This window comes from Cobetia sp. LC6 (assembly GCF_030264805.1).
Classification (GTDB): Bacteria; Pseudomonadota; Gammaproteobacteria; order Pseudomonadales; family Halomonadaceae; genus Cobetia.
Window position 1 is genome coordinate 57,672 of record NZ_JASSPL010000003.1, and the last position, 114,177, is coordinate 171,848.

The 114,177-nt window shown below is 63.9% G+C and carries 105 protein-coding genes, 2 other RNA genes and 1 pseudogene (2 of these 108 running past the window's edge); 46 read left to right on the forward strand and 62 right to left on the reverse strand.

What is annotated here, in order from left to right; all coding sequences use genetic code 11:
* On the reverse strand, window positions 1–59 hold the start of the coding sequence (locus QQF40_RS05195) for an RnfH family protein (RefSeq protein ID WP_175089029.1). Its footprint begins 253 nt before the window's first position; only the first 59 of its 312 coding nucleotides appear in the window; it begins with the start codon at window positions 57–59; the stop codon falls past the left edge of the window.
* A 72-nt stretch (window positions 60–131) separates the two neighbouring features.
* Complete coding sequence (locus QQF40_RS05200) at window positions 132–569, reverse strand: type II toxin-antitoxin system RatA family toxin (RefSeq protein WP_043333347.1); 438 nt, start codon at window positions 567–569, stop codon at window positions 132–134.
* 162 nt (window positions 570–731) lie between these two features.
* Here QQF40_RS05200 and smpB point away from each other — a divergent pair, with 162 nt between their 5' ends.
* Together smpB and ssrA are read left to right on the forward strand one after the other, a co-directional pair.
* Window positions 732–1,208, forward strand: a complete 477-nt coding sequence (smpB, locus tag QQF40_RS05205) for an SsrA-binding protein SmpB (RefSeq protein ID WP_043333345.1) — start codon at window positions 732–734, stop codon at window positions 1,206–1,208.
* Window positions 1,209–1,343: 135 nt separating this feature from the next.
* Window positions 1,344–1,698: a transfer-messenger RNA gene (ssrA, locus tag QQF40_RS05210) on the forward strand.
* Between the two features lie 206 nt (window positions 1,699–1,904).
* Here the strand turns inward: ssrA and QQF40_RS05215 are convergent.
* From QQF40_RS05215 to QQF40_RS05230, 4 genes are all read right to left on the reverse strand, one after another.
* Entirely contained in the window at window positions 1,905–2,762 is an 858-nt protein-coding gene (locus QQF40_RS05215) for an ABC transporter ATP-binding protein (RefSeq protein WP_285460739.1), read from the reverse strand.
* Between the two features lie 153 nt (window positions 2,763–2,915).
* Window positions 2,916–3,974, reverse strand: coding sequence for a FecCD family ABC transporter permease (locus QQF40_RS05220; protein WP_285460645.1), 1,059 nt, complete (start codon window positions 3,972–3,974; stop codon window positions 2,916–2,918).
* 138 nt (window positions 3,975–4,112) lie between these two features.
* Window positions 4,113–5,081: a FecCD family ABC transporter permease gene (locus tag QQF40_RS05225; protein WP_285460740.1), complete on the reverse strand. Its 969-nt coding sequence runs from the start codon at window positions 5,079–5,081 to the stop codon at window positions 4,113–4,115.
* Between the two features lie 176 nt (window positions 5,082–5,257).
* Window positions 5,258–6,187, reverse strand: coding sequence for an ABC transporter substrate-binding protein (locus QQF40_RS05230; protein WP_175089027.1), 930 nt, complete (start codon window positions 6,185–6,187; stop codon window positions 5,258–5,260).
* Between the two features lie 548 nt (window positions 6,188–6,735).
* Here QQF40_RS05230 and ybiO point away from each other — a divergent pair.
* Complete coding sequence (gene ybiO, locus QQF40_RS05235; protein ID WP_175089026.1) at window positions 6,736–9,201, forward strand: mechanosensitive channel protein; 2,466 nt, start codon at window positions 6,736–6,738, stop codon at window positions 9,199–9,201.
* Between the two features lie 153 nt (window positions 9,202–9,354).
* On the opposite strand, the gene QQF40_RS05240 is transcribed toward ybiO, so the two are convergent.
* The 5 genes from QQF40_RS05240 to hemC all read right to left on the reverse strand — a co-directional run bounded on the left by QQF40_RS05240 (window position 9,355) and on the right by hemC (window position 15,075).
* Complete coding sequence (locus tag QQF40_RS05240; protein ID WP_175089025.1) at window positions 9,355–9,939, reverse strand: DUF2780 domain-containing protein; 585 nt, start codon at window positions 9,937–9,939, stop codon at window positions 9,355–9,357.
* 501 nt (window positions 9,940–10,440) lie between these two features.
* Window positions 10,441–11,664, reverse strand: a complete 1,224-nt coding sequence (locus QQF40_RS05245) for a heme biosynthesis HemY N-terminal domain-containing protein (RefSeq protein ID WP_285460646.1) — start codon at window positions 11,662–11,664, stop codon at window positions 10,441–10,443.
* Entirely contained in the window at window positions 11,661–13,232 is a 1,572-nt protein-coding gene (locus tag QQF40_RS05250; RefSeq protein ID WP_285460647.1) for a uroporphyrinogen-III C-methyltransferase, read from the reverse strand. Before QQF40_RS05250 ends, QQF40_RS05245 begins: the two co-directional genes overlap by 4 nt.
* Window positions 13,233–14,117, reverse strand: a complete 885-nt coding sequence (locus QQF40_RS05255; protein WP_175089023.1) for a uroporphyrinogen-III synthase — start codon at window positions 14,115–14,117, stop codon at window positions 13,233–13,235.
* A 10-nt stretch (window positions 14,118–14,127) separates the two neighbouring features.
* A complete protein-coding gene (hemC, locus tag QQF40_RS05260) occupies window positions 14,128–15,075 on the reverse strand; it encodes a hydroxymethylbilane synthase (protein WP_043333340.1) in 948 nt (315 codons plus the stop codon).
* A 275-nt stretch (window positions 15,076–15,350) separates the two neighbouring features.
* On the opposite strand from hemC, the gene argH reads away from it, so the two are divergent.
* The 8 genes and pseudogenes from argH to QQF40_RS05300 all read left to right on the forward strand — a co-directional run bounded on the left by argH (window position 15,351) and on the right by QQF40_RS05300 (window position 22,488).
* The gene (gene argH, locus QQF40_RS05265) at window positions 15,351–16,745 is read left to right on the forward strand and encodes an argininosuccinate lyase (protein ID WP_175089021.1); all 1,395 of its coding nucleotides are present in this window, start codon (window positions 15,351–15,353) and stop codon (window positions 16,743–16,745) included.
* 92 nt (window positions 16,746–16,837) lie between these two features.
* Window positions 16,838–16,972, forward strand: a pseudogene (gene lptM / locus QQF40_RS17140) (LPS translocon maturation chaperone LptM); the annotation flags it as partial.
* Between the two features lie 135 nt (window positions 16,973–17,107).
* Window positions 17,108–18,379 (forward strand): diaminopimelate decarboxylase, encoded by a 1,272-nt coding sequence (lysA, locus tag QQF40_RS05275; protein ID WP_285460649.1) that lies wholly within the window; start codon window positions 17,108–17,110, stop codon window positions 18,377–18,379.
* Entirely contained in the window at window positions 18,379–19,209 is an 831-nt protein-coding gene (dapF, locus tag QQF40_RS05280; RefSeq protein ID WP_175089019.1) for a diaminopimelate epimerase, read from the forward strand. Before lysA ends, dapF begins: the two co-directional genes overlap by 1 nt.
* An 80-nt stretch (window positions 19,210–19,289) precedes the next feature.
* Window positions 19,290–20,081, forward strand: a complete 792-nt coding sequence (locus tag QQF40_RS05285; RefSeq protein ID WP_285460650.1) for a DUF484 family protein — start codon at window positions 19,290–19,292, stop codon at window positions 20,079–20,081.
* Window positions 20,078–21,172 (forward strand): tyrosine recombinase XerC, encoded by a 1,095-nt coding sequence (locus QQF40_RS05290; protein WP_285460651.1) that lies wholly within the window; start codon window positions 20,078–20,080, stop codon window positions 21,170–21,172. The genes QQF40_RS05285 and QQF40_RS05290 overlap by 4 nt, the downstream gene beginning before the upstream one ends.
* Entirely contained in the window at window positions 21,169–21,888 is a 720-nt protein-coding gene (locus tag QQF40_RS05295; RefSeq protein WP_175089016.1) for an HAD family hydrolase, read from the forward strand. The genes QQF40_RS05290 and QQF40_RS05295 overlap by 4 nt, the downstream gene beginning before the upstream one ends.
* Before the next feature lie 189 nt (window positions 21,889–22,077).
* Window positions 22,078–22,488 carry a hypothetical protein gene (locus QQF40_RS05300; protein WP_175089015.1) on the forward strand — a complete coding sequence of 137 codons (411 nt, stop codon included), beginning with the start codon at window positions 22,078–22,080 and terminating at the stop codon, window positions 22,486–22,488.
* Between the two features lie 131 nt (window positions 22,489–22,619).
* Here the strand turns inward: QQF40_RS05300 and yihA are convergent, their stop codons facing one another.
* Window positions 22,620–23,309, reverse strand: a complete 690-nt coding sequence (gene yihA / locus QQF40_RS05305) for a ribosome biogenesis GTP-binding protein YihA/YsxC (RefSeq protein WP_054556430.1) — start codon at window positions 23,307–23,309, stop codon at window positions 22,620–22,622.
* 409 nt (window positions 23,310–23,718) lie between these two features.
* On the opposite strand from yihA, the gene QQF40_RS05310 reads away from it, so the two are divergent.
* The 6 genes from QQF40_RS05310 (at window position 23,719) to QQF40_RS05335 (ending at window position 29,997) form a co-directional block, all read left to right on the forward strand.
* Entirely contained in the window at window positions 23,719–24,366 is a 648-nt protein-coding gene (locus tag QQF40_RS05310; RefSeq protein WP_285460652.1) for a c-type cytochrome, read from the forward strand.
* A 277-nt stretch (window positions 24,367–24,643) separates the two neighbouring features.
* Window positions 24,644–25,288, forward strand: a complete 645-nt coding sequence (locus QQF40_RS05315) for a thiol:disulfide interchange protein DsbA/DsbL (protein ID WP_043333328.1) — start codon at window positions 24,644–24,646, stop codon at window positions 25,286–25,288.
* A gap of 92 nt (window positions 25,289–25,380) precedes the next feature.
* Window positions 25,381–26,118 (forward strand): endonuclease/exonuclease/phosphatase family protein, encoded by a 738-nt coding sequence (locus QQF40_RS05320; protein WP_225996620.1) that lies wholly within the window; start codon window positions 25,381–25,383, stop codon window positions 26,116–26,118.
* A 606-nt stretch (window positions 26,119–26,724) separates the two neighbouring features.
* Window positions 26,725–27,294 (forward strand): TRAP transporter small permease subunit, encoded by a 570-nt coding sequence (locus tag QQF40_RS05325; RefSeq protein WP_043333327.1) that lies wholly within the window; start codon window positions 26,725–26,727, stop codon window positions 27,292–27,294.
* The gene (locus QQF40_RS05330) at window positions 27,294–28,700 is read left to right on the forward strand and encodes a TRAP transporter large permease (protein WP_175089013.1); all 1,407 of its coding nucleotides are present in this window, start codon (window positions 27,294–27,296) and stop codon (window positions 28,698–28,700) included. The genes QQF40_RS05325 and QQF40_RS05330 overlap by 1 nt, the downstream gene beginning before the upstream one ends.
* Before the next feature lie 250 nt (window positions 28,701–28,950).
* A complete protein-coding gene (locus tag QQF40_RS05335) occupies window positions 28,951–29,997 on the forward strand; it encodes a TRAP transporter substrate-binding protein (protein WP_253063601.1) in 1,047 nt (348 codons plus the stop codon).
* Window positions 29,998–30,096: 99 nt separating this feature from the next.
* On the opposite strand, the gene dtd is transcribed toward QQF40_RS05335, so the two are convergent.
* The 3 genes from dtd to QQF40_RS05350 form a co-directional block, all read right to left on the reverse strand.
* Window positions 30,097–30,546: a D-aminoacyl-tRNA deacylase gene (gene dtd, locus QQF40_RS05340; protein WP_175089011.1), complete on the reverse strand. Its 450-nt coding sequence runs from the start codon at window positions 30,544–30,546 to the stop codon at window positions 30,097–30,099.
* Window positions 30,547–30,677: 131 nt separating this feature from the next.
* On the reverse strand, window positions 30,678–31,952 hold the full coding sequence (locus tag QQF40_RS05345) for a TRAP transporter large permease (RefSeq protein WP_175089010.1): 1,275 nt from the start codon (window positions 31,950–31,952) through the stop codon (window positions 30,678–30,680).
* Window positions 31,953–32,029: 77 nt separating this feature from the next.
* Window positions 32,030–32,692 carry a TRAP transporter small permease gene (locus QQF40_RS05350; protein ID WP_285460653.1) on the reverse strand — a complete coding sequence of 221 codons (663 nt, stop codon included), beginning with the start codon at window positions 32,690–32,692 and terminating at the stop codon, window positions 32,030–32,032.
* A 442-nt stretch (window positions 32,693–33,134) separates the two neighbouring features.
* Here QQF40_RS05350 and QQF40_RS05355 point away from each other — a divergent pair, with 442 nt between their 5' ends.
* Window positions 33,135–34,226 carry a TRAP transporter substrate-binding protein gene (locus QQF40_RS05355; RefSeq protein WP_285460654.1) on the forward strand — a complete coding sequence of 364 codons (1,092 nt, stop codon included), beginning with the start codon at window positions 33,135–33,137 and terminating at the stop codon, window positions 34,224–34,226.
* 239 nt (window positions 34,227–34,465) lie between these two features.
* Here the strand turns inward: QQF40_RS05355 and QQF40_RS05360 are convergent, their stop codons facing one another.
* Entirely contained in the window at window positions 34,466–35,140 is a 675-nt protein-coding gene (locus tag QQF40_RS05360; RefSeq protein WP_175089008.1) for a chalcone isomerase family protein, read from the reverse strand.
* An 88-nt stretch (window positions 35,141–35,228) separates the two neighbouring features.
* A complete protein-coding gene (thiD, locus tag QQF40_RS05365) occupies window positions 35,229–36,029 on the reverse strand; it encodes a bifunctional hydroxymethylpyrimidine kinase/phosphomethylpyrimidine kinase (protein WP_285460655.1) in 801 nt (266 codons plus the stop codon).
* A 110-nt stretch (window positions 36,030–36,139) separates the two neighbouring features.
* On the opposite strand from thiD, the gene QQF40_RS05370 reads away from it, so the two are divergent.
* Both QQF40_RS05370 and QQF40_RS05375 read left to right on the forward strand, forming a co-directional pair.
* Window positions 36,140–36,604 carry a YqaA family protein gene (locus QQF40_RS05370; protein ID WP_502871417.1) on the forward strand — a complete coding sequence of 155 codons (465 nt, stop codon included), beginning with the start codon at window positions 36,140–36,142 and terminating at the stop codon, window positions 36,602–36,604.
* A 348-nt stretch (window positions 36,605–36,952) separates the two neighbouring features.
* Window positions 36,953–38,185 carry a patatin-like phospholipase family protein gene (locus QQF40_RS05375; RefSeq protein WP_175089006.1) on the forward strand — a complete coding sequence of 411 codons (1,233 nt, stop codon included), beginning with the start codon at window positions 36,953–36,955 and terminating at the stop codon, window positions 38,183–38,185.
* 121 nt (window positions 38,186–38,306) lie between these two features.
* Here QQF40_RS05375 and QQF40_RS05380 read toward each other — a convergent pair whose 3' ends face one another.
* Both QQF40_RS05380 and QQF40_RS05385 read right to left on the reverse strand, forming a co-directional pair.
* On the reverse strand, window positions 38,307–39,071 hold the full coding sequence (locus QQF40_RS05380; RefSeq protein ID WP_285460656.1) for a pseudouridine synthase: 765 nt from the start codon (window positions 39,069–39,071) through the stop codon (window positions 38,307–38,309).
* Between the two features lie 3 nt (window positions 39,072–39,074).
* A complete protein-coding gene (locus QQF40_RS05385; protein ID WP_285460657.1) occupies window positions 39,075–41,009 on the reverse strand; it encodes an ABC-F family ATP-binding cassette domain-containing protein in 1,935 nt (644 codons plus the stop codon).
* Window positions 41,010–41,192: 183 nt separating this feature from the next.
* On the opposite strand from QQF40_RS05385, the gene QQF40_RS05390 reads away from it, so the two are divergent.
* Together QQF40_RS05390 and bamJ are read left to right on the forward strand one after the other, a co-directional pair.
* Window positions 41,193–41,798 carry a TIGR02444 family protein gene (locus QQF40_RS05390; protein WP_175089003.1) on the forward strand — a complete coding sequence of 202 codons (606 nt, stop codon included), beginning with the start codon at window positions 41,193–41,195 and terminating at the stop codon, window positions 41,796–41,798.
* 139 nt (window positions 41,799–41,937) lie between these two features.
* Window positions 41,938–42,645 carry a BamJ family beta-barrel-assembly machinery protein gene (gene bamJ / locus QQF40_RS05395; protein ID WP_285460658.1) on the forward strand — a complete coding sequence of 236 codons (708 nt, stop codon included), beginning with the start codon at window positions 41,938–41,940 and terminating at the stop codon, window positions 42,643–42,645.
* 459 nt (window positions 42,646–43,104) lie between these two features.
* Here bamJ and QQF40_RS05400 read toward each other — a convergent pair whose 3' ends face one another.
* Window positions 43,105–43,821, reverse strand: coding sequence for an SCO family protein (locus QQF40_RS05400; RefSeq protein ID WP_285460659.1), 717 nt, complete (start codon window positions 43,819–43,821; stop codon window positions 43,105–43,107).
* A 64-nt stretch (window positions 43,822–43,885) separates the two neighbouring features.
* Entirely contained in the window at window positions 43,886–44,479 is a 594-nt protein-coding gene (locus QQF40_RS05405) for a hypothetical protein (protein WP_175089000.1), read from the reverse strand.
* Window positions 44,480–44,746: 267 nt separating this feature from the next.
* Between QQF40_RS05405 and QQF40_RS05410 the strand changes: the two genes are divergently transcribed.
* Entirely contained in the window at window positions 44,747–45,676 is a 930-nt protein-coding gene (locus tag QQF40_RS05410) for an AEC family transporter (RefSeq protein ID WP_175088999.1), read from the forward strand.
* Window positions 45,677–45,954: 278 nt separating this feature from the next.
* On the opposite strand, the gene QQF40_RS05415 is transcribed toward QQF40_RS05410, so the two are convergent.
* The 4 genes from QQF40_RS05415 to thiS form a co-directional block, all read right to left on the reverse strand.
* Window positions 45,955–46,863, reverse strand: a complete 909-nt coding sequence (locus QQF40_RS05415) for a putative RNA methyltransferase (RefSeq protein WP_285460660.1) — start codon at window positions 46,861–46,863, stop codon at window positions 45,955–45,957.
* Window positions 46,864–47,051: 188 nt separating this feature from the next.
* Window positions 47,052–47,891 (reverse strand): tRNA (guanosine(46)-N7)-methyltransferase TrmB, encoded by an 840-nt coding sequence (gene trmB, locus QQF40_RS05420; protein WP_285460661.1) that lies wholly within the window; start codon window positions 47,889–47,891, stop codon window positions 47,052–47,054.
* A 60-nt stretch (window positions 47,892–47,951) separates the two neighbouring features.
* Complete coding sequence (locus QQF40_RS05425) at window positions 47,952–48,785, reverse strand: thiazole synthase (RefSeq protein WP_175088997.1); 834 nt, start codon at window positions 48,783–48,785, stop codon at window positions 47,952–47,954.
* A gap of 79 nt (window positions 48,786–48,864) precedes the next feature.
* Window positions 48,865–49,065, reverse strand: a complete 201-nt coding sequence (thiS, locus tag QQF40_RS05430) for a sulfur carrier protein ThiS (protein ID WP_175088996.1) — start codon at window positions 49,063–49,065, stop codon at window positions 48,865–48,867.
* A gap of 99 nt (window positions 49,066–49,164) precedes the next feature.
* Here thiS and QQF40_RS05435 point away from each other — a divergent pair, with 99 nt between their 5' ends.
* Entirely contained in the window at window positions 49,165–49,584 is a 420-nt protein-coding gene (locus QQF40_RS05435; RefSeq protein ID WP_043336980.1) for a DUF423 domain-containing protein, read from the forward strand.
* Between the two features lie 38 nt (window positions 49,585–49,622).
* Here QQF40_RS05435 and QQF40_RS05440 read toward each other — a convergent pair whose 3' ends face one another.
* Together QQF40_RS05440 and QQF40_RS05445 are read right to left on the reverse strand one after the other, a co-directional pair.
* A complete protein-coding gene (locus QQF40_RS05440; RefSeq protein WP_043336979.1) occupies window positions 49,623–50,039 on the reverse strand; it encodes a PaaI family thioesterase in 417 nt (138 codons plus the stop codon).
* Between the two features lie 195 nt (window positions 50,040–50,234).
* Window positions 50,235–52,415: a malate synthase G gene (locus QQF40_RS05445; protein WP_175088994.1), complete on the reverse strand. Its 2,181-nt coding sequence runs from the start codon at window positions 52,413–52,415 to the stop codon at window positions 50,235–50,237.
* A gap of 408 nt (window positions 52,416–52,823) precedes the next feature.
* Between QQF40_RS05445 and QQF40_RS05450 the strand changes: the two genes are divergently transcribed.
* The 4 genes from QQF40_RS05450 (at window position 52,824) to QQF40_RS05465 (ending at window position 56,699) form a co-directional block, all read left to right on the forward strand.
* Window positions 52,824–53,816 carry an alpha/beta hydrolase gene (locus QQF40_RS05450; RefSeq protein ID WP_502871418.1) on the forward strand — a complete coding sequence of 331 codons (993 nt, stop codon included), beginning with the start codon at window positions 52,824–52,826 and terminating at the stop codon, window positions 53,814–53,816.
* Entirely contained in the window at window positions 53,813–54,340 is a 528-nt protein-coding gene (locus QQF40_RS05455; RefSeq protein WP_175088992.1) for a hypothetical protein, read from the forward strand. Before QQF40_RS05450 ends, QQF40_RS05455 begins: the two co-directional genes overlap by 4 nt.
* Before the next feature lie 97 nt (window positions 54,341–54,437).
* Window positions 54,438–55,589, forward strand: coding sequence for a pyridoxal phosphate-dependent aminotransferase (locus tag QQF40_RS05460; protein WP_285460662.1), 1,152 nt, complete (start codon window positions 54,438–54,440; stop codon window positions 55,587–55,589).
* Between the two features lie 24 nt (window positions 55,590–55,613).
* On the forward strand, window positions 55,614–56,699 hold the full coding sequence (locus tag QQF40_RS05465) for an Lnb N-terminal periplasmic domain-containing protein (RefSeq protein WP_285460663.1): 1,086 nt from the start codon (window positions 55,614–55,616) through the stop codon (window positions 56,697–56,699).
* Window positions 56,700–56,733: 34 nt separating this feature from the next.
* Here QQF40_RS05465 and QQF40_RS05470 read toward each other — a convergent pair whose 3' ends face one another.
* Window positions 56,734–58,278, reverse strand: coding sequence for a YifB family Mg chelatase-like AAA ATPase (locus QQF40_RS05470; protein ID WP_285460664.1), 1,545 nt, complete (start codon window positions 58,276–58,278; stop codon window positions 56,734–56,736).
* A gap of 1,113 nt (window positions 58,279–59,391) precedes the next feature.
* On the opposite strand from QQF40_RS05470, the gene QQF40_RS05475 reads away from it, so the two are divergent.
* On the forward strand, window positions 59,392–59,670 hold the full coding sequence (locus QQF40_RS05475) for a CBU_0592 family membrane protein (protein ID WP_217485823.1): 279 nt from the start codon (window positions 59,392–59,394) through the stop codon (window positions 59,668–59,670).
* Between the two features lie 92 nt (window positions 59,671–59,762).
* Here the strand turns inward: QQF40_RS05475 and QQF40_RS05480 are convergent, their stop codons facing one another.
* A complete protein-coding gene (locus tag QQF40_RS05480; RefSeq protein ID WP_175088973.1) occupies window positions 59,763–60,137 on the reverse strand; it encodes an accessory factor UbiK family protein in 375 nt (124 codons plus the stop codon).
* 437 nt (window positions 60,138–60,574) lie between these two features.
* On the opposite strand from QQF40_RS05480, the gene QQF40_RS05485 reads away from it, so the two are divergent.
* From QQF40_RS05485 to glnK, 3 genes are all read left to right on the forward strand, one after another.
* Window positions 60,575–60,913 carry a P-II family nitrogen regulator gene (locus tag QQF40_RS05485; protein ID WP_175088972.1) on the forward strand — a complete coding sequence of 113 codons (339 nt, stop codon included), beginning with the start codon at window positions 60,575–60,577 and terminating at the stop codon, window positions 60,911–60,913.
* Window positions 60,914–60,944: 31 nt separating this feature from the next.
* Window positions 60,945–62,192: an ammonium transporter AmtB gene (locus QQF40_RS05490; RefSeq protein ID WP_175088971.1), complete on the forward strand. Its 1,248-nt coding sequence runs from the start codon at window positions 60,945–60,947 to the stop codon at window positions 62,190–62,192.
* A 149-nt stretch (window positions 62,193–62,341) separates the two neighbouring features.
* Entirely contained in the window at window positions 62,342–62,680 is a 339-nt protein-coding gene (glnK, locus tag QQF40_RS05495) for a P-II family nitrogen regulator (protein WP_024951507.1), read from the forward strand.
* A gap of 126 nt (window positions 62,681–62,806) precedes the next feature.
* On the opposite strand, the gene QQF40_RS05500 is transcribed toward glnK, so the two are convergent.
* On the reverse strand, window positions 62,807–63,583 hold the full coding sequence (locus QQF40_RS05500; protein WP_043331585.1) for a ferredoxin--NADP reductase: 777 nt from the start codon (window positions 63,581–63,583) through the stop codon (window positions 62,807–62,809).
* 286 nt (window positions 63,584–63,869) lie between these two features.
* Here QQF40_RS05500 and QQF40_RS05505 point away from each other — a divergent pair, with 286 nt between their 5' ends.
* Window positions 63,870–64,817 (forward strand): LysR family transcriptional regulator, encoded by a 948-nt coding sequence (locus tag QQF40_RS05505; protein ID WP_175088970.1) that lies wholly within the window; start codon window positions 63,870–63,872, stop codon window positions 64,815–64,817.
* A 162-nt stretch (window positions 64,818–64,979) separates the two neighbouring features.
* Here the strand turns inward: QQF40_RS05505 and QQF40_RS05510 are convergent, their stop codons facing one another.
* Together QQF40_RS05510 and QQF40_RS05515 are read right to left on the reverse strand one after the other, a co-directional pair.
* The gene (locus QQF40_RS05510) at window positions 64,980–65,408 is read right to left on the reverse strand and encodes a host attachment protein (protein WP_285460665.1); all 429 of its coding nucleotides are present in this window, start codon (window positions 65,406–65,408) and stop codon (window positions 64,980–64,982) included.
* A 255-nt stretch (window positions 65,409–65,663) separates the two neighbouring features.
* Entirely contained in the window at window positions 65,664–67,607 is a 1,944-nt protein-coding gene (locus QQF40_RS05515; RefSeq protein ID WP_285460666.1) for a methyl-accepting chemotaxis protein, read from the reverse strand.
* Window positions 67,608–67,941: 334 nt separating this feature from the next.
* Here QQF40_RS05515 and QQF40_RS05520 point away from each other — a divergent pair, with 334 nt between their 5' ends.
* Window positions 67,942–68,490, forward strand: coding sequence for a hypothetical protein (locus QQF40_RS05520; protein WP_175088968.1), 549 nt, complete (start codon window positions 67,942–67,944; stop codon window positions 68,488–68,490).
* 144 nt (window positions 68,491–68,634) lie between these two features.
* Here QQF40_RS05520 and QQF40_RS05525 read toward each other — a convergent pair whose 3' ends face one another.
* The 7 genes from QQF40_RS05525 to hemE form a co-directional block, all read right to left on the reverse strand.
* Window positions 68,635–69,363 carry an amino acid ABC transporter ATP-binding protein gene (locus tag QQF40_RS05525; protein ID WP_043331784.1) on the reverse strand — a complete coding sequence of 243 codons (729 nt, stop codon included), beginning with the start codon at window positions 69,361–69,363 and terminating at the stop codon, window positions 68,635–68,637.
* Window positions 69,364–69,441: 78 nt separating this feature from the next.
* On the reverse strand, window positions 69,442–70,566 hold the full coding sequence (locus tag QQF40_RS05530) for an amino acid ABC transporter permease (protein WP_285460667.1): 1,125 nt from the start codon (window positions 70,564–70,566) through the stop codon (window positions 69,442–69,444).
* A gap of 10 nt (window positions 70,567–70,576) precedes the next feature.
* Entirely contained in the window at window positions 70,577–71,767 is a 1,191-nt protein-coding gene (locus tag QQF40_RS05535) for an amino acid ABC transporter permease (RefSeq protein ID WP_175088966.1), read from the reverse strand.
* Window positions 71,768–72,009: 242 nt separating this feature from the next.
* Entirely contained in the window at window positions 72,010–73,035 is a 1,026-nt protein-coding gene (locus QQF40_RS05540; RefSeq protein WP_166019078.1) for an amino acid ABC transporter substrate-binding protein, read from the reverse strand.
* 430 nt (window positions 73,036–73,465) lie between these two features.
* On the reverse strand, window positions 73,466–74,329 hold the full coding sequence (speE, locus tag QQF40_RS05545) for a polyamine aminopropyltransferase (RefSeq protein WP_043331591.1): 864 nt from the start codon (window positions 74,327–74,329) through the stop codon (window positions 73,466–73,468).
* 279 nt (window positions 74,330–74,608) lie between these two features.
* Window positions 74,609–74,995, reverse strand: a complete 387-nt coding sequence (locus QQF40_RS05550; RefSeq protein WP_175088964.1) for a VanZ family protein — start codon at window positions 74,993–74,995, stop codon at window positions 74,609–74,611.
* A 154-nt stretch (window positions 74,996–75,149) separates the two neighbouring features.
* Complete coding sequence (hemE, locus tag QQF40_RS05555) at window positions 75,150–76,247, reverse strand: uroporphyrinogen decarboxylase (RefSeq protein WP_043331592.1); 1,098 nt, start codon at window positions 76,245–76,247, stop codon at window positions 75,150–75,152.
* A gap of 323 nt (window positions 76,248–76,570) precedes the next feature.
* On the opposite strand from hemE, the gene ribA reads away from it, so the two are divergent.
* Together ribA and trhA are read left to right on the forward strand one after the other, a co-directional pair.
* Window positions 76,571–77,206, forward strand: a complete 636-nt coding sequence (gene ribA, locus QQF40_RS05560) for a GTP cyclohydrolase II (RefSeq protein ID WP_043331593.1) — start codon at window positions 76,571–76,573, stop codon at window positions 77,204–77,206.
* 132 nt (window positions 77,207–77,338) lie between these two features.
* A complete protein-coding gene (gene trhA, locus QQF40_RS05565) occupies window positions 77,339–78,148 on the forward strand; it encodes a PAQR family membrane homeostasis protein TrhA (RefSeq protein ID WP_285460668.1) in 810 nt (269 codons plus the stop codon).
* Between the two features lie 212 nt (window positions 78,149–78,360).
* Here the strand turns inward: trhA and QQF40_RS05570 are convergent, their stop codons facing one another.
* From QQF40_RS05570 to xseB, 5 genes are all read right to left on the reverse strand, one after another.
* Window positions 78,361–79,656, reverse strand: a complete 1,296-nt coding sequence (locus tag QQF40_RS05570) for a DUF4172 domain-containing protein (protein ID WP_282627856.1) — start codon at window positions 79,654–79,656, stop codon at window positions 78,361–78,363.
* 698 nt (window positions 79,657–80,354) lie between these two features.
* Complete coding sequence (locus QQF40_RS05575) at window positions 80,355–80,984, reverse strand: glutathione S-transferase family protein (RefSeq protein ID WP_285460669.1); 630 nt, start codon at window positions 80,982–80,984, stop codon at window positions 80,355–80,357.
* A 239-nt stretch (window positions 80,985–81,223) separates the two neighbouring features.
* Window positions 81,224–83,146, reverse strand: a complete 1,923-nt coding sequence (dxs, locus tag QQF40_RS05580) for a 1-deoxy-D-xylulose-5-phosphate synthase (RefSeq protein ID WP_285460670.1) — start codon at window positions 83,144–83,146, stop codon at window positions 81,224–81,226.
* Between the two features lie 12 nt (window positions 83,147–83,158).
* Window positions 83,159–84,091: a polyprenyl synthetase family protein gene (locus QQF40_RS05585; protein WP_175088960.1), complete on the reverse strand. Its 933-nt coding sequence runs from the start codon at window positions 84,089–84,091 to the stop codon at window positions 83,159–83,161.
* Complete coding sequence (gene xseB, locus QQF40_RS05590) at window positions 84,091–84,375, reverse strand: exodeoxyribonuclease VII small subunit (protein WP_175088959.1); 285 nt, start codon at window positions 84,373–84,375, stop codon at window positions 84,091–84,093. The genes QQF40_RS05585 and xseB overlap by 1 nt, the downstream gene beginning before the upstream one ends.
* Window positions 84,376–84,696: 321 nt before the next feature.
* Between xseB and serA the strand changes: the two genes are divergently transcribed.
* Window positions 84,697–85,947, forward strand: a complete 1,251-nt coding sequence (gene serA / locus QQF40_RS05595; protein WP_043331602.1) for a phosphoglycerate dehydrogenase — start codon at window positions 84,697–84,699, stop codon at window positions 85,945–85,947.
* 288 nt (window positions 85,948–86,235) lie between these two features.
* Here the strand turns inward: serA and QQF40_RS05600 are convergent, their stop codons facing one another.
* From QQF40_RS05600 to QQF40_RS05650, 11 genes are all read right to left on the reverse strand, one after another.
* On the reverse strand, window positions 86,236–86,421 hold the full coding sequence (locus QQF40_RS05600; protein WP_043331603.1) for a tautomerase family protein: 186 nt from the start codon (window positions 86,419–86,421) through the stop codon (window positions 86,236–86,238).
* 295 nt (window positions 86,422–86,716) lie between these two features.
* Entirely contained in the window at window positions 86,717–87,982 is a 1,266-nt protein-coding gene (locus tag QQF40_RS05605; RefSeq protein ID WP_285460671.1) for a dihydroorotase, read from the reverse strand.
* Window positions 87,979–89,031, reverse strand: coding sequence for an aspartate carbamoyltransferase catalytic subunit (locus QQF40_RS05610; protein ID WP_175088957.1), 1,053 nt, complete (start codon window positions 89,029–89,031; stop codon window positions 87,979–87,981). The genes QQF40_RS05605 and QQF40_RS05610 overlap by 4 nt, the downstream gene beginning before the upstream one ends.
* Window positions 89,028–89,561: a bifunctional pyr operon transcriptional regulator/uracil phosphoribosyltransferase PyrR gene (gene pyrR, locus QQF40_RS05615; RefSeq protein ID WP_175088956.1), complete on the reverse strand. Its 534-nt coding sequence runs from the start codon at window positions 89,559–89,561 to the stop codon at window positions 89,028–89,030. The genes QQF40_RS05610 and pyrR overlap by 4 nt, the downstream gene beginning before the upstream one ends.
* Window positions 89,562–89,659: 98 nt before the next feature.
* Window positions 89,660–90,115, reverse strand: coding sequence for a Holliday junction resolvase RuvX (gene ruvX / locus QQF40_RS05620; RefSeq protein ID WP_175088955.1), 456 nt, complete (start codon window positions 90,113–90,115; stop codon window positions 89,660–89,662).
* Window positions 90,108–90,665 carry a YqgE/AlgH family protein gene (locus tag QQF40_RS05625; protein ID WP_043331610.1) on the reverse strand — a complete coding sequence of 186 codons (558 nt, stop codon included), beginning with the start codon at window positions 90,663–90,665 and terminating at the stop codon, window positions 90,108–90,110. The genes ruvX and QQF40_RS05625 overlap by 8 nt, the downstream gene beginning before the upstream one ends.
* 15 nt (window positions 90,666–90,680) lie before the next feature.
* Window positions 90,681–91,595, reverse strand: coding sequence for an energy transducer TonB (locus QQF40_RS05630; protein ID WP_175088954.1), 915 nt, complete (start codon window positions 91,593–91,595; stop codon window positions 90,681–90,683).
* Window positions 91,596–91,702: 107 nt separating this feature from the next.
* On the reverse strand, window positions 91,703–92,674 hold the full coding sequence (gene gshB / locus QQF40_RS05635) for a glutathione synthase (protein WP_285460672.1): 972 nt from the start codon (window positions 92,672–92,674) through the stop codon (window positions 91,703–91,705).
* Window positions 92,675–92,886: 212 nt separating this feature from the next.
* A complete protein-coding gene (locus tag QQF40_RS05640; protein ID WP_175088952.1) occupies window positions 92,887–93,633 on the reverse strand; it encodes a 16S rRNA (uracil(1498)-N(3))-methyltransferase in 747 nt (248 codons plus the stop codon).
* A 165-nt stretch (window positions 93,634–93,798) separates the two neighbouring features.
* Window positions 93,799–94,302, reverse strand: coding sequence for a protein-export chaperone SecB (gene secB / locus QQF40_RS05645; RefSeq protein ID WP_043331620.1), 504 nt, complete (start codon window positions 94,300–94,302; stop codon window positions 93,799–93,801).
* Window positions 94,303–94,428: 126 nt separating this feature from the next.
* Entirely contained in the window at window positions 94,429–94,848 is a 420-nt protein-coding gene (locus tag QQF40_RS05650) for a rhodanese-like domain-containing protein (RefSeq protein WP_043331622.1), read from the reverse strand.
* Window positions 94,849–95,292: 444 nt separating this feature from the next.
* Between QQF40_RS05650 and gpmI the strand changes: the two genes are divergently transcribed.
* From gpmI to QQF40_RS05665, 3 genes are all read left to right on the forward strand, one after another.
* Window positions 95,293–96,855 (forward strand): 2,3-bisphosphoglycerate-independent phosphoglycerate mutase, encoded by a 1,563-nt coding sequence (gene gpmI, locus QQF40_RS05655; protein ID WP_285460673.1) that lies wholly within the window; start codon window positions 95,293–95,295, stop codon window positions 96,853–96,855.
* Between the two features lie 118 nt (window positions 96,856–96,973).
* Complete coding sequence (locus tag QQF40_RS05660) at window positions 96,974–98,143, forward strand: murein hydrolase activator EnvC family protein (RefSeq protein ID WP_285460674.1); 1,170 nt, start codon at window positions 96,974–96,976, stop codon at window positions 98,141–98,143.
* 235 nt (window positions 98,144–98,378) lie between these two features.
* Window positions 98,379–99,764 (forward strand): S41 family peptidase, encoded by a 1,386-nt coding sequence (locus QQF40_RS05665; RefSeq protein WP_502871419.1) that lies wholly within the window; start codon window positions 98,379–98,381, stop codon window positions 99,762–99,764.
* Window positions 99,765–99,974: 210 nt separating this feature from the next.
* On the opposite strand, the gene QQF40_RS05670 is transcribed toward QQF40_RS05665, so the two are convergent.
* From QQF40_RS05670 to QQF40_RS05685, 4 genes are all read right to left on the reverse strand, one after another.
* Window positions 99,975–101,300, reverse strand: coding sequence for a UbiH/UbiF/VisC/COQ6 family ubiquinone biosynthesis hydroxylase (locus QQF40_RS05670; RefSeq protein ID WP_285460676.1), 1,326 nt, complete (start codon window positions 101,298–101,300; stop codon window positions 99,975–99,977).
* A 204-nt stretch (window positions 101,301–101,504) separates the two neighbouring features.
* Window positions 101,505–102,767, reverse strand: a complete 1,263-nt coding sequence (gene ubiH / locus QQF40_RS05675) for a 2-octaprenyl-6-methoxyphenyl hydroxylase (RefSeq protein ID WP_285460677.1) — start codon at window positions 102,765–102,767, stop codon at window positions 101,505–101,507.
* Window positions 102,768–102,771: 4 nt separating this feature from the next.
* Entirely contained in the window at window positions 102,772–104,115 is a 1,344-nt protein-coding gene (pepP, locus tag QQF40_RS05680; protein ID WP_175088947.1) for a Xaa-Pro aminopeptidase, read from the reverse strand.
* A 176-nt stretch (window positions 104,116–104,291) separates the two neighbouring features.
* Window positions 104,292–104,933: a UPF0149 family protein gene (locus tag QQF40_RS05685; RefSeq protein WP_064503223.1), complete on the reverse strand. Its 642-nt coding sequence runs from the start codon at window positions 104,931–104,933 to the stop codon at window positions 104,292–104,294.
* A 260-nt stretch (window positions 104,934–105,193) separates the two neighbouring features.
* Between QQF40_RS05685 and QQF40_RS05690 the strand changes: the two genes are divergently transcribed.
* The 3 genes from QQF40_RS05690 to QQF40_RS05700 all read left to right on the forward strand — a co-directional run bounded on the left by QQF40_RS05690 (window position 105,194) and on the right by QQF40_RS05700 (window position 106,566).
* The gene (locus QQF40_RS05690; RefSeq protein WP_285460678.1) at window positions 105,194–105,571 is read left to right on the forward strand and encodes a cell division protein ZapA; all 378 of its coding nucleotides are present in this window, start codon (window positions 105,194–105,196) and stop codon (window positions 105,569–105,571) included.
* Between the two features lie 73 nt (window positions 105,572–105,644).
* Window positions 105,645–105,827: non-coding RNA, 6S RNA (gene ssrS, locus QQF40_RS05695), on the forward strand.
* Window positions 105,828–105,849: 22 nt separating this feature from the next.
* Entirely contained in the window at window positions 105,850–106,566 is a 717-nt protein-coding gene (locus QQF40_RS05700; RefSeq protein WP_175088945.1) for a 5-formyltetrahydrofolate cyclo-ligase, read from the forward strand.
* 774 nt (window positions 106,567–107,340) lie between these two features.
* Here QQF40_RS05700 and ilvA read toward each other — a convergent pair.
* Complete coding sequence (ilvA, locus tag QQF40_RS05705; protein ID WP_279878201.1) at window positions 107,341–108,864, reverse strand: threonine ammonia-lyase, biosynthetic; 1,524 nt, start codon at window positions 108,862–108,864, stop codon at window positions 107,341–107,343.
* A 236-nt stretch (window positions 108,865–109,100) separates the two neighbouring features.
* On the opposite strand from ilvA, the gene rpiA reads away from it, so the two are divergent.
* A complete protein-coding gene (gene rpiA / locus QQF40_RS05710) occupies window positions 109,101–109,772 on the forward strand; it encodes a ribose-5-phosphate isomerase RpiA (RefSeq protein WP_054556388.1) in 672 nt (223 codons plus the stop codon).
* Between the two features lie 9 nt (window positions 109,773–109,781).
* On the forward strand, window positions 109,782–110,507 hold the full coding sequence (locus QQF40_RS05715; protein ID WP_285460679.1) for a DUF3157 family protein: 726 nt from the start codon (window positions 109,782–109,784) through the stop codon (window positions 110,505–110,507).
* A gap of 118 nt (window positions 110,508–110,625) precedes the next feature.
* On the opposite strand, the gene QQF40_RS05720 is transcribed toward QQF40_RS05715, so the two are convergent.
* Window positions 110,626–111,480, reverse strand: coding sequence for an outer membrane protein OmpK (locus QQF40_RS05720; protein WP_285460680.1), 855 nt, complete (start codon window positions 111,478–111,480; stop codon window positions 110,626–110,628).
* Between the two features lie 348 nt (window positions 111,481–111,828).
* Entirely contained in the window at window positions 111,829–113,097 is a 1,269-nt protein-coding gene (locus QQF40_RS05725) for a NupC/NupG family nucleoside CNT transporter (protein WP_043331634.1), read from the reverse strand.
* A 319-nt stretch (window positions 113,098–113,416) separates the two neighbouring features.
* On the opposite strand from QQF40_RS05725, the gene QQF40_RS05730 reads away from it, so the two are divergent.
* Window positions 113,417–114,177, forward strand: the 5' portion of a protein-coding gene (locus QQF40_RS05730) for a DeoR/GlpR family DNA-binding transcription regulator (RefSeq protein WP_175088940.1). 16 nt of this gene lie beyond the right edge of the window; 761 of the gene's 777 nt are visible here — the first part of the coding sequence; its start codon is at window positions 113,417–113,419; its stop codon lies off the right edge, out of view.

Genomic DNA, 114,177 nt, shown 5'->3' on the forward strand with positions numbered 1-114,177 from the left:
ACGATCTTCTGCTTGTCGGGCAGCGCATAGGCCACCTCGACCGTGATTCTGTCTGTCATGTCTGCTCCTTTGCTCTCGCCACCTTATATACACCCCCTGCGCGGCGTTCCACCCTGGCCAACGGCCATGTGTCAGCGCTGGGTATAGATCTGGTCAGCGCGGCGCGTGAAGGCCTCGACCATCTGAGCGGCGACCTGGCTGAACAGCTTGCCGAACGCCATGCCCAGCAGACGATTGCTGAACTCGAAGTCCATCTCCAGTGAAACCTTGCAGGCGTCTTCGCCCAGTGGCGTGAACAGCCAGGTCCCCTGCAGACGCTTGAAGGGGCCATCGACCAGATTCAGCTCTATCCGCTCGGGGGCATACAGGTCATTGCGCGTGACGAAGCTCTGCTGCATGCCTGCCTTGGACAGGGTGAGCCTGCCCTTGAGATGGTCCTCATCACGTTCCAGCAATTCCGCGTTGCTGCAGCCGGACAGGAATTCGGGATAACGCTCGAAATCATTGACCAGATCGAACATTGCCCGGGCCGAATGCCGCACCAGGGCAGACCGGTTGACCGTAGGCATCTAGCTCTCCGCTGACTTGGATACGCAGCATGCGTATCATGAACAATGGGCCGGCGCACGAAGTGCCGTCTGGCCTTGAATGGTAACACGCCTCCCCCCATCCAGAAGGATGTGCCATATCCACACTGGATGACGGCAGGCGCACACGACAAATGAGGCAACATGGGCAAGAAAAAGAAACCCGAACAGGGCGGCAACCTGATCGCCCAGAACAAGAAGGCACGCCACGAGTACCACATCGAGGAAACCTTCGAAGCGGGTCTGGTACTGGCAGGCTGGGAAGTGAAGGCGCTGCGCGCAGGCAAGGGCCAGCTGACCGATACCTATATCGTGATCAAGAATGCCGAAGCCTGGCTGCTGGGTTGCCACATCCATCCGCTGGAAACCGCCAATACCCACGCGGTGGCGGACCCGCAGCGCACGCGCAAATTGCTGTTGCACAAGAAGCAGATTGCACGCATCTTCTCGCGCACCCAGGACAAGGGCCACACCTGTGTGCCGGTCAAGCTGTACTGGAAGAATGCGATCGTGAAGTGCGAGATCGCGCTGGTGGAAGGCAAGAAGCTGCACGACAAGCGTGCCACCGAGAAGGACCGCGACTGGAACCGTCAGAAAGCCCGTATCCTGCGCGACCGCTGAGGGCAGCGTGAGGGAGCTCACGCCAGCAAGCTACTGTCAGGCCAGAAATTTTCCTGAACACTTGAACTGGCGTAGCACAGTCCCCACCTGTTATGATGAAGACGTAGCAACGCAGTAAAGTGGTAACACTGTTATGGGGGCGTTCTGGCATTCGACGCTGGTGGCAAACCCTGAGGTGCATGCCGAGATCGTAACGTATCTCGTAAATAAAACGTTGCAAATATATAGTCGCAAACGACGACAACTACGCTCTAGCTGCATAAGCTGCTCCTGAAACCGTTGCGCCTGTTCAAGGTGGATGGAGAACGAGCCCGTATAAACAGGATCGTCTTGGCCGACGTCTCTAAGGTCGAGATTAAAACTCAGAGAATCGCATCGCTGTAGCCTGTTCATTGGCGGCAGTGGTGTTAAATCAAAAAATGAAACTAAGCATGTAGAGCCGAAGGCGGAGTGCCGGCGGACACGGGTTCGACTCCCGTCGCCTCCACCATATTCGTGACAGAAAGGCCTCCCTTCGGGGAGGCCTTTCTGTTTGTGGGCGATCTGTTCTGGTTGGCATTTTCCGTCAGAGGCAGAACGCCCTCTCAAGTCACCCTCTCAAGCCGCCCTCTCAGTCCTTCTCAAGCCCCTCTTTCAGGCCTGCACAAGGCCCGGCAGCGAGCTACGCAGGCGTCACAGCGTCCGCCGCCCCCGGGCTCAGGTCGCACTGCCGCTCAGGCGCTCGCTGGTGCGCCGCACGCCAATCAGCAGCGGCGTGCCGGTGTCCGGATCGGGAATCAGGCGACACTCGACCCCATAGAGCTTGCGCACCAGCTCCGGCGTCACCACCTCGGCGGGCGCGCCGCTGGCGATCACCTGGCCTGCGTGCATGGCCACGATGTGGTCGGCATAGCGGCAGGCGCTGGCCAGGTCATGCACCACCATCACGATGGTCTTGCCCTCTTCATGGGCCAGACGCTGGATCAGCTCGAAGACTTCGATCTGGTGACCGAGATCCAGCGCCGAGGTCGGCTCATCCAGCAGCAGCAAGGGTGTCTGCTGCGCCAGCGCCATGGCGATCCAGGCGCGCTGACGCTGTCCACCGGACATCGAGGCAAGCTCACGGTCCGCCAGGCTTTCGATATCAGCGGCAGCCATTGCCTCGGCCACCAGACGCTGATCCTCCTCAGACCACTGGCTCAGCGCGCCCTGATAGGGCTGGCGGCCAAAGCGCACCAGCTCATGCACCGTCACCCCCTCGGGCGAATGCGTCTCCTGGGGCAGCAGGGCGATGCGCTGCGCCACCTCGCGCCGCTTGTAGGCGTGAATGTCCTTGCCCTCCAGCAACACCGCGCCTGACTCAGGCAGTTGCAGCCGAGCCAGCCCTGCCAGCAGTGTCGACTTGCCACAGCCGTTGGGCCCGACGATCGCCGTCACCTTGCCGTCGGGCAACCCCAGGGTCAGCGAATCGATCACGCTGACATGGCGCTGGCGCGCGCCATAGCCGAGCGACAGCTCATTCGCTCGCAGGGTGTCGGTGGTAGCCGCGGCGTGGCGATCGGCCGGGGAATTCATCGCTCGCGGATCAAGCATCGTCTCAGCGCTCATGGCGCACTCTCCTGAAACATCATCGGCCGCTGGAACATCATCAGCCGCTGAAACATGTCGTGCGACGCTGAGCGGCAAGGGCTGGCCCTGAGCCGCTCAGCAGGATAATAGGGGCAACGGCTAGCGCGGGCTGCGCAGCAGTATCCACAGCAGATAAGGGCTGCCGACCACGGCCATCACGATACCGACCGGGATTTCCAGCGGCGACAGCAGGGTACGCCCGGCGAGGTCTGCCAGCACCATCACCAGCGCGCCGGCCAGCGCCGAGGCCAGCAGCGGTACGCCCTTGTGGCGCGACAGGTAGCGTGCGATCTCGGGGCCCACCAGCGCCACCATGCCTACCGGCCCGGCCACTGCGACGGCCGCCGCCGTCAGCACGACCGACAGCCACAGCGTGATCAGGCGTACACGCGACACCGGCTGTCCCAGTCCGATCGCCACGCGGTCGGTGAAGCGCAGCGTATTCAGCCCGCGCCCCAACCAGAGAGCGATCGACACGCCGATCAGCAAGGTCAGCCCTAGCCAGGTGAGCGAATCGGCATCACGCGCATTGAGGCTGCCAACCGTCCACGGATAGGCACTGTTGGCGACATCGATGGAGACTCTTGCCAACATCAGCTGCGTCCCGGCACTGAACAGCGCCCCGACCCCGATGCCGGCGACCAGGAAGCGATACCCGCGCGTGCCGATGCCGCCGGAGAGCCCGAAAGCCAGCGCAGTGGCGATCACGGCACCGCTCAGCGCCATGACCGGCGGCGCCAGCGAGATCCCCATCCCGACCACGGAGGCCACCGCGAAGGCGGTCGCGCCATTGTCGATACCGATGATTCCCGGCGTCGCCAGACGGTTGCCGGCCAGGGTCTGCATCAGGCAGCCCGCCAGCGAGAAGGCAGCGCCCGTGGCGATACCGGCCAGCAGGCGCGGCAGTCGCAATTCCTGCACCACGAAGACGGTAGCGAACTCGCCGTACCCGAAGGCCGCCTTGAAGGCATCCCACGGCCCAAGGCCGGCACTGCCCAGCATCAGCGAGGCAACACTGGCCATCAGCAGCGCCAACAGCAGCATTCCGGCCGCCAGCAACGGCGCACGCAACAGCAGCAGGGACAGCTTGCCATGTCGCCACCAGAGCGTGCCGGTGGGGGCCGAGCTGAGGGGGTCAAGCGGTGAAGGTCTAGACATCATCGATTCCAAACAAGGCCCTGCCAGGGCAACACCTGACAGGGCCGGTCGATTCAAGCAATGAGGCGATGGCGCCGGCATGCGCGCCAGGCTGGCCTCCATCATCGTTCACGCCGCAGGCGCCAGAGGCACCAGTCGCTACAGGGTGGGCAGACGGCGGGCACGCACCACGGCGATCAGCACGGGCGCGCCCATCAGGGTCGTCAGTACCCCCAGCGGCAGCTCCGAAGGCGGCACGACCAGTCGCGAGACCACATCGGCGCTCAGCAGCATGGTCACCCCAAGCGGCAGGCACAGCCACAGCGTACGCCGGACATCGGCGCCGCACAGCGCACGCGCCACATAGGGCACGGCGAGGCCAACGAAGGCCACTGGTCCGGCCAGTGCCGTCGCGGCACCGACCAGCAGAGCCACCACCAGGATCGCGACCTTGCGCACGCGCTTGGGATGATGGCCCAGGCCACTGGCGACCTGCTCACCCAGCACCATCGCGGAGAGCGGCCGCGCCAGCCACAGCGTCAGCAGCAGCGAGATCAGGATACTGGGCATGCTGCTGTAAAGCGCCTCCAGCGAGCGTCCGGCCAGACTGCCGATCACCCAGAAGCGGATCTCATCGGCCGCGCGCTGATCGATCAGCAAGGCCAGAGACGTCAGCGCCACCAGCAGGCTCGACAACGCCGCACCGGCCAGCACCAGTCGTACCGGGTCCTGACGTGCGCCGCTCATTCTCACGGTGCTCATCACGAACAGACACCCCATCAGCGCACCACTCTGCGCCACCATCACGTGCATGCCGGCCGCTTCCATCCCCAGCAGCAACGCCACGGCCACGGCAAAGGAGGCCCCGGCACTCACGCCCAGCAAGCCCGGCTCCGCCAGCGGGTTGCGTGCTACCACCTGCATCAGGGCGCCGCCACAGGCGAGCATCATGCCGACCACCATGCCAATCAGGGTACGCGGCGCGCGCAGCTCGAGCACCACGAAGCGCGCCTGATCACTGCCCTGTCCGGCCAGCACCTGCAGTGCCTGCCAGGGGCCGATATCGCCAGCCCCCCACAGCAGGCTGGCCAGACAGGTCAGCAGGGCACTCAGGCAGGCCAGCGGCATCGCCTGACGCAACGCAAGACGCCCGGAGACCTTGTGGGTCATCCGGGCGGCATGTGCGCGTGGCCTGCGGATCTGTGGAGAGGTCTCTTCAGCCTGCATATCCCCTCCCGCGTCGCGGTTGCGGGTGGTCCCCTGCCTGCGCAGGGGTCAAACGTCGTGCACCGACATGACTGCGACTAGCCATCATCGCGCGCCCGGTCGATATCCTTCAGCAACGCTTCCGCTGCCAACGGGCCGCTGGCGCTGGTCCACAGCTGGCCATTCACGCCGACCAGGCTGTCGCGGTCCGCTGTCTCGAGGCGCTGGAAGGCCGGTTGTGCCGCCAGGGCGTCGACCGCGGCATCAGAGGAGTCGTCCAGGGTGGCGAGGAAGATGGTCTGCGCATCGATGCGTGCCATGTTCTCGTCACTGAGCGGATCGGAATGCGGACGACCCGGCTTGACCAGATCACCGCCGACCAGCTCATAGCCGCTGGCCGCCATCAGGCCGGTCGCGAACAGCTGATCGGACATCGCCATCAGGCCACCCGGCATGCGACGCACCAGACTGGCGGTTTCCGGGGTGGTCATCTCGGCCTTCAGACGCGCGGTGTGCGCGTCGATGGCGGCCAGACGTGTCTCGAGTTCCGCTTCGGCCGTCTCGCCCAGCGCCTCGGCATAGACGCGACTCTGCTCCTTCCAGCCCTGCTGGCTCAGCGCCGAAGCGCTCGGCACGATGGTCGGTGCCAGACGCGACATCAGCTGGTATTGGGTCTTGTCGAGGCCCGGCGGTGCCAGGATCAGGTCCGGCTTGAGCGCCACGATCGACTCGAGATTGAATTCACGCGGCGTGCCGACGATCTTGATGTCCGGCACCTGCGGCTGGATATAGCTCGCCACGCCATCACCGCCGCGCGTGGTCACGGCACCCAGCGGCGTCACCTGACTGGCGACGGCCACATCCAGCGCGCCTTCGTACAGGGTGACGACACGCTGCGGCGTGCCCTCGATATCCAGCTCACCGTAGGCCGTCTCGACACTGCGTGCCTCGGCAGACAGGGAAGCCCCCATCAGCGCTACCGCCAAGGTCGCCATCAGGCCCTGTTTGAACCATGCAGGACGGGTCATGCCACGAGCAGTAAAAGCAGTCGACGAGACGGTCATGCAGTACTCCGAAATGAAGAAAAGGATCTCGCACTCAAGCGAAGGCAGACGTGACCCTGCGCAGGACGATACCGCAAGGCCCTCTGTGCGCATGACGATCACACCTGAACGACGAATAATAATCAATCGCAACAATACCGACTCGCCTTGCGACTCACCACACCAGTTCATGCAACGCGACATTGCAATATCCTGCGTGGCAGCAGGTCACGCCTCTCCTCCGAGGAGTGCCTGAAGACCTTGAAGGTTGGCGGCGCCTGCCGCAGGCTGTGCGCAAGAATGTCTCTGGCGGAGTCCCCACAGGGGTTGGGATAGCACCAAGTGCCCCGATAACTGAAGGATGGACTCTCGCTCGGCGTGCGCGCAGGACGTGCGAGACGCCCCTTCAACATCTATCTGACAGAACCTCGCGTTATCGATGGGATGCTTGCGAGCCTCTGATGTACCTCCGGAGCCTGCTCTCACTTTCTACCCCGATGCCTCACACACTCACCGACATGGAGAAGCCATCTGTGGCGATTCCGACACCCCCGCACTCCCCTCCCGCCCTTGCTGCCTCGCGCCAACCGGACTCATGGCGACCTGCCTGGCTGATGTCCGGCCTGATGATGCTGTTGATGGTGCTGAGCCTCGGGTTCAGCAGCCTGTCCCTTGCCGCCCCGTCCGAAGACGGCAGCGGCGAAGGCGCGACATCCTCCTATGAGAGCCTGGCCACGCTGCTGGAAGACCCCAGTCAGCGCGAGGCCCTGATCGAAGGCCTGCGGCAGCTGGACAGCAAGGCGAGTGAACAAGCCGTCGAGGTGGCGGGGGAAGACGTCACCCTGAGCGAGGACTCGCCGTCACTGTCGCGCCAGCTGGCCGCCATCAGCCAGGACCTGGTCGCGGATCTCTCCGCCACGCTGGACCGCATGCTGGGCACCCTCGATGGCCTGGCCAACGAGGACGCCGACGAGTTCGACTGGAGTCGCTTCACCAGCGAGGCCATCAGCCTCGGGCTGGTCGTCATCTCGACCATCGCGCTGTTCCTCGTGCTGCGCAGACTCGCCAAGCCGCTGTTCTCGCGCGTCGGCCAGTGGTCACTGGATGGCCAGCACCGCAGCCCGCTGCTGCGCACCCTGCTGGCGGTGCTCGTCGCGGCGGTGGTGGACATCGCGGTCATCGGTCTCGCCTTCCTCGGCGGTTATCTGCTCGCCATCTTCGCCTATGGCGAACAGGGCGTGATCGGTCAGCGCGAGTCGATGTTCCTGAACGCCTACCTGGTGATCGAGCTGTTCAAGGCCCTGATGCGCATGCTGTTCTCCTCCGGCTACAAGGGGCTGCGTCTGCTGCCGATGCCAGATGACGTGGCGCGTTACTGGAACCGCTCACTGGCCATGCTGGCCGGCTTCATCGGCTACGGCATCCTGGTCGTGGTGCCGATGGTCAACAACAACCTGGCACCGGCCGTCGGCAGCTTCGTCAATCTGCTGATCATGGCCATCACCCTCATCTGGGCCATCGTGGTGATCTCGCGCAATCGCATCATTCTGCGTGACCGCCTGCTCACTCAAGCCCGCGAGGCGAACAACGCGCTCATCGCCGTGTGTCTGCGCATTCTGGCACGCACCTGGCACCTGATCGCACTGGCCTACTTCGCCACCCTGTTCATCATCTCTCAGACCACGCCGGAAGAGGCGCTGCCGTTCATGATGGGAGCGACGCTCAAGACGCTGCTCGCCATCGGCGGCGGTGCTCTGCTGTCGCGCGTGGTGACGCAGCTGATCGGCAAGCGCATCCAGATCTCCGACAAGCTGCGCGGCCAGCTGCCGCTGCTCGAGAAGCGTCTCAACTCCTACATTCCCACCGCGCTGCGCATCATGCGCGCCATCATTCTGATCGTGGTAATCGGCATGGTGCTGAATGCCTGGCACATCGTGGCGCTCGGCGAGTGGCTGGCGACCGATGCCGGTGCCCTGCTGCTGTCGCGCATCTTCCATGTGCTGTTCATTCTCGCCTTCGCCATCGCGATCTGGGTCGGTATCGCCAGCCTGATCGAGCACAAGCTCAATCCGGACACCGGCAAGGGCAAGCCGTCCTCGCGGGTGGAGACCCTGCTGGCGCTGTTCCGCAATGCCATCGCCATCGCGATGATCGTCTTCACCGCGATGATCGTGCTGTCCGAGATCGGCATCGACATCGCGCCGCTGCTGGCCGGCGCCGGGGTACTGGGTCTGGCGATCGGCTTCGGCGCCCAGAAGATGGTGCAGGACATCATCACCGGGGTGTTCATCCAGCTGGAGAACGCCATCAACACCGGCGATGTGGTCACCGCCGGTGGCGTGACCGGCACCGCGGAACGCCTGACCATTCGCTCAGTGGGTATCCGCGACCTGTCCGGCACCTTCCATATCGTGCCGTTCTCGTCGGTGGATACCGTCTCCAACTACATGCGTGACTTCGCCTACCATGTCGGCGAATACGGCATCTCCTATCGCGAGAATGTCGACCACGCCATCGTGCACCTGCGTGCGGCCTTCGATGAGCTCGAGGCAAGCAGCTATGGTCCGGAGATCCTCGAGCCGGTCACCATCGCCGGCGTCTCGGCCCTGGCCGACAGCTCGGTCAACATCCGCGTGATGATCAAGACCACCCCGGGCAACCAGTGGGCCATCGGCCGCGAGTACAACAAGCTCGTGAAGCAGCACTTCGACGCTGCTGGCATCGAGATCCCGTTCCCGCACATGACCATGTACTTCGGGCAGGACAAGGACGGTGGCGCGCCGCCGGCCAACGTGCGCACCATGCAGGCGCCGTTCGTGATCGATGGCTCCGCTGCCGGTCAACCGAAGACCCCCGAGCAGCGCGAGGCAGCCGCCAAGGTCGCCAAGCGTCGCGAGGAGAAGCCGCTGACGCGTCATGCCACCGAAGACGGCGAAGTCGTGGATGCCGAGGAACAGCGCATCCGTCAGACCACCCAACCGGATGCCGACGGCGACTGATCGAGCGCCTGCACTATCCCGACACGGCTATCCCGACACGGCTGCCTGCGCAGGCAGCCGTCCTGAAACGAAAACGCCCCCGAGCCACTGGCTCGGGGGCGTTTTCATGTGTGGGCATGAAACGCTGCCTCACACCTCATGCAAGGCGCTGGCTCAGGAGCCGGTGCCCCACACGCTGGACAGCGAGCTCAGCAGCGTCGAGCTGACGCCTTCACCGCCCATGTAGCTGAGCAGCACCGGCGCGAACTGGGAGACCATGCTGCTGTCCATGCCCAGCGCGGAGAAGGCGCTGTCCAGAGACGCGCTGTCATCGACATTGCCGACGGTGCTGGCCAATGCCGTGGCATTGTCGTTGCCGCTCAGGCTCGCCAGGCTGGAGAGCGTGGACAGCGAGCTGCTGCTGGTCAAGCTGGACAGCTGCGGCACATCAGTGGACAGCTCGGAGGTCGCGCTGGTACCAAGCTGGGACTGGGCCAGAGCCAGCATGGCAGCGGAGCCACCCAGCGCCTGAGTGGAGGACACACCCAGCTGGGAGGTCAGGCTGGACATCAGGTCGGCCGCCGGCAGGGACTGGCCGGTCTGGCTGCTCAGCATGCTGCTGGCGAGGCTCATCATGGAGCTGGACGAGCTGGAAGAGCTGGCGGCGTTGCTGGAAGAGCTGTTACCGGTAGCGGCACAACCGGCCAGTGACACGGCCAGTACAGAGGCGCCCATCAGGGCCAGGGACTTATGCAACATGCAGACTCCATCATCGCTTGGGGAAACGGACCGGACCCGGCCCGTAGATGCGCCACGTGCATGGGCGCATCCGACACGCAGAATCATCGCACGGAGGAAACGCTTCCAGCCAGCGCCACACGCTCACGCTCTGGCCGTGAGGGCCCGGACGCATCGTTGCCGGGTCAGCAACGAGAAATCCGGAGCCGTCCATGCCCATGCCCGCATGCACCCACCGACACTTCACAGCGACGTGCTGGAAGGGCGACAACCTGGATGAGAATGTCCACAGCGCCCGTCATGCGGGCAAAAAGAAGGGCATCCCGTCACACGGCGTGTGAACCAGGATACCCCGGAGAGAAACCTGCATCACCGGCCGACAGCGCGGCCGGTGCAATTGGGCAATAGCTTTCATCAAACAAGGAAACATCGTGCAAGCCGCCGAGTGTCTTGTCCGCCAGCCTGCATGACGCCTGTCATGCCTTGGTTGGCACCAGGCGGCCGGCACTCGACGGCCGCTCCTCAGACGTTGTCCTTGCTCGGCTGCGGCAGGGCCGGCAGTGAGCGATCCAGCAGCTCGACGCTCTGACGGTAGTAGAGCTGACTCTTGTTGTGCTCGCCCAGGTTGGCGAACAGACGCGCGAGTTCAGCACACACCGTACCGCTCGGACGCTGGCGCTGGCTAGCCTCGAAGTACTCCTGAGCCTTGCCCCAGCTGGCGTTGCGCAGGGCCAGTCGGCCCAGCGACAGCAGCAGATCCGGATCATTCGGACGCTCCTGCAGCCACTTCTCGGCATACACCAGCTGACGCGGTGCATCCACGTCCAGCAGGCCGTAACGCAGCACCAGACGCGAATCCCAGCACTCCTTGAGGGAGTGACGCAGCAGACGCTCGGCCAGGCCTTCCTGGCCACCGGCGATCAGAGCCTCGGCGTAGAGCGCGACCAGATTCACGTCGGTGCGCAGGTGGTCCGGCATGTCGGCCCACAGGTTGCGCACGCGCTCGATGTCCTCCGGATTGCGCGCGGCCTGCTGGATCAGCGCCACATAGGCACGCTGTTCCAGCTCCTTCTTCTCCTCGGGGGAGATGAGGTCCTGCTTGTCGAGACGCGGCATCAGACGACGTAGACCATCCCAGTCATTGACCGCCAGATAGGCCTGCTTGAGCAGCTTGAGCACCTGCGGGTGCTCGCCCAGCTGCTTGTCGAGACGCGTCAGGGTCGCCAGCGCCTGTTCATGCTGCTGGCGGTCCAGCATCAGCTGCGCCTGCACCAGACCCACTGCGCTCTCGGAGCCCTGGGTGGACTCATGCGCCCGCTTGAGCAGCGTATCCGCCTGCTCGAAACGTCCCTGATAGTGCGCGGCCAGGGCAGCGGACAGGTAGTTGACCAGCGGCGTGCTGGAATCTTCCGCCGAGTGGGTCAGCGACTTCTCGGCCCGCTTCCAGCGGCCTTCGGCCAGCGCCACCAGACCCCGTACGGTCTTGCGCGTGGCATTGCGGTGCCGGGTACGGCTGTTCCACAACTTGAGGCGGGAGAACGGATGCGCGAAGCGCGACAGCAGGCGCAGACCGAAGTGCAGCACCACGAAGCCCGCGAACAGCAGGATCAAGCCGAACCAGAAGGAAGTCTGGACCGAGGTATCGCCGACGCGAATCAGCCAGTAGCCCGGGAAGGCCTGCATCAGTTGCCCGAACAGGGCACCGATGGCCAGCCCGATGATGATCAGCAGTATCAGGACTCTCATGCGTTGCCACCCCCTTGCTGGGCGCGACGCTCGATCAGCTCACGCAGCTTGCTCAGAGAGGCGGAGATGTCAGGCAGCTCCGGACGGATGGTCTTGCTCTTGAGCTCTTCCAGCTTGGCGACGGCATTCTGCACGCCATCGGTCTTGGTGTCGTAGTAGCCATTGACCAGCGTGATGGCCTTGTCGATGGCGGCCTGGTAGAGCTTCGGCTCTTCCTTGAGCAGCGCCAGCTGCGCCTGCTCCAGCACCAGACGCACGTTCTGACGCAGGTAGGATTCCTGCTCCGGCGTGATCAGGGCTTCCAGTGCCTCGTCATGACGACGCACCGTGACCAGATCCTTCAGCTCGTTGCCGAAGCGGGCCAGCTGCTGCTGCCAACCGCCTGTCGGCGCTGCGTCGTTCTCGACCTTGGCGGCGATCTCGGCCACGTCCTGCTTGAGCGGCAGACGCGCCAGCTGTTCCTGCTCGGCAAGCAGCGCAAGATAGATACCGCTGCGATCGACGCGCGGCACGCTGTCCAGGCTGGCCAGTTCGGACTGGATGGCCTTGCGCACCGGCAGCAGCGCCGGGTTGTTGGCCGCCGCGATGCGCGCATCGGCGTTCTCGAGCAGCGCATCGGCACCGTTCACGTCACGCTCCAGCTGCAGACGCTGGTTGGCGAGGCGCAGCAGGTACTCGGCTTCCGCATAGTGCCAGTCACGCGCGTCGGTCTGCTGGGACTTGCTGAGCTCCTCGAGCACCTTGTTGAGGGCCTGCTCGGTGTCCTGGCTTTCGCTGGACAGACGCTTGTCGAGCTCGCTGACGCGGGATTCGTTCTTCTCGAGCGTGCTCGACAGACCCTCGACCTTGCTGGAGACCTGACCGACCTGCTGGGTCACGCTCTCGCTGACCTGCTTGTCGAGGCCCTGGGCATCCGGCAGCGCATTCAGACGCTGCCAGCCGAACCACGCCAGCACCGCGACCACGATGGCCAGCAGGATGACGAGAACCAGCGCGATGCTGCCGGCCTTGCTCTTCTTGCCCTGAGACTCGCCGGGCGGCGGCGTGCCGGGAGCCGCCGTGGCACCCAGGCCTGCACCACCGGCGCTGGCCGTCTTGCCAGCCGGCGCGGAGGACTTGCCGGGAGACGCCTTGCTGGAAGAGGCCTTGCCAGCACTCGGCTTGGCGGCAGACGCCTCCTTGGCGGGTTCGCTACGCTCCGGAAGCGGCGATTTTGCGCCGGAAGGCGTCGATGCGTTGTCGTCTGAAGTCTGGCTCACGGGCGTGGACTCACTGGCAGTGGAGGATGAGGTTGAAGAGGAGGAGCTGCCCTGCCCCTTGCCACGCCCACGACGATTGCGCCCACCTCGCGAGCGGCGCTCGCGCGGGGCATCAGCCGTGTCGGATGACGAGGAAGAGGACGAACGGGGGGCCTCGGCGCCAGGGCGGCCAGAGGCAGTGTCATCGGCGGAAACGCCGGAAACGGAAGAAGCATCTGATGCGCGAGCGGCAGCATCCTTGTCGCCCGACTTGCCGGGCGTCATGCCGGCAGAGCCGTTATCTTCCTGATCGTGTTCTCGGTTGCTCATCTACGCTTGCCCTTTTCCGGATTCTTGGGAATCGATGGCCTCACGCGGACCAGGCGCAGTGGCGCCGGTCACTGCATGGCGAGTCTTGCTGATGGGGGCGCAGGCGCGAAGTACTGCCTGCGTCAGGGCCCCGGGTGAAGCGTCCTCGGCGACCGTCACGCGCTCGAAACCATGAGCGTGTGCCAGTGTAGCCAAACGGTGGCTCGACACGATTAGCGGTTGGTGCAAGGCCTGCGGCGTCACCGACGCCATCACCGTCTCGAGCAGTTCATTGCTGGTCACCACCATTGCATCATACGCGCCCGCCGCCAGACGGCCAGCCTGTTGCGGCGACAAAGCCAACGGAAGGCGTCGATAAAGTGCCAGACGCGTGACCTGAGCGCCCCGTGCCACCAGCGTTTCTTCCAGCAACGGACGCCCGCCTTCACCGGCCACCAGCAACCAGCGCTGACCCGCAAGCGCTCTGAGCGACGGTAGCGACAGCAAGGCTTCGCTGGTGGTACCGACCGGCGCATCGCGTTCGGCATGCTCACCGCGCGTGGCGCGCGGCGGGACACGCACCGACACGCCCAACCGCGAATGCAGCACTTCGGCAGTGGCCGCGCCGACGGCATAGAAGCTGATGCCTTCGGGCAGCTGCGGCCACCACTCCTCCAGCCAATCGGCCAGATAACCGGCGGCCTGGGGCGAGATCACGATCACGCCGCGATACAGATCGACATCGATGATCGCCTGGCGCGCAGCGGGTTCCAGTGGCAAGGCCTCGAGCGCCATCAGCTTGAGGCACTCCACCTCGCAGCCGGCCTCGCTCAGCATCGCATCGAGAACCGCTCCGCGCGAGCCCGGCCGCGTCGTCAACACTTCAAGACGCGACGCCTTTGCCATCGCTGACACCTCAGCCACGAGCGTCGCCGTAGACCGCCGCCAGAATCTCGCCGGCGCCTTGGGAGAGCAGGTCTTCGGCAACGGCGACGCCCAGCGCTTCCGGTGCATCGGACGGGCCACGCGCCTCGGCGCGCAGGATGACCGTTCCGTCGGGATTGCCGACCAGCGCACGCAGCCACAGCTGACTGCCGCCTTCCTCGAGCACGGCATAGCCGCCGATCGGCACCTGACAGCCACCTTCCAGATGCGTGTTCATGGCGCGCTCGGCCAGCACGCAACGGCTGGAGTCTTCATGGGCCAGCGGCTCGAGCAGCGCAAGAATCTCCTCGTCCTGCAGGTTGCACTCGATGCCGAGCGCGCCCTGACCACAGGCTGGCAGGCAGGTCTCGGCGTCCATCTCGGCGGTGATGCGCGCATCCAGCTCGAGGCGCTGCAGGCCGGAAGTGGCCAGGATGATGGCGTCGAACTCGCCGGCATCCAGCTTGCCGAGACGCGTCTGGACATTGCCGCGCAGGCTCAGTACTTCCAGGTCCGGGCGTGCCGCCTTGGCCTGCAGACCACGACGCAGGCTGGAGGTGCCCAGGCGCGCGCCCTGCGGCAGGGCATCGAAGTTGGCACAGGTGTTGGACACGAAGGCGTCTGTCGGGGCGTGACGCTCGAGAATCACCGCCAGTCCCAGCGACTCCGGGAAGTGCATCGGCACGTCCTTCATGGAGTGCACGGCGATATCGGCGCGACCGTCGAGCATCGCCTCTTCCAGCTCCTTCACGAACAGGCCCTTGCCACCGATCTTGGCCAGCGGGGTATCGAGAATCTTGTCACCACGCGTCGACATCGGCACCAACTCGACGCTCAAGCCAGGATGCAGGGCCTCGAGTCGCGCCTTGACGTGTTCGGCCTGCCACAGGGCGAGCAGGCTCTTGCGGGTCGCGATACGCAGAATCTCACGGCGGGGCACGGCATTCTCCTTGCTGGCGCGCAACGCACGCCATCTGATTCGAAGTTGTTGAGCAAACCTGACTGACGGACAGCGCTGCCCTCTGATGACACTTATCATAAAGCCAGTCACCTCAGGGGGAAAATCCGTGGCACGCTTTCCTGCGATCCGCCGGACTGGCCGCGGCCCCTCGCCCACGCGCAGGAGTCTGGTACACTCCAAGGTCAACGATACCGGCTGCGCGACCGTGCACCGGACGCCGAACTCTGGACACGTCACCACAATTCGAGATCCCGATGAGCGAATCTACCAATCAGTCCTGGGGCGGCCGCTTCAGCGAGCCGACCGATGCCTTCGTGGCACGTTTCACCGCCTCCGTCGATTTTGACCAGCGCATGGCGCAGCACGACATCCAGGGCTCCATCGCCCATGCCACCATGCTGGCCGGTGTCGGCGTGCTGAGCGAAGAAGAACGCGACGTCATCATCGCGGGACTGAAGGAAATCAGTGAAGAGATCGCGCGGGGCGAATTCGAGTGGTCCGTGGCGCTGGAAGACGTGCACATGAACATCGAGGCACGCCTGACCGCCAAGATCGGCATCACCGGCAAGAAGCTGCACACCGGCCGTTCACGCAACGACCAGGTCGCCACCGATATCCGCCTCTATCTGCGTGACGAGATCGACGCCATCGACGCCGAACTGACGCGTCTGCGCGAAGGCATGCTGGGACTGGCCGAGCAGGAAGCCGACACCATCATGCCGGGCTTCACTCACCTGCAGAGCGCCCAGCCGGTCACCTTCGGTCATCACCTGCTGGCCTGGCAGGAAATGGTCGCGCGCGACCAGGACCGCCTGCGTGACTGCCGCGTGCGCATGAACGTGCTGCCGCTGGGCGCCGCGGCGCTGGCCGGCACCACCTTCCCCATCGACCGTCATGTCACCAGCGAGCTGCTCGGCTTCGACCGTCCCACCGAGAACAGCCTCGATTCGGTCAGCGACCGTGACTTCGCCATCGAATTCACCAGCTTCGCCAGCCTGTTGATGATGCACCTGTCACGCATGAGCGAAGAGCTGGTGCTGTGGACCAGCGCCCAGTTCGACTTCATCGACCTGCCGGACCGCTTCTGCACCGGCTCCTCCATCATGCCGCAGAAGAAGAACCCGGACGTGCCGGAGCTGGTACGCGGCAAGACCGGCCGTGTCTATGGCCACCTGATGAGCCTGCTGACCCTGATGAAGTCCCAGCCGCTGGCGTACAACAAGGACAATCAGGAAGACAAGGAGCCGCTGTTCGATACCATCGATACCGTGCGCGGCAGCCTGCGCGCCTTCGCCGACATGATCCCGGCGATCCGCGCCAAGTCCGAGAACATGTACGCCTCGGCCAGCAAGGGCTTCGCTACCGCGACCGACCTGGCGGATTACCTGGTGCGCAAGGGCGTCGCCTTCCGTGATGCCCACGAGATCGTCGGCAAGTCCGTCGCCTTCGGCATCGAACAGCAGCGCGACCTGTCCGAGATGACCCTGGAAGAGCTCCAGCAGTTCTCCGACACCATCGAGCAGGACGTCTTCGACGTGCTGACGCTGGAAGGCTCCGTCGCGGCGCGCAATCACATCGGTGGCACCGCGCCGAACCAGGTCCGCGCTGCCGTACAGCGTGCGCGTGACGCCCTGGCCTCGCGCGCCTGATCATCCTCTTTCGGGCCTGGTCGCCACCCATGGCAACCGGGCCTGGATCGCTCTATCGCTTGCTGCCAGGAGGCCGCCCGATGCGTCATCTGATGAGCCAGTCCGCCCGTCATACACTTCGCACCTTCGCGGCGCTGCTGCTGGGTGCTGGCCTGCTGGCCGGCTGCGGCCAGAAAGGCCCGCTCTATCTGCCGGCGGACGCTGACGCCGGTGGCCAGCGCGCCGAAGCTCCCGCGCCGGCACCAGACGCCTCCGAGGCAGAGAGCACCGCCGCTGCCGGGATTTCCGGCAGCGACGCCTGAGCCCCCTTATTCATCTCCGGCGGGTGATACCCGCCGGCGCGACATCTTGCAGGCCGGATCATGGATCACTTCGTTTATCAGGATGGCGTGCTGCACGCCGAAGACGTCTCGCTCGCCACGCTGGCCGAGCAGTTCGGCACGCCGTGCTACGTCTACAGCCGTGCCACGCTCGAGCGCCACTTCAAGGCCTATCAGGATGCGCTGGGCGACCACCCGCATCTCATCTGCTATGCCGTGAAAGCCAATTCCAACCTGGCGGTGCTCAATGTACTGGCACGTCTGGGCGCCGGCTTCGACATCGTCTCCGCCGGAGAGCTGGAGCGCGTCATCAAGGCCGGCGGCGACCCCGCCAAGGTGGTGTTCTCCGGCGTTGCCAAGCAGGCAGGCGAGATGGAGCGTGCGCTGGAGCTGGGCATCAAGTGCTTCAATGTCGAGTCGCTGCCGGAGCTTGAGCGCCTCAACGCTGTCGCGGGCCGTCTCGGACGCGTCGCGCCGGTATCACTGCGCATCAATCCCGACGTCGATGCCGGCACCCACCCGTACATCTCCACTGGCCTCAAGGCTAACAAGTTCGGCATTCCGGTCGAGCAGGCGCTGGAGGTCTACGAGATCGCCAACACCATGGAGCACGTGCAGGTAGTCGGTGCCGACTGCCATATCGGCTCCCAGTTGACCGAGCTGGCGCCCTTCCTCGATTCCCTCGAACGCCTGCTGGTGCTGCTGGATCGCCTGCGCGAACGCGGCATCGTCATAGAGCACCTCGACCTCGGCGGCGGCCTCGGCGTGCCCTACCAGAGCGAGACCCCGCCGGAGCCCTTCGCCTACGCCAGCGCCCTGCTGGAGCGTCTGGCCCGCTATGAGCACGGCAGCGAGATGACCCTGCTGTTCGAACCGGGTCGCTCCATCGCCGCCAACGCCGGCGTGCTGCTGACCCGCGTCGAGTACCTCAAGCCCGGAGAAGAGAAGAACTTCGCCATCATCGATGCCGGCATGAATGACCTGATCCGCCCGTCGCTGTATCAGGCGTGGCAGAACATCGTCACCGTCGACACGCGTGAGACGCGCAAGACCGCCAGCTACGATGTGGTCGGCCCGGTCTGCGAGACCGGTGACTTCCTCGGCAAGGACCGCGAACTGGCCATCGCGCCGGGCGACCTGCTCGCCGTGCGCTCTTCCGGTGCCTACGGCTTCGTGATGGCCTCGAGCTACAACAGCCGCTGTCGCCCTGCCGAGGTGATGGTCGATGGCCCCGAGATGCACCTGGTGCGTCGTCGTGAGCGCCTCGAAGAACTGTGGACCGGCGAGCAACTGCTGCCGGAAGGTGATGCCTGATGCTGGTGAACTTCACCAAGATGCACGGACTGGGCAATGACTTCATGGTCATTGACCTGATCTCGCAGCGCAGTCGCCTGCGCGATGCCGATATCCGCCGTCTGGCGGACCGCAACTTCGGCATCGGCTTCGACCAGCTGCTGGTGGTCGAGCCGCCCCGCGACCCGGACATGGACTTCCGCTATCGCATCTACAATGCCGATGGCAGTGAAGTCGAGAACTGCGGCAACGGGGCGCGCTGCTTCGCGCGCTTCGTGCGTGAACAGCGCCTGACCACCAAGCGCGAGATTCGCGTCGAGACGGCCGGCGGCCCGCTGACTCTGGTCGTCGCCGAGGATGGGCGGGTGCGCGTCGACATGGGCGCGCCGCGCTTCGCCCCCGCCGCGCTGCCCTTCGAGGCCGAGGCCGACCTGCCGGTGCACACCCTGGACGTCGACGGCGAGACGCTGGAAATCGGCGTCGTCTCGATGGGCAACCCCCACGCGGTGCTGCTGGTCGACAGCGTCGAACAGGCCCCGGTGCTGACGCTCGGCCCGCTGATCGAGGCGCATCCGCGCTTCGCCAAGCGCGTCAATGCCGGTTTCCTCGAGGTCGTCACGCCGCACGAAGCGCGCTTGCGTGTCTTCGAACGCGGTGTCGGCGAGACGCTGGCCTGTGGCACCGGCGCCTGTGCGGCGGTCGCTTCCGGCATTCGCCGTGGTCTGCTGGCAAGTCCGGTCAATGTCACGCTGCCAGGCGGCACCCTGAGCATCGAATGGGCTGGCGACGGCCAGCCGGTGTTCATGACCGGTCCCGCCGAGACCGTCTTCGAAGGCCGCATCATCCTGTAGATCGCCAGCCCCAGCCGAGTGACGCTGCCGGCGACATGGCCGACAGCGTCTCGCTACCAACCGTCCGCAAGGAGCCCCACATGGCCGAGTCACCCGTGTCACGTCGCCCGCACACGCTGGACCCGGATCGGGTCGCCGAATGGCTGGCCACGCACCCCGACTTCTTCGAGGGGCGTGAAGGGTTGCTGCAACGCATGCGGGTGCCACACCCGGAAGCGCGCGGCGGCAGCATCTCGTTGCTGGAGCGGCTGGTACATGATCTGCGCGGGCGGACCGATCAGGCAGAAGAGCGCCTCGAGGAGCTGTTGACCGCTGCGCGCGACAACGAGAGTCGCTATCAACGTCTGCGTCAGCTGGTGCTGGATCTGCTCGATGCCGAGTCCGATGATGCGCTGGCCGAGACGCTGTCTACACGCCTCAGCGAGCTGTTCGACATCGCGGCCGTCTGCCTGTGGCAGCGCGATGCCGATGCTTCGGCACAGCCGCCGCGCCGAGCGCTTGAGGATGCGCGCGGCGAGCAGTTCGAGCGGCTGCTCGAGGGTCGTGCCAGCCGCTGCCTGGCCATGCCACGCACGCGCTGGGAAGCTTTGCTGCCCGATCATCAGTGGCCACTCGGCACCGACTGTGCAGACCTCGTCGATGCAAGCCAGGCCGATGCCACGCGCGGCTCCGCCGTCATCGTGCGCCTGACCCGTGGTGAGTGCCTGGGCTATCTGGTGGTGGCGAGTGCCGACGCCGAGCAGTTCCGTGCCGGTCTCGACACCCTGTTTCCCGAATACCTCGGTGACGTGCTGGCCCGCTGCCTGGGCCGCGATGCCCCGGGCCAGCCGCCTCTGCGCTCCTCGAGCCGTGACGACCAGGCCAGCCGATGAGCCGCCTCAAGTCAGCCCACGGCGCTTCAGCCGTCGATATATCCACCGATGGCACCTCAGCGAGCGACGCCGAGCGCCTTGCCGCCGAGCAGACGCTGTCCGCGACCTGCCGGAAATTTCTGGCAGAGCTTGCCCTCGACAGCAGCCACGCGACCGTCAGCGCCTACGCGCGTGATCTGCAGGCGTTGACCGCCTTCATGCTGCGCCCCGCAGCGGACAGCAGCGCCGCTGGTGAAAAGGACGCGGCGCCCCTGCCGAAGGATTGGCAGGCGCTGGACGTACCGACACTCAGGCGTTTTCTGGGTGCCGAGCGCAGTCGTGGCCTCGCGCCACGCTCATTGGCGCGGCGGCGCGCGGCGATCAGCCGCTTCTGTGGCTGGCTGGTCGAGCAGGATGTGCTGCCACACAACCCGGCGGGGCTGGTGCAGACCCCGCGCCTGCCGGACCACCTGCCACGCCCGGTGGATATCGACAGCCTGGCACGCTTTCTCGACTGCCCACATGACGGCACGCCACTGGCGATCCGCGATCAGGCGATGCTGGAACTGCTCTACGGCGCGGGCTTGCGTCTCTCGGAGCTGGTCAGCCTCGACCTCGACATGCTGGAAACCCGCCGCCTGCGCGTGCGCGGCAAGGGCGACAAGCCCCGCCAGCTGCCGATCGGCTCACGCGCCCGCCAGGCGCTGGATGCCTGGCTGATGGTGCGCGGCCAGCTCGCCGCCCAGGACGAGCCGGCATTGTTCGTCGGCCAGCAGGGCCGCCGCCTCGGCCAGCGTGGGGTTCAGCTCAGGCTGGTGGCGCAGGCGAAAGAACGCGGCCTGCCCGAGCATCTGCACCCACACCGCCTGCGCCACTCCTTCGCCAGTCATCTGCTCGAATCCAGCGGCGACCTGCGCGCCGTGCAGGAACTGCTGGGACACGCCCACCTCTCGACCACCCAGGTCTATACCCGCCTCGACTGGCAGCAACTGGCCAGTGCCTATGATCAGGCCCACCCTCGCGCCCGCCGCCAGCGCGGATCAGAGACGGCAACATCAGACACTGCCACCACCTTCCCCACTGATGCCCCGCTCAAGGATGACACCCTGTGACGCCTGCCAACGCACCTCGTCTGACGGCCTTGACCTTTGATCTCGATGACACCCTTTGGGCGAATCGCGCGGTGATGGAGCGCGCCGAGGCCGAGCATTACGCCTGGCTGGATGGCGAGATCGGCCATGCCAACGACTTCCCCCTCGAGGAATACACCCGCCGCCGCATGGCGCTGGGGCTGGAGCACCCGCTACGCCGCGGTGATTTCACCTGGCTGCGCCGCGAGGCCATGCACGCCATGCTGCGTGATGCCGGGCATGATGATGAGCAGGCGGGCCACTGGTCACGCGCCGCCATCGAGCGCTTCCTGGCGCTGCGTCACGAATTGACGCCCTTCCCGGAAGCCAGCGAACTGCTCGACTCCCTCGCCCACGATTACCGCCTTGGTGCCATCACCAATGGCAATGTCGACCTGGCTCGCCTCGCGCTGGACCATCACTTCGAGTTCAGCATCGCCGCCGGCGAATGGCTGGCGCCCAAGCCGGATGCACGTCCCTTTCTCGCCGCCATGGCACGCCTGGGCAGCCGCCCCTCCACCACCCTGCATGTCGGTGACTCATGGAAAGAGGATGCATTGCCTGCCGCGCGCCTGGGCATGCAGGCCGCCTGGATCGACGTCAAGGGTCAGGGTGCCCCGGGCCCCGTCCCGGCAGGTGTACATGTCATCTCGCACGTTCGCGAGCTGCCGGCGCTGATTGCGCGCCTGAATGACTGAGTGAGGGAGTGACTGAGTGGCAGAGCAAGTAGCGGAATGACTGAGTGAATTAAAACTTGTACAAAAATGACGCTTCAACCATATTTAATGTACAAGTTTCCCGCCGTCGTCGATGTTGAATCCTGTCTGAGATTCCTGAGACTGCGCCGGGAGATGCCTGCCACCTCGACGTCAACAGGAGAGGCCAGCATGAGCACCCACTCACTCCCGCGCTACCGTGTGTCATCTTCCTCTCCCCAGAGGCCACCCCTGCATGGTGAAGGGGAGCAGCATGCGCCGATCATGACGCCCTCACGGCAGTCCAGCCGCGCTCTGCTGAAAGGCGTGGCCATCGTACTGGTATCCGCATTGCTGGTCATCGTGGCGGTCTACAGTGGTCGTGCCAGCCTCGCGACGTTGCAATCCAGCGCGCAAGAGGCGCCGGCAGCCTCACCACAGGAGGCCATGCGCAGCCTGCTCGCCCCCAGCGAGGCCGTGACGATGCCGGAAGTCGTCGAGCCTACGGTGAAGGCCCCGCATATTCTCTCGGCGCCCAGGGAAACGAGCTCTCTGACCCGTCTTGACCCCATTCCCAGCGCACCGCGCAGCCTGTTCATGTGATCGGCCCCGGGGGAAGCGCAAACATCAGTGACAGCGTGCCTGTCGTAACGCAAACGGCCACCCCAAGGGGTGGCCGTTTCGTCATGCAAGGTGGCGTAGTTCGAGGCTTCGCCCCAGATCGTCTTGCACCTTCAGTCGTCGAAGGGGTCCTGCGGTGCCTCGTCGCCCGCCATCTCTTCCACGCCGTCCATCACCGACGGGTCCGCCAGCCACTCGTCGAGCTTGGCATGCACCTGCTCCACACCTGAATACTTCAGCGACGAGAACAGCTGCACGGTGACCAGGTCTTCCCACTCCTTGAGCGCGTGACGCACCTTCTGCAGGCTTGCCGCCGCCGGCCCGCGCTTCAGCTTGTCCGCCTTGGTCAGCAGGATATGCACCGGCATCTTGGCCTCATCGGCCCAGCCCAGCATCATCTGGTCGAATTCGGACAGCGGATGGCGTACATCCATCAGCAGCACCAGGCCCCGCAGCGACTGGCGGTTGCGCAGGTAGTTGGACAGATGTGACTGCCACTCGCGCTTCACCTTGTCCGGCACCTTGGCATAGCCATAGCCGGGCAGGTCGACCAGATGGCGGCCCGTTTCACCGATGGTGAAATAGTTGATCAGCTGGGTGCGGCCGGGGGTCTTGGAGGTACGGGCCAACGCCTTCTGCGAGGTCAGCGCATTGATGGCGCTGGACTTGCCGGCATTGGAGCGACCCGCGAAGGCCACTTCGGCACCCACGTCCGTCGGGCACTGGGCCAGAGTCGCGGCACTGATCAGGAAGCGCGCCTGACGATAATGGAGCTTGGGGGTCGAAGGAGCTGATTCGGCCATGGGAGTTCTGAATACCTGTTGAAGGCGGACGTCTCGCCCGCGCGACATCACGAGAGAGCAGAAGAAACGACCGGTGTAACGAAAAGAGTGCCGCCTGCCCTGCCATCGGCGCTGCAACTTGCCGGCGACAGCGGGAAGATGCACTGGATTGCTGCGATGACACGACTGACGACAGGCACGCTCACGCGCCCTGAGGGGATTCGCTATACTGCCTGCAAGGTCAGCATGACGATCATGATGCCTAGTGTACCACCCTGCTCTCACGGGCTGCGAGAGCGGGGGAGCACTTCTCACCGCGCGCAGCACGGCGCGGGCTCCGGGGAAATGACAGAGGCCACCATCCACGCCGGATGATACAAGCCCCGAACGGGCCTCTTCGTGAACAGGGACCAGTGAAATGGATGAGCTGATGAGACCAAGGCAGATCCCCGAGCGCCCCTTGCGCCTGCTGCTGGCACTTGCTGCCACGACATTGGCCGCCACCTTGCCGACGGGAGCCGCCGCCGAATCGCTGGTCGGCGATGCTTCGGCAGGCAAGGCCAAGACTGCCGTCTGTGCTGCCTGTCACGGCGCCCAGGGCATCTCGCCGACCCCGGCCTTCCCCCATCTTGCTGGCCAGCAGGCCCACTACCTGCGCAAGCAGACGGCCGACATCCGGGATGGCCGCCGCTCGGTACCACAGATGGCCGGTATCGCCGACAACCTGAGCGATCAGGACATCGCCGATATCGCGGCCCACTACGCCGCGCAGCCCGCCAATCGCGGTCAGGCCGAGCCAGAGGCGGCCCGTGCAGGCGAAGTGCTGTATCGGGCCGGCTCGCTCGAGCGCGGCATCGCGGCCTGCACAGCCTGTCATGGCCCGCGAGGTGAAGGCATCGACTCGGCAGGCTACCCGGCGCTGGCCGGACAATTCCCCGCCTACACCGTGTCAGCACTCAAGGCCTTCCGCGACGGTAGCCGCGACAATGACCCGAACGCCATCATGAGCAGCATCGCCGCGCGCATGAGTGACAGCGACATGCAGCAGGTGGCCGAATATGTCCACGGCCTGCGCTGAGGCATCCGTACAGCCGGGTGTCGCGTATGATTGACTTGATGACGACCAGCACCAGCACGCCGTTCACGGCGCGTGATCGAGCGACGCCTTGTACGGGGCGTGATCGAACGGCGTTCATCCAGCGGTCAACCTTGTCGCGCTAGGCTGGCCCGACAGTGATCCGCCGTGTCCCGCTCGGCAGTCTCGACAGCAGTGGTGGCTGACACGCATACTCGATGCATCACTAATGTTGCCGGGTATCATGCCCGGGCATGCCTCAATCCGATGGAGATGTTCCATGAAGTGGAAACCCCTACTGACTCTGGTGGCGGGCCTTGGCCTGTCAGCAAGCGTGTTCGCCGCTGAAGCCGGCAAGGACTATCAGGTACTCGACGAGCCGGTGAAGACCGACGCGCCGGCGGGCAATGTCGAAGTGGTCGAAGCGTTCTGGTATGGCTGCCCGCACTGCTACAAGCTGGAATCCAGCCTCGAGCCGTGGGTCGATGAGCTGCCGAGTGACGTGACCTTCAACCGTCTGCCGGCCACCATGGGGCAGGACTGGGTCAAGCACGCCTATGCCTTCTATGCCGCCAAGGACCTGGGCATCCTCGACGAGACCCACAAGGCCTTCTTCGATGCCATCCATCAGGACCACCAGCGTCTGACCGACCCGGATGATATCGCCAAGTTCTACAGCGACTACGGCGTCAGTGAAGAAGACGCCAAGAAGTCGCTGACCTCCTTCGGCGTGAAGAGCCAGGTCAATCAGGCCCACGCCCAGATGCGCGCCTACAAGATCATGGGCGTACCGGCACTGATCGTGGATGGCCGTTATGTCATCTCGCCGAGCACGGCAGGCTCACTGCAGAACATGCTCAAGATCACCGACGAGCTGGTCGAGCAGGTGCGTGAAGAGAAAGCCGGCAGCAAGGACGCCGCTTGATGGCAGCGGCTGCTGACTCAGTGGCCGCCAGCGCCACGGAAGGTGCCGGACTCGACGAGACGGCACCTCCCCTGCGTCTGCTGACCTTCAACATGCAGGTCGGTATCCATACCGCGGCGTGGCATCACTATGTCACCCGCGGTTGGCAGCATGTGCTGCCCCACCCGATGCGCCGCAAGCGTCTGGAGCTGATCGCCGCCGCCATCACGCCCTACGACATCGTCGGACTGCAGGAGGTGGACGGTGGCAGTTTCCGCTCCGGCAACGTCAATCAGGTCGATTCACTGGCCGAGACGGCCGAATTCCCGCATCGCTATCAGCAGCTCAACCGCAACCTGGGCCGCCTGGCTCAGCACAGCAACGGCCTGCTGTCGCGCCTGCCGATCAGTCATCTCGAAGAGCACAGCCTGCCCGGCACTCTGCCGGGGCGCGGGGCCATCCATGCCCGCTTCGGCGAGGGCGAACACGCCCTGCATGTCTTCGTCACCCACCTGGCACTCGGTGCCCGTATCCAGCATCGTCAGCTGCAGTACCTTGGCGAGCTGATCGCGCCCCTCAAGCATGTCATCGTGATGGGTGACCTCAATTGCACGCTGGCCCAGCTTCGTCAGCACAAGGCGTTCAGCGAGGCTCTCGATTCCCGCCCCAGCAAGGCCATCAACAGCTACCCGGCCTGGCAGCCACGCCGTGGGCTCGACCATATCCTGGTCTCCTCGACGCTGCGCTTGAGCCACCCGACCACGCTGTCACACCTGTTCTCCGACCATCTGCCGCTTGCGGTAGAAGTCCATCTGCCAGCCGCATGCCGCAAGGCGATCGGGCTCGCCTGACGCCTGTCTCTCTTGCATAGGCATCCCTGACGTCTGCTTCTCCCTCTCTGACGCCCGGTTCTCACGACTCAAGCTTCCGCCAGCTATCCATGGCTTGCCAGCGGCTGTCTGTGCCATAACGCTTGCGCCCGCCGCCGCGTCTGCGGCGCATCGCTTGCTATCTGTTGGATGCGCATAACGCGACCTGCCGCGACCTTTCTTGCCCTATCACTCGCCTGCCTGCCGGCATTGCTTCGCCTATCCCACTGTAAGCAAAGGCAAAGTCAGCCTGTCAGACCAATGATCCATTTGTTGTTGTGGCGCCGCTCGCTACTCTTTGTCTGCCAATGACGTGGATTAATCGTTGACTTAGCGATGACTGATGACATACCGCATCCGAGCGACGTCACTTACAGGGATGAAGCGTGGAATAGCGTTGTTCAAAGCAATGCCATCACGGCTTGCTGCACACCGCGACTGACCACAACATGAGCAACATCTGAATTGGCGACCTTGACAGCAATCGCTTGCAACACAAGCGCTTGGCAAAGACACAGCAAACGCTGTCGGCAAAGCAACAACAACACCAACAATCATCACCTGCTACCCGCAGGCCAAGGGGACTCCATGTCTGCCAATGCCTCTACCCCCGGCTGGCTCACAGGGCTCGACCGCATGACCGAGGGGCTGGGACGCTGCGTATCCTGGCTGGTCGTCATCATGATGCTGGTCGAATTCACCATCGTGATGCTGCGCTACGCCTTCAATATCAACAGCATCCCCATGCAGGAATCCGTGATGTACATGCACGCGGCCGTCTTCCTGCTCGCCGCCAGCTACACGCTCAAGCACGACGGCCATGTGCGGGTGGATATCTTCTATCAGCGCATGTCGCACCGCGGAAAGTCGTGGGTCGATCTCGGCGGCACCCTGTTCCTGCTGTTCCCGGTGATGACATTCATCCTGCTCTCCAGCCTCGGTTACGTGGGCGATTCCTGGGGCATCAAGGAAGCCTCCCCCGAATCCGGCGGCCTGCCGGGCGTCTACCTGCTCAAGACCCTGATTCCAGCCATCGCCATCCTGATGATGTTGCAAGGCGTGGCGGAAGCCGGCCGCCACCTGCTGTTCCTGATGGGCCGCCTGCCCTCCCCGCATGCGAGCGATGACACCCCTGACCACGATGAGGAGCTGGTGTAATGCTCGAGATCATGCCACTGCTGCTGTTCGTGTGTATCTGTATCGTCCTGATGCTGGGCTATCCGGTGGCGCTGTCACTGGCCGGTACCGCGCTTGCCTTCGCCGGACTCGGCATGGGGCTGGACGCACTGGGCATTACCCAGGGCGTATTCGATGCCAGCTTCCTGTCCGCGATGCCCAACCGCCTCTACGGCACCATGACCAACCAGACCCTGCTGGCCGTGCCATTGTTCGTGTTGATGGGCGTGCTGCTGGAGAAGTCCAAGGTCGCCGAAACGCTGCTCGACGCCATGGCACTGATGTTCGGCTCGCTGCGCGGCGGGCTGGGAATTTCCGTGACCATCGTCGGCATGCTGCTGGCCGCCTCCACCGGTATCGTCGGCGCGACCGTCGTCACCATGGGCCTGTTGTCTTTGCCGACCATGCTCAAACGCGGCTATGACCCGTCACTGGCCACCGGCGCCATCTGTGCCACCGGCACCCTGGGACAGATCATCCCGCCGTCCATCGCGCTGGTCCTGCTGGGCGACGTGCTGTCTTCGGCCTATCAGCAGGCCCAGCTGTCGATGGGCATCTGGAGCCCGAAGACCGTCTCGGTGGGTGACCTGTTCATCGGCGCGCTGATTCCGGGCCTGATCCTGGTGCTCGCCTATATCGTCTACATCGCCATGGTCGCCTGGCTGAAACCGGAAAAGGCGCCGGCCGTCGACCGTGATGCGCTGATGGAAGAGCTGGGGCATACCGGCAGCATCTTCTGGCTGATGATGAAGGGGCTGGTGCCGCCGATCGTGTTGATCGTCTGTGTGCTCGGCTCGATTCTCGGCGGTCTCGCGACCCCGACCGAAGCCTCTGCCGTGGGCGCCTTCGGTGCACTGATGCTGGCCCTCGCCAACCGCAAGCTGAGCCTGAAGACCCTGACGGAAGTGGTGCGCTCCACCACCAACGTCACCTCGATGGTGTTCCTGATCCTGATCGGTGCCGCGCTGTTCTCTCTGGTATTCCGCGGCTTCGGCGGCGAAGAGGTCGTCACCGAGATCTTCGAGAACATGCCCGGCGGCGTCATCGGTGCCACCCTGGTGGTGATGCTGGTGATCTTCCTGCTCGGCTTCATCCTCGACTTCATCGAGATCACCTTCGTGGTGGTGCCGATCGTCGGCCCGGTGCTGCTGGCCATGGGCCTCGACCCGATCTGGCTGGGCATCATGATCGCCATCAACCTGCAGACTTCCTTCCTGACGCCGCCGTTCGGTTTCGCGCTGTTCTACCTGCGCGGCGTGGCCCCCAAGGAAGTCAGCACCAAGCAGATCTACAAGGGTGTCATTCCGTTCATCCTGATCCAGCTGTGCATGCTGGGGGCGCTGGCCGCCTTCCCGGACCTGGCGACCTGGCTGCCGGCCCAGTTCTAGGCCACGACTGACGAGACAGCACAAAGACAGAATACGGGCAGAACAACACAGAGCAGCAACTGAATTGGCGGGGCCTGCCCCGTCAGCTGATGGGAGAGCCGCCAGTCGGCTCATGCAGATGCACGGGAGCCGTTCGCGGCCCACCTCTTGCCCAGCGCCGGTCACTGACCGGTGCACAACAACAATCGGGCACTTCAAGGAGCATGCCATGCAACTCAACAAACTCGCCTTCGGTATCGCCGTCGGCACCATGACCGCCATGGGCACCCTGCCGGCCGTTGCCAACGCCGCCGATACCTTCACCTGGAAGATGGTCACCTCATGGCCGAAGAACTTCCCGGGGGTGGGCCAGGGGCCGGAACGCCTCGCACGTCTGGTCGATGAGATGTCCGACGGCCGTCTCAAGATCAAGGTCTATGGCGCAGGCCAGCTGGTGCCGGGCTTCGAGGTACTCGATACCGTCTCTTCCGGTACCGCGCAGATCGGTCACTCGGCTTCCTACTACTGGAAAGGCAAGGCGCCGGAAGCCCAGTTCTTCGCCGCCGTCCCCTTCGGCATGACCGCGCAGGAAATGAACGCCTGGCTGCATTACGGCGGCGGCCTGGAGCTGTGGAACGAGGTCTACGACAAGTTCGGCGTCGAAGTCATGGCCGGTGGCGCCTCGGGCGTGCAGATGGGCGGCTGGTTCAACAAGGAGATCAACTCGGTCGCCGACCTCGATGGCCTGAAGATGCGTATCCCGGGTCTGGGTGGCGATGTCATGCAGCAGATGGGCGTGGCGACGGTCAGCATGCCGGGCGGCGAGATCTTCACCTCGCTGCAGTCCGGTGCCATCGATGCCACCGAGTGGATCGGTCCGTACAACGACCTGGCCTTCGGTCTCTATCAGGCCGCCAAGTACTACTACTACCCGGGCTGGCACGAGCCGACCGTCACCTTCGAGGCCATCGTCAACGACGACGCCATGGCCGAGCTGCCCAAGGACCTGCAGGCCATCCTGCGTTCCGCGGTACGTGACGTGAACCAGGACATGCTCGACGAGTACACCGCGCGCAACAACGATGCCCTCGAGACACTGCTCAACGAGCACAAGGTCGAGCTGCGCCGTTACCCGCAGGACGTGCTCGACAAGGCGCGCGAGCTGTCCGGCGACGTGGTCAAGAAACTCGGCGAGTCCAACGATCTGGCCGGCCGCATCTACGAGTCCTATACCACCTTCGAAGGCAAGGTCGAGAAGTGGCATGAGGTCTCTGAACAGGCCTACCTGAACGCACGTAATCCGGAAGGCGTGCAGTAAGACTGCGTTACCTGCGCCGCACTCCCGCGAGGCGGCGCAGTCCTGTCATCCAATGCTTGCAGCCGCCCCCTCGGGGGCGGCTTTTTCGTGTCTGTGCGATCAGCTTTCGAGCAGGAAGGTCACCGGCCCGTCATTGAGTAACGAGACCTGCATGTTGGCGCCGAAGCGTCCGGTCTCGATTCCCACCCCGAGCTCTCTCCCGCGCTCACGCGCCTTGTCGACCAGATAGGTGAACAACCGCTCGCCCTCCGCCGGTGGCGCCGCCGAGGAGAAGCTGGGACGCATGCCGCTGCCGGTGTCCGCCGCCAGCGTGAACTGCGAGACCAGCAGCAGACTGCCGCCCGCCTGCTGGACGTTGAGGTTCATCTTGTCGTTCTCGTCAGCGAAGACTCGGTAATGCAGCATCTTGTGCAGCAGCTTGTCGGCACGAGCCTCATCATCGCCCTTCTCGACGCCCACCAGTACCAGCAAGCCGCCCTCGATGGCGCCGACGCTCTCCTCCTCCACCACGACTTCTGCCCGTGTGACGCGCTGGATCAATGCTCGCATGCCGCTTGCTCCTTCAAGAGATGGATGATGGTTCATGACATTGGGTGCTCGGGAGCATACCAGACGCGAACGCCCCGCAGACTGAGCCTGCGGGGCGCGACAGGTGTTACTTGAGAGGATGGGAGGCGCTGCTAGTTGGCGAGGCTGGGCAGGAACAGCGCGATCTGCGGGAACAGCATCAGCAGCACCGTCGCCAGCAACAGCAGGGCAATGAAGGGCGGCGTCCCCCGGATGACCTCCATGTACGGTTTTCGAAATACCGCCACCGCCGTGAAGATGTCGCAGCCAAAGGGCGGAGTCGCCGAGCCTATCGCCGCCTGCAGGGTGACCAGGGTGCCGACCAGCACCGGGTCCAGTCCGGCGGCATCGACTGCCGGCGCAAACACCGGCGCCAGAATCAGGATCACCACGATGGGGTCCACGAACATGCAGCCGACGAAGTAGGCCGCCGCGATCACTGCCAAGAGCGCCAGCGCGTGCTCCGACAGGTAGGGGATGTAGCCGCCGAGGATGGCATCCGGAATCTTGGCGAAGGAGATCATCCACGAGAAGCCCGCGCCCGCTGCCACCAGGATGAACACCACCGCGGTGATCAGCCCCGTGGAAAAGGCCACACCGGGCAGGTCCTTCAGGGTCACGCCGCGATAGATCAGCATCTCGAGAATCAGCGCGTAGATCACCGAGACCGTGGCGGCCTCGGTCGGCGAGAACATGCCCGAGTAGATGCCGCCGATGATGATCACCGGGAAGCCCGCCGGCAGGCTGGCGCGCTTCAAGGCCTTGAAGCGTGCGGGCCAGTCCGCCTTGGGCTGCGGAGCAATGCCCAGCTTCCATGACTTCCACATGCAGTAGAGCGAGAACAGCACCAGGATCATCAGCCCCGGGCCGATGCCGGCGATGAACAGGTCACCCACCGAGGTACCGGTCGCGACACCATAGATGATCATGCCGATGGAGGGGGGAATCAGCAGCGCGATATCGGAGGCATTGATGATCAACGCGATGGTGAACTTGTCACTGTAACCGGCTTCCAGCAACCGCGGGCGCAGCGGGCGCCCCATCGCCACCACCGTGGCCTGGGTGGAGCCGGATACCGCCCCGAACAGAGTGCAGCCCAGCGCGGTGGTCACCGGCAGGCCACCGCGCCAGTGACCGACGAAACGCTCGACAAGGTCCAGCAGGCGCTGGGCAGTGGAACCCTTGAGCATGATATCGGCCGCCAGAATGAACATCGGCACCGCCGTCAGCACCACTGGCTGCAGGCCACCGATCATCTGCTGGATCACCAGCTCCGGCTTGAGGAAGGGAAAATCGCTGAACAACAAGAAAAAGGTGCCGACGCTCAATGGCACCATCATGGGTACCCCAAGCAACAGCAGCCCCACCATCACGAGCAGAATCCACATCGCAGCTTCCGTCCCTGGGTCAATGAAGTGTGATCAATCGTCTATCGAGGCTCGAGAAGACATTCCAGACGCAGTGGCTAGAGCGCGCCGCTGCCGTCGACTTCCTCGTTCTCGTCCATCTCCGCCGTACGCCATGACAACCAGGCGCCCTGCGCCAGCAGATTGCGCAGAATCGCCATCAGGTACTGGAGAGCCCCGAGCGCCAGTCCCAGCGGGACCACGGCATAGAGCGCCGCCAGCGACCAGCGCAGCGACGGCGTGACACGCCCGGACTTGGCCAGGCTCTGCAGATAATCCACCGCCAGCCAGGCGAGGTAGGCCAACAAGGCACAGGTGATGACCTGCCCGGCGATCAGCAGCACCTTGCGCAACCATGGCGGCATGAAGTCCAGCAGGGCCGTCACGCGGATATGTCGCCCGGCGCGCGCGCCGTAGCTGATGCCGAGGAAGGTCAGCCACAGCTGCAGGATCTGCATCAGCTCTTCGGTGAACGGCAGGCTGTAGTTGAAGATGTTGCGCCCGATGACGTTGGCGATGCTGGCCGTCGCCATGCCCAGCACACACAGGGCGATCAACCAGCGCTCGACGTGCGCCAGTCCCTGGTCACCACGTTCGAACCAGGCGGCCAGACGGCGCAGCGGCGCAGGCAGATGTGCGAGGGGGTCCTGACCGCCATTCGTCTCGGCCGGGCTGGGGCGGGTCTCATCAGCGGAGGGGGACTTGGAGGGGGGCGAGTTCATGAAGCGGTTTCCTGTTGATGTGGCATCCTGCCAGATAGGCTTTCTACCAGGCGTCATGCGCGCAGTGGTTTTCACCAGACGGCCAGCATTTGCCAGTACGATCCATTGAAATTTTCCTCGGCGCCGTCGTGATTTTCACTTTGGCTACTCTTGTTCTAGCTTTATTAGCGGCGCTTGAAATCAGTATGCAGCCGACGCACGGCATGTCGCTCCGGCGCCGGGGGCCGATTGTGAAGCCCTGGTGAGCAATGAACAGAGCCTCGAGTACCAGAGACTCATGCGCACAAGCTCAGCTTGTTCATAATAAATTCTAATCACACTATCCAATTTGGTAATTTTTTTATTATATTAAGAATGGCAATATTATCTGAATGATGCAAGTTGCACGCCGGGTGTGCCCAGAGCCGCCCGACGCTGATGGAAATCACACAAGGAGAACAAGATGACGATGCAATGGAACCCGTCACCCGAGCAGAATCGCGAGACGTCCAGGACTCCTGTTCCCTTTTCTCGTCTCGCCGCGCTCATCAAGGGAGGCGCCCTCACCGCTGGATTGGGCATGGCGGCGCTGGCCTCCGCGGGCGTGCAGGCGGACACCTGGCGTTTCGCGCTGGAGGAGGTCTCCGGCAGTGTGCAGGATGCCTACGCCCAGGAATTCAAGAAGCGCATCGAAGAGGCTTCCGGTGGTGACATCGATGTCGAGATCTACCCCTATGGTGCACTGGGTACCTCCTCGCAGCTCACCGAACTGGTGCAGAGCGATGCCATCCAGCTGACCTTTGCCTCACCGGGTCACCTGGCCTCGGTGATTCCGGAGTCGGGCGTCTTCACGCTGCACTTCCTGTTCTCCGACGACAATGCCGTCAATGAAGAGGTGCTCGGCAGCTCCAAGGCCATCGACATGCTTTCCGAGGCCTACACCGAGCAGAACCTCCAGCTGCTGGGCGTGATTCCGGAAGGCTGGATGGTGTGGACCGGCAACCGCGACATCAAGACACCTGAGGACATGGAAGGCTTCAAGATCCGCACCATGACCTCGCCGATTCTGGTCGAGAGCTACCGCGGCTACGGGGCCAACCCGACGCCGATGCCCTATTCCGAGGTCTACTCCGGCCTGCAGCTGGGTCAGATCGACGGCCAGGTGAACCCGGTGTTCGCCATCCAGGAAATGAGCTTCTACGAAGTTCAGGACTACATGATCCAGGCCAAGCAGGCGCAGTTCATCACCACGCTGGTGGCCTCCAGTGACTTCTATTCCGGACTGGATGACGAGCAGCAGCAGATGCTCGACAAGATCACCAACGAGATGCGTCCGTACATCTTCGAGAAGCAGGAGGAGTACAACGCTGACCGTCTGGAGAAGATCAAGGAAGACAGCGACATCGAGATCATCACGCTGACCGATGAGCAGCGCGAAGCCTTCCGCCCGGTCGGCGAGAAGGGCTGGGAAGTCTATCGTGAGCAATCCGGTGAGCGCGGCAGCAAGATCCTCGACACCCTGCAGGCCGACATCAAGGCTGCCGAAGGCAAGTAAGCCCCAGGCAAGCGCGTCAGCCCCGCCAGGCGGATAGCAAAGAGCGAAAGAGTGATAGAAAGATAAAAAGTTGGAATGTTAGAAAGACGCGCACGAAAAACGCCCCTGCCGGGACTCCCGGCGGGGGCGTTTTTCGTGGTGTCTCGGTCCAGACGCAAGACGAGAGCGATGCCGCTACAGATGAACCAGATAGGCTAGAGGGACCAGATAGACTAGAGAGGCCAGATGGAGAGCACGCGCTACTGCCCCAGCAGCTGGGTACGGAAATCCTGCTGAGCCGGCTCGTCGCCAAGCCAGATCGCGAACAGGCCATTGGCCAGCGCCAGCGAATCGCTTTCGAAGATGACCTGCCCGTTCAGCACCAGCGACAGCGTGCCTCTGCCCCCACCGGCGGGCAACCATTGCAGTGCATAGCGGTCCCCCGGCACGACGTCCTGATAGGCACGATTGAAGCGCGTCAATTCAGGCTCGATCGCCGCAAAATCCGCCGAGGACAGGTTCTTGCGCACGCCCTTGGTGGTCGCCTTGGCGAAGTCCTCGGCGTCGATGGCATGGAAGTACTCCAGCACCAGGCGGCGCGAGACATCCTTGAGCGGCGCCGGGCGCGGGCGACGCGCATCCTGATAATAGGCGCCGACATAGGCATCCCATAGCAGGTAGGTGAAGAGCCCACTGCCGATCAGCGTCAACGGCTGTCCGGACTGCGTGGTCACCTGATCCGCGAAGGTCACCCCCTTGATCTCGACGGCGAGCGCAGCCGGGCTGGTGGTGGCAAGCAGCGCCCCCATCACGCCCGCGGCCAGCCAGCGCGGCGCACTCGCCACCGGCGAACTGACGACACGCCAGGCGGTGTTCAGGTAGCAAACGGCGCCACGGACAGCTGACACGGACAAGCGATACAGCGATATAGGCATGGCATCTACTCGTTGGCTGGCAGGGATCAAGGGGAGCCTGCGGGATTCATCACTCCTGCAGACTTTCACGGGCCTGGCTCTCGCTGACTTACCACAGGGCGTGGAAATGATGCACCGGCCCACGACCCTTGCCGACGTTGAGCTGGTCGGAGGCGCGCAGCGCGCCCAGCAGCCATTCGCGCGCCTCGACCACCGCCTGCGACAACGGCAGATCGTTCGCCAGTCGCGCCGTGATGGCAGAAGACATCGAGCAGCCGGTGCCGTGCAGGTTGTCGGTCTCGATACGTGGCGCGCACAGCCATTGCTCGCCGGCATCACTGACCAGCAGGTCATCACAGGCCTGCCCCTCAAGCGCCCCGCCCTTGATCAATACCGCCTTCGCGCCTCGGGCGCGCAGCTCGCGAGCGACCTCAGGCATGTCGGAGCGGCCGATCAGGCGACGCTCGCCCAGCAGTACCGCGGCTTCATGCAGGTTGGGCGTGATGATGTCGGCCAGCGGCACCAGGTGCTCGGCCACCGACTGGATGGCAGCATCATTGACCAGCGCATCACCACTCTTGGCGACCAGCACCGGGTCCAGCACGACCCAGCGCGGGCGACGCTGCTGAAGGCGGTCGGCGAGCATTTCCACCACCAGCGGATCGGCCACCATGCCGATCTTGGCGGCGCGGATATCGAGATCATCCAGCACGGCGTCCAGCTGTGCGGCGATGAATTCCCGCGAGACCGCCTCCACGCTGCGCACACCACAGGTATTCTGCGCCGTCAGCGCCGTGATCACGCTGGCCCCGTAGGCGCCCAGCGCAGAGAATGTCTTGAGGTCCGCCTGAATGCCGGCTCCCCCGGAGGGGTCTGAGCCCGCTATCGTCAGGACGCACGGAATATGCATGCAGGAAGCTCCCGAAATATGGCTTTGACGTGCCAACAGCATACCCGAGCTGAGGAGGGAAGAAAGCCACCCCCAGCGCCCTGACACCGTGAAAAACAGAAGAAAGTGATATGGATGAAGCGGCCTTACTGTCATTGCCGGGATTGACCTCGCTCGCCGTGATCTCGCTGGCCAGCGCCACCCTGCTGCCCGGTGGATCGGAAGCGGCCTTCGCGGGACTGTGGTGCCAGGGACACGCGCCCTGGGCGCTGTGGATCGCGGCGACGCTGGGCAACACGCTCGGCAGCCTGATCAACGTCGCCCTGGGGCGTGGCGCCCGCCGCCTGCGCACACGGCGCTGGTTTCCGGTCTCGCGGCGCGCATTGGCGCGCGGCACTCTGTGGTATCGCCGCTTCGGCGCCTGGAGCCTGCTGCTGAGCTGGGCCCCGCTGATCGGCGACCCGCTGACGGTGCTGGCGGGGGTCTTCCGGCTGGCGTGGTGGAAAAGCCTCGTCCTGATCGTGATCGCCAAGGGCGGACGCTATGCATTGCTGCTGCTGGCAGCCGACCTGTGGCTGACGCCCTGGTGTCAATGACCGGCGCACGGCTGCTGCTCCTGTCTTCCTCCTTGTCTCTGCCCATGCCACTGCCCCTGCCGCCTCAGTCAGTCGCTTGAATGAGATCGCAGACACGCAAGGCGAGGATGCGTGCTATGCTGACAGGCGCCATGCTGCACTGCACAATAAAAGCGCTTCCATTGCTTGGGCCCAGTGCCTCATTGCCTGGATCAGGTGCTTCATTGCCCTTGATATGCACCTCGTTACCCTTTCGCTGCCTCCACGAGCCCACGCCTCCCCCATCACATGGCGTCTCGCTCGCGACGGTCCCCCTGACCTCGGGCATTCCCCGGCGGAGTGCTGCACTACTAGAGAGGAGAAGGTTTCATGCGTGATACATCCTGCGACTTCTGCGCCGATGCGCTCAATATTCTGGTGTTGCAAGGCGGTGGTGCGCTCGGCGCCTACCAGATCGGCATCTTCGAGGCGCTGGCCGAGGCCGGCATCCAGCCCGACTGGGTGGTCGGCACCTCGGTCGGCGCCATCAATGGCGCCCTGATCGCCGGCAATCCGGAGGGCGAGCGCCTCAAGGCCCTCGAGTCATTCTGGTACAGCATCGCCCAACCCGCTGCCAGCATGGGCCCCGCCTTCCATCCGTGGGAACGCAGTGTCGCGCGTACCTCTGCCATGCTGTGGGGCATCCCGGGCTTCTTCCGCCCGCGCCCGCTGTGGACGGTGCCGATCTGGCAGAGCTTCTTCGGCGAGCCACCCAGCCTCTACGACACCGAGCCGCTGGGGGACACGCTCAACCGACTGGTGGACTTCGAGCGACTCGATGCCCGCCACCCGGAGAATGTTCGCCTGTCGGTCGGGGCGGTGAATATCGGCAGCGGCGCACTGCGCTACTTCGACTCCTCGCATGAAGCGCTGGACCACCGCCATATTCTGGCCAGCGGCGCCCTGCCACCGGCCTTCCCACCGGTGTGGGTCGATGGCGAAGCCTATTGGGATGGCGGTCTTTACTCCAATACGCCCGTCAGCTGGGTGCTGTCGGAGCGCCCGCATGGCGAGACGGTGGTCAACTGCTACGTGATCGACCTGTGGAGTGCCGATGGCAAGGTGCCGGAGACATTGCAGGAGGCGCAGCTGCGCGAGAAGGACATCCAGTATTCCAGCCGTGCCGGCGAGCATCTCCATCTGCTGGAAGAGAATCAGGCGCTGCGCATGGGAATCGAGAATCTCGCCGACCATCTGCCGGAGGAGCTACGCCAGTCACCGAAGATCCAGCGCATCCTCGCCATGACCCAGCAGCCCTCGATCAACGTGGTGCGCCTGCTGGCCTCGGCGCGCCCGGGCGAGACCTCACTGAAGGATATCGACTTCTCGCGCGCGACCATCGACTCGCGGCGCGACAGTGGCTATCAGGACATGCAGGAAGTGCTGAGCCGCTGCAGCCAGTTTGCGCCGCTGCCGGAGGATATCGGGGTCATCGTGCGCAACTTCACGCGCAACGCCGACGGCGAGCTGGTCAGCCTGTCGACGCCTGATGCCAGCCCCGCCGACGATGACCAGGCGAGCATCTCGGCAGAAGACCTGCCCGGTCAGGCGACCGGCAGCTGAGCAGCGCTGACGACGATTCAGCACGATCCATCCACCCCCCATCGCAGCCGTCACTCGCTGGCGGCGCACCGGGTGGGTGTGGATAACCCGGTGTCGACAAGATGCCACCCGCCGAGTGGCCTCACCCGCGAGGTTGCGCGGCCCCCAGCCGTGAACACTCCTCGCGGGTAAGCTCGCGCCACTCCCCCGGCGCCAGCCCCTCGAGACTCAAGCCCGCCACCGACTCACGGTGCAGCCACACCACGCGATTGCCCAGGCTGCGCCACAGCCGCTTGATGTGATGATGGCGTCCCTCGTGCAGCGTCAGGCGTGCCTGGTCCGCGCTGAGAAACGCAAGCTGTGCCGGCAGTGTCGGGCGCGGATCATGTTCAAGCATCACCCCCTGGCGAACCTGTGCAATGGCGCTTTCCTGTTCGATCTCCGACAGGGGACGCTCCAGCCCCATGCGATAACGCTTGGCGGAGCCCTCGAGCCCGGCAGTGCTGATGCGCGCCGAGACACCGCCGTCATTGGTCAGCAGCAGGGCGCCGGTCGTCGCACGATCAAGGCGCCCGACATGGTGGATGTCGGCCAGCCAGCCGCTGTCCTCGCCGCGTGCATTCAGCGTGTCACGCAGCACATCGATCACGGTGGGGTGTTCGGGGTCATGACAGGCCGTCACGACCCCGGCGGGCTTGTTGAGCAGGATATGACGCGGACGCCGCGCGACCTGCAGGCAGACGACAGCGTCACTCACTGACAGGTGGATGTCATCGAAGGGGCCGACCTCATGCAGCGGGTCGCTGACCGTCGCGCCGTTGACCCGCACGCGCCCCGCCGCCAGCGCCGAGAGCGCATGACGACGGTTGAGCTGTGGCTGACGTGTCAGCCAGCGGTCCAGCCGCATGACCTAGTCCGCCGCCTTGAGCTGGGCTTCCATTTCTTCCAGCGCTTCCTGAGCCTCGAGCCACTCGGCTTCGGCCTCATCGAGGCGACTCTTTATCTCGCCCTGGCTGGCCAGCAATTTGGTCAGCTCCGTCTTGCGGTCCGCCTCGTAGAGCGTGGCATCGCCCAGCGCTTCCTCGATCTTGTCCAGCTCGCCCTGCGCCTTGCTCATCTTCTGCTCGGCCTTGTCGCTGACCTTCTTGAGCGGGCGCAGCTTCTCGCGCAGTTCGGCCGCCTGACGGCGCGCCTCCTTGCGGTCCGGCGTGCGCGTGCTGCCAGTCCCCGCATCGGCATCCTTCTGGGCGCGCGCTTCCCGCCGCTCGCCCTCGACCCGCGCCTTGAGCCAGGCACGGTAATCATCCAGGTCACCATCGAAGGGCGTCACGCGGCCATCGGCGATGCACCAGAATTCATCGACGCAGGCACGCAGCAGGTGGCGGTCGTGAGAGACCAGGATCACGGTGCCCTCGAAGGTCGCCAGCGCATCGGTGAGCGCCTCGCGCATGTCGAGATCCAGGTGGTTGGTCGGCTCATCCAGCAACAGCAGATTGGGCTTCTGCCAGGCGATCAGCGACAGCGCCAGACGCGCCTTCTCACCACCGGAGAACGATTCCACCGTGGCGTAGACCTCATCGCCGTGGAAGCCGAAGCTGCCGAGGAAGGTGCGAATCTCCAGCTCACCCGCCGTCGGTGACAGACGCAGCACATGATTGAAGGGCGTCGAGGACAGGTCGAGCCCGTCCACCTGGTGCTGGGCGAAGTAGCCGATGGCCAGATGCTCGCCGGCGGTCCGCTGGCCCTCGACCAGCGCAAGCTCGCCGGTGAGCGCCTTGATCAGCGTCGACTTGCCGGCGCCGTTGGGGCCGAGCAGACCGATGCGCTGTCCCGGTAGCAGTGAGAAGCGTACCCCGGAAAGTTGCGGCGGCTGCCCGGGATAGCCGATCACCGCGCGGTCCAGCCCCAGCAGCGGATGCGAGATCTTGTCGGAGCACGGGATGATGAAGTGGAACGGAGAGTCGGCCTTGACCGCCGCCGTCTCTTCCATGCGCTCCAGCATCTTCATGCGGCTCTGGGCCTGACGCGCCTTGGTGGCCTTGGCCTTGAAGCGGCGCACGAAATCCTCGATCTCGGCGCGCCGCGCCATGGTCTTCTCGTGCTCGACCTGCTCGCGCACCAGACGCTCGGAACGCGTGCGCTCGAAGCGGCTGTAGTTGCCCTTGTAGACCACCAGCTTGCGACGATCGAAGTGGATGATGTGATCACACACCGCATCGAGGAAGTCGCGGTCGTGGGAGATCAGCAGCAGCGCGCCGGGATAACGCGCCAGCCATTGCTCCAGCCACAGCAGCGCATCGAGATCCAGGTGGTTGGTCGGCTCATCCAGCAGCAGCAGATCAGACGGCGTGAACAGGGTGCGCGCCAGATTGGCACGCATGCGCCAGCCACCCGAGAAGGCCGCCAGCGGCTGACTGAGCTGCGCCTGGCTGAAGCCGAGGCCGACCAGCAGCTGCTCGGCACGTGCCCGTGCGGTGTAGCCATCAAGGGTATCGAAATGGGCGTGCAGCTCGGCCTGACGCTGGTGCTCGCCGCTCTCTTCGGCGGCCGCCAGGGCGCGCTCGGTCTCGCGCAGCGCGTGGTCCCCGTCCATGACGTAGTCGACGATCGGACGCTCCAGTGCATCGATTTCCTGCGCCATGTGCGCGACACGCACGCCACCGGCCAGCGATACCGTGCCGCTGTCGGGCGTCAGCTCGCCGAGGATCAGGCCGAACAGGCTCGACTTGCCGGCGCCGTTGGGGCCGACGATACCGGCCTTGTGACCGGCATGCAGCGTCAGATCCGCTTCGTCGATCAGCGGTGCTCCGCCGCGTTGCAGGGCGAGCTGGCGCAGTGCAATCATGACAACCTCGATCAGAAAATACGGGGGACGTCGGGCTCCCGTTCACCGCCACCGACACGAGCGCTACGACTCAGCAAGCTGATGAGCGCGACACGTGAAGAGACATCATCGGTGGCACGTGAAGAGACATCATCCGTGACACATGAAGAGACATCATCCGTGACACACGAAGAGGCCGACTTGATGGGCGCATATTCTATCGGATTGTGGGACTACGCGCTGTCTCTGTATGCCCTGCCCGGCGAGGTCGGCTCTGCGGGCAACTCTCAGCCGACGCCGGACATGATGAGTACCTGCCTGCTGCTGCAGGACGAGGCGGGACTCGATGTCTGCGAGCTGCTGTGGATTCACTGGCTGTCCGCCCACGGCATCGCCCTGGCCGCCTCGCCCACTCGCCTGCTGGAAGACGTGCGCGACTGGCAGGGCTGGATGACCGGCATGCTGCGCGAGCGCCGCCGCCAGTTGAAGCAGGAGCTGAAGACGCTGCCCGCGACCCAGGACCCGGCCGCGGTGCAACGCCTGGAACGCCTCTATCAGCAGCTCAAGGCCTGCGAGCTTTCCGCCGAGCGGGAAACCCTCGCCCAGCTGGAAGAGCTGAGTCCTGCGCTGTCGTCAGCCGAAGGAGCGGCCGGTCTGCGGGCACCCTTCGCGCATGTCGCGGACCCGCTGCAGGCCTTTCAACAATCACTGGCTCTGCTGAGTAGCAAGACGACGCTCGCCGTGGGGGATCACCCGACGGCACGTGCCCTGCGCAGACTGGCACTGGCCCGCGTGCCCGCCGGCGCCTGACAACGCCAGCGAGATGCGGAACTTGTACGCGGCTGGTAGAGTCGGAGTAACACTAGTGCCCGAGGCAGGCCATGCTGCCTCGGTGTCAATTGCGTGTTTCGGGCCCGTCTCAGGCCCATTCCATCCTGAAGGAGTTTTCATGAAACAGCTGGTCAGTGCCGTCGCGCTCGGCGCCCTCCTGGTCACCCCGTTCAGCTTTGCCGCCGATGACAGCCTCGCAGACGAGCAGGCACAGCTCAGCTATGGCATCGGCGCGACTCTGGGCAAGAGCCTCTCCCAGGACATCACCGATCTGGATCTCGACGCCTTCACTCAAGCCGTGCGTGATGTCTACGCCAAGGGCGACATGAAGATGAGCGACCAGGAAATCGCGGATTCGCTTTCCCGCTTCCAGCAGAAGAAGATGGAAGAGCAGAAGAAGATGGTCGAGCAGGAAGCGACCGACAACAAGGCAGAGGGTGACAAGTTCCTCGCCGAAAACGCCAAGAAGGACGGCGTGAAGACACTGGATTCCGGCCTGCAGTACAAGGTGCTGGAATCCGGAGACGGTGCGACCCCGTCCGCTGAAGATACCGTCAAGGTGAACTATGAAGGCAAGCTGCTGGACGGCACCGTCTTCGACAGCTCCTACCAGCGTGGCGAGCCGGTCAGCTTCAAGGTCAACCAGGTCATCAAGGGCTGGCAGGAAGCACTGCAGGAAATGAGCGTCGGCGACACCTGGATGCTCTACGTCCCGGCCGAGCTTGCCTACGGCAAGGCTGGCACCGGCGGCCCGATCGGTCCGAACGAGACGCTGACCTTCAAGGTCGAGCTGCTCGACGTGACCAAGGCCGACGCCAAGCAGTAATGGCGGCGTGAGCCTCCCCTGCTGGTAACCGGCAAGCACTGCTGCCGGTAGAAACGCAAAGAGCCGCCCGATGGGCGGCTCTTTGCGTTTCTGGCAATGGCGGATGTCCGCTGATTCTCCCCTCCAGAAATCCCTGTACGGACGCCGCCATCCTGTGGATAAATCTGTGGGGAAGCTATTGACCACAGGTTGACAACCGGCCTTCATGGTGCCTGTCGCGGCAGTGATGCTGGTTGAACGCAAAGCAACCACTGACTTGACATTTTTAGTCGATATCGCGTAACAGTTTGTTTTTACTAGTTTTTATAAATCAGCTCTTGACGGCACTGCGTTGCGTGTACGAGGCATCATGATTATCCACAAAATTTTCCTTGAGCGCTTGCCAACTTGTGGACAATGTGTATTTCACCTCTTGGCAAGGCCTGAAGGCGCGGCGCATTCAGCGAGTGCACGCAGGGCTCAATCAGCGGTCGCGCTCAGGACGCGCGTCACGCCAGCGCGAACACCCGCCGGCCCCGGCGTGAATGGAATGCGATCGTAGATACGTCCCTGAGCAGAGACGAGATAGAGCGCGGCGCCATGATCGATGGTGTAACCCAGCGCGGAGTCCTGCGCCTCGACACGCCGATAGCTGACCCCATAGCGCCGCGCCACATCGGCGAGTGCCGCCTGGCTGCCGGTAATACCCTGAAAGCGTGGCCCGAAGTGCCCGGTGTACTCGGCCAGCCGGGCAGGCGTGTCGCGCTCGGGGTCCAGCGAGACCATCACCGGCACCACGCGCGCCGCCGCCCGGGGTGGCAGTTCAGACATCACCTGACGCAGCGCCGCCAGCGTCATCGGACAGACATCCGGGCACTGGGTGTAGCCGAAGTAGAGCGCGATGACCGGCGTGGCCTGCGCGTCGGCGGCCTCGCCCATCGTCACCTTCGCCAGCGTGAAGTCACCCTGCTGTGATTCGAGCTGGATGGGGCCGCCCAGACTGGCCCAGGCCTGCATGCCCGCAACCGGCGCCAGGTCCTGCTGCGCCTGCTGCCAGGCGACACCGGCTCCGATCACGGCCGCCAGGCCGATGGCGCCCAGCAGCCACCAGCGTCTGGCGACTCCCTTGCCCAACTGATGGCTCTCCTGCTGGCGGGTACCTGACTGTCCATCCTGTGACTTTCGCTCTTCTCCCATCCCCGCCTCCCGGTATTCTCATGCCTGAAACGATGCCCCTGCCGGCCGGGCTCAACGCCAACGGCTAGCTGCCCTGATGCGTCGGGCGGGTATCACTGCGAAACAATTGATCGACCGAGCTTTCGAGCTGCTCCGCCGTGGTGGCCTGCGGATGACTATCGAAATCGAACCAGCTACCCAGTCGGCCACGCTCGGTGGTCACGATCACCTGCGCGCGCCACGCCATGGTCGCACTGCTGCAGAATCCCAGCTGCCCTTCCCCCTGCCAATGCTGGCGCTCGAGGCTCTGGGCATCGGTGGTGCTCAACACGCTGCGCTTCACGCCCATGTCCATGTGGCGACCGATGAAGTCCACCTCGACCCCCTCCGGTGAGACGCCCTCCGTCATCACGCGGATGCCCAACGGCGTCAGCGGGCTGATATCGCCGTCCAGCGCCAGAGTAATACGCCCGAAGCGGCCCAGTTCGGCAGTGCAGGGGGCATGATTGAGCTCGCAGGACTGATTGGGCGCGAACCAGGTCACCTTGCCGTTGCTGCCATCACGTACCAGGTAATAGTCGATCAGGTAATACAGCGAGACCACGATGGTGATCAGCGTGACGATGATCAGCAGATTGAGCAGCCGCGGGCGGGCATTGTCTTCTTCTACGCGATACATGGCAGTTCCGGCAACGGTCCGGCAGCGCATCGACAGGCAAGGCGCCCCGAATGGGAAAGAAAGTGACGTGATGGGAATGGTCTGCACTCAGACACGGCACGACGGCAACGCGTGACCGGCGAACAAGACCTGAGTCCAAGTGCAGCGCTGAGCGAGTCATGACAAGCTTACCAGCCCGCCTCACCGCGGCAGCAGGCGAGACATCATGTCACGCGCTCGCCACATCGCTCTCAAGGCATTCGCACTCAGCCCCGACAAGGAGTCAGCATGGCAAGTGTACAGCAGGCGCTCGGCCCCCTCTTCCTGTTGATCCTCGCGGGGGCATTGCTGGGGTGGAAGCGATTCCCCGGCGAAGGTTTCTGGAGTGAACTCGAACGCCTGATCTATTACGTGCTGTTCCCCGCCATGCTGGTGTCCACGCTGGCGCGCGCCGACATGGCCAGCGTGCCGGTCGTGACGCTGGCCAGCGTGATGTTGGGCGCGATGCTGCTGTTCGCCGCCGCGCTATGGCTGAGCTGGCGTCACGCGCCGGCCTGGCTGAGCCGTCATATGGGCGACGCCGCCTCCTTTACCTCGCTCTTCCAGGGCAGCATCCGCTTCAACAGCTACGTCGGTGTGGCCGGGGCAGCAGCGCTGCATGGCAGCGCCGGGGCGACCGTCGCGGCCGTGGCGCTGGCGCTGATGGTACCGGCCGCCAACCTGTTGTGCGTGATGGCCTTCATCTGCGCAGGCACCCTGGGCGAAGGCGGCCTGCTGCGCTCGCTCAAGGCGCTGACCCGCAACCCGCTGGTACTGGCGTGTCTGGCCGGCACGGCCCTCAACCTGAGCGGCATCGGCTTGCCGGGCTGGAGTGGCGACGCCATCAGCCTGCTGGGGCGCGCCGCCTTGCCGCTCGGCCTGGTCGCGGTGGGCGTGGCGCTGCGCCCGCGTGTACTGGTAAGCAGTGGCAGCGTGGCGTGGCTGGCAAGCCTGCTGAAGCTGCTGGCGATGCCGGCACTGGTGGTCGTGCTCTGCCGGTGGTTCGGCCTCGAGGGGGTGGCGCGCGATGTGGCGATTCTGTTCGCGGCGCTGCCCACCGCGACCTCCGCCTATATTCTGGCCCGCCAGCTGGGCGGCAATGCCGAGCTGATGGCGGCGTTGATCACCGCCCAGACGCTGCTGGCGATGCTGACCCTGCCCCTGTGGCTGGCGAACTGAGCTCCTGTCGACCCGAGCTGCTGTCGAGCTGTCGATCTGACGACCGCACATCCGAACGCGACGTGAGAGCTCGCAGTGTGCGCAGCGCACAAGAAAAAGGGCATCCCCAGATGAGGATGCCCAAGACCGTGACTAGCTTGATGAGGAGAAACACCGTAGCGGGGGCCTGACTCCGCCGCTACGGCTGGGCTTGCGCCCTGCGATGTCTGCCCGGACACCGCACATACAAGATAATCATTCTCATTTGCTTTTGCAAGGCAAATGCGAAGAATTTCTATTTAAGTTTTATCTTGTGCATCCTCGAGCGAGAACACCCTCAGCTCCGCATGCAATTCGACCTCCAACGCCGTCATGGCTTCCGCACGTGCCAGGCCATCACGCTCGGCGCGATAAAGATGCGGCGTCATGGTCAGCAAGTCCCGGATCTGCTCATTGCTGGTCAATGAAAGCCCCGCATGCAGATGCTCGACCTCGCCTCTGATGGCGAAGCCCGCGGACTCGGCAGCGCTCAGTCCGGCCTCGCCACGCGCGGGCTTCAGCTCGCGGTAGAGAATCCTGCGCAACGCCAGCAGGTGCTCGGCCCCCGCCTCAAGCAGCACGACGTGGCCACCGGGCTTGAGGACACGCGCGAATTCCTGCCAGACAGGGAAGCCGAAGGCGCAGATGACGACATCCACACATGCATCCTCCAGCGGCAGGGCGGCGTTGGTGCCCACCAGCCAGGCGGCATCACGTGACTGCTTCGCCGCAGCCAGCACCGCATGTTTGGAGATATCCAACCCCGCCGCCGTCAGCGAGAAATCCCGCTCACCGGCAGCGCACGCCAACTGACGCAGATAGAAGCCTTCGCCGCAACCGGCATCCAGCACGGCCAGCGACGTCTGGGCCGCAGCCAATGCCAGCACACGACGGGCCAAGGCCGCCGCCAGCGGCTGATAGCCGCCGAGGGCGAACAGGCGCTGGCGGGCACTGACCATCGCCTTGCTGTCGCCGGGGTCCAGGCTGCGCTTGCGCTGCACCGGCAGCAGATTGACATGGCCCTGGCGTGCGATATCGAAGCGATGCCCGTCGGCACAGCACCAGCTCTGGCCATCACGTTCCAGCGGCTGGGCATCCAGTGGACAGGTCAGGGCCGTCAGCGGGGTCATGGTCGGGCGATCAGCCGAGTCGGCGGTAGGCGTCGTCATGGTCAGCAACTCTCGGGACGGGAAAAGAAAGGGGCCGCAAATACCGCAAGGGCACAGACAGCCACGCAGGCAAATGGCCTTGGCACGCCAAACCGCGCCATGGCGGTGGGCCTCACACGCAAGCGGCCACCCGAAGGCGGCCGCGATGCAGCGTCATGATGACGCCGCCACTGCGCACGAGGCGCTGGTCAGTCCTGCTTGACGAAGATCAGATCCCACACACCGTGGCCGAGTCGCTCGCCGCGCTGTTCGAACTTGGTCAGCGGACGGAAATCCGGACGCGGCACGTAGGGTGCGGTTTCCGCCGGAGCGGTGTTGGCAAAGCCCGGCGCTTCGGCCATCTCTTCCGCCATCGCTTCGGCGTAGTTGGCCCAGTCGGTCGCCATGTGGAAGTGGCCGCCCGGCTTGAGCACACGACGCACCAGCTCGACGAAGGCCGGCTGAACGATACGGCGCTTGTGGTGCTTCTTCTTCGGCCACGGGTCCGGGAAGAACAGCTGGAAGGTGTCGGCGCATCCGGCCGGCACGCAATCCGCCAGCACTTCCAGTGCGTCGTGACGATAGACACGCAGGTTGGTCAGGCCCAGCTTGTCGACATCATCCAGCAGCTTGCCGACGCCAGGCGCGTGCACTTCGATGCCGATGAAGTCGGTGTCCGGGTTGGCCTGTGCCTGTTCACACAGTGACTTGCCCATGCCGAAGCCGACTTCGATCACCAGCGGCGCCCGCCGCCCGAATAGCGCCTCGAGATCCAGCTCGCCCTGCTCGTGACGCAGACCAAGGCGCGGGAAGACCTCTTCCAGCCCGCGGGTCTGGGCCTGGGTCATGCGGCCACCACGAATCACGTAGCTCTTGATGCCACGCTTGCGGGCGACGGCTTCATCGGCAACGGAAGGGGTCGCTGGCGCGCTTTCGGTCTGCACGCTCTCGGGCTGCGCGTTCTCGTTCTGCACACTTTCTTGCTGCGCATCGTCAGCGGGTGCAGAAGTGGACGTGTCGTCCTGCGGCTTGGAAGTCTCGTCAGTCATGGGGTCGTCTTGGTCTTTGCATGAACGATGCGCGAGCATCGGATTCGAATGTTTCAGGGCTCAGCCGGTGATCAGGCCAGCGCCCGGTGAGGAAGCACGTGCCGTCAGGCGAGTCGGCATGCGACCGGCCAGGAAGGCACCACGGCCGGAAATCACGGCCTGACGCATGGCATCTGCCATCAACAGCGGCTGGCGCGCGTGGGCGATGGCGCTGTTCATCAGCACGCCATCACAGCCCAGCTCCATGGCGAAGGCGGCTTCTGACGCCGTACCCAGACCGGCATCGACCAGCACCGGCACATTGGCGCGCTCGATGATCAGCGATAGGGTGTGCGGGTTGAGAATGCCGAGGCCGGAGCCGATCAGCGAGCCCAGCGGCATGATGGCGCAGCAGCCGATTTCCTCGAGCTGGCGCGCGACGATGGGGTCGTCGGAGGTATACACCATCACGTCGAAACCATCGGCGACCAGTGCTTCAGCGGCCTTGAGCGTCTCGACGATATTGGGATACAGCGTGTCCTGATCACCCAGCACTTCCAGCTTGACCAGGTTGTGGCCGTCCAGCAGTTCACGGGCCAGCTTGCAGGTACGCACCGCATCACGCGCGTTGTAGCAGCCGGCGGTGTTGGGCAGGAAGGTATAGCGATCCGGTGACAGCACGTCGAGCAGATTCGGCTCGTCAGCGTTCTGGCCCAGGTTGGTACGGCGGACCGCAAAAGTGACCACTTCCGCGCCGGACGTCTCGATGGCGGAGCGTGTCTCCTCCATGTCCTTGTACTTGCCGGTACCGACCAGCAGGCGTGAAGAGAACTCACGACCGGCGACGATCAACGGGCTGTCGCCGGCGACCTGGGTGACGGGGGTGTTCAATGTCGGGGCAGAACTGTCTGTCATGATGACCTCATCGAGCTGGACGTGAACGCGCTGAGCGCGAGCGAGTAGTGAAAAGTGTCAATCCTGGAAACAGGACGGATCAGCCACCACCGATGGCATGGACGATCTCGATGCGGTCACCGGCATGCAGACGGGTGTCGGCGTGCGCGCTACGTGGCACGATATCTTCATTGCGTTCCACTGCCAGTCGGCGGCCCTGGAGACCGAGACTCTCGACCAGAGCGGCAATCGTGGTGGCGTCCTCCACCACGTGGTCTTCACCGTTGAGCTGTATCTGCATGCTGTCCTCCCGCGAAAAGAGGCCGCTATTGTAGCGGCTTTACGTGGACAGGCGTAGGCACATCGTGCCGCGCCACCTGCCCTCAAGGAATTATTGTCTATGCGTCACAACGACTCCCACTCCCGCCACTGGTGGCTGGCCATGGGACTGGCCGGCATGTCCACCGTCGCACTGGGTGCCTTCGCCAGTCATGGCCTGCGCGGCACCCTGAGCGCGGACATGCTGCGCGTGTTCGAGACCGGCGTCCGCTATCAGATGTGGCACGTGCTGGCGGCGGTCGGGGTACTCGCCTGGCGCTCGGTGCAGCCGCTGCGTGGCCAGATGCTGACGCTGGGCCTATGGGCCGCCGGCATCCTGATGTTCTCAGGGTCGCTGTATGCCCTGGCGACCACGGCGCGCACCCAACTGGGCATCATCACGCCCATCGGCGGGCTTCTGCTGATCGCCGGCTGGCTGAGCCTGGCCGTCACCGGCTGGCGTCAGCGCGGCAGCGAAGAGAAGGATATCAACAAGCTGTAGCGAACTGGCCCGAGGCGTTGCCCACGACCGTTCCGGGGTCAGTCATCACTGTCCGGCAAGGTATAGGTCGCGGTCACGATGGCGACCGGGTCCGTATCACCGTGGCTGAAGAGCTCGATCTCGCCGACGGCCAGCCGCCGGCCCAGCTTGCGGATACGCGCGGTGGCCATCAGGTCGCGGTCGCCGCGCGCACGGCGCAGGAAGTGGATGCTGAGGTCACTGGTGACGGCCATCGGCTCCGGGCCGATCTCGCCGAGTATCGCGACATACAGGCAGACATCCGCCAGCGCCATCATCGTCGGCCCGGACACACAGCTGCCGGGACGCAGGTGCTCGTCCTCGATGGCCAGCCCCATGGTCGCCCAGCGATCGCCGACGGCCTCGATGGTGCCCAGACGCTGGGGGAAGACTTCATCGAGGAAATCCTCGATGGCGGCGGCGCTCATCACGGGCATGACATTCTCCTCGACACACTGGGTCCGATCGCGCGGTTACGCGGTTTCTGGGGCAAGGCTAGCGGCAAAAGCGGTCTCGGGAAACATGCGCCTGGCAAAATAGTGGCCGGGCAATTCCTGCCCGGCGACAGGCGACAACGGCGACCCAGGGTCGCCGTTGTCGTGTTCACTGTTTTCACCAGCCAGTCGGGGGTGTCAGCGCGCCTGCTGCTTCTTCTCGAGGCGACGGCGATGCAGGACCGGCTCGGTATAGCCGCTCGGCTGCACGCGCCCCTGGAAGACCAGTTCGCAGGCGGCCTGGAAGGCGATGGAGCCCTCGAGATCATCCGTCATCGCCTGATAGCTGGGGTCCGCGGCATTCTGACGGTCCACCACGCCGGCCATGCGCTCCAGCGTGTCCTGCACCTGGGCACTGTCGACGATGCCATGATGCAGCCAGTTGGCGATGTGCTGGCTGGAGATGCGCAGCGTGGCGCGGTCTTCCATCAGGCCGACATCGTGGATGTCCGGCACCTTGGAGCAGCCGGTGCCGTGATCGATCCAGCGCACCACATAGCCGAGAATCCCCTGGGCATTGTTGTCCAGCTCGGCCTGGATTTCCTCGGCACTCCACTGAGGATCGAGTTCCAGCGGGATGGTCAGCAGATCATCGAGGCTGGCACGCTGACGGCTGAGCAGATCATGCTGCACGTCCTTCACCGAGACCTGATGATAGTGCAGCGCATGCAGCACGGCGGCGGTAGGTGACGGCACCCAGGCGGTGTTGGCGCCGGCGCGCGGATGGCCGATCTTCTGCTCCAGCATCGCGGCCATCAGGTCGGGCATGGCCCACATGCCCTTGCCGATCTGGGCACGGCCCCGCAGGCCGCACTCCAGACCGACATCCACGTTCCATTTCTCGTAGGCCTGAATCCAGGTGGCGCCCTTCATGTCGCCCTTGCGCAGCATCGGCCCGGCTTCCATCGAGGTGTGCATCTCGTCACCGGTGCGGTCCAGGAAGCCGGTGTTGATGAAGGCCACGCGGGAACTGGCCGCCGCGATACAGGCCTTGAGGTTGACGGTGGTGCGGCGCTCCTCATCCATGATGCCCATCTTGAGCGTGGAGTCCGGCAGGCCCAGCAGCTGCTCGACCCGCGCGAACAGTTCATCGGCAAAGGCGACTTCCTCGGGACCATGCATCTTGGGCTTGACGATATAGACGGAGCCGGTGCGCGAGTTGCAGATGCCGCCGCGGTCCTGCTTGTCGCCCTTGAGGTCGTGCAGCGCGATCAGGCTGGTGAAGATGGCATCCATGATGCCTTCCGGCGCTTCGCTGCCGTCCTCGAGCAGGATGGCCGGGTTGGTCATCAGGTGGCCGACGTTGCGAATCAGCATCAGCGAGCGACCATGCAGCACACGCGTGGTGCCATCGGCGCCAGTGTATTCGCGGTCTGCATTCAGCTTGCGCGTCATGCTGCGACCATTCTTCTCCAGCGTCTCGGTCAGGTCGCCCTTCATCAGGCCCAGCCAGTTGCGATAGACCGTCACCTTGTCCTCGGCATCGACGGCGGCTACCGAGTCCTCGCAGTCCATGATGGTGGAGAGCGCGGCCTCCATGATCAGATCACTGACGTTGGCGGGATCGGTCTTGCCGATGGGGTGCTCGGCATCGATCACAAGCTCGGCGTGCAGGCCGTTGTGGGCGAAGATGATCGCGCTCGGCGCGCTTTCGTCGCCTCGATAGCCGAGGAAGCGTTCCGGCGACTTGAGGCTGAGGTCACGCCCTCCGGCACGCACCAGCAGATGACCATCACGAATCGTGTAGCCTTCGCTGTCATGGTGGCTGCCGCCGGCCAGCGGCGCGATGGTGTCCAGCACCTGGCGCGCATAGGCGACGACCTTGGCCCCGCGCGCCGGGTTGTAGTCCTTGCCACGCTCGGCGCCATCTTCCTCGCTGATCGCGTCGGTGCCGTAGAGCGCATCATAGAGGGAGCCCCAGCGCGCATTGGCGGCATTCAGGGCGTAGCGGGCATTCATCACCGGCACCACCAGCTGCGGGCCGGCCTGCTGGCAGATCTCGCTATCCACGAAGGCGGTACTGGCTTCGACCGTATTCGGCTCCGGCAGCAGATAGCCGATCCTGTGCAGAAACGCCTTGTAGGCCTCGAGGTCCACCTTGCCCGGATGCTCACGGTGCCAGGCATCGATCTCGCTCTGCAGCTGCTCGCGGGTTGCCAGCAGTTCGCGGTTGCGCGGTGCCAGCTCGTGCAGCAGTGAATCGACACCCGCCCAGAAGGTCTCCGGCGCGATCCCTGTGCCCGGCAGCGCTTCCTGCTCGATGAAGCGGTGCAGGCTGGCGTCGATGGCCAGGCGCTGAAGTTGAATACGGTCGGTCATGCGTTTGCTCTCCCTGAAAACGAATCGCTGGAAACCCTCAACGGCTGACAACACTGCAAGCAGTGGTGTTCAAAAGGATTTTCGCCAGACGGCACTCACTGGCACGTCGTTCGACGCGGCTGCTGACGCGCGACTGCCCGACAAGCGTGAACCATCATGATGCCGGGCAGGAAGGCGCTGCCCCCTGCCGGGCGAGGACGAATCCCAACACCATACCCGATGGCGAGGCCGGCGAAAGGACTGCTATGACCAATGAACAAGCTCATGGTGCCCGATTACCCGCCCAGCGTTGATTCCGCGTCGCTGTTGTAGCTCGGCGACAGGCGGGGAAAACAGTGAAGAAACACTGTTCCTTGTGTAGCTCGCAGCCGCGCCAGCCGCTAGCATGGCAGCATTATGGAGATGACCATGCCCGATTTCAGTGAACTGCTCGACCACGGCCCCTTTATCCGCCTGCCTGACATGCTGCCGGGCCAGACGTCCAGTCCACTGGAGCGTTACCTGGGCCATTATGGTCTCGATGCGCTGCGCAGCGAGGACATCACCGTGCATGCCGGTCACCTGGAGGCCGAGGGCTTCCGCCTGTGGGCTCAGCTGTGGACACCGCGCAAGCCGCGCGGCACCGTCTTCGTGGTCCACGGCTACTTCGATCACCTCGCCCTCTATCGTCATCTGCTGGCGCACCTGCTGCGCAACGGCTGGCAGGTCGCCTTGTGGGACCTGCCGGGCCATGGCCTGTCATCCGGTGAGCCCGCCTCCATCGATGACTTCGGCGACTATGTCGGCTGCCTGCAGGCCTTCCAGGATTACCTGGAGGATCACAGCCTGGCGCCGCACCCGTGGTTCGGTATCGGCCAGAGCACCGGCGGCTCGGTGCTGGCCACCGACGCTCTGATGCGCGGCGATGAATCGCACTGGCAGGGAATTGCCCTGCTCGCACCACTGGTACGGCCCTGGGGCTGGTCGCAGTCACGCTGGTTGCACAGCATGGCGCGCCCCTTCATCGATTCCATTCCGCGCAAGTACCGCGCGAACACCAACGATGTGGCCTTCTACGAGTTTCTCAGCACCAATGATCCGCTGCAGGCTGATCGCCTCGCGGTGAAGTGGGTGACGGCGATGCGGGAGTGGATTCCCCGGCTGCGCGCCCTGCCTCCTTGCTCACTGCCGACCCTGATCCTGCAGGGCGAACAGGACACCACCGTCGATTGGCAATGGAATCTCGGCGTACTGGCCAGCAAGTTCCCCAATGCACGCATCTACCGCCACCCCGAGGCCCAACACCATCTGGTCAATGAAGCCGAGCCGATTCGTCAGGAGCTGTTTGCCGAGCTGGACGCCTTTCTCGATGCCCTGTCGCAGCGCCCGTCAGACCTGCCGCAGCAGGGGCGCACGGCATGATGGCCATGCATCGCCTGCGCATGCTGGCCGCGACCCTGCTACTCTCCACGCTGGCGGGCTGCATGAGCCTGGACCAGGTGCCGCGTGCCGAACGCGACCCCATCTATGGTCTCGGCCAGAGCGCGGCGCGCCTGATCGCCGAGCAGCCCTGGACACCCCCGCTCGAGCAACAGGTATTGCTGCTCGCGCCGCCCGAGGTGGATGCCACGCTGCAGGCCAACCCGGGCGCGCTGAACGAGGCGCTGACACGCGCACTGCTGGCGCTCAAGAACGGGCCTCAGGTACTCAACTGGAGCACCGACCGCCCCGCCGTCGATAGCCGTCAGTGGCGTCTCGAGACCACCCTCGAGGCCAGTGGCATCGCGCTTACCTTGTCAGACCGCACGCTTCAGCCGTACCAGCTGCAGCTGACGCTGATTCGCAGCGCCAGTGCCGAGCGCAATGAGACGCGCACCTTCACCCTGAGCGGCGCCTTCGACCAGGCGGCTCTCGAGTCGCTGGCGCGCAATCGCCCTGAGCCCTGAGCTCCAGGCCTTGAGCTCTGAGTCTTGCGCCCAGCTACGCCGTGGCCCCCGCCACCTCTGATACAGCTTTTATCGTTTCTGCTTTTCCGGAGCCAACATGACCACCGCCAGTCCCCGTCGCTTTCTTGCCCACCTCTATCAGGATGGGCCGCATAACCCGTTCCCCGGCATCAAGGCGCTGGAACGCAGACTGGGACACGCACTGCCGTATCAGTATGGCTCCAACGAAGGGCTCGACATGCCGCACCACACGCTGGGCGGCGCGCTGGGCACCGCCCTGGCCGACCTGAGCCGCAGCTATGCCGACGCCGATGCCTGGCAACTGCGCCAGCAACTGGCTGAGCGTCTGGGAGTCGCGTACGAGAACCTGCTGGTCGATGCCGGGGCCGACAGCCTGCTGGCACTGGTAATGCGTGCCACCGTCTGTGCGGGCGAGCGCGTCATCACCAGCGCCGGCACCTATCCGACCCTGGCGTACTTCGCCCGCGGGCTGGGTGCCGAGGTCATCGAGGTGCCCTACAGCGAGAGCTTCGCCACTACCGATGACGCCTCATCGTCGCGACTGGCACCGGACCTCGCGACACTGCTAACCGCGGCAAGGCAACATGATGCCCGCGTCGTCTATCTCGCCAACCCTGACAACCCCAGCGGCCACCTGCATTCTGACGCCGATGTGCGCGCTCTGCGCGACGCCCTGCCGGAGAACTGCAGCCTGCTGCTGGACGAGGCCTATCACGACTTCCGCCCGGACGCCGCCCACGCCGACCATGCGCCGATGGCGCGCACCTTCCGCCTGCGTACCTTCTCCAAGGCCTATGGGCTGGCGGGCCTGCGCCTCGGCTTCATGATCGCCGAGCCTGACGATATCGGCATGCTGACCAAGGTGCGGATTCACTACGCGGTCAGCGCCCCGGCAATGGCCGCAGGTGAGCTGCTGCTGGCGCACCCTGAAGAGGCGGCAGCGCATATCGCCGGCGTGATCGACTGTCGCGATCGGCTCGCCGAGCACCTACACTCGCTGGGTGCGGAAGTGCTGCCCAGCGCAACCAACTTCCTCTGCGTGCGCCTTAAGAGCGCCGAGCTGGCAGCGCAGGTGCAGCAGCAGCTGATGGCTCAGGGCGTGCTGATCACTCGCTCCCCGCACCCTTCGCTTGGCCACATCCTGCGTATCTCGACACTCGAGGACAGTCTGGTGCCGGGCCGTCTCGCGCGTCTCGAGCAGGCCATCGCCGAAGAGCGCCGCTCATGAACGATTTATCGTGAGGGCCTCGCGATGACGCTGGTCAGCCTCGCGGCCCGCGCCTTGAGCAGTCTCGCCGTGGCGGGCGCGAGCCTCTGGCTGGTGCCCGCACTGTGGTTCCGCCTGCCGGGGCCGGAAGGGCTGCGCACCACCGTGGCTGCTCTCGCAGCGGTGCTGGGCCTCGTGTGCGTGATTGCCCTGTGGTGGCCGCAGGCCAGCACGATTCGCTGGCGGCTGATGGGCAGCTACCTGATGCTGCTGGTCGCAAGCCTTGCCTGGTGGGCCAGCATCACGCCACGGGCGGACCGCGACTGGGCGCCGGAGGTGGCACATCTGGTCGAGGGGCAGGTGATCACACCGGCACGGGACGAGGCATCACCGGCAAGCGCCAGGGACGAGGCTGCCACCCAGGGTGAAGTGCTGCATCTCGAGCAGGTACGCAACTTCGTGTGGCACAGCGCAGAGGATTACAAGCCGCACTGGGAAAGCCGCGACTACCCGCTGGAGGAGCTGACCTCGGTGGATCTGCTGACCAGTCACTGGATGGGGCCGCAGATCGCCCACACACTGGTCAGCTTCGGCTTTGCCGATGGCCGCTATCTGGCCTTCTCGGTGGAGATCCGCAAGGAGCGCCACGAGCAGTTCTCGACCCTCGGCGGCATGTTCAAGCAGTACGAACTGGCGGTGATCGCCGCCGACGAACGCGACATCATCCGCGTGCGCAGCAACATGCGCGGCGAACAGGTACACCTCTACCGCGTGCAGATGCCGCGCGAGATGATCCGCGAGCTGTTGCTGGCCTACGTCGACGAAGCCGAGACATTGCGCACTCAGCCACGCTTCTACAACACCGCCACCAGCAACTGCACCACCCTTGTCTACGCGATGATGACGCGCCTGACCGACGGCCTGCCGCTGGACTACCGTCTGCTGCTCTCCGGCTATCTGCCGGAATATGTCGCGGACCAGGGCGCCCTGAGTGACGCTGCGCCCTTCGCGGAGCTCAAGGCCAGCAGCCTGATCAACCCCGCCGCCATCGCCGCCGACGATCACCCGGACGGCGACTTCTCACGCCTGATTCGTGAGGGCATCCCCGGCGCGGACAGACCCTCCTACTGAGCTCGAGCAGGGCTGACGTCCTGATCCGCCGGCATCAGGCGCTGCGCTGCTGGGTGCCGGCACCCGGGCGAGCCGGGTCCCTGCCCATCATGCGGTCCAGTTGCCGATAGCCGATAGCCTCCATCAGCTGCGGCCGCTGCACGCCATCCTGGTCGATCAGATCACTCAGTGTCAGCGCGACACGCAGCACCCGGTGATAGGCGCGCGCCGAGAGATTGAGGCGTGACAGCACGCCGGCCAGCCACTGACGCTCGCCGTCTTCCAGCTGGCAGGCGGCTTCCAGCGCGTGAGTATCAAGATGAGCATTCAGGCCACCGCGTGCCAATTGGCGCGCGCGAGCGGCCAGCACTCGTTCGCGCACGCCGGCCGAGGCCTCGCCGGGAGTGGCGGATGTCAGCTCCTCGGCGGGCAGGCCAGGTACCTCGACCTGCAGGTCGATGCGGTCCAGCAACGGGCCGGACAGGCGCGCCTGATAGCGCTGGATCTGCGCCGGGGTACAGCTGCAATTGCGGCGACTGTCGCCGAGGTAGCCGCAGGGGCAGGGATTCATCGCCGCGACCAGCTGGAAGCGCGCCGGGAAGCGGCGTTGATGGCTGGCCCGCGAGATCAGGATACGACCGCTCTCCAGCGGCTCGCGCATCACTTCCAGCACGCCACGGTCGAACTCCGCCAGCTCATCCAGAAACAGCACGCCATGATGCGCCAGCGACACCTCGCCCGGGCGCGGCTTGGAGCCACCGCCCACCAGCGCGACCCCACTGGCCGTGTGGTGCGGAGCACGAAAAGGCCGCTGACCCCAGCGCTCCATGATCGGCAGGCCACATACCGAGCGCACCGCCGCGACTTCCAGTGCCTCCCCTTCGCCCAGTGGCGGCAAGATGCCGGACAGGCGACTGGCCAGCATCGTCTTGCCGGTGCCCGGCGGACCAGCGAATAGCAGGTTGTGGCCGCCCGCCGCGGCGATCTCCAGTGCCCTGCGTGCCTGATGCTGGCCACGCACCTCGCTCAGGTCGGGCTCTGGCAGGCGCGCCTGGGGAATGATCGAGCACACATGCGCTGTGAGGCGCTCGCGCCCCAGCAGGTGGGCCACCAGCTCCAGCAGGTGGCCCACCGCCAGGACTTCCAACTCCTCGGCGAGTGCCGCCTCGTCGGCATTGCCGCGCGGCACCACCAGCGTCCGCCCCGCCTTGCGACAGCAGAGTGCGGCTGGCAGCACGCCAGTCACGGCGCGGATGCTGCCATCGAGCGCCAGCTCACCCAGGCACTCCATCGCAGCTACGGCTTCTTCCGGTATCTGCCCTGAGGCAACCAGAATCCCCAGCGCAATGGGCAGATCGAAGCGTCCGCCTTCCTTGGGGAGGTCCGCTGGCGCCAGATTGAGGGTGATACGGCGCGCCGGAAACTCGAAGCCGGCATTGAGCAGCGCACTGCGCACCCGCTCACGACTCTCCTTCACCGCCGCTTCCGGCAAGCCGACGATGGACAGCCCCGGCAAGCCGTTGGAAAGGTGTACCTCCACCTGAACTTCCGGCGCTTCGAGACCAAGTGACGCGCGCGTGCGCAACATTGCCAATGACATGAGTCTTCCCTGCGTGATGCCGCCTCTCAGTTGCACGGCGCAATCGGAGCAGGCCCTGGCCTGCCATGAGCACGAAGGCACACACCGCTGCCAACCCTCCCAGCATGGCAAACCTCATACCCCCCAGACGGCGAGCGCCTCAACGCTCGGGCGCTCGACAATTGCCGCAAGGCTTCGCATCCCCCCACGACACTGCCATGCATCACCTGAAAATGTGTGTTCAGATGACGATTCTCGCGCATATAACGTAAACCTCTTTACGCCCCAGAATACCGAAATTACTGGATGCGTAACTAATAGACAGGCTGTGGGCAAGATTACATAATCATCGCGTGTGGACATTTTTTGAGCGCTCAAAACTTCATCAGTCAACACGCTGATACCATCGATGATCAAACGTGCCAACGTCAGACCAGGCAATCCACAGCCTTCACATCTCCAGTCAACAGAAATTAAACTCAATAAGCACAGACAGGTTCTTGGACACTCGACTCAGTCGAGTGATGAAAGCCATGTCAGAGATCAGGTTGAATCAGAGAAGGCGCATGCGCTGCGCTCGAGGAATTTGCACGAGTATCGGGTTGTTGATGCCTAGGGATTGGCGCCTGAGGACCTGGCGCTGGGTGACGACTTGTTGCTGCCTGGTAGTTGAGAGCATCTGGCGCCCTGCGGATGCGGATGCGGCTGCGACTGCCATTTCAGCTTCACGCGTCGCAACGCACCCGGGTGCTGACGATGCGGGTCGCTCGCCAGCATTGCCGACAAGCGCTCACGGCGGATTAAAAGTAGCGGTTTCGCCAGCACTTTCCACGCAAAAGCGCCTGTTTTGGCGCATTTCAGCACCACCAGGCGCCACACGGGAATGGCGAGAGGCCGACTTGATACCTGCCTGCACCAAGAAAGTGCTCATACAGGGGCCATGGCGCCCTCGAGAGAACCACAAGAGTGCCGCCGGACGGGGACTGCTGTATATTTGATCGGTTGTCCCGGCCTTGCCGGGATGACCGCCAAGCTGTCTCACGGAACGCCGCCGATGCGCGGCAGAGAATCGTCCAACCCACGGAAAGGGCCAGCCATTCAGGACGACTTCGGCTTGTTTCAGGAGCACTACCCATGCAAGACATGCTTGCCCCGCTGGCATCCCTGGCGGATGTGATCGGCATGCTAGGCACCACTCTGGTCGTCGGCGCCTTCTTCCTGCTGCAGCTCGGCAGACTCGATGCCCGCAGCCTGACCTACAACCTGATGAATCTGAGCGGGGCGATCCTGCTGTTGATCAGCCTGTGCATCAATTTCAACCTCGCCAGCTTCGTGATCGAGATCTTCTGGATCATCGCCTCAGTGGTAGGTCTGGTGCGCTGGATGCTGGGCACTCGTCCCCAGACTGCCTGAGGCTTCCCCCGGAATCAGCGGCGCCCATGACGCAAAAAACCGCCACGCCCCGAAAGGGCGTGGCGGTTTTGGTTCAGCCGTCACCTGACGAGTCAGGCGTCGCGCTGGCGCTCGATCTCCGCGGCGTGGCTGGCGGCTTCACGCTTCGCCACCGCGGCTTCCCCCTCGTCATCCACTGGCATGGCGGGCTCGGCAGCCGGCGCATTGCCCGCTACCAGCCCTTGCTTTTCCAGCAGTGCCTCAAGAGCGATGACCTGCTTTTCCAGCGACTCGACACGGCTGCGCGTACGCGTCAGCACATCCATCATGATGTCGAAGTCTTCACGCGAGACCAGTTCCATGCGGTCGAAGGCACCGCGCATCACCCCTTGCACGGACTTCTGCAGCTCTTCCGGGCCATGCGAGGCATCCTGCAGGCGCTCACCGATCTGCTGGGCCATACGCCCGATGACGTCATTCTTGAACATGCTGCACCTCAGCCGTTGCGGGCCGGCAGCCGCGTCGTGCGGACTGCCGGTCAGAAAATGATGACACCCCTGTACATGGGGCCGTCGTGTCCTGCTGCAAGGATACGCAACCCTGGAGTCGGGTGCATGCCCCGCATCGTCCTGCACCAGACAATCCTCATCGGCAGGCACACACCTGCACCACATTAGCACTTGCCCCCACACCCAAAGGCGCAGAAGCAGCACCATTACGGTGCATGCCAGGTGACCTCCGGATTCAGCCATCTTTGCACAGGCCGAAAGACGGTCAGCCATCTGGCGATAACCAGATGAGTTACAAGGATTTTCAGCCTCATGGCACATCTCGTGCGATGCACTTGTCAGGAACAGGCCGCCAGCTCATCTGACTGGCCATGCTTAACAAGAATGATCATTCCGGTAGCGAACGGGGGCAGCACATGAAACTGATCACCGCCATCATCAAACCCTTCAAGTTGGACGACGTACGAGAAGCACTGGCCGACAACGGCGTGCAGGGGATTACCGTCACCGAAGTGAAGGGCTTCGGACGTCAGAAGGGGCACACCGAGCTGTATCGCGGTGCCGAGTACGTCGTCGACTTCCTTCCCAAGGTCAAGATTGAAGTGGCTATCGATGACAGCAGTGTGGAATCGGTACTGGACGCCATCACCCAGGCGGCCAACAGCGGCAAGATCGGCGACGGCAAGCTGTTCGTCACTCCGCTGGACGATGTCATCCGTATCCGCACCGGTGAACGCGGCGCCGACGCTGTCTGAGCCCCGCGCACAATAACAAGGAGAACCCCGCATGAACGAGATCATCGAGGTCAAGTACGCACTTGATACCTTCTACTTCCTGGTCTGTGGCGCCCTGGTGCTATGGATGGCAGCCGGCTTTGCCATGCTCGAGGCCGGTCTGGTCCGCGCCAAGAACACCACCGAGATCCTGACCAAGAACGTGGCGCTGTTCGCCATCGCCTGCACCATGTACATGGTCGTCGGTTACCACATCATGTACTCGAGCGCCGAAGGCGGCTTCCTGCCGAGCCTGGGCTTCCTGATCGGTGCCGAGAATACCGCTGAGGAAGCGCTCGCTTCCGGTGGCGACATCTACTACAGCGCACGTTCCGACTTCTTCTTCCAGGTGGTGTTCGTGGCAACCGCCATGTCCATCGTCTCCGGTGCGGTCGCCGAGCGCATGAAGCTGTGGGCCTTCCTGGCCTTCGCCGTGGTCATGACTGGCGTCATCTACCCGGTGCAGGGTTACTGGACCTGGGGTGGCGGCTTCCTGAGCGCAGCGGGCTTCAGCGACTTCGCCGGCTCCGGCATCGTGCACATGGCCGGCGCTTCCGCCGCTCTGGCAGGTGTGCTGCTGCTGGGCGCTCGCAAGGGCAAGTACGGCAAGAATGGCGAGATCAATGCCATCCCGGGCGCCAACCTGCCGCTGGCCACGCTGGGTACCTTCATCCTGTGGCTGGGATGGTTGGGCTTCAACGGCGGCTCCGAGCTGGTGCTGTCCAACATCGATGAAGCCAACGCGGTCGCTCAGGTCTTCGTCAACACCAATGCCGCTGCCTGTGGTGGTGTCATCGCCGCGCTGATCCTCGCCCGTCTGTGGTTCCGCAAGGCTGACCTGACCATGGCCCTCAACGGCGCGCTGGCTGGCCTGGTCGCCATCACTGCGGGTCCGCTGGCACCGAGCGTCGGTGCTGCCACCCTGATCGGCGCCGTCGGCGGTCTGCTGGTCGTGTTCTCCATCGTCGGTCTCGACAAGCTGAAGATCGATGATCCGGTCGGTGCCATCTCCGTGCACGGTGTGGTCGGTCTCTGGGGTCTGCTGGCCGTGCCGCTGACCAATGACGATGCCACCTTCTCCGCACAGCTGCTGGGCGCCGCCTCCATCTTCGCCTGGGTGTTCATCGCAAGCCTCGTGGTGTGGCTGATCATCAAGGCCATCATGGGGATCCGCGTCAGCGAGGAAGAAGAGTACGAAGGTGTGGATCTGGCCGAATGTGGCATGGAGGCCTACCCGGAATTCACCTCCAGCCGCAAGTAAGCCTGGACGTGACAGCATCTGCAGCCTCAAGACTCCCGCCACCTGGCGGGAGTCTTTTTTCCTGACTGGATAAGCGGTGTATGCTTGAGTTAGAGACCGGCGTGACGAGCAGGCCTCGTTACCCGCACCATCACCCAAGGAGAGACACGATGAAACTGGTCACTGCCATCATCAAGCCATTCAAGCTCGACGACGTGCGCGAATCCCTGTCGGAGATTGGCGTGCAGGGTATCACCGTGACCGAGGTCAAGGGATTCGGCCGCCAGAAGGGCCACACCGAGCTGTATCGGGGTGCCGAGTACGTGGTCGACTTCCTTCCCAAGGTGAAGCTGGAAGTCGCGGTGGATGACGCCATGATCGATTCCGTGATCGAGGCGATCACCAATGTCGCCAACACCGGCAAGATCGGCGACGGCAAGATCTTCGTCTCACCACTGGAGCAGGTCATTCGCATCCGTACCGGCGAGACCGGCAAGGACGCCGTCTGAGCCTCTGGCGCAAGCCCCTGGCTGACGTGCTGCCCCGACCGCTGACATGAGCACACAAAAAACCGCAGGCCATCGGCCTGCGGTTTTTTGTTTCAGCACTTGCCGTTCATGCGTGATGCTCGCGGATCACTTCTCGACGAAGGCGCGCTCGATCACATAGTCACCCGGCACGCCCATCTTCGGCGAGATGGCGAAGCCACGCGCATCCAGCATGGCGCTGATGTCGTCGAGCATCGCCGGGCTGCCGCAGATCATGGCGCGGTCGCGCTTCGGATCCAGCGGCGGCAGGCCGATGTCCTCGAACAGCTTGCCGTTCTCGACCAGGTCCGTGATGCGGCCCTGGTTGCGGAACTCCTCGCGCGTCACGGTCGGGTAGTAGATCAGCTTCTCGGCGATCTCTTCGCCCAGATACTCGTGCTTGGGCAGCTCTTCCGCGATCATGTCGGCATAGGCCAGCTCGGAGACATGGCGCACACCGTGCATCAGGATGATCTTGTCATAGCGCTCATAGGTTTCCGGGTCCTGGATGACACTCAAGAACGGCGCCAGGCCGGTGCCTGTGGAGAACAGGTAAAGATTCTCGCCCGGCAGCAGATCGTCCAGTACCAGCGTGCCTGTCGGCTTGCGGGAGACCATGATCTGATCGCCCGGCTGCAGGTGCTGCAGGCGTGAGGTCAGCGGGCCGTCCTGCACCTTGATGGAGAAGAACTCGAGGTGCTCCTCGTAGTTCGGGCTGGCGATCGAGTAGGCGCGCATCAGCGGCTTGCCTTCGACTTCCAGGCCGATCATCACGAACTGGCCGTTCTTGAAGCGCAGGCTGTCTTCACGCTGAGTGCGGAAACTGAACAGCGAATCGTTCCAGTGATGGACGTCGATGACTTCGGTTGTGGTCAGACTGCTCACCTGATGGCCTCCCGGGGCGTGACCCCTCGAATTCAATATTCTATCTTGGCATAAACAAATAACAGCTTATGACCCAATGAACTATGCAGCGATTGTAGTCACTGCAGGGTTATGCGTTAAATGGTTTATCTGGATATAGGTTATCTAGTTTACCAATATTGGTTGCGAATGAATCGTATTTCAACCTCGATCGTGCAGGATCCGTCCGCTCTGACGGCGAATCCTGCGTTGCGTTCACTTTCGCCTCCTCACCTCTGCCCCTTCACTGCATGCCCCGGGAGGTCGAATGCGCTACAGTCTTCGCCAGCTGGCCGTCTTCGTGGCGGTGGCGCGGCATGACAATGTCTCTCTGGCCGCCGACAGTCTGGCCATGTCGCAATCAGCGGCCAGCACGGCACTGGCCGAGCTGGAACGTCAGTTCGATTGCCGGCTGTTCGATCGCCATGGCAAGCGCCTGCGACTCAATGGCCTGGGGCGTGAGCTGCTGCCCAAGGCGATCGCACTGCTGGACCAGGCCGAGGAGCTGGAGCAGCTGCTTGGTCAGCAGGACGCCACCGGCTCGCTGGAGATCGGCGCGACGCTGACCATCGGCAACTACCTGGCGCCTCAGATCATCGGTGACTTTCTGCACCATCATCCCGCCAGCCGTGTCGAGCTGCACGTGCACAACACCCATCAGCTGATCGACAAGCTGGTGCACTTCGAACTGGACATCGGGCTGGTGGAAGGCGAGGTGGAGCATCCGCTGCTGGAGGCGACCCACTGGGTCAGTGATCGGCTGAGCATCTTCTGTGCGCCGTCACACCCGCTGGCACAGGGTGAGGTCACGCTTGAGCGTCTGCTGGCGGCACGCTGGATCATGCGCGAGCGTGGCTCCGGCACACGCGGCACCTTCGAGCAGGCATTGCGCCCGCACCTGGAAGGGCCTTCGACCAGCGTTTCCCAGCGCCTCGACATCATGCTGGAGCTGGAACACACCGAAGCCATCAAGCGCGCCGTGGAAGCGGGGCTCGGCATCGGCTGCATCTCGCGCCTCGCGCTGAGAGATGCGTTTCGGCGCGGCAGCCTCGTCGAGCTGCCCACTCCATGGCTGGAGCTGACCCGCGCCTATCGCTTCGTCCACCATCGTGATCGCTTCATCACCCAGGCGATGCGCGAATTCGTCGCCGGTTGCCGCAACCTGAGCGGCAGCGCCTCACGCAGTGACGAGATCATCCTGCCGCAGGTACCGTGATTCGCACATGCACGGCCTTCAGCAACCGAGCCTGATGGCACAGAGCATCAAGGCACCATCCCTCTTGTCACGGGAATCACAATAATAGTGACCACTTACACACAGACGCCGCCAACGTTACCGCTGGCGGCGTCCTGGTCTCTGGATGACGGGGGGGTGTGATCAGTGAGTCAGGCCAGTGAAACGTGCCTTGATCTCATCAGCGCTCTCGTGGGAGAGGTCCTTGTCGACGGTTTCCGTCACCAGCTTGGCGACCGGCTTGTCGAGCTTGTCGCGCAGCGCCCCCAGGAACTTGGGCGCAGCGGCGATGATCAACTCATCGAACTTGCCGTCATTGGCCGTCTGCTTGAGGTATTGCGCGACTTCCTTGGCGAAGAAGTCCTGATGCTTGTCAGAGGTCGCGCCATCATCGCCAGTCTGATGCAGGCTGCCGTGACCGCCGCTGGATTCACCCTTGCCACCGGTTCTCAGGTCACCGGTATGCTGGCGGCTTTCAGGATGTACGAGGCTTTCCACTTCGGTGACCTTGCCAGCGGCACGGGCAAAGATACGTGCACGGGCGGCGTCGGCAGCAACGATGTAAGTAACCATTTACACACTCCCTGTCTCTCGTAAGGCGTCGTTGATGAGGAATGACGATCATCGCTTCGCTTTCAATTGACTACATGCTGGCACCCTTGCGCACATTCAACCCTTGCCGCTCATTTCCCGCTCACCACCCCGCCAGCCCGACGCCGGAAGATCGACAGGAAAGCAGATAATCAAAAACGCCAGGGCCGCCCCGAAGGGCGGCCCTGGCGTCTGATGCCTGTCACTGGCGACTGACTGGCTTGCGTGCTGCTGGTCTTACCAAGCTTGCCAATCCAGCTCCTCCGATGCAACGGGTCTGGCAGCGCGGGGGCTGGAGTCCTGTGCGGAGAGAGTGCCAGCGCTGCGTGTCGCCATTGCGGGCGGCTGCGCAGGGCCATCCAGACGGAAGCGTCCCACCATCTCGGCCAGACGCGCCGACTGCTCGGAAAGCGCATCCGCTGCCGCGGCGGATTCCTCGACCAGCGCCGCATTCTGCTGTGTCACCTGGTCCAGCTCGGCTACGGCGCTGGAGACCTGTCCGACACCGTGATTCTGCTCCTGGGTGGCATGGCTGATCTCGCCGATCACCTCACTGACGCGCATGACGCTGGCGACGATTTCGTTCATGGTGCTGCCGGCCACCCTGACCTGTTCGGCACCATTGCGCGTGCGCTCGTTGGCGGAGCTGATCAACGTGGCGATTTCCCGCGAGGCCTCGGAAGAGCGCTGGGCGAGGGTACGCACCTCACCGGCCACCACCGCGAAGCCACGCCCCTGCTCGCCGGCACGGGCCGCCTCGACGGAGGCATTCAATGCCAGCAGGTTGGTCTGGAAGGCGATGGAGTCCATGACACTGACGATCTCGGTGATCTTGCGCGAATCATCATCGATGCCCTGCATGGTGGTGACGACCTCTCCAATCACCTCACCGCCGCGACGCGCGACCTCACTGGCCGACTTGGCCAGCCCGTCAGCTTCATGTGCGGAGTCCGCGGACTGGGCGACGGTGCCGGAAATCTGCTCCATCGAGGCCGAGGTTTCCTGCAGATTGGCCGCCGCCTGCTCGGTGCGTGACGACAGATCCTGGCTGCCCTGGCTGATCTCGGCGGCGGCGGTCTGCACCGCACCGCTGGCGAGGCGAATCTCGCTGAGCACGCCATTGAGGGTCGAGACGAAGCGGTTGAAGGCATTACCGATCTCGGCGACTTCATCACGCCCGCTGACCTGAATGCGCCGCGTGAGATCGCCCTCCCCCGCGGCGATATCCACCAGCGCATCACGCACCAGCGCCAGGCCGCGCAGACTGCGACTGGCGATCCACGACATCACGGCAGCGGCTCCCAGCAACACCAGCAGCGTCATGGCCAGCGTGGTCCACAGCTGGGCATAAAGCGGTGCATCCGAGTCGGCCACATCCAGGGCCAGCGCCAGACGCCAACCGGCATCACCCAGCCCTGTCGAATCAAGCTCGGCACTGAACATGCGGTACTCACGCTGCTGGATATCGACCACCAGTGCCGACTGGCCAGCGGCCACCAGGCGACTGCTGCTGGTCAGGGTCTCGGGCGTCAGGGCCGATGCGAGTGCACTCATCGGCTTGAGCACCAGGGCATCATCCGGGTGGGCGATCAGCGTGCCGGTATCGTCGATCAGGAAGGCGAAACTGTTGGGCGTCGGCGAGAGTTCGGCGACCGTTCGAGTGATGAACGCCAGCGGCAGATCACCACTGACCACGGCGACCAGCCGTGAGCCACGATAGACCGGCGCCGCCACACTGATTTCCAGTTCGCCACTGGTAGCTCCGACATAGGGCGCCGTGATGACGGGCTTGCCGGCCGCTACCGCCGCCTGGTACCAGCCGCGTTGGCGCGGGTCATAACCTGCCCGCCCCGGGCGCCCATCGAAGTAACGGAAGCGACCATCCGGGAAGCCGACATAGGTCTTGCTGAAGTCGCCCTGCTTCATCGCCTGGGTCAAGGCGGCATCGGGGAAGTTCTCGAGGCTACTGGCCGCGATTCCGCTCACCGCATTGATATGTACGCTGAACCACTGGCTCAACTGGGCGGCGTTCGATCTCAGCAACTGTTGCTGGTAGTCGCTCTCATCGGCATGCGTATTGCGGAACGTGGTCCAGGCATTCAGGCTGCTGACGACCACCAGCGCCACCAGCACTATCGCCACACAGGCTAACGTGATGCGCGCACGCAACGAGGCAAACATCGCCACTCCTTGGTTCGAATCCATCGGGAAGGGGGCCGGGGGCCGCCAGCGCAGAGCGCGTCGATCTGCCCTCGGTGGCAAGGCATGCGGGCATGCGGTGTACCGGCATCATCATCGGCACGTGCCGCCCTCTGTATCGGCATGCCCGGCCTTTCCTTTACCCCGCCAGCCACATGCAACGCTCCTCCATCGTTGCCGGAACCGACACGGCCGTCGCGACTCCCGGACATGACGTCGATAGCGAAGTGCGTGCTAACATCCGCCCAACGCGGGGTACCGCCTGCCCGTCTGCCACCGCTCCCCTCATCCTGTGGTCTTTTTCGGAGAAGTTTCGATGCGCAATCTGCTCCTGATGCGCCGCCCGCTGCCCCGGCGCGTGCTGGTCACCGCTCACCTGATGCTGCAGCTGGGATTGCTGGCGGCTGCCTGCGGCTGGACGCTGCAGCACTTGACGCCCATCGGGCCTGACAATTCGCTGGTCGCGCAGTGGCCGGTACTGGCGCAGGGTGCCGGCGGCTTCCTGCTCGCCTTCGTGATGACGCGCCTGCTGTTCGAGTTGCTGATGGCGCCGCATCACCTGCTGAGCATTCGCGGGGCCAATCACACCCTGGATGCCGCGGCGCTGGTGACGCGCTCCATCTCGCGCCGCCCGGCGGTGCACGACAATGACGACAGCTGGGTCGGCAAGCCGCGCAGCGTCACCTGGCCGCGCGAAGGCGAAGAAGCCCCCGCTGCCACAGCGGCGACGGCGACATCTGCCAATGCTCCTGCCGCTGCATCGCCCAAGGCCGCGGCCAAGCCGCAGGAGCCAAGTCTGGGTAGCGATGAAGAGCTGCCAGACACCCGCAGCAGCAAAGTACGCCGCACCGAGCCCAGCCTCTAGGCAAGCCTCTTTATTCAGAGGAACGAATTGATAGTGATCACCCACTAACTACTTTGCGACTCACACACGAAAACGCCCCGCGTGATGGAAATCACGCGGGGCGTTGTCTTTTGACGGCTTACAGCATCCGATCAGTCCGTGGCCTCAATGCCCCAGAATCTGGCTGAGGAACAGCTGAGTCCGCTCGGACTGCGGGTTGTTGAAGAACGGCTCCGGCGCGTTCTCTTCGATGATCTGGCCCTGATCCATGAAGATGACGCGATCGGCGACGGTCTTGGCGAAGCCCATCTCGTGGGTCACGCACAGCATGGTCATGCCCTCATTGGCCAGTTCGACCATGACATCCAGCACTTCCTTGATCATCTCCGGGTCCAGCGCCGACGTCGGCTCATCGAACAGCATCACCTCCGGGCTCAGGCACAGCGAGCGCGCGATCGCCACACGCTGCTGCTGGCCGCCGGACAGCTGACCGGGGAACTTGTGGGCCTGATCGGCGATGCGCACGCGCTCCAGGTACTTCATGGCTTCCGCTTCCGCCTCGCGGCGCGGCCGCTTCTGCACCCAGATAGGCGCCAGACAGCAGTTCTCGAGCACCGTCAGATGCGGGAACAGGTTGAAGTGCTGGAATACCATGCCGACGTTGCGACGGATCGCCTCGATCTGCTTGATGTCCTGGGTCAGCGGCATGCCGTTGACCACGATATCGCCTTCCTGATGCTCCTCGAGATGATTGATGCAGCGGATCATCGTCGACTTGCCGGACCCCGAAGGGCCACAGATGACGATACGTTCGCCCTTGCGCACGCTCAGGTTGATGTCGCGCAGCACGTGGAAGTCGCCGTACCACTTGTTGAGGCCCTTGAGCTCGATCATCGGGCGCTCATCGGCGCCGGTGTTGCCCTGCGAGGCGGATGTTGTCGTTGTCATGATGAAGATTCCTTGGCGCCGTGATCAGCGCTTCTTGTGACCGGTATGCAGCAGGCGCTCGAGATACTGGCTGTAGCGCGACATGCTGAAGCAGAAGACCCAGAAGACCAGCGCCACGAAGGCATAGCCCTCGATGGAGTAGCCCAGCCATTTGGGGTCGGCGAGACCGGCCTGCACGATGGCGAGCAGATCGAAGAGCCCGATGATCAGTACCAGCGAGGTGTCCTTGAACAGGGCGATGAAGGTATTCACGATGCCGGGAATCATCAGCTTGAGCGCCTGGGGCAGCACGATCAGCCCCATGTTGCGCCAGTAGCCCAGTCCCAGCGCCATGCCAGCCTCGGTCTGCCCCTTCGGGATCGCCTGCAGGCCACCACGCACCACTTCCGCCATGTAGGCACTCTGGAACAGGGTGATGCCGATCAGCGCACGCACCAGCTTGTCGAGATTGACCTCACCGGGCACGAACAGCGGCAGCATCACCGAGGCCATGAACAGCACCGTGATGAGCGGCACACCGCGCCAGAACTCGATGAACACCACACAGATGCTCTTCACGATCGGCATTTCGGAGCGACGCCCCAGCGCCAGCAGGACCCCCAGTGGCAGTGCCGCTACGATACCCACCACCGCCAGCACCAGCGTCAGCATCAGACCGCCCCACTCGTGGGTGCCGACGATCTCGAGGCCGAAGCTGCCGCCATGCAGCAGGAAGTAGGCAATGAAGGGGAACACCGCCAGGCTGACGATGGCGACCCAGCCCTTGGCCGGCAGCTTCGGAATCGCCAGCCAGGCGATCAGAGCCGCAAAGACGGCGAAGACGATATCGACCCGCCAGGTTTCCTCACTCGGGTAGAAGCCGTAGATGAACTGATCGAGACGCGCACTGATGAACACCCAGCAGGCGCCCTCCCCCGTGCAGTCCTCTCGTGAGGTACCGCTCCAGCTGGCATCGATCAGCGCCCATTGCAGGCTGGGCACCACCAGCAGGTAGACCAGATACAGCGCGAACAGCGTGAACAATGTATTGATCGGTCCGGCGAACAGATTGGCTCGCAGCCAGGCCACCGCGCCGATGCTGTCGCTCGGCGCCGGACGGGAATCGATCATCTTCTCGGTGACCCGTGACAGGGTCTTTTCAATCGACATGGGCAGACCCTCAGCGCTCGACCAACGCCATGCGGGCGTTGAACCAGTTCATGAACATGGAGACCAGCAGACTGATGGTCAGATAGACCAGCATCGTCATGGCGATCACCTCGATGGCCTGACCGGTCTGGTTGAGCGTGGTACCCGCGAAGACCGAGACCAGATCGGGGTAGCCGATGGCCGTGGCCAGCGACGAGTTCTTGATCAGGTTCAGGTACTGGCTGGTCAGCGGCGGGATGATGACGCGCAGCGCCTGCGGCACCACCACCAGACGCAGTGTCATGCCACCGGACAGCGACAACGCCCGTGAGGCTTCGGTCTGGCCGTGCGGTACCGCTTCGATGCCGGAACGCACGATCTCGGCGATGAAGGCTGCGGTATAGACCGACAGCGCGACCCACAGGGCGAGGAACTCGGGAACGACCGTGATGCCGCCACGGAAGTTGAACCCCTTGAGTTCCGGCAGCTCCCAGCTCAGCGGCATGCCCATCGCGAAGTAGGCCAGCAGCGGCGCCACGATGATCAGACCGAGCGAGATCCAGCCCGCCGGCAGGCGCTGACCGGTACGTGCCTGCCGCTGGCGGTTCCAGTAGCTGAAGATGCCGCTGGCGACGATGGCCAGCACGAACACGGCGATCACCACCGAGAAACCGCTGGAGGTGATGGGGGCCGGCACGAACAGACCACGCACGTTGAGGAAGAATGCCTCGCCCAGCGACAGCGAGCCACGCGGACTCGGCAGGGTTCTCAAAACGGCGAAATACCAGAAGAAGATCTGCAGCAGCAGCGGGATGTTGCGGAAGACTTCGATATAGACCGCCGCCAGTCGCGAGATCAGCCAGTTGGGGGACAGACGCGCGACCCCCATGATGAAGCCGATCACGGTCGCGGCAATGACACCCAGTGCGGATATCAACAAGGTATTGAGCAGGCCGACGATGAAGGTATCGCCATAGGTGGATTGCTCGGAATAGTCGATCAGGCTCTGCAGGATGCCAAAGCCTGCGGTGTTGTCCAGAAAGGCAAAGCCGGTGGTGATGCCACGGCTTTCGAGGTTGGTCAGGGTATTGCTGACGATGATCGCCAACACACCGAACACGCCTGCCAGCATCAATAGCTGGAAGATCAGTGCCCGCTTGGCCGGGTCACGCCAGAATGGCGGCTTGACCGTGGCCGGCGGGCGAGAAGCAGGTTGTGTCATACAGGCAATCTCCGCCGGAAAGCTATGCGACTTCCGCCTGCCGTCCTATCGAACGGCAGGTCAGTTATCTCTCGGCACTCGATGAATGGGTCACGAGGAACAGGCTGGGCCTCATCAACTGGGGGCCCACATGACGCTGGCCAGAGGAAGTGGAGCAAGACGCTCACTTCCCCTGGCCAGCGTCCTTGCTCAGCCTGTCATGAGGGGCAAGGCCCACCCGCAGTACAGGGCGAGCCCGCGCATCAGCGAACCGGCGGGGCGTACTGGACGCCGCCATCGGTCCACAGTGCGTTCAAGCCACGCTCGATACCCAGTGCGGAGCCGGTACCCACATTGCGCTCGAACATCTGGCCGTAGTTACCGACCTGCTTGATGACCTGGTAGGCCCAGTCAGCCGGCAGCCCCATGGCTTCGCCGTAGTTGCCATCGGCACCGACCAGACGCGCGACGTTCGGGTTGGTATCTGCCTTCTTCTCTTCGATGTTGTCGGAGGTCAGCCCCATCTCCTCGGCATTGATCTGCGCGAACAGGGTCCATTTGACGATGTTGAACCACTGGTCATCGCCCTGACGGACGACGGGGCCCAGCGGTTCCTTGGAGATGACTTCCGGCAGCACCATCGCGGACGCCGGATCGGAGAGCTTGATACGCAGCGCGTAGAGCTGGGACTGGTCGGAGGTCAGAACATCACAACGGCCAGCCTCAAAGCCCTTGACGGTCTGATCGGAGGTATCGAAGACGACCGGTTCGAAGGACATGTCGTTGAGGCGGAAGTAGTCCGCCAGGTTCAGCTCGGTGGTGGTACCGGACTGGATGCAGACTGCCGCGCCGTCCAGTTCCTTGGCACTGGAGACGCCCAGGTCCTTGCTGACCATGAAGCCCTGGCCGTCGTAATAGTTCACGCCAGCGAAGTTGAGGCCCAGTGAGGTGTCACGGGTCGCCGTCCAGGTGGTATTGCGGGACAGGACATCAATCTCGCCGGACTGCAGCGCGGTGAAACGCTCCTTGGCCGTCAGCGGTACATAGCGCACCTTGCTGGCATCACCCAGCACGGCTGCCGCGACGCCGCGGCAGACGTCGACATCGAGGCCCTGCCAGTTACCGGCGTCATCCGGTGCCGAGAAGCCCGGCAAGCCGGTGCTGACGCCACACTGGACAAAGCCCTTTTCCTTGACGCTATCCAGGGTCGCGGCACTGGCGCCTGTCGCCATGGAGGCGGCCAGGACAGCGGCGCTAGCGATCAGCAGTGGCTTCTTGTTGTTATGCATCGTGATTCCCTCGCGAAAGTCTGGAGTCCGCTCGATCAGCCTCGAGTCAGAAGTGGTGCAATGCATTGCATGGCACCTATCGACAATAGCAAGCCGCGTTCCAATTTCCGCCTATCGCGTGATCCGCTGCGTTCAACGCTGAAAAAAGCATTGAAGCCCAGTGATATAGGCCAAATCCTCGGGGTGGGGCGGCGGATCATTCCGCACGAATGGCGCTCAGTTAGGCTCATGGTGGGACCAGTTCGCCTCATATCGGTGCAAAATAAAAACGGCCGTTTCATTGCGAAACGGCCGTTGGCGGTGCAGCGATGTAGCGCGAGTGTCAGATTGCGACCAATGTCTCGGTCTGTCTGACTCAACGCTTGTTCATCCCATCAGGCACGTTTTCGTGCCTGATGGGGCTTGCTTGCCACCGCAAGGTGCATGCGGATCACTTCTCCAGCAGGCGCTGCATGAAGGGCGGTAGCACCAGGGCGGCGCGATGGCCTTCGACGGTATAGAAGTCACGCGCGAAGGTGGCGGCAGCGGCGTCTTCCTCGCGGAAGGACTTCACATCACAGCCCTTGCCCGCCAGGGTGCAGCTCCACCAGCCGGACGGATACACCGGCTGCGGGAACGGCAGGGTCGCGACGCTATCAAAGCCCGCTTCGCCCATGTCGTTGCGCAGGTCCTTGATGATGGAATCGGTGTGATAGAGCGGAGACTCGCTCTGCTGCACCATCAGGCCGCCCTGCTTGAGGATACGATGGCAACGCTTGAGGAAGTCGGTCTTGAACAGACCTTCCGCCGGGCCGACCGGATCGGTGGAATCGACGATCAGCACATCGATGCTCTCGTCCGGGCAGTTGTCGACCCACTTGACGCCATCCTCGAACAGCAGCTCGGCGCGCGGGTCGTCATTGGACTCGACCAGCGCCGGGAAGAATTGCTCGGAGGCACGCGTGACCGCCGGATCGATATCGATCTGGGTGACCTTCTCCACGCCCGGGTGCTTGAGCACCTCACGCAGGGTCCCGCAATCGCCACCGCCGATGATGACGACACGCTTGGGGTCTGCATGAGCGAACAGCGCCGGATGCGACATCATCTCGTGATAGAGGAAGTTGTCACGGTCAGTCAGCATCACGCAGCCGTCCAGCACCATCAGATTGCCGTAGGTCTCGGTGGCATAGACTTCGAGATGCTGATAAGGAGTCTGCTCGTCATGCAGCTTGTGGCTGACCTTGAGCGAGAAGGCGCTGCCGTGGCGATCGAAGATTTCGGTAAACCAGGAGCCATCGAGACGTTCGGTCATGGGGGACCCTCGCATTGGATATCACAGACGGGATATCAAGGTATGGATAGAGACGGCACGATGGCCATCGGAAATTGCGCCAACCAGCACTGCGCCAGCATCAAGCCGGCAGTTCACGGCCCGCATGACGATCACGTGTCGTGATGCGTTACATGCCGGGCAAGCGCCAACATGGCGCAGGCGCTGCACCATAGCCAAAGACGGGCGGAGTGGAAAGTGTTGATGCATGACAATTTCAGTCAGGCCGCGTATCGGTGACACGCGGCCCGGGGGAGAGGCTCAGCGAGAGGCCGGGCCGAGGCGGGCCAGATGGAGAATCAGCCTGACGCCCTGAAACACTCCCAGCCCGATGAGGATGCCGGCGAGGTCCGCCAGCGCATCCAGTACTTCAGCGCCGCGATAGGGGATCGCCAGCTGCAGACATTCGATGGCGACGCCCAGCAGCAGCAGGACCGGCAGGATGATCAAGCTGGTCAAGCCCGCCAGCCGCGTAGTCAGCGCCAGCAACGCGAAGGCAGAGAAATGCTGCAGCTTGTCCCAAGGGAAGGTCTGCTCCGGATGCGGCACGCCCGGGGAGAGCGTGCCGAACAGGATCAGCAACAGACACAGCAGCGCCACGAGGGCCCAACCGCGGCGCGGGATGAGACGCTGCTCGACCGGCGTCACGCTGACGCCCCCGCTTTGCGGCCATCGCGGTGCCCGGCCTGCCATGGCGCCGGGTGCACTGCCCGGCGCCCTTCTGCTGGCAGCCCTGCTGCTTGCCACCTTCTACAGGCAGCTACAGGGGTGACAGCAGAAAAGACCATTAAGGGCATCCCCATCAACCGCGGGCAACCGGTGTCGCATTGGCGGCGTCATCCTGATGGTAGGCCGGGCTCAGCTCGTGCAGCGCATCCATCAGGGCATTGACGTTACCCGGGTCGGTGAACTGGCTGATGCCGTGACCCAGATTGAAGATATGGCCCGGCCCCTGGCCGTAGCTGTCGAGGATACGCCCGACTTCGGCACGAATGGCGGCCGGCGTACCGAACAGCGCATTCGGGTCCAGGTTGCCCTGCAGGGCCACACGGTGGCCGACACGCTCACGCGCATTGGACATCTCGGTGGTCCAGTCGAGGCCGACGGCATCACAGCCGGTGGCGGCGATGTGCTCGAGCCATTGGCCACCATTCTTGGTGAACAGGATCACCGGCACACGGTTGCCTTCGCTGTCCGGCTTGAGGCCGGCGACGATCTGCTCCATGTAGCGCAGCGAGAACTCGAGGTAGGCCGGCGTGGACAGGGTGCCGCCCCAGGTATCGAAGATCTGCACCGCCTGAGCACCCGCAGCAATCTGGGCATTCAGGTAGTCGGTAACGGCCTGCGCCAGGGTGTCGAGCAGCTGATGCATGGCTTCCGGATTGGAATACATCAGGCCCTTCACGTGACGGAAGTCCTTGCTGGAACCGCCCTCGACCATATAGGTAGCCAGTGTCCACGGGCTGCCGGAGAAACCGATCAGCGGCACGCGACCGTTCAGCTCACGGCGGATGGTGGACACGGCACGCATGACGTAGTCGAGATCACGCTCGACATTCGGCACGCTCAGCGCCGCGATTTCCTCGGCAGTCCGCACTGTCTTGCGGAATTTCGGGCCTTCGCCAGTCTCGAAGTAAAGGCCCAGCCCCATGGCATCCGGGATGGTCAGGATGTCGGAGAACAGGATGGCGGCATCCAGCGGGAAGCGCTCCAGCGGCTGCAGCGTCACCTCGCAGGCACGCGCGGTGTCCATGCACAGGTCCATGAAGCCACCGGCCTGACCACGGACTTCGCGATATTCCGGCAGATAGCGGCCAGCCTGGCGCATCATCCAGACGGGAGTACGGTCGACCGGCTGACGGGCCAGCGCGCGCAGGAAGCGATCATTCTTCAAGGTCATCGGAATCACACATCAGCTCGGGGAATGTCTCGGCATTCTATCAGAGCCTGAGAAAAATCCCGCCCATCGTGGTGATGCAACAAATACATTGGCAAATCGCCCCACCTTATAGTCCCTTTGCTGGCGTCATCCGGCCATTGTGGTGGTGGCGGCAACAACGCTTTTCCATACAGAGCGATGAGTCATCGGCCACAGACTGGTAAACTCGCCACATGACTGCATGCTGGCCGCAGGTATCTCGAGCGACTCATCGAGACATTGCCGGACTGCCGCATGCCCGCGCTTTTTCAGCCCGGCGATTGTCCGGGCGTTCGAGGTGAACAGTGACCATTCGATTCATCGCCGCCTCGCGGCTGCCAACGCCCTGGGCGACCTTCACCATGCACGGTTTCGAGGATGAGACCACCGGCAAGGACCACATCGCCCTGACCCTGGGCGACATCGATGACGGCGCGCCGGTGCTGGGCCGCGTGCATTCCGAGTGCCTGACCGGCGACGCCCTCTTCTCGATGCGCTGTGACTGCGGCTATCAGCTGCAGGAAGCGCTCAAGCGCATTGCCGCCGAAGGCCGCGGCGTGTTGCTCTATCTACGCCAGGAGGGCCGCGGTATCGGTCTGCTCAACAAGATTCGCGCCTATGAGCTGCAGGATGGCGGCGCCGATACCGTCGAGGCCAATGAGCGCCTCGGCTTCGGGGCTGACATGCGCCGCTACGATATCTGTGTGCCGATGCTGGAGCATCTCGGCGTCAGCACGCTCAAGCTGATGACCAACAACCCGCGCAAGGTCGATGCCCTGACCCGTGATGGTGTCACCATCAGTGAGCGCCAGCCGATCACCACCGGCCTGAATCCGCACAACGAGCACTATCTCTCGACCAAGGCGGGCAAGCTGGGCCACATGATGGCACTGGATGATTTCACCCAGGCAAGCGACGTAGATATCGAGCGCAGCGAGTAGCCACGCGCGGGGGGAGCCTGATTGGCTCCCCCTTCCTTTATAGGCAGATGACTGGCTGGCACAGCGAGCGTGACATGACGACGTCACCCGCCAGGAGTAGGCTGGAGTCGAACCCGCGCCGGAGACACCGCCATGCGCAAAGACTCAATGGCTGAATCATCACAGCCTTCTTCATCGCAACCTCAGTCATCACCGCCTTCGTCAACACGGCCCGCCTCGACACCTCCTCAGGCATCACCCTCTTCCAGCGCATCGCCTGCCGATGACGCAGATTCACGCGACACCTCCGCAACGCCTGCTCTCTATACCTGGCTGGAGGAATGGCTACACAGCGCCAGCCACGGCATCGGCGCCGTCATGGGTCTCGTCGGCATGATCGTGCTGATCGTGATGGCCAGCCTCGCCGCCGAAGTCGACCCCTGGAAGATCGTCAGCGTCAGCCTCTACGGCCTGACCCTGGTGGTGCTGTATGCGGCCTCGACGCTCTATCACGGTATCCGTCACCCACGCCTGAAATATGCCTTCCAGCTGCTGGATCACTGTGCCATCTATCTACTGATCGCCGGCACCTATACGCCATTCCTGCTGGTCAATCTTCGCGGCCCGACCGGCTGGACGCTATTCGCCATCATCTGGTCGCTCGCGCTGGGCGGCATCTTCCTCAAGCTGCGCTGGCCTGAACGCTTCAGCGCCCTGCGCGTGAGCGTCTATCTGCTGATGGGCTGGTTGATCGTGTTCGCCTCACCGATGCTGGTCGAGAAGCTCTCCGAGACGGGGCTCGTCCTGCTGGTCGCCGGCGGCATCACCTATACCCTGGGCGTGATCTTCTTTCTGATGACGCGCCTGCGCTATCACCACGCCATATGGCACCTGTTCGTGCTTGGTGGCAGTACCTGCCACTTCTTTGCCATCTATACCGCAGTGCTGCCGTATTCCGTGTGACGTAGTCGGGGGCCGCCACGCTGGCCAGCGCTCTTGAGCACATCGGCTTGAAAGCACAGGTTTGAGAACACGGCACTGAGAACACGGGCAAGCCACCTCAAAAAAGCGGGGAGGGTCGTCATGACCCTCCCCGCTTTTTTTCGCGATTTTTTGACCCTTCAAGACTCATCCCTCACAGCACTGTTTCCTTGAGGCGCTATTTTCTTGAAGAGCTATTTCCCTGTGGCGCTATCTTCCTGAGGAACGAAGACCGGCAAGCGATACCGGGTTCCGCGCCCGACACCGTAACTTTCCAGTACCTGCTTGGCGGTCAGATCGGCGAGATCGCGGGCGGCGGTAGGGTCGGAGGTATCAACCAGGGCTCGGTATTCGGCGCGACCCACGCCCTCTTCGTCATCTCGCTCCAACAATGTCAGTACCAGCTCGCGCTGGCGGGCATTCAGCGGCGTACGCGCGTGCTCCAGCCACAGACGCTCGGCGCGCTGGACGCGCTGGTAATGGAAGGCCGTCCGACGACCGGCGTCGCGCAGGCGCAAAAGCCACCACTCGGCCCAGACATTCATGTCACCGGGCGCTGCATCCTCCACCTCACCATTGAGCGCGCGGTCCAGCTGCGGCGGCAGCTGATGGCCGCTGGCAGAGGTCTGAGGCTTGCCGAGATAACGCTGCTCCAGCTCGCGCAATTCATCCTGATGCTCGATCACCACCGAGAACAGCGCCTGGCGGCGCCAGCAGAGTTGCTCCAGCGCTTCCGGCTCCCAGCGCTCGGCGACCTTGCCGACAAACTCGCCCTGCTGCTGCAACGCGGCCAGGGCATCGATTCGTGTCAGCCAACGCATCAGCAGCAAGCGCCCGATCAAGCCGTTGCCCAAGGCCAGCGGTGCGAGCGCCTGCCAGTGCGCATGCAGCTGCAGGGCATTCAATACTCCTGAGTTATCCACATCCGGTTCTTCCGTCGCCAGACGCTGCCAGAAGACATCCAGCTCCCGGTCCAGCGCATCGGGGTTCTCCGCCGGAGCGCGATAACGCAAGCGCTTGAGACCGTAACGACCGCTGACCGCTTCGTAGCGCGCCTCGCGCCATGTACCGAGTGGCTGACCACTACTACGCGGCAGGAAAGGCCCCAGACGCCGATGCCACTCGAGCACCTGTTGGCGGGTCAGCGGCTGAAATGCCGTGCGCACGACTTCCAGCGTCACATCCACGAAGACTTCGACACCAGGCGCCGGTCCGCGCGGTGACTCCTGATGGCCGGACTCCAGCCCCAGCGCCTGATACAGCGCATCACGCAACGCCGCCCGCCCGAGCACCACACCGGACAGCTGGGCACTGGCTTCCATCTCTTCGCTGAGGAGCGTCGCCTCGAGACGCAGGCGTTGTCGGGGATAGAGATTCTGTCCCTGAGCGACCAGTGGCGACATCACCGCCTGGGTCGCCGCCAACTGCCCCATCAAGGGCATGACCTCCAACCGCCCCCGTGGCCAGTCAGGCTGCTGCCAGATCCACATAAGTTGTTACTCCCATTGAGGTTTTCATCAACATCTTATCAAAAAGATCCGCAATAAACCATATATCGAATCAACAAATGATACGAAAAATAGACAATATGCGATCACCGATCTCGAATTGATCGATTGCATGTCATGAAAATCTAATAAACCTCTCAACCCCATGATTTTCATCGGATATGTCGCCGCTCATATCGCATTAGTGCTGCCTACTCCCTCATAACGACCAATAGTTGACCATCATTACGAAATAGACCAATCATCGAATCATGAATAGATACGAAAAAGAATAAACAGCGCATCATTCAGCGCCTGATGGCTGAAACCCATCCTCGATCGATGGCTTGCCTCGCGCCGCCCTGGCGCACCGCACTGTCTCGAACTGACCTGGCTCGAACTAACTGCCTCGAGCCGACCTGAGTCAGCCATCACCAGACAGCCAGGGGTGCCCCCGGGCGGCTGACGTCGCTGAACGCGCAAGGCGACCTCTCAACCTCGCCAGGCGTCCTGCAAGCGCCTCCAAGGCCCAGAAACGCAAAAGGCGCCACCCTGATATCAGGATGGCGCCTCGTGGCGTGTACTCGCTCTCAGAGCGCTCTCATGGCTTCATTGCAGGACATGCAGGACAGATCAGCCCGTCAGCTTGGCCTGTGGCGGCGTTCCATGACGGCTTTCGACATCAGTTCTGGCAACAGGGCTCAGTGCTGCTGACGCTCCTCGGCGGCCTGTTGCTCTCGCTGACGGGCCCGCTCGCAGGCCGGACGCGCCCGCACCTCTTCGCCCCACTGCTCAAGCACGGCCGGCAGAGGTTGCCCGGCCATCTGCGCCCAGCTGAGGGTCTGGGCGAGGAAGATATCGGCGACACTGAATTCATCGGCCACCAGCCAACCCTGACCACCGAAGCGGCGCTGAAGTGCCTTGAGAGCACGCTGGAATTCCCATTGGGCTGTCTGCTTGATGGCATCACAGCGTTGGTCCTCCGGCAGCGCGAAGGTGTGCTTGGCCAATGTCCACAGCGGCTGCTCAAGCTCGGTGGTGAGGAAACTGAGCCATTGATCCATCTGTGCCTGTCCAGCCAGCGATTGTGGCAGCAGTCGCCCTTCTCGCGCTGCCAGGTAGCGGCAGATGGCGCTGGACTCGAACAGGACCAGCTCACCATCCACCAGGGCTGGCGCCTTGCCATCGGGATGAATGGCCAGGTATTCAGGGCTGTACCCCTCACCGGCCTTCAGATCCAGACCATGAATCCGGTATTCGAGTCCCAGTTCCTCGAGTGTCCAGGCGACCCGCAGCGAGCGGGAATTCGGGTAGCTGTAGAGAGTCAACATGGTCGGGCGCACTCCGTGGCGTTGCGGTGGTGACTGGCGCAGGTGACGGCTTTCGCGCCGGCCAGGCCCTGGCTGCTTGAGCATAGGGCTTGATGGTCATCCAGCATGGGCGGGAAGTCGCGGAGATTCCATGCATCCTTCGCCGTCTCGGCGCAGGCAGTCACGCAACGAAAAACGCCTGTGGACAACTCGAACGCTCGAGTCATCCACAGGCGTTTCGGTATTGCATGCCACCAGGATCAGCTGGCGAGGCGAGCCTCGATACTGGCGCGAATGCCGGCGGCATCCAGACCGCAATCACGCAGCAGCTCGACCGGCTTGCCATGCTCGACGAAGCCATCCGGCAGCCCCAGCAGCAGCATGGGCTGGGCCAGTCCCGCGTTCAGGTAGAGCTCGGCCACGCCGGCTCCCGCGCCACCCGCGATGGCATTCTCTTCGACGGTCACGACCAGGTCGTGCTCCGCGGCGATCTCGAGCAATGCCTCACGGTCCAGCGGCTTGATGGAGCGCAGGTTGAAGTGGGTCGCGTCCAGCGCCTCGGCGACCTCGGCCACCGGCGTATTCATGCTGCCCACGGCGACGATGGCGACACGCACCTCGGGGCTGCCACTGATACGACGACGGTATTCCCCCTGGCCGATGGCCATTGGCGTCAGGTCGGCAGCGGTGGCCACTCCCGGCCCGGTACCGCGCGGATAGCGCACCGCGGCCGGCCCGGGGTGGGCCAGTGCCGAGCTCAACATGCCACGGCACTCGGCCTCATCGGCCGGCGCCATCAGCACCAGCTCCGGCACGCAGCGCAGGAACGACATGTCCAGGCTGCCGTGATGGGTCGGGCCGTCTTCGCCGACCAGACCGGCACGGTCGATGGCGAAGGTCACGTCCAGTTTCTGCACCGCAACATCGTGGATCAGCTGATCATAGCCACGCTGCAGGAAGGTGGAATAGATCGCCACCACCGGCTTCATGCCCTCACAGGCCATGCCCGCTGCCACTGTCACCGCGTGCTGCTCCGCGATGGCGACATCGTAGTAGCGATCAGGGTATTCCTTCGAGAAGCGCACCAGATCCGAGCCTTCCCGCATGGCCGGCGTGATGCCGATGACGCGCGCATCAGCGCTAGCGGCGTCACACAGCCAGTTGCCGAACACGCTGCAGTATTTCTGCGGCTTGGGAGCCGGTGCGTCGGTGACGGCAGGCGCCTGCTCGGCTGCCTGGGGCGCGGCCTTCTCGAGCTTGGTGATGGCGTGATAGCCGATCGGGTCACGCTCCGCCGGCAGGAAGCCCTTGCCCTTGCGCGTCACCACATGCAGGAACTGCGGGCCATCCAGATCACGCATGTTGCGCAACGTCTGCACCAGCGCCGGCAGGTCATGGCCGTCGATGGGGCCGATGTAGTTGAAACCCATCTCCTCGAACAGTGTCGCCGGGCTGATGAAGCCCTTCATGTGCTCTTCGGTACGCTTGGCAAGCTCCAGCGCGCCCGGCAAGGGCGACAGCAGTCGCTTGCCGTTGGCACGCATCTGGGTATACGGCTTGCTGGCCAGAATACGTGCCAGGTAACTTGCCAGGCCGCCGACATTCTCGGAGATCGACATCTCGTTGTCGTTGAGCACGACCAGCATATTGGCCTTCACGTGCCCGGCATGCGCCAGCGCCTCGAACGCCATGCCAGCCGTCAGGGCACCATCGCCGATCACCGCACAGGCACGCCGTGACTCACCCGCCGTGCGGGCGCCGAGCGCCATGCCCAGCGCCGCACTGATCGAGGTGCTGGAATGGCCCACCCCGAAGGTGTCGAACTCGCTCTCGGCACGCTTGGGGAAGGCAGACAGGCCATTGTACTGGCGCATGCTGTACATGGCTTCACGACGGCCGGTCAGAATCTTGTGCGGATAGGCCTGATGACCCACGTCCCACACCAGACGGTCATGGGGCGTTTCCAGCGCATGATGGAGCGCCACGGTCAGCTCGACCACACCGAGCCCGGCACCGAAGTGCCCGCCGGTACAGCCGACGCTGTACAACAGGTAGGCGCGCAGTTCGTCAGCCAATTGGCGCAGCTGTGCCGCGCTCATGGCGCGCAGCGCTTGAGGTGTCTCGACCGCATCGAGCAGTGGCGTCGCGGGGCGCGCCTGAGGTATCTCGTCAAACAGCTTCATAGGCGTCAGGAATCAGTGGTCTCGCTCGATCATGTAGCGCGCCAGCACCGCGAGTGGCTCTGCGGCCTCTCCCAACGGTGCCAGGGCATCCAGGGCCTCTTGCAGTAGCTGACCTGCTCGCTCTTGAGCACCTTCGAGTCCAAGCAGCGAGGGATAGGTCGGCTTGTCGCGCGCAGCGTCAGCACCGGCCGTCTTGCCAAGCGTTGCGGTGTCGCCCGTCACGTCCAGAATGTCATCCTGGATCTGGAAGGCCAGGCCGATAGCCGAAGCGTAGCGCTCCAGGGCAGCAAGACGCGAATCCTGCTCGTCGACTGCCACCAATCCGCCCAGACGGACCGCGGCGCGAATCAGTGCGCCGGTCTTGTAGGCATGCATGCGTGACAGCGCCTCTACCTCGCGGAACTGCCCGACCGCCTCGAGATCCAGCGCCTGACCGGCCACCATGCCGCGCCGCCCGGAGGCCTCGGCCAGGGTACGCACCAGGGCAGGGGTGCGTACATGGCCGGTCGTCGCCATCACTTCGAAGGAGAGCGTCAACAGGGCATCGCCCGCGAGAATGGCAGTCGCCTCATCAAAGGCGCGATGCACGGTGGGACGGCCACGCCGCAGATCGTCATCGTCCATGGCCGGCAGGTCATCATGGACCAGCGAATAGGCATGCACCAATTCGAGCGCCGCTGCCGCCGCGTCCAGCGCAGCGCTGTCAGCAGCCTCTTCATCGCAACCCAGGGCACGCCCCACCGCATACAGCAGCACGGGGCGCAGACGCTTGCCGCCACCCAGCACGCTGTAGCGCATGGCGTCCTCGAGACGCTCACTCACCGCCGCACTGCCGGGTGTCAACAACGCCTCAAGCACGGCCTCACTGCGGGCCTGTCCAGAGCGGATCAGCTCGCTGGCCTGCGATGCAGTCGGCGTGACTTGCGTATTCAATCCACCTGACATCACCAGTCCTTCTCCTCGTCCGCGTCACCCGCCATGCTGCCTGCGGCATCGGGCGCCGTAAACGCCGTGGGCGTCAGCGCTCCCTCCGGGCCTTCCACCAATGCCTGCAGGCGCAACTCGGCGCTGTCTAGCCGCTGCTGCGCCTCGCGCGCCAGACTCACGCCCTCTTCAAAAGCGCCCAGTGACGCTTCCAGCGACATGTCGCCAGCCTCGAGCCGCGTCACCAACCCTTCAAGACGGGCCAGGGTGGCGGCGAAATCCTGTGGCACTTCCTTTTCGGCCATGGGTGCTCTCGCTCATCCGACCGGGCGGGCCCGGTGTCTCTGTGTGGAGCGCCAGTATAACCCGAAGGGCTTCACGACGCTGCCCACCCCCTGCGCGTGCAGCAAGAGTCACATCAAACGGCTGTGCTGTGAATTTTTCATGCCCGGCACGCGGACATTTCATCCGGAGGCCCCGTCGGCTGTGATATTCTTTGCTCCCCTGTTGACAGCACGCCCCGCTGTTTCTCTGGCATTTTCTTGAGGTGTGACACGCCAGCAGGTCATGAAAAAGACCAAACGAACAGAAACGCCGGCATGACCGGCGAGAGGGTTGATCCGACAATGGCCAAGACGTCCCTGGACAAGAGCAAGATCAAGATTCTATTGCTCGAGGGTGTCCACCAATCCGCCGTGGATAATTTCCTCAACGCGGGTTACACCAACATCGAACTGCTTCAGACCTCGCTGGCCGAGGAAGAACTGATCGAGAAGATCCGCGATGTGCACTTCATCGGCATTCGTTCCCGCACTCAGCTCAACGAGCGCGTGATCTCCGCTGCCGAGAAGCTCACCGCCATCGGCTGCTTCTGCATCGGCACCAACCAGGTTGACCTGGAAGCCGCACTGAAGCGCGGTATCCCCGTGTTCAACGCGCCCTATTCCAACACTCGCTCGGTCGCCGAGCTGGTTCTGGCCGAAGCCATCATGCTGATGCGTGGCGTACCGGAGAAGAGCGCCAAGGCACATCGTGGCCAGTGGATGAAATCCGCCAAGAACAGCCATGAAGTCCGCGGCAAGACGCTGGGCATCGTGGGCTACGGCAGCATCGGCTCCCAGCTGTCCGTGCTCAGCGAATCCCTGGGCCTGGACGTCATCTACTACGATGCCGTCACCAAGCTCGGGATGGGCAATGCCCGTCAGGTGGCAAGCCTGGAAGAGCTGCTGGCACGCGCTGACATCGTCACGCTGCATGTGCCGGAAATCCCCTCCACCAAGTGGATGATGGGCAAGCAGCAATTCGCGCTGATGAAGCAGAACAGCGTCTTCATCAATGCGGCACGCGGCACCACCGTCGTCATCGAAGACCTGGCCGAAGCCCTCTCCAGCGGCAAGCTGCTGGGCGCCGCCATCGATGTCTTCCCGGTAGAGCCGAAAGGCAACGGCGAAGAGTTCGTGTCTCCGCTGCGCGAGTTTGACAATGTCATCCTGACGCCGCACGTCGGTGGCTCCACCATGGAAGCCCAGGAGAACATCGGTGTTGAAGTCGCCGAGAAGCTGGTGACCTACTCCGACAACGGCACCACCATCGGCTCGGTCAACTTCCCGGAAGTCGCCCTGCCGGCGCACCCGGAAAAGCATCGTCTGCTGCATATCCACGACAACGTTCCGGGCGTGCTGTCACGCATCAACCAGGTGCTGTCCGAGGAAGGCATCAACATCTCTGGCCAGTACCTGCAGACCAACAACACGGTCGGCTATGTGGTCATCGATGTCGACAAGGCCTACGGCAAGAAAGCGCTCGAAGCGCTCAAGACCGTCGACCATACCCTGCGTATCCGGACTCTCTACTCGGAAGCTGATTTCGAGAACTGAGTCCGTGCTCTGCTTCATGGCCGTGGAGCAGAGGGCAGGCAAATGAAAACGCCGCAGCCAGAAATGGCTGCGGCGTTTTTTCGTTGCGGATTATCAGGCGCGTTGGCTCTTCGCGTGTCTTGCTTCCCACTCCCCTCCTTCATGCCTCTGCCATCCATCAGCCGACTTCCCATACTCTGACACTGCCGACCAAGACCAAGGGTGTGTTTCACGTGGAACATCTTTATTCCTCGCAAAACACCTTTTGAATCAAATAGATGAGAAAAGCGCCCGATTGAAAATCTTCTCTCACCGCTCTGACAATGGCGTACCAGCGACGGCCCAGTTTTCCGGCTCCACTTCCTGCAGCACCACCCAGACGGACTGCTCACGCACGCCCAGCACGCGAGCCGTCTCGCGCGTCAACGCCTCCACCAGCTCTCGCTTCTGTTCCTGTGTCTTGCCAGTCAGAAATTCCGCACGAATCATCGGCATGGTTGTCTCTCCTTGTTATTCATGTCTCTTTTTCAGCGTGCCTGGCCAGCCTCGGCTCGCGATTGCCATAGTCGCCTTATGGCGCTGCGGCCTATGTTCCACGTGAAACATCAACCGGCAGCAATAAGCGCAGCCCAGCGGTGTCACTCTGCGGCATAGGCTGGTAAAGAAATTGGCTGCTTTACGATAAAGCAGCCAATCCTCACCACACACCATCCAGGAATTGCTTTTATATCAGCCTGTTGGCGAGCTTGAGCCAGATATCTCAAGCATCATGTTCCACGTGAAACACTGCTTAGACGTAGCAGGTATCGCCCAGCAGCACTTCCTCGACGCGACCCTTCAACAGCATGCCAAGCAGCGGTGTGTTATGGCCGGCACTGACCAGCGTCTCGCTTGAGACATGCCATTCCTGCTCCATATCGATCACCGCCAGATCACAGTACTCACCCACTTTCAGCATGCCGCCCTTGAGCCCGAAGCGTCTGGCACTGAACGTCAATGTCTCGATCAGGCGAGGCAGGCTGAGCAGCTCGGCCTTCACCAGCGCCAGCCCCAGCGGCAGCATGGTTTCCAGGCTGGTCATGCCGGGCTCGGATACTGCGAAGGGTGCGCTCTTGGCAGCGGCTTCATGGGGCAGATGATCACTGACGATGGCATCGATGGTGCCATCGACCACACCGGCCCGCAGCGCATCCCGGTCTGCCGCGCTGCGCAGTGGCGGCTCCAGATGGAAGTTGGCATTGAAGCCTTCCAGTTGCTCATCGGTCCAGTGCAATTGCGCCATCGACACATCCGCACTGATATCCAGCCCTCTGGCCTTGGCATCACGTACCAGCTCGACGGCCCGTGCGCTGGAGAGCAGCGACACATGCGCCCGCACGCCGGTCTGCTCGATCAACAGCAGCCACTGGGTCAGAGCGACCGTTTCGGCAGATTCCGGGATGCCGGCCAGCCCGAGACGCGAGGCTATGGCGCCCTCATGGGCGCAGCCCTGCCCGGCCAAGGCGGCCTCCTGGGCCTGGAACACGACGGTGATATCAAAGGTCCGCGCGTATTCCAGACAACGCCGCAGTACACCGAGATCGCGTATCGGCTGGCGCAGGTTGGTCAGTGCCACACAGCCTGCGGATTTGAGCGCGGCCATATTGGCAAGCAGCTCACCTTCCAGCCCCTGCGTCAGCGCTCCCAAGGGCGCAAGACGCACCCCCGCCACATCACGCGCGCGGTCCAGCAGCGTACGAATATGCGAGGCGCTGTCGAGCACCGGGCTGGTGTCGGGGCGCGGCAGGATGGTCGCGTAACCACCCGCCAGAGCGGCGGCCGACTCACTGACCAGGCTGCCCTTGTAGCGCGGGCCCGGGTCGCGCAGGTGCGCGCCAAGATCGATGAAGGCCGGCGTGACCAGCTTGCCCGCCAGCTCATCACGCTGCTCGGCACTGAAATCCGCCGGTGCTTCGCCGATCGCGATCAGACGGCCGCCATCGAGATGCAGGTCGTACTGGCCATCGCGGCCGTTGGTCGGGTCGATCACCCGTGCATTGATCAGGCTGCGTTTCATGCGCCAGCTCCTCGTGAACGTTCACCCCTGCGCTCGGCGCGCGCCTTCATCTGTCCGGAGACCGCCATCGACAGCACCGCCATGCGCACCGCGATACCGTTGGTGACCTGATCGAGTATCAGCGAGCGCGGGCCATCCGCGACGGCGGATTCGATCTCGACACCCCGGTTGATCGGCCCCGGATGCATTACCACGGCGTCAGGATGCGCGTGTGCCAGGCTTTCGCGGGTCAGACCATAGCGACGGTAGTATTCCGATTCCGAGGGCAACAGTGCGCCATCCATGCGCTCCTTCTGCAGGCGCAGCATGATGACGACATCGACATCCTTCAGCCCTGCTGACAGCTCAGTGAAGACCTGACATCCCAGCGTCTCGACCCCGATGGGCAGCAGCGTCTGCGGCGCGACCACACGCACCTCCGCTGCGCCCAGCGTATTGAGCGCCTGAATCTGCGAGCGAGCGACGCGCGAATGCAGGATGTCACCGACGATCGCGACGCGTAGATTGGCGAACTCGCCCTTGTGACGGCGGATGGTCAACATGTCGAGCATCGCCTGGGTCGGGTGTGCATGGCGACCATCGCCGGCATTGATGATCGCCACATGCGGGGTGATCTGGCTGGCGATGAAGTGCGCCGCGCCGGAGTCGCCATGACGCACCACGAAGGCATCCGCCTGCATGGCCTCGAGATTGACCAGGGTGTCCATCAGCGACTCGCCCTTGGCGGCCGACGAGGTCTTGATGTCCAGATTGAGCACATCCGCCGACAGACGCTTGGCGGCCAGCTCGAAGGTGGCACGCGTCCGGGTCGAGTTCTCGAAGAACAGGTTGGCCACCGTACGCCCGCGCAGCAACGGCACCTTCTTGACCTCGGCATCGCCGATGCCACGGAAGTGATCGGCGGTGTCGAGAATCTCGGTCAGCACGCTGCGCGGCAGGCCTTCGATATCCAGAAAGTGGCGCAGTCTACCCTGCTCATCCAGCTGGACCTGTGCCGGCGAGGCAGCCCGCACCTCCGCGCTGGCCTGCGAGAGATCAAACAGGTTCATGCCGTCACCTCTGTGGTATCGACCAGCGTCAGGCGCAGGTTGTCGGGGCCCTCCAGCTTGATGCGCTTGCCGGGCGCCAGCGCCAGGTTGGCTCCCAGGGCGTCCGGCTGCACCGGTAGCTCACGCCCTGGCAGCTCTACCAGGCAGGCCAGCAGCACGCGGCGCGGACGGCCGTAGTCGAACAGCTCATTGAGCGCCGCGCGCACGGTACGCCCGCTCATCAGCACATCGTCCACCAGCAGCAGATCGCGATTCTCGATATCCGGCAGCTGTGATCCCTGGCCGCCATCCGGCAGGCCCTTGTGGCCGAAGTCGTCGCGCCAGAAACCGATATCCAGTGTCGCGAGGGGCTCCTCAAGCCCCAGCCGCTTACGCAGTGCCTGGGCGACCCAGACACCGCCGGTATGAATGCCGACCGGAATCAGACGTTCACGATCGAGTTCACGGCGCTCGAACAGCAATTCGAGCTCTTCGGTCATGGCCTCGAGCAATGCCTCGACCTCTGGCAGCGTTTCATGTTCTTCGTGCATCTCAGACTCTTGCATGGATATCGCTTCCTATCTTCCCTGCCGGATGGCGGCAAACAGACAAAAAAAACCCGCTTCCGGAAAGGAAGCGGGTGGAGTATTCAGTAACCGACAAGGTCGCCCTCGCCTCGCTGGCTTGCAAACCAGCTTTCGAGAATCAGCTGAGCGGCGAGGCCGTCCACGCCATCATCGCGATAATTGCCGCGGTGGCCGCGCTCACGCGCCAAGCCCTTGGCCGCCTTGGTGGAGCCGCGCTCGTCCCACATTTCCAGCGGCTTGCCGTAGCGGCCATACAGGCGCTTGCCGAACTTGCGGGCTCGGCTGCACATCAGTGTCTCGCTGCCGTCCAGCTCGAGGGGCAGGCCGACCACGAACAGATCGGGCTGCCATTCCTCGATCAGGCGATTGACGACATTCCAGTCCGGAATGCCGTCCCGCACATGCAGCGGTACCAGAGGCGTCGCGGTGCCGAGCATCTCGGTGCCCACCGCGACACCGATACGGCGCGTGCCGAAGTCGAACGCCAGCGCCGTACGGCTGACTTTCCGCTCAGCCATGCCCGATCTCCCGCGACATCAGATTCATGTCGACGCCCAGCTTGCTGGCAGCCGCTTCGAGACGGGACTCACTGTCGGCATCGAAGAGGATGCCACTGTCGCCTTCGACGATCAGCCAGCTGTTCTCCTTCAGCTCGTTGGTGAGCTGGTCCGGCTCCCAGCCAGCGCAGCCGAGGCAGACCATGAAATCATCAGGGCCTTCGTTGCCGGCTATCGCCTTCAAGATGTCCAACGAAGTGGTCAGCGCCAGCTCGTCGGTCACCTGCAGGCTGGAATCCCACTCGCTGGCCTTGCCGCGATGCAGGATGAAGCCGCGGTCCTTGTGGACGGGGCCGCCGTAATAGACCACCTCATCGAGGCGTTCACAGCTGTCGGCAGCGATCTCGAGCTGCTCGAACAGACCGCGCATGGTCAGCTTGATCGGCTTGTTGACGATGACACCGAGGGTGCCCTTGTCATCATGATCACAGAGGTAACTGAGCGAGCCGGAAAAATTGTCATCATCGAGATGCGGCATCGCCAGCAGGAAATAGTCTCGCAGACTTTGCATGGTCCTCCCGAGGCGTCAGGGCGCGCCAGAATCGTTGCCGGGGCCGAATCGCCAAATGCGGGTGATGGTCAGCTGGCTCATCCCCTTGAGACTTTCATCAAAGGGCGCATAAGGAGCCGCGCCGTAGACCGTATCCAGAGCCGCCTGGTCGAGTTCAGCATGTCCCGAGGATTGTAACACTTCCGCGAACTCAAGCTGACCGCTGGGCAGCACGACGGCGCGAATCCGCAGCTCGCCGCTCAGATGAGCAGGCGCCGGATAGTGCTGGTTGCCGAACGTTTGCACCGTGCCGGTCCAGTCGTTGATATAGCGCGCACGGGCCGAGGCACGCGCCGCCTTGCGTGAGGCGGTGTCACCCACCACCTCACGTGACTGGCCGGAGGCCTGGATTCGCTGGACGTCCTGCTCGCTGGCCTGCTGTTCGTTGTCCGGCGTATCCGGCAGCAGTTCGGAACGCGCCACCTGCTGTGACGATGCCTGTTGGGTCGCGATGACCTCGGGGATGCGCTCCGGCAGCACCAGCGCCTGCGTAGCCGGAGCCTGGGCTTCCGCCACGGCCGGCTCGCTGGCCTCGGACGCACTCTGCTCGCCCGGCTGCGGGGGCGCCAGATTGACTGGCCCAGCCTGCACCGCTGCCTCGCGCCCGCTGCCACTGGCCTGCTGGTCCTGCTCGGCCACCACCTGCGAGTCGACGGCAGTGGCGCTGGCCTGACTGACCAGCGTCACATCGAGCATCACCGGCTTGGGCATCGGCGGCACCTCGGGCGGCGTGAGCAGGCCGCTGCCCAGTAACCACCAGCCGATGACGGCATGAACGGCCAGTGCCGCGCCCCATGCCACCACACGGCGATGCCCCCGCGTCACCGGAACATAGGTGATCGGGTCGGTGACGCCATGATTGCCTGCCCACCACTCGACGGGTGCTGCCATACCCCACTCCCTGTCCACGGAACCTCATTGGCAGCTTCGGCTTCCCTGCCGTTTACTGCGAATCCATTGCGGGTCAGCCACTGGCGCCGACCTCACCGCGATATTGCTCAGGCGGGGGGCTGCGCCGCCAGACGCGCTTCGATGGCATCCATCAACAGACCGGCGATATCAGTGCCGCGCTGGGTATCGATCTCGCGCACGCAGGTCGGGCTGGTGACGTTGATCTCGGTGATGTAGTCGCCGATCACGTCCAGGCCGACGAACATCAGACCCAATGATTTCACCACCGGCTTGACCTGCTCGATCAGCCAGTAATCGCGGTCGGTCAGCTCACGCGATTCGCCACGTCCGCCAGCCGCCAGGTTGCCGCGTGTCTCGCCGGCGCTCGGAATGCGCGCCAGACCGAACGGTACCGGTTCGCCATCCACCAGCAGAATGCGCGTATCGCCGGCACTGATTTCCGGCACATAACGCTGGGCCATGATCTGACGGGTGCCCTGCAGCGTCAGCTGCTCGATCACCGAGCCGAGATTGCGGCCATCTTCGGCGACGTGGAAGATACCACTGCCTCCCATGCCATCCAGCGGCTTGAAGATCACGTTGCCATGCTCGGCATGGAAGGCACGCAGCACCTTGTCGTTGGCCGACACGGTAGTCGGCGGGATGCACTGCGGGAACTGCTGAGCGAAGAGCTTCTCGTTGCAGGTCTGCAGCGCAGCTGTCGGATTGACCACCAGCACGCCTTCCCGCTCGGCAAAGCCCAGCAGGTGAACGGCATTCAGGAAGTGTTCGTCGACGGGCGGATCCTTGCGCATCAGGATCACGTCAAGCTCGGCCAGCGGAGTCGCGACGACCTCGCCCAGCTGATAGAAGTTGTCCGGGTCGTGGTAGACCTCCAGATCACGCATCCGGCCCATGGCGCGACCATTCTCGAGATAGAGATCTTCCTGCTCGAGATAGTGCAGCGACCAGCCACGCTGGCTGGCGGCCCACAACATGGCCAGAGTGGTGTCCTTCTTGTAGGCGACGCTGGACATCGGGTCCATCACCACGCCGATCTTGAGCTTGCGAGCAGTCATTGAGGCAACCTTGTGACGACACTGCCAGCCCGGAACGCGGCCGGCAGCGGGGATAACGGAGACTCCCGTCGCGACATGACACCATGGCGCGGGAGCGATGGGACAAGTATGCAGCAGCGCCGTGCTGCTCACCACTGGCGAAACGCCCTTGCCGGCGCACGCTGTGTTGCCGGCAGATAAACAATTCCGCCCGGGCGCCCGATGTTGGGAGATCAGCGCGGCAGGTCACCAAATCGCTGCTGCAGCAAGGTCAGCGCCACCACCGGCGCCGTCTCGGTGCGCAGGATACGCGGCCCCAGGCCGAGCACCTCACAACCGGCGGCGGCCGCTTCTGCCACCTCCTCCTGCGTGAAGCCGCCTTCCGGTCCGATCAGCAGGCTGGCGCGGGCAACGCCGCCCTCGGCCTCGGCCACGTTCAGCGCCTCGGCACCGCCCGGCTGCAGAATCAGGCGCAGCGGCTCATCACGCTCGGCCAGCCACTGCGTCATCGCCACCGGGGCATGCACGACCGGCACGACACTTCTTCCGCACTGTTCGCAGGCGCTGGCCGCCACGCCCTGCCAGTGCGCCAGCTTCTTGTCGGCGCGCTCGCCCTTGAGCTTGACGTCGCCACGCGCGGTATAGAGTGGCGTGATGGCAGCCACGCCCATCTCACAGGCCTTCTGGATGGCGTAATCCATGCGATCGCCCTTGGAGATCGCCTGTCCCAGATGCACCGCCAGCGGCGCCTCGCGGTCATTGGGCACCGCCTCGATCACCTTCACGCTGACGCCCTTGCGGGTCACCTCCTCCAGCACCACGCGCACCTCCTGCCCACGCCCATCGAACAGCTGCGCCTCACTGCCGACCTTGGCACGCAGCACCAGCCCGAGGTGGCGTGCAGGCCCCTCGGGGAGGGCGAAGGACGCCCCGGCGCTGACATTGAGATCAAGATCGGGGCAGTGCAGACGAATGGCCATGGGCGGGGTCTCGCGGACAGAGAAGCAGTGAAAGTGAGCCGCGATGAGTCAATGCAGCATCGCAGGCAAGGCGGCGGCCATTGTCGCCCAGAAACGCAGCGACGGGCCACTGGGGCCCGTCGCTGGTCGTACCTGTCATGTGGCCCATCAAGGCCGGCTCACTGATCAGTGAGCGGTCGCCTCGGCGGCGCCCTGGGCTTCACGCTGCTTGCGCTGCGCGTACATGGCCTCGAAGTTGACCGGAGCCAGCATCAGCGGAGGGAAGCTGCCACGGTTGACCAGGTTGTCGATGGCTTCACGCGCATACGGGAACAGCACGTTCGGGCAGAAGGCGCCCAGGGTGTGGTCCAGCTGCTCGGCAGACAGGCCAGCGATACGGAACAGGCCAGCCTGCTCGACTTCCGCCAGGAAGGCAGTGGTCTTGTCTTCGCCGTTGGTGACCTGAGCGGTGACCTTGATGGAAACTTCGAACAGCTCCTCACCGACCTGCTGGTGCTCGGTATCCAGCTCCAGCGCGACCTTCGGCTGGAACGGCTGGGAGAAGACCGCCGGAGAATTCGGGGCTTCGAAGGACACGTCCTTCACGTAGATGCGCTGCAGGGCAAACTGGAGCTGATCCTGAGCCTGTTCTGCGCCTGCTGCAGCCTGTGCGTTCTGTTCTTCAGCCATGAGACATATCCTTGAGGGTTCGGAGATTTATTCTTGGTTGCGAGCCGGCTTCCAGCAGGCCCGCAAACTTGCCCAGCCAGCGGAGGCAATGACAGCTGGCAGACACTCGGCGAGCGAGCCTGCGACTCAGCGAGTCACGACCGGCAGGCTGTCGGCTTCCCACTGGCCCATGCCGCCCTTGAGCTTGACGGCCTGCTTGAAGCCATCCTTCTCGAGGCGCGCCACCAGCGGTCCCGCCGTCTGGCCGTGTTTGCAGACGATGATCACCGGGCGTTCCTTGTACTTGGCCAGCGGAGTGGTCTCGCTGGTCAGCTGACTGCTGGGAACGTTGACGGCACCGGCGATATGCCCTGCCTTGAATTCCTTGCTGTCGCGGATGTCGATGAAGACACCCTCTTCGCGATTGACCAGTCGCGTGGCCTCGCTGACGCTGACGCCGTGGTTGCCACGCATGGTTTCCATGACAATGAGGGCGACCAGCAGGGCGACGAAGGCGCCGACCAGCAAGGGATGATTCTGCGCGAACTGAAGCAGCTGTTCGATCATGAGACGGGCTAACTCCGCTGTGACGTGCATGCCGACGCGTACGCGGCAAAGGAAATAGACCGCTACCTGAGGTAACGGAGCCAGCATTATACATGACAGGCCCAAGCATGAATGCCGCTGCATGGCATCAAAAAGGCGTAGCCGAGCGATGCGCCGGCTGCTGTCAGCTCAGCCGGGCCGGAGCGATCCACCGATAGCGCGACCCAATCCCGGCGATACACTTGCGACACTTGCACTCGGCACCTTACCACCCCTCTAATAGAGGGCAGAACGAGCAGGTAGTTTTATCACTACATGTCGTCTCCGCCGAGGACTCTTCCTCGCGGATGCGCCACAGCATGGCCACAGGACATGACAGCTGCATGATGTGTCTCCCGCCGAGCATCATCCTGGTATCCCGGCCCCTGCTCACCCCAGATCATTCGTCATCACAGCGAGGAAGTCATGGCAGCTCAAGCACAAGGTCCGCGTCCCGTCGCCCTAATCATCCTGGACGGCTACGGTCATAGCGAAGAGGAGAAGGACAACGCCATCCTCGCCGCCGACACGCCGGTGATGGACCGCCTGCGTCGTGAATATCCCAGCGAACTGATTCACACCGATGGTGGCTTCGTCGGCCTGCCGGACGGCCAGATGGGCAACTCCGAAGTCGGCCACATGAACCTCGGTGCCGGACGCATCGTCTATCAGGACTTCACGCGCATCACCAAGGCGGTGCGTGAGAATGCCCTCAAGGACAATGAGGTCCTGACCGCGCCCATCGATGCCGCCGTCAAGGCCGGGCGTGCCGTGCACCTGATCGGCCTGCTGTCACCGGGTGGCGTCCACTCCCACGAAGACCACACCCTGGCCATGGCCGACCTGGCCGCCGAGCGGGGCGCCACGCGCATCTATATCCACGCCATCACCGATGGCCGTGACACCGCGCCCAAGAGTGCCGAGGCCTCCATCGCGCGTGCCGATGAGCACCTCGCGGGCCTGGGCCTGGAAGACGGCCGTGTCGCCACGCTGGTCGGTCGCTACTTCGCACTGGACCGCGACAACCGCTGGGACCGCGTCGAGCAGGCCTACCGCCTGATCGCCAACGGCGAGGCCGAGCATGAAGCCGCCACCGGGGTCGCCGGTCTGGCTGCCGCCTACGAGCGCGACGAGACCGATGAATTCGTCACCGCCACCCGTATCGGCGATTCCGTCGCCATGCAGGAAGGCGATGCGGCCATCTTCATGAACTTCCGCGCCGACCGTGCCCGCGAGCTGACCCGCGCCTTCGTCGAGCCGGACTTCGCAGGCTTCGAGCGCACGCCGCCCAAGCTGGCCCACGACGGCCTGGTAATGATGACCCAGTACGCCGCCGACATCCCGGCGCCGGCAGCCTTTCCGCCGACCGAGCTGCACAACACCCTGGGCGAGGTCGTGTCCGACCGTGGCCTGACCCAGCTGCGCATCGCCGAGACCGAGAAGTACGCGCACGTCACCTTCTTCTTCTCCGGTGGCCGCGAAGAGGAATACCCCGGCGAGACGCGCATCCTCGTGCCGTCCCCGCAGGACGTGAAGACCTACGACGAGAAGCCGGAAATGAGCGCCGGCGAAGTCACCGACAAGCTGGTGGAAGCCATCGAATCCGGCAGCTACGACCTCATCGTCTGCAACTACGCCAACGGCGACATGGTCGGCCACACTGGCAAGTTCGACGCCGCCGTTCAGGCCGTCGAGTTCCTCGACAAGTGCGTGGCCCGCGTGGTCGAGGCGCTGGAGAAGGTCGGTGGCGAATGCCTGATCACCGCCGACCACGGCAACGCCGAGCAGATGGTGCACCCGGAAACCGGCAATCCGCAGACTGCGCACACCACCTTCGAGGTGCCGCTGATCTACGTGACGCAGCGCGATGCCAAACTGGCCGCCGACGGGCGTCTGTGCGATCTCGCCCCGACCCTGCTGACCATGATGGGCCAGTCGGTGCCGAAAGAGATGGATGGCAAGGTGCTGGTCGATTATGCCGAGGCCTGATAGCAGGCTGCATGGCGCGCCCTTCGGTGCGTCATGCCTCTCGCCCTGCCCGAGCACATCGCTCGGGCAGGGCGACCGCCCCCGAATCTCAAAGCGCCGGAGCCGAGTCTCCGGCGTTGTGCTGTCTGCCTGGCTGCTGAGTCTCGCCCCGCTGGCACTCGCCCCCGTAACGTCCGCCACTGCGCTGGCCGCTGACGACACCGCCACTCTGACCCAGAAGAAGCAGGCCTCCGAGGCGGACCTCAAGCGCCTCAAGCGCGAGATCCAGGCGATGCAGGGCGAGCTCAAGGCCACGGCAGCGCGGCGCAGTGACACCCGCAACGGGCTGGAGAAGATCGAGCGCCAGCTCAACGCCACGCGCCAGCAGACCGGCAAGCTCGAGGATGAGCGCGATGACATCCAGCAGCAGCTGGTGGCGCTGACGCGCAAGCGTGAAGCCCTCAGTCAGCAGCAGACGGCCCAGAAGGCGGCGGTCGCCGAAGAGATGGCCGCCCTCTATCGCCTCGGTCGTCAGCCTGAACTGAAATTGCTGCTCAACCAGGATGACCCCGCACGCCTTGAGCGCCTGCAGATCTATCTGAACCACCTGAGCGAATCACGGCGTGCGGCGCTGGAGCGCCTGGCTGAGCTGAACCAGTCACTGGCCGACACCCGCGCGCAGCTGCTGGCCCGCCAGACGCGCCTGGATGACGTGCGAGCCGGCCTCAAGCGGCAAGCCAGTCAGCTGATCGCGCAACAGAATGAACGCGCCGCCCTGCTGCGCAAGCTGGATGCACGCTATGCCAGCCATGAGGCGAAGATCGCCGAACTGGACCAGGACCGCGCACATGCCAATCAGCTGATACAGACCCTCGAGAAGCGCCTCAAGTCGATCAAGAGCGCACCGCCGCCCAAGACCCGCATCACGCGTGCAATGGGCAAGATGGACTGGCCGGCGCCAGGCAAGGTGATCTCCGCCTATGGGCGTGGCGAGGGCGTCAACCGTGATGGCGTGCTGATTCGCGCGACGCAGGGTACCGCCGTCACGGCGCCGCACGCCGGTCGCGTGGTCTTCGCGGACTGGATGCGCGGCTATGGCAACCTGCTGATACTCGATCATGGTGACAACGTGCTGACGCTCTACGCCCACCTGGCAAGCTTCAGCGTGGGCCCGGGCGACAGCCTGTCACGTGGCCAGCAGCTGGGCAGCGTCGGCAGTAGCGGCGGGCGCGATGGCCCGGCGCTCTATTTCGAAGTGCGCCGCAGCGGTCAGCCGACAGACCCGAGTCGCTGGCTCTCGCGCCGCTGAAGTGCCTGGCAGCGGCACCTCGCGCATCGTCTGATTGTCAGACAACGCTGAATGCCACCGCTACCCAGCGGGCTAGTCGCCAGGCACTCGCGCGGGATATGCTCGCAGTAGCCTGTGACTGCGAGCATGCTGGGAGGTGTGTCCCCTGACATGCCTCGACATCCGGCCCCGGCGCTCAGCGCATTTCGGTACCAGTCGAGTCAGTATCCGTCGAGAAGGAAATCGCATGTCTGCAATGTCGCCGTTCCGTCCTGCCCCGCGCCGCCTGCGTCAGCTGGCGGTCAGCGTGCCGCTGAGCCTTGCCCTGCTGGGTGGCGGACTGCCGGCCAGTGCAGAAGATGTCACCGCGCCGGTCGACAGCGCTCAGGATGCCCGTCAGGGCACTGACCTGCCGCTGGATGAGCTGCGCACCTTCGCCGAGATCTTCGAACGCATCAAGCGCACCTACGTCGATCAGGTCGATGACCGCACGCTGCTCAAGAATGCCATGCGCGGCATGCTCGAAGGGCTGGACCCGCACTCCGCCTATCTGGATCAGGAAGACTGGCAGGACCTGCGCGAGAATACCGACGGCGAGTTTGGCGGCATCGGTATCGAGGTCGGCACCGGCGACGATGGTCAGCTGACCGTCATTGCCCCCATCGATGACACCCCGGCGGCCCGCGCGGGCCTGCAGCCGCGAGACGTCATCCTCAAGATCGACAATACGCCGCTGGATGGCCTGTCGATGTCGGAGTCGGTCAAGTTGATGCGCGGTGAGGCAGGCTCTCGCATTCGGCTGCTGATTCTGTCCGAGGGCGCCGACATGCCGCGCGAAGTGGTGCTGGAACGGGCCATCATCAAGAGCAGCAGCGTCAGTCAGCGCCTGCTGGATCCGGGCTATGGCTATCTGCGCATCAGCCAGTTCCAGAGCGCGACCGGTGACGAGGCCCACACGGCGCTGGCCAGACTGCAGGAAGACAACGATGGTGAGCCGCTCAAGGGGCTGGTGCTGGATCTGCGCAACAACCCCGGCGGGCTTCTCTCGGCCGCCGTCGAGATCAGTGACCTGTTCCTGTCCAGTGGCCGCATCGTCTACACCGAAGGCCGCCTGCCCGACAGCGAGCTCTCCTTCTCGGCCAGACCCGATACCCCGGCGGGCGACACCCCGCTGGTGGTGCTGATCAATGGCGGCACGGCCTCGGCCGCGGAAATCGTGTCCGGCGCGCTGCAGGACCAGCACCGCGCCATCATCATGGGCACCGACAGCTTCGGCAAGGGCTCGGTCCAGACAGTGATGCCGCTGGGCAATGGCGATGGGCTCAAGCTGACCACCGCGCTCTACTTCACGCCCGGCGGACGCTCGATCCAGGCCGAGGGCATTCGCCCGGATGTGGAGGTCGTGCGAGGTCGTCTCGAGCGCGACACGCGGCGTGACTTCAGCGTGCGTGAGGCTGACCTCGAGGGGCGCCTCGACAATGCCAACGCCGCCAGCGAGTCCGCCAGCAGCAAGGCACCCGACAGCCCGGTAGTGGCGGAAAGCGACTATCAGCTGGGTGAGGCGCTCAATCTGCTCAAGGGCATGAACGTGCTGGGGCGCAGCGCGGCGCTCAAGGCCACCGTGCCCACAAGCGACGAGTAAGCATCACGCCATGGTCACCAGATCATCAGGCCACAACGACAAGGCCCCGCCATCTGGCGGGGCCTTGTCGTTGCAGGGGGCATGACATACGCACTTGTATAGAAACATGCAGCGGCATGTGTGGCAGCGGTCGGTCAATCCTGCGCCCAAGCGATGATAGTTTGCGCCCACATACCCGGCAACACAGATACTACATCACCTTCATTCTTGTTACGGCCTGCAGCTGGCAGGCAACTCACCCCGCTGCCCCATTGCCTGACGCATCAGGATACGCTTCAACTCGCCTTGGCCGTCGACGAAACCAAGCCCGAAGTTGCGCAGCAGACGTACGCCCGGTTGACGGCTGCCGAACAACAGCCGGAAGCCATCCATCATCTTGAGCATCATGGCATTGTCGCTGCGACGCCGGCGACGATAGCGCGCCAGCCAGCGCTCATCGCCAAGCGCCACCCCGCGGCGATGCCCTGCCAACAGCTCGTCTGCCAACACCGCCACATCCATCAAGCCCAGATTGACGCCCTGCCCTGCCAGCGGGTGAATGGCATGCGCGGCGTCCCCCACCAGCGCCAGCCCCGGCAGCACATAGTCTTCGGCGTGGCGCTGATGCAGCGGGAAACTGAAGCGCTCACTCGCCCATTCGATGGCGCCCAGCTGGCCTTCAAAGGCGTCTTCCAGCTCACTGCAGAATGCCGCTGGTGACAGTGCCAGCAGGCGCTCAGCCTCTTCTGGTGTGGTCGACCACACGATGGAGCAATGCCGCTCTGCAGCCGAGGCTCCCTCAGCCGGCTGAGCCAGGGCGTCATTGACGGCCAGCGGCAGGAAGGCCAGCGGCCCGGTCGGCAGGAAGCGCTGACGCGCGACGGCCTGATGCGCGAGTTCGGTGCGCACCGTGGCCACCAGCGCAACCTGGCCGGTGTCGTGTTCCCCCGTGGCGATCCCGGCCAGCTCGCGCAGCCGTGAGCGCGCACCATCCGCCGCAACCACCAGCGCCGCAGTGACTGTCCGGCCATCGGTCAGCGTCAGGCTGGTCACTTCCGCCGCTTCTAGCTGGTAAGCATTCACTACTGAGGTAGCGCCCGAGCGTGGCAGCGCCATACCTGCTACACGTGCCCCGAAGCAGCGCGTGATCGCAGGGCAGGTATCGATGGCCTGCTCCAGCGCGGCGAGCGTGACCCGGTTCTCGACGATATGACCCAGCACCGGCACGCCGCTGTCCTCGGCGCTGAACTGGATCTCGCCATTGCCCTCCGCGTCCCACACCTGCATGCCGGTATAGGGCATCAGACGACTGGCGGCGATGGTCGGCCACACACCCAGGCCGCTCAACAGCTGCTGAGAGACCGGCGTCAAGGCACTCACCCGTGGCTCGGGGGCGCTATCTGGTTGCCAGCGGGTCGCGGACTCGCGACCCTCGACCAGCATGACCCGCAGCCCCGCCTGCCCCAGCAGCAACGCCAGGGTGGCACCGACGATACCGGCACCGACGATGGCGACATCGGCATCATGTGCGCTACCTGCTGATCGACCGTCCTTCATGCCTGCTCCCTGTCTCGTAGTACTGTCTCGTAGTACTGTCTCGAAGTTCTGTCTCGTAGCCTGATCTCGAAGACCGATCTCGTGCCCTGATTTCGAAGCCCTGTCTCGTGGTTAGATATCAAGGCGCTGTCAGTGAGGCCCTGTCAGTGACGCCCTGTCTGCGAGGCTCTGCCCACGAGCCAAGTAAGCGAGCACTTACCAACCTCAGCGCTCAATACCCATCGAGCGTTTGGCCAACAGGCGCTTGAGCGGCGAGACCAGATTGAGTCCGATCAGGCCCGCTGCCCGTGCATGCCCCAACCAGCGACTCTCGACCCCGAACAGGCGGATCAGGCCATCGCTGAACAGCACCACATTGTCGCGATCCGCTCCGCGACGCTCCTCGAAGTCACTCAGCACGCTGGTGGCCCCCGGCGACTCGCCACGCGTCAGGCCCGCCTCGATGGCCGCGACCAGGTCGGTCACGCCGCGCAGCGCCAGATTGAAGCCCTGCCCTGCCACCGGGTGCAGGGCGTGGGCGGCATTGCCGAGCACCGCAAGGCCGGGGCGTGTGCCTTCGCTGGCACGCACCAACGACAGCGGATAGGCGTGGCGTTGCCCGACACGGCGAAAGCGTCCGGCGCGTTCACCGAAGGCGCGCTGCAGCGCCTGCAGGAAGTCGCTGTCGGGCAGCGCCATCAGGCTTTCCGTGTCAGCGGGGGAGCGCGTCCACACCAGCTCCATGCGCTTGCCGGCCAGCGGCAGCAGGGCCATCGGGCCTTCACTGGTAAAGCGCTCATAGGCGACTCCCAGGTGAGGCTGGCTCATCTCCACCGTGGCGATCAAGGCATGCTGCTCATAGTCCTGCGCCGCACTGTGGATGCCGAGGCGCTCCTTGAGTCCGGAGCGACCGCCATCCGCCAGCACGGTCAGCTCAGCCTCGATCAGGCGACCATCCTCGAGCGTGAGGCGATGGCCTTGTGCCGTGACAGCAATCTCTGCCACGCGCGCCGGGCAATACCAGGCCAGCGGCAGCTCGGCCAGCTGGCGATGCAGCACCTGGCCCATCCAGGCATTGGGAATCACGTGGCCGAGCGCGGCCACCTCGAGTTCGGAGGCTCGCATGCGCGTCGCACCCAGGTGGCCACGCTCACTGACATGGATGGTGCGAATCGGCGTGGCGTGCTCGCACATCGCCTCCCAGACCCCGAAGTCGGTGAACCGCTGACGTGAGCCCGCCGCGATGGCGCTGGCACGTGCATCGAAACTTGGCTGGAAGCGCCGGGCATCTGCCGTCGCGGCGGGCAGCTCATTGGCCTCGATCACGGCGACACGCAACGCTGCGGCCTCACGGCCCTTCTCGTCGGACACACGCGCCATCAGCGGCGCCAGCGCACAGGCCAGGCTGGCGCCCACCAGGCCGCCGCCGATGATCACGATGTCGAAGTGTTCGGCATCACGCCCGCTCATGGCGTCAGGCTCGCTCATGACGTCAGGCCTCCGCGCGCATCAGCGCCTCGATGGCCTCGACGGACTTGGGCACGCCATGACTCAACACCTCGTGACCAGAGGCAGTCACCGCGACGTCGTCCTCGATGCGAATGCCGATGCCGCGATATTCGACGGGAATGTCGCCGTCCTGCGGAATGTAGAGACCCGGCTCGATGGTCAGCACCATGCCCGGCACCAGCGGGCGTGGCTCACCCGCTTCGCGATAGCTGCCCACGTCGTGCACATCCAGCCCCAGCCAGTGCGAGGTGGAGTGCAGATAGAAACGACGGTAGGCATCGCTCTCGATCAATTCCTCAACCTCGCCCTGCAACAGGCCCAGCTCGACCAGCCCCGTGGTCAGGTCATGCACCACCTGCTGGTGAATGCCCACCAACGTTGCACCCGGCACCACGGCGGCCACCGCGCGCTCCTGCGCCTTGAGCACGATCTCGTACAGACGGCGCTGCGGCTCACTGAAGCGGCCATTGACCGGGAAGGTACGCGTGATGTCGCCGGCATACAGGGCGTACTCGGCGCCAGCATCGATCAACACCAGCTGACCATCCTCCAGCGGCGCGCGATTCTCGATGTAGTGCAGCACACAGGCATTCACGCCCGCCCCGACGATGCTGGTGTAGGCCGGAGCCGGCGCGCCCTGCCACTGGAATTCATGCTCGATCTCGGCCTGCAGATGATACTCGTGCAGGCCGGGACGGCTGATCTGCATCGCACGCACATGCGCGCGCGCAGAAATCTCGGCGGCGTGACGCATCAGTGCCAGTTCACGCTCATCCTTGATCAGGCGCTGCTCATGCAGCAGCGGCGCGAGATCCTCGAAGGCGGCCGGCGGTCGTGCTCCGCGACGCACCGCGGCGGCCAGCTCATCGCGCAGCGCTTGAGCCAGCGCCAGAGCTTCATCATCCTCGAACAGTACATAAAGGCGCTCGCGGCCATCCAGCAGGCTAGCCATCACCTCATCACGGGCCTCATTGGTGAAGGCCTGATCGAAGCCTGCCGTGGCGACGGCACCTTCGGCGCCGATGCGGATGCCGGTCCAGGCTTCGGCCAGCGGGTCCTTCTCCTGACAGAACAGCACGCTCTCGCCTTCGGCGCGTCCGGGCAGCATCAGCAAGGCGGCCTCGGGTTCCGGCCAGCCGGTCAGATAGTGGAAGTCGCTGTTCTGACGGAAGCTGTATTCACTGTCGCGGTTGCGCTGGGCCAGGCCCGACGAGACCACCAATGCGGCAGCCCCCTGCGGCAGCTGCGCGATCAGGCGCTGGCGGCGTGCACGAAAATCCTCTGCCGTCAGGGCAGCAGGTGCGGGCAGGATGGCTGGGGCAGTCATGGCAATCTCCGTCGAGAACCCGCCAGGCATGGCGCGTTCGAATGACAAACAGGCGTGATGCTGTAGATGGGGTCACCCGCCCTCTTGCACCAGCCCTGCGTCGGATGCGGTGCAAGTGGTGGGTGACCATCGATTCAGTGGCTAGCGATTGAGCAGATGCTGCTACAGATACTGACTCAGTGGGTGTCGGTACGCGAGCTGACGCCAAGGCTGCCCTCGAGACCGCCTTCCGGCAGCTGGTCATCGCTGGGCTTCTCGACGTCCGGGTTGCCCGGGTGCTGCTCGGTATACAGCAGCAAGGCCGCCATGCGCACATGGTCAGCCAGCGCGAACAGGTCGGCCTCGTCCTCGGCGTTGTCGTCGTCGAGGTCTTCGGCGTTGGCGAGGCCACTCGAGATGGCTTCGACATCGCTCAGCGCATCCTTGAGCGCCTGGCTCCAGCCACTGCGGACATCGTCATCGGCACCGGCCAGTTCTTCCTGGAAGCCCAGCGTCCATTCGCGCAGGCTCTGACCGCGTTCGGCCAGCGAGAACATGTCATCCGGCAGCAGCGGCTCGAAGCTCATCTCGCTGGCGGCCAGACGCTCCTGATTGCGCGTGCGCCAGGTGAGGAAGACTTCACCAGCTTCACGCGTGGCCGGCTGCTCTACCCCCAGCGAGGCGCAGACACGCGCCAGCCAATCCTCGGCACTGATGTCATCCAGCGCCAGTGCGGCTACCAGCTGACCGTCGAGGAAGGAGGGATTGTTGAGGCTGCCGTGAGCCAGGAAGTGGTCAGCGACGAGCGAGAAGTCGAAGGTATCGTTGATGATCGCCATGATGCGGCCCCATTGAGTCAGTGAGAAGTGGTTCTGTAGCGGGAGAATGGCATCTGGAGGATGTGCTGCAACACAAGGCAGCCGCGCCGCGCGGCGCGTTGACCCTCCAGAAGCGGCTCTCTATAGTGGCTCGAGAATGCCCCCATCTTACCGCACTGGCCCTCCTTCTGGCTTGCCGTCCTGACTGCGACGGTGACGCACTGACAGCAGGACGTCGGCATCAATCTGGATGACGCCGGACAAGGCCCGAGAGGATCTACATGAGCGATTCCGCCACCCCACGCAATACCACCGAGATCAGCCTGCTCGGCCGCAGCTATACCGTCAGCTGTCAGCCCGGCGAGGAAGATGGCCTGACCCGTGCGGCGGCTTATCTGGATCTCGCCATGCAAGGCATCCAGCAGCGCGGCAACACCATCAGCGCCGACAAGGTCGCCCTGATGGCCGCGCTCAATATCTCACATGAGCTGATCAACAGCCGTGACAGCGAGCGCGCCCTGCAGCACGACTTCGAGACTCGCCTCACCGCGCTGGACCGTCAACTGGATGCCGCGCTCAGTCAGCTGCCAGCCGACTATGCCGATCAGGCGAAGACACGCGCCGCTGAGCGTAAAAACGCTTCAGAATCAAACAACTGATACATTCAGGCAACAGATTGTTCCCGACAGGATTAGCCCTTGGGCAGGCAGGCGGGGTTTGGTAGACTGGATGAGTTCTCTGGGGTGTACGACAGTTGCCGATGTCCCTCGAGCTTATAAGCTATTCCCAGGGAGTCCACTGCGCAGTGCTGTGTGCATGTCCGTGCGTCGGAACGCCTGATGCGCTGCGCGGGACTACCCACCTTGAACCGCTGGGTTCAAGGGCCCCCGGTAACACCGGCACCTTGGAGAACCCTGTCTGACGGAGATTGTCAGGCATGCACAAGCCCCCCGCGGTCTATGCCGCACCCGCGAGCCCACGCTCGCCACTCCCTTCTGCAGCACTCGATACCACGCTCTGGGCGCTGCCCAGCGAGCTCGATCACCCTCAGGCCGACCGTCGTGCGCTTCGCCGTCTGCTGCGCCAACGCCGCCGTCAGCTACCGCCTGCCATTCGCCTGCAAGCCGAAGATGCGCTCCTGCGTCAGCTGAAACGGCTGCCGGAACTGCTGCGCGCCCGCCACGTCGCCCTGTATCTGCCCTACGATGGCGAGATCGATGCCACGCGCCTGTGCGATTGGCTGCAGCGACGAGGGGCGAAGGTCTATCTGCCGGTACTGCGTCCATTCGCGGCCAATTCGCTATGGTTCGTGCGCTACGACGGCCAGACACCCCTGGTCAGCAATCGCTTCGGCATCGCCGAACCGGACACCCGTCATGGTGCTTCCAGGGCGCGGCGCCTGCCTGCCTGGGCGCTGGATATCGTGTTGATGCCGTTGGTCGGCTTCGATGGGCGCGGGGCTCGTATCGGCATGGGGGGCGGCTTCTATGATCGCAGCTTCGCCTTTACCCGCCGCCCCGGCCCAAGGCCACTGCTGATCGGTCTCGCCCATCACTGCCAGAAGGTCCCCGCCCTGCCGGTACAGCCCTGGGACATTCCGCTGGATGCCATCGTCAGTGATCGCGAAGTCGTACGCCCTGCTCGTGCTGAATGAGACGCTGGGCGTTTTGACGAGATCGATGGCACGACCACGAGGCGACTGAGAGACAGTAGAGCGCGAGGGGGAAAAGCAGGCAGAAAGGGGGCTGTTTGCGAGGAGGCGAAGCAGAAACTCAGTGAAGTCAGAAAGGGGCAAGCTGAGGGGAAGTCGGGGAGCTGGAAAGCTGGGAGTTGAAAAGCCTGACAGAAGGAAGGTCATGTCATCGGGGCGTGGCGCCAGAGAGACTGGCGCCAGCAGCACCGCTACCGCCGGTGAGGGCAGCAGCGCAGGATTCAGGAACCCATTACGGTCTGGGCGTAGCCGGTTGCCACTACACCAATCCCGAAAATGAATACCAGGGCCATGACCAGATCGGGCTTACGTTTCATGAGAGCGGGCTTCTTCTTATATCGTCAGTGGCTTTCGCGTGACGGTTGTCGATGACTGTCTTCCTGACAGTGACCAGATGATAGGCATCTGACTTCTGTATGACAATCACCATGCAATCGTTTGAATGGACGCTTTTCCACGCAGCTTTTGATGTCTGGTCACCCCTGCTGACCAGAGCTTCTGTCAGAAACACCGTTCTTTTTCGCACCTGGCATGAAATGTGGAATTTCCTGCGGCATGCCCGCCGGAAACGCATGAAAAAGCCCCGGCCTTCCACGTGAAGGCCGGGGCTTTTCTATCCACGAATGTGACCAATGCAGCATGATGGGTCGCGCCTCAGCTCGCCGCCTTCAACGCCAATGACTCATATAGCCGTCATCGCCCCATCGCTTGCCTCGCTCAGGACAGGAACAGGCGATAGGCGGGATTGTCGCTCTCTTTCCAGAAGCGATAGCCGATCTCATTGAAATATTCCTCGACCCGAACACGGTCGCCATTGGGGATCTGCATGCCGATCAATACCCGCCCATGCGACGCGCCGTGGTTACGGTAGTGGAACAGCGAGATGTTCCAGTCCGCCGGCAGGTGAGTGAGGAAATTCATCAGGGCTCCCGGGCGCTCCGGGAATTCGAAGCGATAGACCTCTTCCTCGAGATCGCTGGTCGTTCGCCCACCGACCAGATGACGCGTGTGCAGCTTGGCCAGTTCATTGTCGGTCAGGTCTTCCACCGCATAGCCCGCCTCACGCAGCTTCTCGACCACAGCAGCACGGTCCTCACCACCCGGCTTGACCTGCACGCCGACGAAGACATGCGCTTCCTCCGGATTGGCATAGCGATAGTTGAACTCGGTGACCATGCGCTTGCCGATCACCTTGCAGAACTGCTTGTAGGCCCCCGGACGCTCCGGCAGCGTCACGGCCAGAATCGCCTCACGCTGCTCGCCCAGCTCGGTGCGCTCGGCAATGTGCTGCAAGCGATCGAAGTTGGTGTTGGCGCCGGAGTTGATGCAGACCAGCGTCTCCCCTTCCGCGCCTGACTGCTGGACGTATTTCTTGAGGCCCGCCAGTGACAGTGCGCCACTGGTTTCGGAGACGGCGCGCGTATCCTCGAAGATATCCTTGACCGCTGCACACATCTCGTCGGTATTGACGGTGATGACCTCATCGACGGTGTGCTGGATGAGCTCGAACGGTGCCGCGCCGATCTGCGCGACCGCCACGCCCTCGGCGAACACGCCGACCTGGTCCAGCACCACGCGTTCGCCGGCTTCCATGGCGGCCTTGAGGCAGGCGGCATCTTCCGCCTCGACCCCGATGACGCGGATCTCGGGACGCAGGTACTTCACGTAGGCCGCGACACCGGCGATCAGACCACCACCGCCGACCGGCACGAAGATCGCATCGATCTTGCCGGGGTGCTGACGCAGGATTTCCATGCCGACGGTGCCCTGGCCGGCAATGACATCCGGGTCGTCATAGGGCGGGATGAAGGTATAGCCGTGCTCGTCCATCAGGGTACGCGCGTGGGCCAGTGCCTCGGGGAAGGCATCGCCCTTGAGAATCACCCGCGCGCCGCGCTCGCGCACGGCCTGCACCTTGATTTCCGGCGTAATGCGCGGCATCACGATTACTGCCTTGACGCCCATCAGCTTGGCCGCCATTGCCAGGCCCTGCGCATGATTGCCGGCCGAGGCCGCAATCACACCGCACGCCTTCTGTTCATCCGTCAGCTGGGCCATCTTGTTGTAGGCGCCGCGAATCTTGAAGGAATAGACAGGCTGCAGGTCTTCACGCTTGATGAAGATGTGATTGCCGAAACGGCGCGACAACAAGGGTGCCGGCGAGAGCGGAGTTTCATGGGCGGCCTCGTAGACACGAGCCGACAGGATTTTCTTGACGTAATGTTCGAGCATTATAGGAATGTCCTGATGTGTCACAGCGCAGGCCGCATGAGCGCGACCGAACCCCCATTGTTATCAGACCGCTGGCGAGAGCGTCCAGCGCCATCGCGGGGTTTGCCGTTATAATGTGGCGTTTTCCGGCGTTGCGCTTCACGTCAAGCCGTTTCCAGCGCCTGTCGGCGATAAACTGCTGGCCACGCAGGGAAGACCGCGCCAATACCCACTTTCACCACCGCCCCACCAACCCGAGGTATCACATGACCCAGGATGAGCTGAAGCAGGCCGTGGCCCGCGCCGCCCTTGACGAGATTCGCCCACTGCTGAGCCGCGACACCATCATCGGCGTCGGCACCGGCTCGACGGCCAATCTGTTCATCGATGCGCTGGCGGAAGTGCGTCACGACTTCGCCGGTGCCGTCGCCAGCTCCGAAGCCACTGCCGAGCGCCTCAAGGGCCATGGCATCGACGTCTTCGAACTCAACCATGTCGGCACCGTGCCGGTTTACGTGGATGGTGCCGACGAGATCGACCCGCGCCTGGCGATGATCAAGGGCGGCGGCGCCGCGCTGACCCGCGAGAAGATCGTCGCGGCCTGCGCCGAGCGCTTCGTGTGCATCGCCGATGGCTCCAAGCAGGTGGATATTCTCGGCGGCTTCCCGCTGCCGGTGGAAGTCATTCCGATGGCGCGCTCCTATGTGGCGCGTGAGCTGGTCAAGCTGGGTGCCGACCCGGTCTACCGCGATGGCGTGCTGACCGACAACGGCAACCGCATCCTCGATTGCTACAACTTCCTGATCGAGGATCCGATCGCCATGGAAGCGCGCATCAATGCCATCGTCGGTGTCGTCACCAATGGTCTGTTCGCGGCACGCGGTGCTGATGTGCTGCTGGTGGGACGCGAAAGTGGCGTCGAACGCATCACTGCCTGAGGAGCTGGCATGACGATGAATCTGCGCCCACGACTGCGCCTGGCGACCGCACTGCTGCTGGCAGCCAGCGCAAGTCCGCTGGCGCTGGCCGATAGCCTGCCGATCAGCCAGCCAGTCACCGTGACGCTCGACAGTGGCGTCAAGATCCTGCTCAAGCCGGACCACAGCTGGGAATATCAGCTGGATGAGGTGCAGGCCGCGTCCGCCCCGACCACACAACCGTCCGGGGAAGCTGGCGCTGGCAGCGCGCTGGTGCCGACCTCGACGGCCGTGCCGGTGACGGCGGCGGTCACTCCGGCTGGCGCCTCGGCCTCACCATCAGCCGGAGCGGCCGCCGCCAACGGCAGCAACGCAGCGCCTGACAACGCGTCACGCCTCAACAGCAGCGCGCTGGCCAATCCGCGGCTGTTGAGTGAAGGCCACCGCGATGGTCTGGTCGCGCGTCTGTCCTCGGTGAGCGAAGAGGATGACGAGGCGCTTCTGCAGTTCAGCCTCGACAACACGGCCGGCCAGAGTGTCATCGGCGTGCAGGCCAGACTCCGCCTGTACGCCGATGATGGCCATCTGCTCGCGACGCGTGAGGTGCCACTGTGGGTCGGTGAATATCGTCTGCCCCAGACCTACCTGCGCCCCGGCCAGACACGCGATAGCCGCGAGGTACGCGTCTCGCTGCCCGAAGGAGAGTGGTCACGTCAGCTGGTGCGCGTGGAAGTCACCGAGGTGGAGTTCCGCTGATCTCCAGATGCCGGTCTTCAGGCGCCAGACACCACAGTAGCCAGACGAAAAACGGGAAGCCCTGAGGGCTTCCCGTTTCTGTTTTAGCGACGGTCGCTCAGCGAGAGCGAAGCGGTGATCAGAATTTGTAGTTGATGCTGAAGTAGTTGCCGAAGCCGGTGGTGTCCTGGCGAACGCCGGTGGCAGTGGAGCCATCGGTGAAGAATGCCATGTTGTTGTAGTACTTCAGGCCATAGCCGATCGCATAGCGCTGGGTGTGGTAGTAGATACCGTTGAACCACTCCATACTGTTGACGCTGCGGCCCGCCTGGCTGCCCACTTCATCGGCATCGAACTTGTAGTCCAGATAGCCCTGATAGGCGACGAAGCTGCCATCATCGAAGTTGACGAACGGCTTGAACCAGTTGGTGGAGGCCATGTAGCCGTCCCACTTGCTCTCATCTTCACCGCCGTAGTTCTCACGCACGTAACGCGCGTAGAGGTTGAAGCCCATCTTGCCGAACCACGGCACCTGCACATCACTGCCCAGACCGACGTAGTGCTCCCACAGACCGCCGAATTCACCATTGTCACCGATGTTGGTGACGGTGGCGATGTAGAGCTCATCCACCGGGCCGAAGGACAGGTCGTAACCGGTCATGGCGTCCAGCGAGAAACGCGGCGCCAGCTTGGCGAAGAAGTTGTCGCCGTCGTTCAGGTCATCCGAGCTGTCGTCCAGCAGGTCGAAGAAGTCGACATACCCGTAGAGATCGACGATGCCTGAGCGGCCGCCGAACTCCATCTCCAGGTAGGTATCTTCGCTGTTGCGGAACGGCAGGCGGTTGTCTTCACTGCGCATCAGGTTGAAGGTCAGCCACTTGTAATCATTGGCGTGGATATCGCCATTGAAGTCAGTAGCCTGCGCCGGTGCTGCAGCAGTCAACAGCGTGGTGGCAGCCAGAGTGCTGGCTGCGAGGGTCTTGAGCATGGTCATCGCGTAACGGTCCTGTCCTGAATGATGAGACTGTTCGAATTCTTGTGGTCTTGCCCGCTGAGCGGGTCTTGTCGCCATGAAGTCCGACGAAGGCGCGGGAGTGAAACTCGCAGGGGCCCAGTCCGGAAAGGCGGCGATGTTAGCACTTCCTCGCAAAAACGACAGAGCGACATTTCGAGGATGATCAACGTGCCATCGACGACAATGTGAACCGTTTCACACTCTCGCCAGGCAGCTTGTCACCCCCGGCTTTCCCGAGATGACGTCCCGATGTTTCCTCGCTTGCCGCCCGGCGCATGCCGACAGGATGGCTTCCGTCGACTGACCGGGCGGAGAGCGAGGAATGCATCAGGCCGCCAGCGCCAAGAAGAAACCGGCAATCGCCGCCGACATCAGATTGGACAGCGTGCCGGCGAGTACCGCCTTGAGCCCCAGGCTTGCGATCTCATGACGGCGTGTCGGTGCCAGGCTGCCCAGCCCCCCCAGCAGGATGGCGATCGACGACAGATTGGCGAAGCCGCACAGCGCGAAGGACAGCACTGCCATGGTGTAGGGCGTCATTACCGCGCCAGTGGCCGCGACGATGCTGTCACCGCTGAGGTAGGGCGCCAGATTGATGTAGGCGACGAACTCGTTCACCACCAGCTTCTGGCCGATGAAGGAACCCGCCAGGGTCGCCTCGCTCCACGGCACGCCCAGCAGGAAGGCCAGCGGCGCGAACAACCAGCCGAGAATCATGTCGAGACTCAGCGTGTCCATGCCGAACCAGCCACCCACGCCGCCGAGAATGCCGTTGATCAGGCCGATCAGCGCGATGAAGGCCAGCAGCATCGCCCCGACATTGGCCGCCAGCTTGAGGCCGGAAGACGCCCCGGACGCCGCGGCGTCCAGCACATTGGAAGGCGCATCATCATCCTTGAGGGCGGCATCGGCGAGAGCGATCGAGTCGTCCGGCTTCTCCGTCTCCGGGAACAGCAACTTGGCGAACAGCAGTCCGCCGGGTGCGGCCATGAACGATGCTGCCACCAGATATTCCATCGGAATGCCCAGCGCCGCATAGCCGCCCAGCACCGAACCGGCGACGGAGGCCAGGCCACCGCACATCACGGCGAACAGCTCGGAGCGCGTCATGCTGGCCAGATACGGCTTGACCACCAGCGGCGCCTCGGTCTGACCGACGAAGATGTTGGCCGTGGCCGAGAGTGACTCGGTACGTGACGTGCCCAGCACACGCTGCAGGCCGCCACCCAGCAGGCGAATCACCCACTGCATGATGCCGAGGTAGTAGAGCACCGCGATCAGCGACGAGAAGAAGATGATGATCGGCAACACCTTGACCGCGAAGATGAAGCCGACACCACTGCCCGGATTGGCCAAGCTGCCAAACAGGAAGTTGATGCCCTGATCGGCATAGTTGACCACCTGGCTGACGGCACCGGAGACACCGGCCAGCACTCCCTGGCCGAAGGAGGTGTAGAGCACGAAGGCGCCGATGGCCAGCTGGATGGCAAAGGCACCACCCACGGTACGCAGGCGAATGGCGCGTCGATTCGACGACAGCGCCACGGCAATGAGGATGAGCGAAGCCATCCCGACGAGACTCATGAGGGGATTCATTGGGAAGATCCTGAGGGTTCTTGTGGTTGTTATGAGTGCTGCGTGCAGGGCTGCGACGACCCGTTCTCAACGTCGTGCAGTGTTATCCTGCATTCTCACCATGTTCAAAAAGTCACAGCCTGACCAAATAGTCAATACGTCCGTTTTACCTCACGCCCACTTGTCTTCCAGTGCCAGACTGGCAATGACAGGGGCATTTTTGAGGTTCTCCCTGTGTGTCAGTGGTTTATCATCTGCTTCTGACGTGGGACGTGGCGCTTCAGCCCAGTTTTTCGCCAACGCTCCCTCATCGGAACCGGCACCAAAGGACAAAAGCCGCATGAACAATCACAGCGCCGCCCGACTCGACCGCCTGCAGGCCATTCTGCGCGAAGGCAGCCCTCTGCAACTGAGCGACGCCGCACAGCTATGCGCCGTCTCGGAGATGACCATTCGTCGCGACGTGGCGCACAGCAACGGACTGCTGGAAATTCTGGGAGGCCGCCTGTTGCTGGTCGATTCATCCGCCGGCAGCGTCTATCGCCTGGATCGCGAGATCGACGCCAGCGCCCCGATCAAGCAAGCGCTGTGCCAGCAACTGGCCAATCATATCGAGGATGGCGACACCCTGTACGTGGATTGCGGCACCACGCTGGTCCATCTGGCGGCCGCCATCGACCGCCAGCAGACGCTGACCCTGGTGACCTGCGCCCTGAATGTGGCCAATGCGGTCGGCCATCTGCCCGGGGTGCGGCTGGTGATGCTGGGGGGCCTTTTTCACCCGGCCACGCAGTCATTCACCGCCACCGACATGCCGGAGGCCATCCGCCGTCTCGGCATCAACAAGGCCTTTCTCTCGGCGGGCGGAGTACATGCCGAGCGAGGCGTCAGCTGCTTCCATTTCCATGAGGTCGCGGCCAAGCAGGCCGCGCTGGAAAGCGCGATGCAGCGCTTCTTGATCGTCGATGCGCGCAAGTTCGAGATGGTGCGCCCCGCCTTCATCGCCCCACTGAGTGACTTTGATGTGGTGATCAGCAATGCCAGCCCCGCCGCACGTGATTGTCTGGGAGCGCTGGAGGCAGAAATGGGCGTGACGGCCGA

Bases quoted from the DNA above. Each gene is read 5' to 3' on its own strand.
- QQF40_RS05200 (WP_043333347.1), bottom strand. From the start codon at position 569: ATGCCTACGGTCAACCGGTCTGCCCTGGTGCGGCATTCGGCCCGGGCA.
- smpB (WP_043333345.1), top strand. From the start codon at position 732: ATGGGCAAGAAAAAGAAACCCGAACAGGGCGGCAACCTGATCGCCCAG.
- QQF40_RS05215 (WP_285460739.1), bottom strand. From the start codon at position 2,762: ATGAATTCCCCGGCCGATCGCCACGCCGCGGCTACCACCGACACCCTG.
- QQF40_RS05220 (WP_285460645.1), bottom strand. From the start codon at position 3,974: ATGTCTAGACCTTCACCGCTTGACCCCCTCAGCTCGGCCCCCACCGGC.
- QQF40_RS05225 (WP_285460740.1), bottom strand. From the start codon at position 5,081: ATGCCGCTGGCCTGCCTGAGTGCCCTGCTGACCTGTCTGGCCAGCCTG.
- QQF40_RS05230 (WP_175089027.1), bottom strand. From the start codon at position 6,187: ATGACCCGTCCTGCATGGTTCAAACAGGGCCTGATGGCGACCTTGGCG.
- QQF40_RS05240 (WP_175089025.1), bottom strand. From the start codon at position 9,939: ATGTTGCATAAGTCCCTGGCCCTGATGGGCGCCTCTGTACTGGCCGTG.
- QQF40_RS05245 (WP_285460646.1), bottom strand. From the start codon at position 11,664: ATGAGAGTCCTGATACTGCTGATCATCATCGGGCTGGCCATCGGTGCC.
- QQF40_RS05250 (WP_285460647.1), bottom strand. From the start codon at position 13,232: ATGAGCAACCGAGAACACGATCAGGAAGATAACGGCTCTGCCGGCATG.
- QQF40_RS05255 (WP_175089023.1), bottom strand. From the start codon at position 14,117: ATGGCAAAGGCGTCGCGTCTTGAAGTGTTGACGACGCGGCCGGGCTCG.
- argH (WP_175089021.1), top strand. From the start codon at position 15,351: ATGAGCGAATCTACCAATCAGTCCTGGGGCGGCCGCTTCAGCGAGCCG.
- lysA (WP_285460649.1), top strand. From the start codon at position 17,108: ATGGATCACTTCGTTTATCAGGATGGCGTGCTGCACGCCGAAGACGTC.
- dapF (WP_175089019.1), top strand. From the start codon at position 18,379: ATGCTGGTGAACTTCACCAAGATGCACGGACTGGGCAATGACTTCATG.
- QQF40_RS05285 (WP_285460650.1), top strand. From the start codon at position 19,290: ATGGCCGAGTCACCCGTGTCACGTCGCCCGCACACGCTGGACCCGGAT.
- QQF40_RS05290 (WP_285460651.1), top strand. From the start codon at position 20,078: ATGAGCCGCCTCAAGTCAGCCCACGGCGCTTCAGCCGTCGATATATCC.
- QQF40_RS05300 (WP_175089015.1), top strand. From the start codon at position 22,078: ATGAGCACCCACTCACTCCCGCGCTACCGTGTGTCATCTTCCTCTCCC.
- yihA (WP_054556430.1), bottom strand. From the start codon at position 23,309: ATGGCCGAATCAGCTCCTTCGACCCCCAAGCTCCATTATCGTCAGGCG.
- QQF40_RS05310 (WP_285460652.1), top strand. From the start codon at position 23,719: ATGAGACCAAGGCAGATCCCCGAGCGCCCCTTGCGCCTGCTGCTGGCA.
- QQF40_RS05315 (WP_043333328.1), top strand. From the start codon at position 24,644: ATGAAGTGGAAACCCCTACTGACTCTGGTGGCGGGCCTTGGCCTGTCA.
- QQF40_RS05320 (WP_225996620.1), top strand. From the start codon at position 25,381: ATGCAGGTCGGTATCCATACCGCGGCGTGGCATCACTATGTCACCCGC.
- QQF40_RS05325 (WP_043333327.1), top strand. From the start codon at position 26,725: ATGTCTGCCAATGCCTCTACCCCCGGCTGGCTCACAGGGCTCGACCGC.
- QQF40_RS05330 (WP_175089013.1), top strand. From the start codon at position 27,294: ATGCTCGAGATCATGCCACTGCTGCTGTTCGTGTGTATCTGTATCGTC.
- QQF40_RS05335 (WP_253063601.1), top strand. From the start codon at position 28,951: ATGACCGCCATGGGCACCCTGCCGGCCGTTGCCAACGCCGCCGATACC.
- dtd (WP_175089011.1), bottom strand. From the start codon at position 30,546: ATGCGAGCATTGATCCAGCGCGTCACACGGGCAGAAGTCGTGGTGGAG.
- QQF40_RS05345 (WP_175089010.1), bottom strand. From the start codon at position 31,952: ATGTGGATTCTGCTCGTGATGGTGGGGCTGCTGTTGCTTGGGGTACCC.
- QQF40_RS05350 (WP_285460653.1), bottom strand. From the start codon at position 32,692: ATGAACTCGCCCCCCTCCAAGTCCCCCTCCGCTGATGAGACCCGCCCC.
- QQF40_RS05355 (WP_285460654.1), top strand. From the start codon at position 33,135: ATGACGATGCAATGGAACCCGTCACCCGAGCAGAATCGCGAGACGTCC.
- QQF40_RS05360 (WP_175089008.1), bottom strand. From the start codon at position 35,140: ATGCCTATATCGCTGTATCGCTTGTCCGTGTCAGCTGTCCGTGGCGCC.
- thiD (WP_285460655.1), bottom strand. From the start codon at position 36,029: ATGCATATTCCGTGCGTCCTGACGATAGCGGGCTCAGACCCCTCCGGG.
- QQF40_RS05370 (WP_502871417.1), top strand. From the start codon at position 36,140: ATGGATGAAGCGGCCTTACTGTCATTGCCGGGATTGACCTCGCTCGCC.
- QQF40_RS05375 (WP_175089006.1), top strand. From the start codon at position 36,953: ATGCGTGATACATCCTGCGACTTCTGCGCCGATGCGCTCAATATTCTG.
- QQF40_RS05380 (WP_285460656.1), bottom strand. From the start codon at position 39,071: ATGCGGCTGGACCGCTGGCTGACACGTCAGCCACAGCTCAACCGTCGT.
- QQF40_RS05385 (WP_285460657.1), bottom strand. From the start codon at position 41,009: ATGATTGCACTGCGCCAGCTCGCCCTGCAACGCGGCGGAGCACCGCTG.
- QQF40_RS05390 (WP_175089003.1), top strand. From the start codon at position 41,193: ATGGGCGCATATTCTATCGGATTGTGGGACTACGCGCTGTCTCTGTAT.
- bamJ (WP_285460658.1), top strand. From the start codon at position 41,938: ATGAAACAGCTGGTCAGTGCCGTCGCGCTCGGCGCCCTCCTGGTCACC.
- QQF40_RS05400 (WP_285460659.1), bottom strand. From the start codon at position 43,821: ATGGGAGAAGAGCGAAAGTCACAGGATGGACAGTCAGGTACCCGCCAG.
- QQF40_RS05405 (WP_175089000.1), bottom strand. From the start codon at position 44,479: ATGTATCGCGTAGAAGAAGACAATGCCCGCCCGCGGCTGCTCAATCTG.
- QQF40_RS05410 (WP_175088999.1), top strand. From the start codon at position 44,747: ATGGCAAGTGTACAGCAGGCGCTCGGCCCCCTCTTCCTGTTGATCCTC.
- QQF40_RS05415 (WP_285460660.1), bottom strand. From the start codon at position 46,863: ATGACGACGCCTACCGCCGACTCGGCTGATCGCCCGACCATGACCCCG.
- trmB (WP_285460661.1), bottom strand. From the start codon at position 47,891: ATGACTGACGAGACTTCCAAGCCGCAGGACGACACGTCCACTTCTGCA.
- QQF40_RS05425 (WP_175088997.1), bottom strand. From the start codon at position 48,785: ATGACAGACAGTTCTGCCCCGACATTGAACACCCCCGTCACCCAGGTC.
- thiS (WP_175088996.1), bottom strand. From the start codon at position 49,065: ATGCAGATACAGCTCAACGGTGAAGACCACGTGGTGGAGGACGCCACC.
- QQF40_RS05435 (WP_043336980.1), top strand. From the start codon at position 49,165: ATGCGTCACAACGACTCCCACTCCCGCCACTGGTGGCTGGCCATGGGA.
- QQF40_RS05440 (WP_043336979.1), bottom strand. From the start codon at position 50,039: ATGCCCGTGATGAGCGCCGCCGCCATCGAGGATTTCCTCGATGAAGTC.
- QQF40_RS05445 (WP_175088994.1), bottom strand. From the start codon at position 52,415: ATGACCGACCGTATTCAACTTCAGCGCCTGGCCATCGACGCCAGCCTG.
- QQF40_RS05450 (WP_502871418.1), top strand. From the start codon at position 52,824: ATGCCCGATTTCAGTGAACTGCTCGACCACGGCCCCTTTATCCGCCTG.
- QQF40_RS05455 (WP_175088992.1), top strand. From the start codon at position 53,813: ATGATGGCCATGCATCGCCTGCGCATGCTGGCCGCGACCCTGCTACTC.
- QQF40_RS05460 (WP_285460662.1), top strand. From the start codon at position 54,438: ATGACCACCGCCAGTCCCCGTCGCTTTCTTGCCCACCTCTATCAGGAT.
- QQF40_RS05465 (WP_285460663.1), top strand. From the start codon at position 55,614: ATGACGCTGGTCAGCCTCGCGGCCCGCGCCTTGAGCAGTCTCGCCGTG.
- QQF40_RS05470 (WP_285460664.1), bottom strand. From the start codon at position 58,278: ATGTCATTGGCAATGTTGCGCACGCGCGCGTCACTTGGTCTCGAAGCG.
- QQF40_RS05475 (WP_217485823.1), top strand. From the start codon at position 59,392: ATGCAAGACATGCTTGCCCCGCTGGCATCCCTGGCGGATGTGATCGGC.
- QQF40_RS05480 (WP_175088973.1), bottom strand. From the start codon at position 60,137: ATGTTCAAGAATGACGTCATCGGGCGTATGGCCCAGCAGATCGGTGAG.
- QQF40_RS05485 (WP_175088972.1), top strand. From the start codon at position 60,575: ATGAAACTGATCACCGCCATCATCAAACCCTTCAAGTTGGACGACGTA.
- QQF40_RS05490 (WP_175088971.1), top strand. From the start codon at position 60,945: ATGAACGAGATCATCGAGGTCAAGTACGCACTTGATACCTTCTACTTC.
- glnK (WP_024951507.1), top strand. From the start codon at position 62,342: ATGAAACTGGTCACTGCCATCATCAAGCCATTCAAGCTCGACGACGTG.
- QQF40_RS05505 (WP_175088970.1), top strand. From the start codon at position 63,870: ATGCGCTACAGTCTTCGCCAGCTGGCCGTCTTCGTGGCGGTGGCGCGG.
- QQF40_RS05510 (WP_285460665.1), bottom strand. From the start codon at position 65,408: ATGGTTACTTACATCGTTGCTGCCGACGCCGCCCGTGCACGTATCTTT.
- QQF40_RS05515 (WP_285460666.1), bottom strand. From the start codon at position 67,607: ATGTTTGCCTCGTTGCGTGCGCGCATCACGTTAGCCTGTGTGGCGATA.
- QQF40_RS05520 (WP_175088968.1), top strand. From the start codon at position 67,942: ATGCGCAATCTGCTCCTGATGCGCCGCCCGCTGCCCCGGCGCGTGCTG.
- QQF40_RS05525 (WP_043331784.1), bottom strand. From the start codon at position 69,363: ATGATCGAGCTCAAGGGCCTCAACAAGTGGTACGGCGACTTCCACGTG.
- QQF40_RS05530 (WP_285460667.1), bottom strand. From the start codon at position 70,566: ATGTCGATTGAAAAGACCCTGTCACGGGTCACCGAGAAGATGATCGAT.
- QQF40_RS05535 (WP_175088966.1), bottom strand. From the start codon at position 71,767: ATGACACAACCTGCTTCTCGCCCGCCGGCCACGGTCAAGCCGCCATTC.
- QQF40_RS05540 (WP_166019078.1), bottom strand. From the start codon at position 73,035: ATGCATAACAACAAGAAGCCACTGCTGATCGCTAGCGCCGCTGTCCTG.
- speE (WP_043331591.1), bottom strand. From the start codon at position 74,329: ATGACCGAACGTCTCGATGGCTCCTGGTTTACCGAAATCTTCGATCGC.
- hemE (WP_043331592.1), bottom strand. From the start codon at position 76,247: ATGACCTTGAAGAATGATCGCTTCCTGCGCGCGCTGGCCCGTCAGCCG.
- trhA (WP_285460668.1), top strand. From the start codon at position 77,339: ATGCGCAAAGACTCAATGGCTGAATCATCACAGCCTTCTTCATCGCAA.
- QQF40_RS05570 (WP_282627856.1), bottom strand. From the start codon at position 79,656: ATGTGGATCTGGCAGCAGCCTGACTGGCCACGGGGGCGGTTGGAGGTC.
- QQF40_RS05575 (WP_285460669.1), bottom strand. From the start codon at position 80,984: ATGTTGACTCTCTACAGCTACCCGAATTCCCGCTCGCTGCGGGTCGCC.
- dxs (WP_285460670.1), bottom strand. From the start codon at position 83,146: ATGAAGCTGTTTGACGAGATACCTCAGGCGCGCCCCGCGACGCCACTG.
- QQF40_RS05585 (WP_175088960.1), bottom strand. From the start codon at position 84,091: ATGTCAGGTGGATTGAATACGCAAGTCACGCCGACTGCATCGCAGGCC.
- xseB (WP_175088959.1), bottom strand. From the start codon at position 84,375: ATGGCCGAAAAGGAAGTGCCACAGGATTTCGCCGCCACCCTGGCCCGT.
- serA (WP_043331602.1), top strand. From the start codon at position 84,697: ATGGCCAAGACGTCCCTGGACAAGAGCAAGATCAAGATTCTATTGCTC.
- QQF40_RS05600 (WP_043331603.1), bottom strand. From the start codon at position 86,421: ATGCCGATGATTCGTGCGGAATTTCTGACTGGCAAGACACAGGAACAG.
- QQF40_RS05605 (WP_285460671.1), bottom strand. From the start codon at position 87,982: ATGAAACGCAGCCTGATCAATGCACGGGTGATCGACCCGACCAACGGC.
- QQF40_RS05610 (WP_175088957.1), bottom strand. From the start codon at position 89,031: ATGAACCTGTTTGATCTCTCGCAGGCCAGCGCGGAGGTGCGGGCTGCC.
- pyrR (WP_175088956.1), bottom strand. From the start codon at position 89,561: ATGCACGAAGAACATGAAACGCTGCCAGAGGTCGAGGCATTGCTCGAG.
- ruvX (WP_175088955.1), bottom strand. From the start codon at position 90,115: ATGGCTGAGCGGAAAGTCAGCCGTACGGCGCTGGCGTTCGACTTCGGC.
- QQF40_RS05625 (WP_043331610.1), bottom strand. From the start codon at position 90,665: ATGCAAAGTCTGCGAGACTATTTCCTGCTGGCGATGCCGCATCTCGAT.
- QQF40_RS05630 (WP_175088954.1), bottom strand. From the start codon at position 91,595: ATGGCAGCACCCGTCGAGTGGTGGGCAGGCAATCATGGCGTCACCGAC.
- gshB (WP_285460672.1), bottom strand. From the start codon at position 92,674: ATGACTGCTCGCAAGCTCAAGATCGGCGTGGTGATGGACCCGATGTCC.
- QQF40_RS05640 (WP_175088952.1), bottom strand. From the start codon at position 93,633: ATGGCCATTCGTCTGCACTGCCCCGATCTTGATCTCAATGTCAGCGCC.
- secB (WP_043331620.1), bottom strand. From the start codon at position 94,302: ATGGCTGAAGAACAGAACGCACAGGCTGCAGCAGGCGCAGAACAGGCT.
- QQF40_RS05650 (WP_043331622.1), bottom strand. From the start codon at position 94,848: ATGATCGAACAGCTGCTTCAGTTCGCGCAGAATCATCCCTTGCTGGTC.
- gpmI (WP_285460673.1), top strand. From the start codon at position 95,293: ATGGCAGCTCAAGCACAAGGTCCGCGTCCCGTCGCCCTAATCATCCTG.
- QQF40_RS05665 (WP_502871419.1), top strand. From the start codon at position 98,379: ATGTCGCCGTTCCGTCCTGCCCCGCGCCGCCTGCGTCAGCTGGCGGTC.
- QQF40_RS05670 (WP_285460676.1), bottom strand. From the start codon at position 101,300: ATGAAGGACGGTCGATCAGCAGGTAGCGCACATGATGCCGATGTCGCC.
- ubiH (WP_285460677.1), bottom strand. From the start codon at position 102,767: ATGAGCGAGCCTGACGCCATGAGCGGGCGTGATGCCGAACACTTCGAC.
- pepP (WP_175088947.1), bottom strand. From the start codon at position 104,115: ATGACTGCCCCAGCCATCCTGCCCGCACCTGCTGCCCTGACGGCAGAG.
- QQF40_RS05685 (WP_064503223.1), bottom strand. From the start codon at position 104,933: ATGGCGATCATCAACGATACCTTCGACTTCTCGCTCGTCGCTGACCAC.
- QQF40_RS05690 (WP_285460678.1), top strand. From the start codon at position 105,194: ATGAGCGATTCCGCCACCCCACGCAATACCACCGAGATCAGCCTGCTC.
- QQF40_RS05700 (WP_175088945.1), top strand. From the start codon at position 105,850: ATGCACAAGCCCCCCGCGGTCTATGCCGCACCCGCGAGCCCACGCTCG.
- rpiA (WP_054556388.1), top strand. From the start codon at position 109,101: ATGACCCAGGATGAGCTGAAGCAGGCCGTGGCCCGCGCCGCCCTTGAC.
- QQF40_RS05715 (WP_285460679.1), top strand. From the start codon at position 109,782: ATGACGATGAATCTGCGCCCACGACTGCGCCTGGCGACCGCACTGCTG.
- QQF40_RS05720 (WP_285460680.1), bottom strand. From the start codon at position 111,480: ATGACCATGCTCAAGACCCTCGCAGCCAGCACTCTGGCTGCCACCACG.
- QQF40_RS05725 (WP_043331634.1), bottom strand. From the start codon at position 113,097: ATGAATCCCCTCATGAGTCTCGTCGGGATGGCTTCGCTCATCCTCATT.